The sequence below is a fragment of the Geobacter sp. FeAm09 genome (genome assembly GCF_008330225.1).
GTDB lineage: Bacteria > Desulfobacterota > Desulfuromonadia > Geobacterales > Pseudopelobacteraceae > Oryzomonas.
On record NZ_CP042466.1, the window covers coordinates 2,580,241 to 2,691,770 of the forward strand.

General features: G+C 60.8%; 113 protein-coding genes, 6 tRNA genes and 5 pseudogenes (2 of these 124 only partly in view). 68 read left to right on the forward strand and 56 right to left on the reverse strand.

Annotation, left to right across the window (positions count from 1 at the left end; all coding sequences use genetic code 11):
* Positions 1-1,013: the 3' end of an ABC transporter substrate-binding protein gene (locus FO488_RS11995; RefSeq protein WP_168206012.1), read on the forward strand. It extends 1,024 nt beyond the left edge of the window; the window shows 1,013 of its 2,037 coding nt (coding positions 1,025-2,037); its start codon lies off the left edge, out of view; the stop codon is at positions 1,011-1,013.
* 12 nt (positions 1,014-1,025) lie between these two features.
* On the opposite strand, the gene FO488_RS12000 is transcribed toward FO488_RS11995, so the two are convergent.
* The 3 genes and pseudogenes from FO488_RS12000 to rimI all read right to left on the reverse strand — a co-directional run bounded on the left by FO488_RS12000 (position 1,026) and on the right by rimI (position 3,417).
* A complete protein-coding gene (locus tag FO488_RS12000; RefSeq protein WP_149210777.1) occupies positions 1,026-1,940 on the reverse strand; it encodes a dihydroorotate dehydrogenase in 915 nt (304 codons plus the stop codon).
* A gap of 3 nt (positions 1,941-1,943) precedes the next feature.
* Positions 1,944-2,761 (reverse strand): annotated as a pseudogene (locus tag FO488_RS12005) (dihydroorotate dehydrogenase electron transfer subunit).
* A 194-nt stretch (positions 2,762-2,955) separates the two neighbouring features.
* Positions 2,956-3,417, reverse strand: coding sequence for a ribosomal protein S18-alanine N-acetyltransferase (gene rimI / locus FO488_RS12010; RefSeq protein WP_149210778.1), 462 nt, complete (start codon positions 3,415-3,417; stop codon positions 2,956-2,958).
* A gap of 223 nt (positions 3,418-3,640) precedes the next feature.
* Between rimI and FO488_RS12015 the strand changes: the two genes are divergently transcribed.
* Complete coding sequence (locus tag FO488_RS12015) at positions 3,641-4,003, forward strand: hypothetical protein (RefSeq protein WP_149210779.1); 363 nt, start codon at positions 3,641-3,643, stop codon at positions 4,001-4,003.
* A gap of 117 nt (positions 4,004-4,120) precedes the next feature.
* Positions 4,121-5,533, forward strand: a complete 1,413-nt coding sequence (gene merA, locus FO488_RS12020; protein ID WP_370514342.1) for a mercury(II) reductase — start codon at positions 4,121-4,123, stop codon at positions 5,531-5,533.
* Between the two features lie 140 nt (positions 5,534-5,673).
* Here merA and gabD read toward each other — a convergent pair whose 3' ends face one another.
* On the reverse strand, positions 5,674-7,128 hold the full coding sequence (gene gabD / locus FO488_RS12025) for an NADP-dependent succinate-semialdehyde dehydrogenase (protein ID WP_149210781.1): 1,455 nt from the start codon (positions 7,126-7,128) through the stop codon (positions 5,674-5,676).
* A gap of 270 nt (positions 7,129-7,398) precedes the next feature.
* Between gabD and FO488_RS12030 the strand changes: the two genes are divergently transcribed.
* The 11 genes and pseudogenes from FO488_RS12030 (at position 7,399) to FO488_RS12080 (ending at position 20,311) form a co-directional block, all read left to right on the forward strand.
* Positions 7,399-7,986: a TetR/AcrR family transcriptional regulator gene (locus FO488_RS12030; protein ID WP_149210782.1), complete on the forward strand. Its 588-nt coding sequence runs from the start codon at positions 7,399-7,401 to the stop codon at positions 7,984-7,986.
* 258 nt (positions 7,987-8,244) lie between these two features.
* A complete protein-coding gene (locus FO488_RS12035) occupies positions 8,245-8,829 on the forward strand; it encodes a flavin reductase family protein (protein WP_149210783.1) in 585 nt (194 codons plus the stop codon).
* Complete coding sequence (locus FO488_RS12040; protein ID WP_149210784.1) at positions 8,826-9,395, forward strand: flavodoxin family protein; 570 nt, start codon at positions 8,826-8,828, stop codon at positions 9,393-9,395. The genes FO488_RS12035 and FO488_RS12040 overlap by 4 nt, the downstream gene beginning before the upstream one ends.
* Positions 9,396-9,418: 23 nt before the next feature.
* The gene (locus tag FO488_RS12045) at positions 9,419-10,258 is read left to right on the forward strand and encodes an epoxyqueuosine reductase (RefSeq protein ID WP_149210785.1); all 840 of its coding nucleotides are present in this window, start codon (positions 9,419-9,421) and stop codon (positions 10,256-10,258) included.
* Between the two features lie 75 nt (positions 10,259-10,333).
* Positions 10,334-11,137, forward strand: coding sequence for a nitroreductase family protein (locus FO488_RS12050; protein ID WP_149210786.1), 804 nt, complete (start codon positions 10,334-10,336; stop codon positions 11,135-11,137).
* Between the two features lie 38 nt (positions 11,138-11,175).
* Positions 11,176-11,829 (forward strand): flavodoxin family protein, encoded by a 654-nt coding sequence (locus tag FO488_RS12055; protein ID WP_149210787.1) that lies wholly within the window; start codon positions 11,176-11,178, stop codon positions 11,827-11,829.
* 1 nt (position 11,830) lies between these two features.
* The gene (locus FO488_RS12060) at positions 11,831-12,256 is read left to right on the forward strand and encodes a cupin domain-containing protein (protein WP_149210788.1); all 426 of its coding nucleotides are present in this window, start codon (positions 11,831-11,833) and stop codon (positions 12,254-12,256) included.
* A gap of 259 nt (positions 12,257-12,515) precedes the next feature.
* Positions 12,516-13,094: a TetR/AcrR family transcriptional regulator gene (locus tag FO488_RS12065; RefSeq protein WP_149210789.1), complete on the forward strand. Its 579-nt coding sequence runs from the start codon at positions 12,516-12,518 to the stop codon at positions 13,092-13,094.
* 160 nt (positions 13,095-13,254) lie between these two features.
* Positions 13,255-15,894 carry an aminopeptidase N gene (gene pepN, locus FO488_RS12070; RefSeq protein WP_149210790.1) on the forward strand — a complete coding sequence of 880 codons (2,640 nt, stop codon included), beginning with the start codon at positions 13,255-13,257 and terminating at the stop codon, positions 15,892-15,894.
* 175 nt (positions 15,895-16,069) lie between these two features.
* Positions 16,070-17,199: pseudogene (locus tag FO488_RS12075) on the forward strand (efflux RND transporter periplasmic adaptor subunit).
* A 14-nt stretch (positions 17,200-17,213) separates the two neighbouring features.
* Positions 17,214-20,311, forward strand: a pseudogene (locus FO488_RS12080) (efflux RND transporter permease subunit).
* Between the two features lie 100 nt (positions 20,312-20,411).
* Here FO488_RS12080 and FO488_RS12085 read toward each other — a convergent pair.
* Together FO488_RS12085 and FO488_RS12090 are read right to left on the reverse strand one after the other, a co-directional pair.
* Positions 20,412-20,837, reverse strand: coding sequence for a pyridoxamine 5'-phosphate oxidase family protein (locus FO488_RS12085; protein WP_149210791.1), 426 nt, complete (start codon positions 20,835-20,837; stop codon positions 20,412-20,414).
* Positions 20,838-21,317: 480 nt separating this feature from the next.
* A complete protein-coding gene (locus FO488_RS12090) occupies positions 21,318-22,310 on the reverse strand; it encodes a metalloregulator ArsR/SmtB family transcription factor (RefSeq protein WP_149210792.1) in 993 nt (330 codons plus the stop codon).
* A 395-nt stretch (positions 22,311-22,705) separates the two neighbouring features.
* On the opposite strand from FO488_RS12090, the gene FO488_RS12095 reads away from it, so the two are divergent.
* The 14 genes from FO488_RS12095 to FO488_RS19470 all read left to right on the forward strand — a co-directional run bounded on the left by FO488_RS12095 (position 22,706) and on the right by FO488_RS19470 (position 34,535).
* Entirely contained in the window at positions 22,706-25,216 is a 2,511-nt protein-coding gene (locus FO488_RS12095) for an SPFH domain-containing protein (RefSeq protein WP_149212176.1), read from the forward strand.
* A 54-nt stretch (positions 25,217-25,270) separates the two neighbouring features.
* Positions 25,271-26,011, forward strand: coding sequence for a zinc ribbon domain-containing protein (locus FO488_RS12100; protein WP_149210793.1), 741 nt, complete (start codon positions 25,271-25,273; stop codon positions 26,009-26,011).
* Entirely contained in the window at positions 26,008-26,616 is a 609-nt protein-coding gene (locus FO488_RS12105) for a glycerol-3-phosphate acyltransferase (protein ID WP_149210794.1), read from the forward strand. Before FO488_RS12100 ends, FO488_RS12105 begins: the two co-directional genes overlap by 4 nt.
* A 181-nt stretch (positions 26,617-26,797) precedes the next feature.
* Positions 26,798-26,971, forward strand: a complete 174-nt coding sequence (locus FO488_RS19465; protein ID WP_168206013.1) for a hypothetical protein — start codon at positions 26,798-26,800, stop codon at positions 26,969-26,971.
* Positions 26,972-27,031: 60 nt separating this feature from the next.
* Positions 27,032-27,403, forward strand: coding sequence for a hypothetical protein (locus FO488_RS12110; protein ID WP_149210795.1), 372 nt, complete (start codon positions 27,032-27,034; stop codon positions 27,401-27,403).
* A gap of 17 nt (positions 27,404-27,420) precedes the next feature.
* Positions 27,421-28,386: a hypothetical protein gene (locus tag FO488_RS12115; protein WP_149210796.1), complete on the forward strand. Its 966-nt coding sequence runs from the start codon at positions 27,421-27,423 to the stop codon at positions 28,384-28,386.
* 95 nt (positions 28,387-28,481) lie between these two features.
* Complete coding sequence (locus FO488_RS12120) at positions 28,482-29,390, forward strand: alpha/beta hydrolase (protein ID WP_149210797.1); 909 nt, start codon at positions 28,482-28,484, stop codon at positions 29,388-29,390.
* A 22-nt stretch (positions 29,391-29,412) separates the two neighbouring features.
* Entirely contained in the window at positions 29,413-30,009 is a 597-nt protein-coding gene (locus FO488_RS12125) for a dual specificity protein phosphatase family protein (protein WP_149210798.1), read from the forward strand.
* Positions 30,010-30,042: 33 nt separating this feature from the next.
* On the forward strand, positions 30,043-31,596 hold the full coding sequence (locus tag FO488_RS12130; RefSeq protein WP_149210799.1) for a YiiX/YebB-like N1pC/P60 family cysteine hydrolase: 1,554 nt from the start codon (positions 30,043-30,045) through the stop codon (positions 31,594-31,596).
* A 23-nt stretch (positions 31,597-31,619) separates the two neighbouring features.
* The gene (locus FO488_RS12135) at positions 31,620-32,762 is read left to right on the forward strand and encodes a glycosyltransferase (RefSeq protein WP_149210800.1); all 1,143 of its coding nucleotides are present in this window, start codon (positions 31,620-31,622) and stop codon (positions 32,760-32,762) included.
* A gap of 44 nt (positions 32,763-32,806) precedes the next feature.
* Positions 32,807-33,313, forward strand: coding sequence for a hypothetical protein (locus FO488_RS12140; RefSeq protein WP_149210801.1), 507 nt, complete (start codon positions 32,807-32,809; stop codon positions 33,311-33,313).
* Between the two features lie 100 nt (positions 33,314-33,413).
* Positions 33,414-33,872, forward strand: coding sequence for an FxLYD domain-containing protein (locus FO488_RS12145; protein ID WP_240731892.1), 459 nt, complete (start codon positions 33,414-33,416; stop codon positions 33,870-33,872).
* A gap of 180 nt (positions 33,873-34,052) precedes the next feature.
* A complete protein-coding gene (locus FO488_RS12150; RefSeq protein ID WP_149210802.1) occupies positions 34,053-34,343 on the forward strand; it encodes a hypothetical protein in 291 nt (96 codons plus the stop codon).
* A 33-nt stretch (positions 34,344-34,376) separates the two neighbouring features.
* Positions 34,377-34,535, forward strand: coding sequence for a hypothetical protein (locus FO488_RS19470; RefSeq protein WP_168206014.1), 159 nt, complete (start codon positions 34,377-34,379; stop codon positions 34,533-34,535).
* Here FO488_RS19470 and FO488_RS12155 read toward each other — a convergent pair.
* Positions 34,532-35,098, reverse strand: coding sequence for an HPP family protein (locus tag FO488_RS12155; protein WP_149210803.1), 567 nt, complete (start codon positions 35,096-35,098; stop codon positions 34,532-34,534). The two genes, FO488_RS19470 and FO488_RS12155, sit on opposite strands and share 4 nt — an antisense overlap.
* A gap of 329 nt (positions 35,099-35,427) precedes the next feature.
* On the opposite strand from FO488_RS12155, the gene FO488_RS12160 reads away from it, so the two are divergent.
* Positions 35,428-35,503 (forward strand) — tRNA-Lys (locus tag FO488_RS12160).
* Positions 35,504-35,557: 54 nt separating this feature from the next.
* Here FO488_RS12160 and FO488_RS12165 read toward each other — a convergent pair.
* From FO488_RS12165 to shc, 8 genes and pseudogenes are all read right to left on the reverse strand, one after another.
* Positions 35,558-36,430, reverse strand: a complete 873-nt coding sequence (locus tag FO488_RS12165; protein ID WP_168206015.1) for a P-loop NTPase — start codon at positions 36,428-36,430, stop codon at positions 35,558-35,560.
* A 157-nt stretch (positions 36,431-36,587) separates the two neighbouring features.
* Entirely contained in the window at positions 36,588-36,767 is a 180-nt protein-coding gene (locus tag FO488_RS12170) for a YezD family protein (protein ID WP_149209970.1), read from the reverse strand.
* A complete protein-coding gene (cysK, locus tag FO488_RS12175; protein ID WP_149209971.1) occupies positions 36,767-37,720 on the reverse strand; it encodes a cysteine synthase A in 954 nt (317 codons plus the stop codon). Before cysK ends, FO488_RS12170 begins: the two co-directional genes overlap by 1 nt.
* A gap of 62 nt (positions 37,721-37,782) precedes the next feature.
* The gene (locus tag FO488_RS12180) at positions 37,783-38,244 is read right to left on the reverse strand and encodes an Rrf2 family transcriptional regulator (protein ID WP_149209972.1); all 462 of its coding nucleotides are present in this window, start codon (positions 38,242-38,244) and stop codon (positions 37,783-37,785) included.
* Between the two features lie 290 nt (positions 38,245-38,534).
* Positions 38,535-39,533: an adenosyl-hopene transferase HpnH gene (hpnH, locus tag FO488_RS12185; RefSeq protein ID WP_149210805.1), complete on the reverse strand. Its 999-nt coding sequence runs from the start codon at positions 39,531-39,533 to the stop codon at positions 38,535-38,537.
* A gap of 195 nt (positions 39,534-39,728) precedes the next feature.
* On the reverse strand, positions 39,729-41,603 hold the full coding sequence (gene dxs / locus FO488_RS12190; RefSeq protein ID WP_149210806.1) for a 1-deoxy-D-xylulose-5-phosphate synthase: 1,875 nt from the start codon (positions 41,601-41,603) through the stop codon (positions 39,729-39,731).
* 214 nt (positions 41,604-41,817) lie between these two features.
* A complete protein-coding gene (hpnA, locus tag FO488_RS12195) occupies positions 41,818-42,801 on the reverse strand; it encodes a hopanoid-associated sugar epimerase (RefSeq protein ID WP_149210807.1) in 984 nt (327 codons plus the stop codon).
* A gap of 144 nt (positions 42,802-42,945) precedes the next feature.
* A pseudogene (gene shc, locus FO488_RS12200) lies at positions 42,946-44,993 on the reverse strand (squalene--hopene cyclase).
* Positions 44,994-45,239: 246 nt separating this feature from the next.
* Here shc and yhbY point away from each other — a divergent pair.
* The 14 genes from yhbY to FO488_RS12270 all read left to right on the forward strand — a co-directional run bounded on the left by yhbY (position 45,240) and on the right by FO488_RS12270 (position 54,942).
* Positions 45,240-45,560: a ribosome assembly RNA-binding protein YhbY gene (gene yhbY / locus FO488_RS12205; protein ID WP_149210808.1), complete on the forward strand. Its 321-nt coding sequence runs from the start codon at positions 45,240-45,242 to the stop codon at positions 45,558-45,560.
* Positions 45,557-46,207, forward strand: a complete 651-nt coding sequence (locus FO488_RS12210) for an HAD family hydrolase (protein ID WP_149210809.1) — start codon at positions 45,557-45,559, stop codon at positions 46,205-46,207. Before yhbY ends, FO488_RS12210 begins: the two co-directional genes overlap by 4 nt.
* Before the next feature lie 152 nt (positions 46,208-46,359).
* Positions 46,360-48,099: an aldehyde ferredoxin oxidoreductase family protein gene (locus FO488_RS12215; protein WP_149210810.1), complete on the forward strand. Its 1,740-nt coding sequence runs from the start codon at positions 46,360-46,362 to the stop codon at positions 48,097-48,099.
* A 41-nt stretch (positions 48,100-48,140) separates the two neighbouring features.
* Positions 48,141-48,518, forward strand: coding sequence for a YraN family protein (locus tag FO488_RS12220; RefSeq protein ID WP_149212178.1), 378 nt, complete (start codon positions 48,141-48,143; stop codon positions 48,516-48,518).
* A gap of 158 nt (positions 48,519-48,676) precedes the next feature.
* On the forward strand, positions 48,677-49,525 hold the full coding sequence (locus FO488_RS12225) for a nitrilase-related carbon-nitrogen hydrolase (RefSeq protein WP_149210811.1): 849 nt from the start codon (positions 48,677-48,679) through the stop codon (positions 49,523-49,525).
* Complete coding sequence (locus FO488_RS12230; protein ID WP_149210812.1) at positions 49,525-50,346, forward strand: NAD+ synthase; 822 nt, start codon at positions 49,525-49,527, stop codon at positions 50,344-50,346. Before FO488_RS12225 ends, FO488_RS12230 begins: the two co-directional genes overlap by 1 nt.
* Positions 50,347-50,478: 132 nt before the next feature.
* Positions 50,479-50,835 (forward strand): translation initiation factor Sui1, encoded by a 357-nt coding sequence (locus tag FO488_RS12235; protein ID WP_149210813.1) that lies wholly within the window; start codon positions 50,479-50,481, stop codon positions 50,833-50,835.
* Between the two features lie 95 nt (positions 50,836-50,930).
* A tRNA-Leu gene (locus tag FO488_RS12240) sits at positions 50,931-51,015 on the forward strand.
* A gap of 64 nt (positions 51,016-51,079) precedes the next feature.
* Positions 51,080-52,396: a trigger factor gene (tig, locus tag FO488_RS12245; RefSeq protein ID WP_149210814.1), complete on the forward strand. Its 1,317-nt coding sequence runs from the start codon at positions 51,080-51,082 to the stop codon at positions 52,394-52,396.
* 9 nt (positions 52,397-52,405) lie between these two features.
* Complete coding sequence (gene clpP / locus FO488_RS12250) at positions 52,406-53,005, forward strand: ATP-dependent Clp endopeptidase proteolytic subunit ClpP (protein ID WP_149210815.1); 600 nt, start codon at positions 52,406-52,408, stop codon at positions 53,003-53,005.
* Positions 53,002-54,258: an ATP-dependent Clp protease ATP-binding subunit ClpX gene (gene clpX, locus FO488_RS12255; RefSeq protein ID WP_149210816.1), complete on the forward strand. Its 1,257-nt coding sequence runs from the start codon at positions 53,002-53,004 to the stop codon at positions 54,256-54,258. The genes clpP and clpX overlap by 4 nt, the downstream gene beginning before the upstream one ends.
* Before the next feature lie 211 nt (positions 54,259-54,469).
* Positions 54,470-54,751, forward strand: coding sequence for an HU family DNA-binding protein (locus FO488_RS12260; protein WP_149210817.1), 282 nt, complete (start codon positions 54,470-54,472; stop codon positions 54,749-54,751).
* Positions 54,752-54,781: 30 nt separating this feature from the next.
* Positions 54,782-54,858 (forward strand) — tRNA-Asp (locus tag FO488_RS12265).
* Between the two features lie 8 nt (positions 54,859-54,866).
* Positions 54,867-54,942: transfer RNA gene (locus FO488_RS12270), tRNA-Val, on the forward strand.
* A 341-nt stretch (positions 54,943-55,283) separates the two neighbouring features.
* Here FO488_RS12270 and FO488_RS12275 read toward each other — a convergent pair.
* From FO488_RS12275 to FO488_RS12320, 9 genes are all read right to left on the reverse strand, one after another.
* Positions 55,284-55,847, reverse strand: a complete 564-nt coding sequence (locus FO488_RS12275; protein ID WP_149210818.1) for a hypothetical protein — start codon at positions 55,845-55,847, stop codon at positions 55,284-55,286.
* A gap of 155 nt (positions 55,848-56,002) precedes the next feature.
* Entirely contained in the window at positions 56,003-56,305 is a 303-nt protein-coding gene (locus FO488_RS12280; RefSeq protein WP_149210819.1) for a hypothetical protein, read from the reverse strand.
* 643 nt (positions 56,306-56,948) lie between these two features.
* Positions 56,949-57,224 (reverse strand): hypothetical protein, encoded by a 276-nt coding sequence (locus FO488_RS12290; protein WP_149210821.1) that lies wholly within the window; start codon positions 57,222-57,224, stop codon positions 56,949-56,951.
* Complete coding sequence (locus FO488_RS12295; RefSeq protein WP_205743268.1) at positions 57,221-57,550, reverse strand: helix-turn-helix domain-containing protein; 330 nt, start codon at positions 57,548-57,550, stop codon at positions 57,221-57,223. Before FO488_RS12295 ends, FO488_RS12290 begins: the two co-directional genes overlap by 4 nt.
* 122 nt (positions 57,551-57,672) lie before the next feature.
* Positions 57,673-58,014: a P-II family nitrogen regulator gene (locus FO488_RS12300; protein WP_149210823.1), complete on the reverse strand. Its 342-nt coding sequence runs from the start codon at positions 58,012-58,014 to the stop codon at positions 57,673-57,675.
* Between the two features lie 29 nt (positions 58,015-58,043).
* Positions 58,044-61,148, reverse strand: a complete 3,105-nt coding sequence (locus FO488_RS12305) for an efflux RND transporter permease subunit (RefSeq protein ID WP_149210824.1) — start codon at positions 61,146-61,148, stop codon at positions 58,044-58,046.
* Between the two features lie 35 nt (positions 61,149-61,183).
* Positions 61,184-62,419, reverse strand: a complete 1,236-nt coding sequence (locus FO488_RS12310; RefSeq protein ID WP_149210825.1) for an efflux RND transporter periplasmic adaptor subunit — start codon at positions 62,417-62,419, stop codon at positions 61,184-61,186.
* Positions 62,416-63,714 (reverse strand): TolC family protein, encoded by a 1,299-nt coding sequence (locus FO488_RS12315; protein WP_149210826.1) that lies wholly within the window; start codon positions 63,712-63,714, stop codon positions 62,416-62,418. Before FO488_RS12315 ends, FO488_RS12310 begins: the two co-directional genes overlap by 4 nt.
* Before the next feature lie 119 nt (positions 63,715-63,833).
* Complete coding sequence (locus tag FO488_RS12320) at positions 63,834-64,202, reverse strand: hypothetical protein (RefSeq protein ID WP_149210827.1); 369 nt, start codon at positions 64,200-64,202, stop codon at positions 63,834-63,836.
* Positions 64,203-64,607: 405 nt separating this feature from the next.
* On the opposite strand from FO488_RS12320, the gene FO488_RS12325 reads away from it, so the two are divergent.
* The 4 genes from FO488_RS12325 to FO488_RS12340 are packed head-to-tail and all read left to right on the forward strand — an operon-like array spanning position 64,608 to position 67,466.
* Complete coding sequence (locus tag FO488_RS12325; protein ID WP_149210828.1) at positions 64,608-64,988, forward strand: NifB/NifX family molybdenum-iron cluster-binding protein; 381 nt, start codon at positions 64,608-64,610, stop codon at positions 64,986-64,988.
* Positions 64,989-64,990: 2 nt separating this feature from the next.
* Positions 64,991-65,329 carry a DUF134 domain-containing protein gene (locus FO488_RS12330; protein WP_149210829.1) on the forward strand — a complete coding sequence of 113 codons (339 nt, stop codon included), beginning with the start codon at positions 64,991-64,993 and terminating at the stop codon, positions 65,327-65,329.
* Positions 65,330-65,384: 55 nt separating this feature from the next.
* The gene (locus tag FO488_RS12335) at positions 65,385-66,317 is read left to right on the forward strand and encodes an Mrp/NBP35 family ATP-binding protein (RefSeq protein ID WP_149210830.1); all 933 of its coding nucleotides are present in this window, start codon (positions 65,385-65,387) and stop codon (positions 66,315-66,317) included.
* Between the two features lie 45 nt (positions 66,318-66,362).
* Positions 66,363-67,466 carry a (Fe-S)-binding protein gene (locus FO488_RS12340; protein ID WP_240731894.1) on the forward strand — a complete coding sequence of 368 codons (1,104 nt, stop codon included), beginning with the start codon at positions 66,363-66,365 and terminating at the stop codon, positions 67,464-67,466.
* Positions 67,467-67,492: 26 nt separating this feature from the next.
* Here the strand turns inward: FO488_RS12340 and FO488_RS12345 are convergent, their stop codons facing one another.
* From FO488_RS12345 to FO488_RS12440, 21 genes and pseudogenes are all read right to left on the reverse strand, one after another.
* A complete protein-coding gene (locus FO488_RS12345) occupies positions 67,493-67,945 on the reverse strand; it encodes a hypothetical protein (protein WP_149210832.1) in 453 nt (150 codons plus the stop codon).
* A gap of 119 nt (positions 67,946-68,064) precedes the next feature.
* Complete coding sequence (locus tag FO488_RS12350; protein ID WP_149210833.1) at positions 68,065-68,862, reverse strand: glycosyltransferase; 798 nt, start codon at positions 68,860-68,862, stop codon at positions 68,065-68,067.
* On the reverse strand, positions 68,835-69,188 hold the full coding sequence (locus FO488_RS20025) for a hypothetical protein (RefSeq protein ID WP_240731896.1): 354 nt from the start codon (positions 69,186-69,188) through the stop codon (positions 68,835-68,837). The genes FO488_RS12350 and FO488_RS20025 overlap by 28 nt, the downstream gene beginning before the upstream one ends.
* Complete coding sequence (locus FO488_RS20030; RefSeq protein ID WP_240731898.1) at positions 69,182-69,571, reverse strand: methyltransferase domain-containing protein; 390 nt, start codon at positions 69,569-69,571, stop codon at positions 69,182-69,184. The genes FO488_RS20025 and FO488_RS20030 overlap by 7 nt, the downstream gene beginning before the upstream one ends.
* Before the next feature lie 31 nt (positions 69,572-69,602).
* Positions 69,603-69,980 carry a PilZ domain-containing protein gene (locus FO488_RS12360; RefSeq protein ID WP_149210834.1) on the reverse strand — a complete coding sequence of 126 codons (378 nt, stop codon included), beginning with the start codon at positions 69,978-69,980 and terminating at the stop codon, positions 69,603-69,605.
* Positions 69,981-70,105: 125 nt separating this feature from the next.
* On the reverse strand, positions 70,106-71,521 hold the full coding sequence (locus FO488_RS12365) for a hypothetical protein (RefSeq protein ID WP_149210835.1): 1,416 nt from the start codon (positions 71,519-71,521) through the stop codon (positions 70,106-70,108).
* Positions 71,522-71,585: 64 nt separating this feature from the next.
* The gene (locus tag FO488_RS12370; protein WP_149210836.1) at positions 71,586-73,160 is read right to left on the reverse strand and encodes a hypothetical protein; all 1,575 of its coding nucleotides are present in this window, start codon (positions 73,158-73,160) and stop codon (positions 71,586-71,588) included.
* A complete protein-coding gene (locus FO488_RS12375; protein WP_149210837.1) occupies positions 73,157-74,701 on the reverse strand; it encodes a glycosyltransferase family 39 protein in 1,545 nt (514 codons plus the stop codon). Before FO488_RS12375 ends, FO488_RS12370 begins: the two co-directional genes overlap by 4 nt.
* A gap of 21 nt (positions 74,702-74,722) precedes the next feature.
* Complete coding sequence (locus tag FO488_RS12380; RefSeq protein WP_149210838.1) at positions 74,723-75,064, reverse strand: DUF192 domain-containing protein; 342 nt, start codon at positions 75,062-75,064, stop codon at positions 74,723-74,725.
* Positions 75,065-75,682, reverse strand: coding sequence for an outer membrane beta-barrel protein (locus tag FO488_RS12385; protein ID WP_149210839.1), 618 nt, complete (start codon positions 75,680-75,682; stop codon positions 75,065-75,067).
* 23 nt (positions 75,683-75,705) lie between these two features.
* Positions 75,706-76,590 (reverse strand): hypothetical protein, encoded by an 885-nt coding sequence (locus tag FO488_RS12390; protein WP_149210840.1) that lies wholly within the window; start codon positions 76,588-76,590, stop codon positions 75,706-75,708.
* A gap of 251 nt (positions 76,591-76,841) precedes the next feature.
* Positions 76,842-77,756, reverse strand: coding sequence for a type II secretion system F family protein (locus FO488_RS12395; protein ID WP_149210841.1), 915 nt, complete (start codon positions 77,754-77,756; stop codon positions 76,842-76,844).
* Positions 77,757-77,765: 9 nt separating this feature from the next.
* Positions 77,766-78,728, reverse strand: a complete 963-nt coding sequence (locus FO488_RS12400) for a type II secretion system F family protein (RefSeq protein WP_149210842.1) — start codon at positions 78,726-78,728, stop codon at positions 77,766-77,768.
* A gap of 12 nt (positions 78,729-78,740) precedes the next feature.
* A pseudogene (locus FO488_RS20665) lies at positions 78,741-80,053 on the reverse strand (CpaF family protein).
* A 19-nt stretch (positions 80,054-80,072) separates the two neighbouring features.
* Complete coding sequence (locus tag FO488_RS12410; RefSeq protein WP_149210843.1) at positions 80,073-81,203, reverse strand: CpaE family protein; 1,131 nt, start codon at positions 81,201-81,203, stop codon at positions 80,073-80,075.
* Positions 81,204-81,231: 28 nt separating this feature from the next.
* Positions 81,232-82,383: a pilus assembly protein TadG-related protein gene (locus FO488_RS12415; protein ID WP_149210844.1), complete on the reverse strand. Its 1,152-nt coding sequence runs from the start codon at positions 82,381-82,383 to the stop codon at positions 81,232-81,234.
* Positions 82,362-83,810, reverse strand: a complete 1,449-nt coding sequence (locus tag FO488_RS12420; RefSeq protein ID WP_149210845.1) for a type II and III secretion system protein family protein — start codon at positions 83,808-83,810, stop codon at positions 82,362-82,364. The genes FO488_RS12415 and FO488_RS12420 overlap by 22 nt, the downstream gene beginning before the upstream one ends.
* Before the next feature lie 37 nt (positions 83,811-83,847).
* Positions 83,848-84,768, reverse strand: coding sequence for a Flp pilus assembly protein CpaB (cpaB, locus tag FO488_RS12425; protein ID WP_149210846.1), 921 nt, complete (start codon positions 84,766-84,768; stop codon positions 83,848-83,850).
* A gap of 24 nt (positions 84,769-84,792) precedes the next feature.
* A complete protein-coding gene (locus FO488_RS12430; RefSeq protein ID WP_149210847.1) occupies positions 84,793-85,224 on the reverse strand; it encodes a TadE/TadG family type IV pilus assembly protein in 432 nt (143 codons plus the stop codon).
* An 89-nt stretch (positions 85,225-85,313) separates the two neighbouring features.
* On the reverse strand, positions 85,314-85,502 hold the full coding sequence (locus FO488_RS12435) for a Flp family type IVb pilin (protein ID WP_149210848.1): 189 nt from the start codon (positions 85,500-85,502) through the stop codon (positions 85,314-85,316).
* Positions 85,503-85,591: 89 nt separating this feature from the next.
* The gene (locus FO488_RS12440) at positions 85,592-85,780 is read right to left on the reverse strand and encodes a Flp family type IVb pilin (RefSeq protein WP_149210849.1); all 189 of its coding nucleotides are present in this window, start codon (positions 85,778-85,780) and stop codon (positions 85,592-85,594) included.
* Between the two features lie 425 nt (positions 85,781-86,205).
* On the opposite strand from FO488_RS12440, the gene FO488_RS12445 reads away from it, so the two are divergent.
* The 3 genes from FO488_RS12445 (at position 86,206) to FO488_RS12455 (ending at position 88,401) form a co-directional block, all read left to right on the forward strand.
* Positions 86,206-87,606 (forward strand): ATPase, encoded by a 1,401-nt coding sequence (locus FO488_RS12445; protein WP_149210850.1) that lies wholly within the window; start codon positions 86,206-86,208, stop codon positions 87,604-87,606.
* A gap of 165 nt (positions 87,607-87,771) precedes the next feature.
* Positions 87,772-87,848, forward strand: a tRNA-Asp gene (locus FO488_RS12450).
* 55 nt (positions 87,849-87,903) lie between these two features.
* Entirely contained in the window at positions 87,904-88,401 is a 498-nt protein-coding gene (locus FO488_RS12455) for a PaaI family thioesterase (protein WP_149210851.1), read from the forward strand.
* Between the two features lie 214 nt (positions 88,402-88,615).
* On the opposite strand, the gene FO488_RS12460 is transcribed toward FO488_RS12455, so the two are convergent.
* On the reverse strand, positions 88,616-89,575 hold the full coding sequence (locus tag FO488_RS12460; RefSeq protein WP_168206019.1) for an AMIN domain-containing protein: 960 nt from the start codon (positions 89,573-89,575) through the stop codon (positions 88,616-88,618).
* Between the two features lie 124 nt (positions 89,576-89,699).
* On the opposite strand from FO488_RS12460, the gene FO488_RS12465 reads away from it, so the two are divergent.
* Entirely contained in the window at positions 89,700-90,422 is a 723-nt protein-coding gene (locus FO488_RS12465) for a TonB C-terminal domain-containing protein (RefSeq protein WP_168206020.1), read from the forward strand.
* Between the two features lie 7 nt (positions 90,423-90,429).
* Here FO488_RS12465 and FO488_RS12470 read toward each other — a convergent pair whose 3' ends face one another.
* Positions 90,430-92,289, reverse strand: a complete 1,860-nt coding sequence (locus tag FO488_RS12470; RefSeq protein ID WP_149210854.1) for a lipopolysaccharide assembly protein LapB — start codon at positions 92,287-92,289, stop codon at positions 90,430-90,432.
* A gap of 269 nt (positions 92,290-92,558) precedes the next feature.
* Between FO488_RS12470 and FO488_RS12475 the strand changes: the two genes are divergently transcribed.
* From FO488_RS12475 to FO488_RS12500, 6 genes are all read left to right on the forward strand, one after another.
* Positions 92,559-93,518, forward strand: a complete 960-nt coding sequence (locus FO488_RS12475; RefSeq protein ID WP_149210855.1) for a GTPase-activating protein — start codon at positions 92,559-92,561, stop codon at positions 93,516-93,518.
* 28 nt (positions 93,519-93,546) lie between these two features.
* Positions 93,547-94,185, forward strand: coding sequence for a DedA family protein (locus FO488_RS12480; RefSeq protein WP_149210856.1), 639 nt, complete (start codon positions 93,547-93,549; stop codon positions 94,183-94,185).
* Positions 94,182-94,925: an RNA methyltransferase gene (locus FO488_RS12485; RefSeq protein ID WP_149210857.1), complete on the forward strand. Its 744-nt coding sequence runs from the start codon at positions 94,182-94,184 to the stop codon at positions 94,923-94,925. The genes FO488_RS12480 and FO488_RS12485 overlap by 4 nt, the downstream gene beginning before the upstream one ends.
* The gene (locus tag FO488_RS12490) at positions 94,922-95,191 is read left to right on the forward strand and encodes a SemiSWEET family sugar transporter (protein ID WP_370514278.1); all 270 of its coding nucleotides are present in this window, start codon (positions 94,922-94,924) and stop codon (positions 95,189-95,191) included. Before FO488_RS12485 ends, FO488_RS12490 begins: the two co-directional genes overlap by 4 nt.
* 225 nt (positions 95,192-95,416) lie before the next feature.
* Positions 95,417-96,001: a LemA family protein gene (locus FO488_RS12495; RefSeq protein ID WP_149210858.1), complete on the forward strand. Its 585-nt coding sequence runs from the start codon at positions 95,417-95,419 to the stop codon at positions 95,999-96,001.
* A gap of 67 nt (positions 96,002-96,068) precedes the next feature.
* Complete coding sequence (locus FO488_RS12500) at positions 96,069-96,956, forward strand: YgcG family protein (RefSeq protein ID WP_149210859.1); 888 nt, start codon at positions 96,069-96,071, stop codon at positions 96,954-96,956.
* Between the two features lie 125 nt (positions 96,957-97,081).
* Here the strand turns inward: FO488_RS12500 and ruvA are convergent, their stop codons facing one another.
* The 6 genes from ruvA to FO488_RS12530 all read right to left on the reverse strand — a co-directional run bounded on the left by ruvA (position 97,082) and on the right by FO488_RS12530 (position 101,658).
* Positions 97,082-97,681, reverse strand: a complete 600-nt coding sequence (ruvA, locus tag FO488_RS12505) for a Holliday junction branch migration protein RuvA (protein ID WP_149210860.1) — start codon at positions 97,679-97,681, stop codon at positions 97,082-97,084.
* A complete protein-coding gene (gene ruvC / locus FO488_RS12510; protein ID WP_149210861.1) occupies positions 97,678-98,214 on the reverse strand; it encodes a crossover junction endodeoxyribonuclease RuvC in 537 nt (178 codons plus the stop codon). Before ruvC ends, ruvA begins: the two co-directional genes overlap by 4 nt.
* Positions 98,215-98,226: 12 nt before the next feature.
* Positions 98,227-98,391 (reverse strand): hypothetical protein, encoded by a 165-nt coding sequence (locus FO488_RS12515; RefSeq protein WP_205743269.1) that lies wholly within the window; start codon positions 98,389-98,391, stop codon positions 98,227-98,229.
* Between the two features lie 25 nt (positions 98,392-98,416).
* On the reverse strand, positions 98,417-99,142 hold the full coding sequence (locus FO488_RS12520; protein WP_149210863.1) for a polyprenol monophosphomannose synthase: 726 nt from the start codon (positions 99,140-99,142) through the stop codon (positions 98,417-98,419).
* Positions 99,143-99,358: 216 nt separating this feature from the next.
* Positions 99,359-100,372: an AmmeMemoRadiSam system radical SAM enzyme gene (gene amrS, locus FO488_RS12525; protein WP_149210864.1), complete on the reverse strand. Its 1,014-nt coding sequence runs from the start codon at positions 100,370-100,372 to the stop codon at positions 99,359-99,361.
* A 38-nt stretch (positions 100,373-100,410) separates the two neighbouring features.
* Complete coding sequence (locus FO488_RS12530) at positions 100,411-101,658, reverse strand: NAD(P)/FAD-dependent oxidoreductase (RefSeq protein ID WP_149210865.1); 1,248 nt, start codon at positions 101,656-101,658, stop codon at positions 100,411-100,413.
* Between the two features lie 173 nt (positions 101,659-101,831).
* Between FO488_RS12530 and FO488_RS12535 the strand changes: the two genes are divergently transcribed.
* Together FO488_RS12535 and FO488_RS12540 are read left to right on the forward strand one after the other, a co-directional pair.
* Positions 101,832-102,152: an Hpt domain-containing protein gene (locus FO488_RS12535; protein ID WP_149210866.1), complete on the forward strand. Its 321-nt coding sequence runs from the start codon at positions 101,832-101,834 to the stop codon at positions 102,150-102,152.
* Between the two features lie 120 nt (positions 102,153-102,272).
* The gene (locus FO488_RS12540) at positions 102,273-102,764 is read left to right on the forward strand and encodes a DUF4118 domain-containing protein (protein WP_149210867.1); all 492 of its coding nucleotides are present in this window, start codon (positions 102,273-102,275) and stop codon (positions 102,762-102,764) included.
* 12 nt (positions 102,765-102,776) lie between these two features.
* Here FO488_RS12540 and FO488_RS12545 read toward each other — a convergent pair whose 3' ends face one another.
* A complete protein-coding gene (locus tag FO488_RS12545; protein WP_168206021.1) occupies positions 102,777-103,478 on the reverse strand; it encodes a GGDEF domain-containing protein in 702 nt (233 codons plus the stop codon).
* 300 nt (positions 103,479-103,778) lie between these two features.
* Between FO488_RS12545 and FO488_RS12550 the strand changes: the two genes are divergently transcribed.
* The 8 genes from FO488_RS12550 (at position 103,779) to FO488_RS12585 (ending at position 109,935) form a co-directional block, all read left to right on the forward strand.
* Entirely contained in the window at positions 103,779-104,714 is a 936-nt protein-coding gene (locus FO488_RS12550) for a CopD family protein (protein ID WP_149210869.1), read from the forward strand.
* A 7-nt stretch (positions 104,715-104,721) separates the two neighbouring features.
* Entirely contained in the window at positions 104,722-105,051 is a 330-nt protein-coding gene (locus FO488_RS12555) for a cupin domain-containing protein (protein ID WP_149210870.1), read from the forward strand.
* Positions 105,041-105,664 carry an HAD family hydrolase gene (locus FO488_RS12560; RefSeq protein ID WP_149210871.1) on the forward strand — a complete coding sequence of 208 codons (624 nt, stop codon included), beginning with the start codon at positions 105,041-105,043 and terminating at the stop codon, positions 105,662-105,664. The genes FO488_RS12555 and FO488_RS12560 overlap by 11 nt, the downstream gene beginning before the upstream one ends.
* A gap of 53 nt (positions 105,665-105,717) precedes the next feature.
* Positions 105,718-106,584, forward strand: coding sequence for a YitT family protein (locus FO488_RS12565; RefSeq protein WP_149210872.1), 867 nt, complete (start codon positions 105,718-105,720; stop codon positions 106,582-106,584).
* 14 nt (positions 106,585-106,598) lie between these two features.
* A complete protein-coding gene (locus FO488_RS12570; protein WP_149210873.1) occupies positions 106,599-107,036 on the forward strand; it encodes a (deoxy)nucleoside triphosphate pyrophosphohydrolase in 438 nt (145 codons plus the stop codon).
* The gene (locus FO488_RS12575; RefSeq protein WP_149210874.1) at positions 107,033-107,962 is read left to right on the forward strand and encodes a DMT family transporter; all 930 of its coding nucleotides are present in this window, start codon (positions 107,033-107,035) and stop codon (positions 107,960-107,962) included. The genes FO488_RS12570 and FO488_RS12575 overlap by 4 nt, the downstream gene beginning before the upstream one ends.
* A 31-nt stretch (positions 107,963-107,993) precedes the next feature.
* Positions 107,994-109,115: an MBL fold metallo-hydrolase gene (locus FO488_RS12580; RefSeq protein ID WP_149210875.1), complete on the forward strand. Its 1,122-nt coding sequence runs from the start codon at positions 107,994-107,996 to the stop codon at positions 109,113-109,115.
* 124 nt (positions 109,116-109,239) lie between these two features.
* Positions 109,240-109,935 carry a Bax inhibitor-1/YccA family protein gene (locus FO488_RS12585; RefSeq protein WP_149210876.1) on the forward strand — a complete coding sequence of 232 codons (696 nt, stop codon included), beginning with the start codon at positions 109,240-109,242 and terminating at the stop codon, positions 109,933-109,935.
* A gap of 193 nt (positions 109,936-110,128) precedes the next feature.
* Here FO488_RS12585 and FO488_RS12590 read toward each other — a convergent pair whose 3' ends face one another.
* Positions 110,129-110,383: a hypothetical protein gene (locus FO488_RS12590; RefSeq protein ID WP_149210877.1), complete on the reverse strand. Its 255-nt coding sequence runs from the start codon at positions 110,381-110,383 to the stop codon at positions 110,129-110,131.
* Between the two features lie 291 nt (positions 110,384-110,674).
* Here FO488_RS12590 and FO488_RS12595 point away from each other — a divergent pair.
* A tRNA-Ser gene (locus FO488_RS12595) sits at positions 110,675-110,763 on the forward strand.
* A 6-nt stretch (positions 110,764-110,769) separates the two neighbouring features.
* On the opposite strand, the gene FO488_RS12600 is transcribed toward FO488_RS12595, so the two are convergent.
* Positions 110,770-111,530, reverse strand: the 3' portion of a protein-coding gene (locus FO488_RS12600; protein ID WP_149210878.1) for a tyrosine-type recombinase/integrase. It continues 553 nt past the right edge of the window; only the last 761 of its 1,314 coding nucleotides appear in the window; its start codon lies off the right edge, out of view; its stop codon occupies positions 110,770-110,772.

Here is a 111,530-nt window from a genome sequence, read left to right on the forward strand (position 1 = left end):
CGCGGCTCCCGGACTGGCTCTACGGAATCCTGGCCGGGGCCATGGTCATCATCGTCGCCGTCTCTGCGGTCGCCGTCCGCTTCCACTATCTCAACGTGGCGCTCAACGATCAGATGCAGTTGCGCGACAAGGCCGAGGCAAAGCTGCGCAAACTTTCGGCAGCCATCATTCAAAGCCCGGTCTCGATCGTCATTACCGACACGACCGGTGCCATCGAATACGTAAATCCCAAATTCTGCGAGCTTACCGGGTACACGGCGGAGGAGGTCGCCGGCCAGAACCCCCGTATCCTGCGGGGCAGCATCCTGGCCCCGGAATTCTACGACGATCTCTGGCGGACGATTCACGCCGGAGGGCTCTGGCATGGGGAGTTTCTGAACAAGAAAAAGAATGAGGAACTGTTCTGGGAGCACGCCACCATCGCGCCCATCTGGAATGCCCAGGGCGAACTCAGCAACTTCATCGCCATCAAGGAGGATATAACCGAGCGCAAAACACTGCAGGAAAGGCTCGATCACATGGCCCATCACGACGAGTTGACCGGCCTGCCCAACCGGGCGCTCTTCTTTGACCGGATCGGGCAGGCCCTGGCCCACGCCAAAAGGAACCAGACGGGATTCGCCCTGCTGTTCGTGGATCTGGACGGCTTCAAGACGATTAACGACACCTACGGGCACGACAGCGGCGATGCGCTGTTGCGGGAGACGGCCCGGCGTCTGGCGGGATGCGTCAGGGATTCGGATACGGTGGCGCGCATGGGTGGAGACGAATTTGCGGTCATGCTGCTGGATATTGCCGAGCCCGGGCATATCACCCAGGTGGCGGACAAGATGCTGGCGCTGCTTGCGGCGCCATTCATGCTCAAGGGGGCCGAGTGCCATGTGGGGGCCAGCATCGGCATCGGCGTATTCCCCCAGGATGGCGATGCCGTGGACACCCTCATGAACATGGCCGACATGGCCATGTACCGCGTCAAGCAGGGCGCCAAGAACAACTACGCCTTTGCCTCGTGAGGCTACGTGGTATCAGGACTCCAAAGCCCCGATCAGACTCTTCACATCCCCCACGCCGTTTTCGACCAGCCAGTTTTCCATGTCTTCGGCAATCGCCTGTGCAGCCCCCGGATTGATGAAGCTGGCGGTTCCGACCTGCACCGCCGTCGCCCCGGCCAGGATGAACTCCAGGGCGTCGCGGGCGTTCATGATGCCGCCGATGCCGATGATCGGCAGGGAAACGGCCCGGGCCACCTGCCAGACCATGCGCAGCGCCACCGGCTTGACCGCCGGGCCCGAGAGGCCGCCGGTGATGTTGGCCAGCACCGGCCGGCGGCGTTCCAGGTCGATGGCCATGCCGGTCAGGGTGTTGATCAGCGACAGGGCGTCGGCCCCCGCATCGGCGCAGGCCCGGGCCATGGAGACGATATCCGTGACATTGGGCGAGAGCTTGACGATCAGCGGCTTGATGGTGGCCTCGCGGCAGGCGGTGACCACCTCGGAAGCGCAGCGGGGATCGGTGCCGAAGACGATGCCCCCCTGTTTGACGTTGGGGCAGGAGATATTCACCTCCAGACCGGCGATCTCCGGGATGGCGTCCAGGCGGCGGGCCAGCTCGGCGTACTCGTCGATGGTGTTGCCGAAGAAATTGGCAATGGCCGGGGTGGCGACCGAGCGGAGAAAGGGAACCTTTTTCTCGATAAAGGCGTCGATGCCCACGTTTTGAAGGCCGATGGCATTCAGCATGCCGCCCGGCGTCTCCACGATGCGCGGCGTGGGATTGCCGGCGCGCGGCCGCAAGGACAGCCCTTTGGTCACGAAGGCGCCGATGGTCTCCAGGTTCACGTACTCCGCGAATTCCTCGCCATAGCCGAAGGTGCCCGAGGCGGTCATCACCGGGTTGCGCAGTTCCAGTCCCGCAATGGAAACGGACAGGTCAGGTTTCATGGTTCAGGCCTCCCACTTCAGTTCGGTAGCGTCGAAGACCGGGCCATCAGCGCAGACGCAGCGATAATCGGGGGTTTCGTTGGAGTGATGGTGCCCGGGGGTGACGCACCCCAGGCAGGCGCCCATGCCGCAGGCCATATACCCCTCGAGGGAGACCTGGCAGGGGATGTTCCTTTGGGCGGCGATGCCGGCCACGGCGTTCAGCATGCCCTGGGGACCGCAGGCGAAGATGCGCGGCGTGCCGTTGCTGGCGGCCAGTCGCCTGACCAGGGCCTCGGTTACCAGGCCGCATTCCCCCAGCGACCCGTCCTCGGTCGCCACGTAGCACTCCACTCCCAGGCGCTCGAATTCGGTGATGCAGAGGACGTCGTCCCGCGTCCTCCCCCCGACGAAGAGCCGCACCGGCGACTGTTTCACCAACTCCTTGGCCAACAGGTAGAGCGGTGCCAGTCCGACCCCCCCGCCCACGATGATCTTTTCCTCCCCGGGAGCGCCGAGCTCGAAGCCCTTCCCCAGGGGGCCGAGGACATCCAGCAGGTCGGTCTCATGGAGCGCGGCAAGCATGCCGGTCCCCTTCCCCACCACCCGGTACAGCATCTCCAGGTAGGGCTGGGATGCGGCGCCGGTCTGGGCCGGAGTGTGGACCCCCACGTCGAAGATGCCGAACGGGCGCCGCAGGAGCGGATCGATGGCATCGTTCACCCGCACCATCACGAACTGCCCCGGCTGGGCTGCGGGGAACTCGGGGGGGCGGTCATGCGCATGCGCCAGTAGCCGGGCGAGACCTCCGCGTTGGCAATGATCATGGACTTGAACTGCATATAATAGTCTCCTTGGCAGGTTGTTGAAACACCCAGGTTGTTCAAAAATAGTCGGATCGTCGCACCCGCTCGACAAGCCCTGAGGAGGCCCTCACCCGGCCTTTGGCCACCCTCTCCCAAAGGGAGAAGGATAGGATGAGGGGCGCTCCGCCGCACAAAAGGGCTTTCGAGAATGGCGGCGAGACGACTGTCTTTCAACAATCGGTCGAGAGTAATTTTTCCATCAACAGCGCGTCCTCCACGCCTTCGTAGTACTTCGGCCGCATCCCGCTCCGGGAGAAGCCGAATCGCTCGTAGAGGGCGATGGCGGCCCGGTTGGAGACGCGGACTTCGAGCCGCATGATCCCGGCCAGCCTCCCCCGGGCCATGGCGACAGCATGTTCCAGCAGCGCCCGGGCGATGCCCCGCCCCCGCAGGTGCGGCGCCACGGCGATATCCAGGATTTCGGCCTCTTCAAAAAGCGACATCAGGCACACATAACCGCCCACCGAGCCTTCGACGACGGCGACGAACGGAAACGAATGGGACGACGCAAGTTCGTGCAGGAAATGTTCACGGCGCCAGGGGTGGGAAAAGGAGGCCTGCTCGATGGCCAGCACGCCCTCCAGATCGGCCTCGGTCATGGGGCGGATATCAACGGTTCCCGGTGCGGACATGGAAAAATATGATAGGCAAACAGCCGGGTAAAGTAAACGATTTTATACGGCCGGGGACGGCATGGGTGACGGAAGCGACCATGCAGGGCACGGTGTCGCGCACGGCGCACCTGCTTGGCAAAAAGCGCCACCGGAATTGCAAAACGGCGTATAATACTATCCAGAGAGAGCACAGGCCGGCCGGGGAGGTGCGTTGCCGATGGCCGGCAGGAGGAGGTGCGGGATGAAAGGGCGAGAGATACTGACAACCGTCAGGGAGCGGGCAACGGCGGATCATCGTTTCGTCAAGTGGTGGCGCAAGGAGGAGGATTTTCTCGATTACGACCTGCTTGACCGGTTTCTGGAGCATGCCGCGGCGGATGAGGAGATCGGCGGCCTGCAGCTGTTGACCATGAACGAGATGCGGGATGAGGTCAAACGGGTCGGCGGGACTCGGGTGAAATTCATCCATGAGGCGTCGGGGGACAAGATCGAATGGGTGCATCGGGCCAAGGAAGGGATGCGTACCCATGTGTGCGCCTATACGCCGGAGGCGTTGATGACGATCTTCGACGTGGAGACCCACGGCAACCCGGTTGATTCCTGAGAGGGACGCCGAGGCCCGGAGGCTGCCGGCACCTGCCCGGCAGCCGTTCTTTTACCCATGCCCGGTGCGGGGCATCGGATTCCATGCAGCAACCGCGGGGGGAAGCCCTTCATGACCATCGACACCACACCCGACCTGATCGTCCTCGGTTCCGGTTCCACCGCCTTTGCCGGGGCGCTGCGCGCCACCTCCCACGGTGCGCGGGTGCTCATGTTCGAAAAGAGCGTCCTGGGTGGCACGTGCATCAACTGGGGGTGCGTCCCCAGCAAGACTCTCATCCACGCGGCCCTGTTCAATCACGAGGCCCATCTGGGGATGAAGCTCGGGCTCGGGCTTGCGGATGGCGGGCAGGGCGTTGATTCGGAATCGCTCTTCGCCCACCGGGAGGAGGTCGTGCGCAAGCTCCGCCAGGAGCGCTACCTGGACGTGCTCCAGAACATGTCCGGGCTGGAACTCGTCAAGGGGACCGCGCGTTTTATCGACCAGCACACCATCGAGGTCAACGACAAGCGCTATCGCTCTCCCCGCTTCCTCGTCGCGGTGGGAGGCAAGCCGCGCATCCCCCCTATTCCGGGGATCGGGGGGTGCAACTACCTCACAAGCCGCAGCGCCCTGCTGATGAAGGAACTCCCCAAATCCCTGGTCATCGTGGGAGGCGGCGTCATTGCCGTCGAATTGGGGCAGATGTACCATCGCCTGGGCAGCCGCGTAACGATCCTCGAGCATGGACCGCGCCTTTTGCCGGCCATGGAGCGGGAAACGGCCGAAGCGCTCCGTGCCGTACTGGTTGGGGAAGGGATCAAGGTGGTGACGGATGTGACCATCTGCTCGGCCGACCGTGCGGGGGATGTGAATGTGCTCTCCGCCGACGTCTGCGGCAGGCGCCACGAATACACCGCCGAACGGTTGCTCCTGGCGGTGGGCACCGGCCCGGCCACGGAAGGGCTCGGCCTGGAACGGGCGGGCGTGGCGACGGACCCGAAGGGCTTCATTGTCACCGACGGGCGCCTGCGCACCTCGGCCGACGGCATCTGGGCGGCCGGGGACGTGACCGGCAGGATGCTGATCGCCACGGTGGGAGCCCGGCAGGCCATCGTGGCGATCGACGACATGTTCAACGAAGGGTGCGGCTGCACCATGGATTACCTGGCGGCCCCCATGGCGGTCTTCACGGACCCGGAGATCGGCATGGTCGGCCATACCGAGGAAAGCGCCCGGCAGGCCGGCTTCGATGTGGCGGTCAACGTCATGCCGGTCAGCGCCATCCCCAAGGCCCACGTCACCGGCCACACCGCCGGGGTGATCAAGATGATCGCCGACCGGCCGACCGGGCGGCTCCTGGGGGTGCATCTGGCCTGTCACCGGGGGGCGGACCTGATCAACGAGGCGGCCCTGGCCCTGCACCTGAAAGCCACCGTGGCGGACCTGGCCGCCACCATGCACGTCTATCCCTCCATCGGCGAGGGGTTGAAGCTCTGCGCCCAGGGGTTCGACCGGGACATCAGCAGGCTCTCCTGCTGCGCCGAGTAACAGGTTGTTGAAAAACAGCCATCTCGCCGCCGTCCTCGAATACCCTTTCGTGCGGCGTAGCGCTGCTATGCCTCCTCAGGGCCTTCTGCGGGTGCGACGATCTGACTATTTTTGAACAACCTGAGCTTCACAACAACCTGTTAGATGCCGCCCATGCAGAGGTACTTGATCTCCAGAAAATCATCAACACCGTAGCGGGACCCCTCCCGGCCCACCCCCGACTCCTTCACCCCGCCGAAGGGGGCGACCGCCGAGGAGATCAAGCCGGTATTGATGCCGACGATCCCATACTCCAGCGCTTCCGCGACCCGCCACACCCGGCCCATGTCCCGGCTGTAGAAGTAGGAGGCGAGCCCGAACTCGGTGTCGTTGGCCATGGCGACCGCCTCCTCGTCGGTGGTGAAGCGGAACAGGGGGGCCAGGGGACCGAAGGTCTCTTCCCGGGCCACCGCCATGGCGGGGGTGACATCGGTCAGGATGGTGGGCTGGAAGAAGCTGCCGCCCAGTTCGTGCCGCCCTCCGCCGGTGACGATGCGCGCCCCCTTGGCAAGGGCGTCGGCGATATGCTCCTCCACCTTCTCCACCGCCTTCATGTCGATCAGCGGCCCCTGCTGGGTATCGCCCTTGAGGCCGTCGCCAACCTTCAGCCTGCCCACGGCGGCGGACAATTTTTCGGCAAAGGCGTCGTAGATGCCGGCCTGCACCAGGAAACGGTTGGTGCAGACGCAGGTCTGGCCGGTGTTGCGGTACTTGGAGGCGATGGCCCCCTCCACCGCCGCATCCAGGTCGGCGTCGTCGAACACGATGAAAGGGGCGTTGCCCCCCAATTCCATGGCCACCTTCTTGACCGTCCCGGCACTCTGCCGCATGAGCAGCTTGCCCACCTCCGTGGAGCCGGTGAAGGTCAGCTTGCGGACGACGGGGTTGGCGGTCATCTCGCCGCCGATGGCGCCGGAGGCCCCGGTGACCACGTTGAACACCCCGGCCGGGATGCCGGCCCGTTCGGCCAGCACGGCCAGCGCCAGAGCCGAATAGGGGGTCTGGCTGGCCGGCTTGAGGACCATGGTGCAGCCCACGGCCAGGGCCGGCCCGGCCTTGCGGGTGATCATGGCGGCGGGGAAGTTCCAGGGGGTGATGGCGGCGCAGACGCCGATCGGCTCCTTGATGACGACGATCCGCTTGTCGTTCTGCACGGTGGGGATGGTATCGCCGTAGACCCGCTTTCCCTCCTCGGCAAACCATTCGATGAACGAGGCGGCATAGGCGATCTCCCCCCGGGATTCGGCCAACGGCTTGCCCTGTTCGGCGGTCATGAGGATCGCCAGGTCCTCCTGGTTCTCCAGCAGCAGCTCGTACCAGCGGCGCAGGAGCCGGGAGCGTTCCCCGGCGGTCCTGGCCCGCCAGGCGGGATAGGCCGCGTTGGCCGCATCGATGGCGGAGCGGGTTTCGCTTGCGCCCATTTTGGGAACCGTACCGATGACCTCGTCGGTGGCGGGGTTGTTGACCGGGATGGTGCCGCCGTCCGCGGCGTCGAGCCACTTCCCGTTGATATGGCATTGCTGGCGGAAAAGGGTCGGGTCTTTCAGTGTGAACATGGTGTCACTCCTCCGTTGGGGTAGTCCAAGGCACACCGGCATAGCCGGTGGCTGTTATTTTACTCCAAAGCCTTGTGAAGTAAAGTGTTGCGTATACCACCGGAAGAGAGTGCACGCTGGCGCATCATTCCTGAATTTGCGGTGCCTGAATGGCGAAACGGGCGACATGCCGGCGTCAAACGCCGCCGTAACGGCTTGTGTGAATTCAGGTATCTCTGATTTCGACAAACCCCCTTGACAAAATAGACCGACCGGTCTATTTTTACTTCCATGAAAAAGAAAGATACACAGGGCGAGATCATCCGTATCGGCACCGAGATGATCGCCCGCCAGGGTTTCAACGCCACCGGCATCGATGCCGTTTTGAAAGAGGCCGGCGTCCCCAAGGGGTCGTTCTACCACTACTTCAAGAGCAAGGAAGAGTTCGGCCTGGCGGTGATCGACAACTTTGCCGAACGCTTCGAACAACGCATGGAGATGTTCCTCGGCAACGAAGATAGCGCGCCCCTCGACCGCATCCGCGACTTCCTGGAGAGCGGCCTGACGCGCGTGGCCGAGAACCAGTGCACCAAAGGGTGCCTGATCGGCAACCTGGGGCAGGAACTGGCCGATCTGAACGAACGCTTCCGCGCCCGCCTGGACGAGATCTTCGGCATGTGGCGGGAACGCTTCGCCACCTGCCTGCGCGAGGCCCAAAGCCGGGGGGAGCTTTCCGGTGCGGTCGATCCGGCGGTAACGGCCGGTTTCATCCTTTCCGGCTGGGAAGGTGCGATCCTGCGGGCCAAGGTGATGAAATCGCCCCAGCCCATGCGGGATTTCGTCGATCTCCTGTTCAGCGCCATCCTGGGGCAGAAGTAAGCCCTTTCACGCATTCAAAGAATAGTTGACCGGTCTAATATTTAACAGGTTATCAACCTGAATCCGTGACGCCGGAGTGCCGCAGTATCCGGAAGAGCCGGAGCCTGCCCGCCGCCCGGCCGCGTCAAACAACTCACTCCGGCGCTCCTCCGTCGGCTTGGTGCGCATTTATTCAAGGGCAATGGCAGAGGCCTTTCGGACCAACGAAGGCCACGGAGGCGTCATGGATTCAGGTCAAAATCAACCTAGGAGGGACACATGAAGCAATCCGTGGGAGCAAAGACACTGGCCACCCCAACCCCGGTGTGGCTGGTTGGCACCTATGACGAGGCGGGTGTGGCAAACATCATGACCGCTGCCTGGGGCGGCATCTGCTGTTCCCAGCCACCCTGCGTGGCGGTATCGCTGCGCAAGGCGACCTACAGCCATGCCGCCATCGTGGCGCGCAAGGCGTTCACCGTCAGCATCCCGTCCCAGGCACAGGTGGCGCAGGCCGACTATGTGGGAACCGTGTCGGGACGCGACGGAGACAAGTTCGCCGCCTGCGGCTGGACGCCGGTGAAGAGCGACCTGGTGGACGCCCCCTACGTGGACGAGGTGCCGCTGGTGGTGGAATGCCGCCTGCTGCATATCCACGAACTCGGCCTGCACACCCAGTTCGTGGGGGAGATCGTGGACGTCAAGGCGGACGAGACGGTGATCGGGGCCAAAGGGTACCCGGACATCACCAGGGTCAGGCCCATGATCTGGGACACGGCCCACATGGGGTACTACGGCCTGGGAGAGTTCCTGGGCAAGGCATGGCAGGTCGGCACGACCGTCACACCGGAGGGAATGAAATGAAAATCGTCTGTCTGCTGGGAAGCCCCCGCACCACGGGGAGCAGTGCCACCATCGCCAACCATCTCCTGAAAACCGCCGGGGCTCTGGGGGCGGAAACGCGGTCCTTTGAATTGAACCGGCTTGCCTACCGCGGCTGCCAGGCGTGCTATGCCTGCAAGACAAAGCTCGACAGGTGCGCGCTCAAAGACGACCTGAGCGAGGTATTGGCCGCGGTGAGCGAGGCGGACGCGCTGGTGCTGGCCTCGCCGGTCTATTACGGCGACATCACCAGCCAGCTCAAGGGGTTCATCGACCGCAGCTACTCCTACCTGGTCCCCGATTATATCACCAACCCGCAGCCAAGCCGCCTGACGCCCAAAAAGCTGGTCTTCGTCCAGACCCAGGGGCAGCCGGAAGAGGCGGCATTTTCCGATATTTTCCCACGCTACGAGGGATTCCTGAAATGGATGGGGTTCGGCGAGGGCACCTTGATCCGCGCCTGCGGCATCGGCCCCGGCAGAACCGACGTCGTTCCGGGGCATATCCTGCAGCAGGCCGAGGAAGCGGCGCGCGCCTTGATGGCATAGCTCCGGCATGAAAGGAGACGGCGATGGAAGAGCGTATCCGCACCATGATCTGCCGCTTTGCGGGGGAAAGCCCGGCCGGGCGCTTCCCCGAGAGCGGTGAACCGTATTTCGATGAACCGCTGGTCGGCTATGCCGCTGCCGACGATCCCCTTTTCAATGACTACAAGGGGATCATCGGGGCGTTTCACCGTACGCCGCAGGAGGTGATGGAGCTCGGTTTCGGCACCGGCGTGCGGGCGGCCACGGTCATTTCCTGGATTCTGCCCATCACCCGGCCGACGCGGGAGAGCAACCGCCGGGAAGAGGTGTATCCCTCCTTCGCCTGGGCCCGCACCAGGAACTTCGGCGAACAACTCAACGCCACCCTGCGCCGCCACGTGACGGAGTGGCTGGCCGAACAGGGGCATCGGGCCGTGGCGCCCCAACTGGAGGCCACCTGGCGCGAATACCCCGACACCCCGGTCGGCAGGGCATCCACCTGGTCGGAGCGCCACGCCGCCTATGCCGCCGGTCTGGGCACCTTCAGCCTGAACGACGCCCTGATCACCCCCCGGGGCATCGCCCACCGCTGCGGCAGTGTGATTACCGACCTGCCGTTGACACCGACCCCGCGCCCCTACCCCGGCCCCTATCACAACTGTCTCCACTACCGGGAGAAAAGCTGCGGCGCCTGCATCGAACGCTGCCCGGCCGGGGCCATTTCCCTGCAGGGACACGACAAGGACGCCTGCAGCCGCTACGTGTACGGCACCGCTGTCGATGCGGTCGCAGAGAAGTTCGGCGTGACGCAGACCGGGTGCGGCCTCTGCCAGACCAGGGTTCCGTGCGAGGGACAAATCCCGGCCGGAACGGGTGGCGTTTGATGCCGCGGCAGACGAAAACGTGCCGGCAACATTGCGGAAGCACAGTTGAAACATTTTACTTTACCGGAGGAAAGAATGAGTTTGGTAACCATTGATCACAGCGCCTGCCGGCGTGACGGCATGTGCATCGAAGTATGCCCGCCGGCACTTTTCGAGGTGGATGGGGGGGGATTCCCCGTTTTCCGCGCCGGCGGAGAGCAGGACTGCATCGCCTGCGGTCACTGCGTCGCCGTCTGCCCCCACGGGGCGGTCCACCATGAAGCCCTGCCCATGGAGGGAGCGCAGCTCGTCGATCACACCCTGGCGGTTTCCATCCCGGCTCTGAACCAGCTGGTGAGGAACCGCCGCTCGGTCAGGGAATTCCGGGATGAACCGGTGCCCCAGGCCCTGGTGAGCGAGATCATCGATGTGGCCCGGTGGGCCCCGTCGGCCGTAAACCGCCAGCCGGTGAACTGGCTGGTGATCCAGACCCCGGCCGAGGTGAAGCGCCTGGCCGGACTGGTGATCGATTACCTGCGCCAGAGCAACAAACTGGAACCGCGCTACACCCGGTACATTGACCTGTGGGAACAGGGCAGGGACCCGATCCTGCGCAATGCGCCCCACCTGGCCGTTATCCACGCCCCGGACGAATGGCTCTGGAGTTCGGTGGACAGCACCATCGCCCTGACCCAGTTCGAGCTGGCGGCCGTCGCCCAGGGTGTCGGCACCTGCTGGGCAGGCTTCCTGATGCGGGCGGCGAACGGGCATCCGCCGCTCAAGGAAGCGCTCGGCATCCCCGCGGATCACAGCGTATTCGGGGCGCTGATGTACGGCTTCCCCCGCTATCGCTACCACCGCGTCCCGCCGCGCCAGGAGGCACGGATCCAGTGGAGATGACCCCGGAAACACCAACTATCGATAAGGAGCACATATCCATGAAGGTTATTGCCATAAACGGAAGTCCGAGAAAAAAATGGAATACGGCGGCCCTGCTGGGCAAGGCCCTGGAAGGCGCCGCCGCGCAGGGGGCCGAGACCGAGCTTGTCCACCTCTACGATCTTGACTACAAAGGGTGCGTGAGCTGCTTCGCCTGCAAGGTCCGGGAGGGCAAGAGCTATGGCACCTGCGGTTTCATCGACGGCTTGACGCCGGTCCTGAAAAGGATCATCGAGGCCGACGCCCTGATCATCGGGTCGCCGATCTACTTCGGCTCGGTGACCGGCGAGACCCGTTCCTTCCTCGAGCGGCTGCTGTTTCAGTACCTGACCTACACCGTGCCCTACGCATCCATCGCCCCCAAGAAGCTCGCCACCGGGTTCATCTACACGATGAACGTCACGGAGGAACAGAGCAAGGCGTATGGCTACGGGCCCCTCTTCGACTCCCACGCCCGCTACCTGCAGCTGATCTTCGGCCACCAGCCGGAATCGTTGTGCAGCTTCGATACCTGCCAGGTGGACGACTATTCCAAGGTGGTGATAGAGAGTTTCGATCCCGCTCACAAGGCACAGCGGCGCGCCGAGGCCTTTCCCCTGGATTGTCAGCGGGCATATGACTTGGGGGCCAGGCTTGCCGGAAAGGAGCCGTGACATGACGGAACGGAAAAACTTCGCGGCAGCTGACATCGGCCCCCTGGAAGGCCTCGTGAGCCATGAATTCCGCGGATTGAAGGGCAAGTGCTTCATGGGCAAGGAGTTGGGCCTCACCGGGTGCGAGGTTTCTCTCAACCGGCTCCCGGCCGGCACGGCCATGCCCTTTGTCCATGCCCACACAAAAAACGAAGAGCTCTACATCGTGCTGCGCGGCAACGGCACCTTCTTCGTGGACGGCACCGAGTTTCCGGTCCGGGAGGGCAGCCTGGTACGGGTTGCTCCCCAGGGCGAGCGGTCGTGGAAAGCCGGCGATGAAGATCTGTACTTCATCTGCATCCAGGCCGAGGAAAACAGTCTGAGCCAGGCCACCCTCGACGACGGCTTCCGCATCCCCACGACCAAGGCATCCTGGATGGCCGAATAGGTCCGGACCGGACAGGATTGCGATAACACTGCCAGGAAAGCCCCGCCTCCCATCAGGGAAGCGGGGCTTTTGCGCGCCGGCGCCCCCGGTCTTTCCGGCGCTTGCCCCGCCCGGTACGCTGGAAAAGCCATGCGGCACATCACGGCGTCTCCCCCGGGGCAGACCGCAAGAACCCCTTGACAAACCGGCTGAAACAATTATAAATTAGGCATATTGAATGACCATTCATTCAATTTCAATGAGATCGGGGCCGGGAAAAATGGCAAAGCTTGACAAACGCAGTGAAATAGTTCGGGCGGCAGTGCAGATCATTGCCGAGCAGGGGTTCCATGGTTCTCCCATGGCCATGATCGCCGAGCGGGCCGGGGTGGCGGCCGGGACGATCTACTGCTACTTCGAAAGCAAGGACATCCTCATCAGGGAGCTCTACCGGGAGATAGAGGGGAAAATGCTGGAGGCGCTCCGGGTCGGGTACCAGACGGAACGGCCCATCAGGGAACGTTTTCTGCACCTCGGCATCAACCTCCTCAAGTACTTCGTCGCCCACCCCATCGAATCCAAATACATGGAACAGTTTCACAACTCCCCCTACGGTGCGGACCTGCGCCGGGGCAGGTTTGCCAAGGAATGCCAGGACGACGACCTCCTGTACCTGGAGTTGTTCGAGCAGGGGGTAGCCCAGCAGGTCATGAAGGACCTGCCCCATATCGTACTCTTTGCCCTGGCCTTCGGCCCCATGATCACCCTGACCCGGGACCATATCCTCGGGTTCATCGTACTGGACGACGCCTTGATCGAGAAAACCATCGCAGCGTGTTGGGACGGCATCAAGCGTTAGAGGCCCGTGCGCTTCGCCGCGGGCAGCGATCCCGGGAGGCGCGCAACCTGCCTCGGGAAAACGCAGCGACGGCAGCCCCACAAGAACCGGAACGGCGACCTATGCGCCAACCGTGAAACCCGAAGCCGTCCCTGCACACACTATCGCATGAGGATCAGACATGACAGCACCTGCCCCTATCACCATCCACCGTCACAATTACCGCCCACCCGACTATACCGTTGAAAGCATCGACCTCCGCTTCGAACTTGGGGAGGAAACGACCGTCGTCCGCTCCCGCCTTGCCCTGCGGGCGGCGTACGACCGCTCCGGGGGAGAACGGCCGCTGGTCCTGGACGGCCACCGCTTCGAATTGCGCAGCCTGCACCTCGACGGGACGCCCCTTGCCCCGGGGGCCTTCCAGGTTACGGAAGAGACGCTCGTCGTGCCGTCGGTTCCCGCAGCCTTCACCCTGGAGGTGGAAACCGAACTGCGCCCCCAGGATAACACCTTCCTCGAAGGGCTCTACCGCTCCAACGGAATGTTCTGCACCCAGTGCGAGGCCCAGGGCTTCCGGGCCATCACCTATTACCCGGACCGCCCCGATGTGCTCTCCGTCTTCACCGTGACCATCATCGCCGATCGTGAGCGCTGCCCGGTGCTTCTGTCCAACGGCAACCCGGTGGACAGGGGGGAACTCCCGGATGGCCGCCACTTCGCCACCTGGCACGACCCCTTCAGGAAACCGAGCTACCTCTTCGCCCTGGTGGCCGGCAAGCTGGCCTGTCTCACGGATACCTTCACCACCTGCTCGGGCCGGGAGGTGAGCCTGCGGCTCTACCTCCAGGAGGCCAACCGGCACAAGGGGGAACACGCCCTCCGCTCCCTGAGGAAAGCCATGCGCTGGGACGAGGAGACCTTTGGCCGGGAATACGACCTGGACTGCTACATGGTCGTGGCGGTGGACGATTTCAACATGGGGGCCATGGAAAACAAAGGGCTCAACATCTTCAATTCACGCTACGTCCTGGCCACCCCCGAAACCGCCACCGACGAGGACTATCAGGCCATCGAGGAGGTCATCGGCCACGAGTATTTCCACAACTGGAGCGGCAACCGGGTTACCTGCCGCGACTGGTTCCAACTCTCCCTCAAGGAGGGGCTCACCATCTTCCGCGACCAGGAGTTTTCCGCCGATATGGAGTCGCGCGGCGTGAAACGCATCGCCGATGTCCGTGCCCTGCGCACCGCACAGTTCGCCGAGGACGGCGGTCCGCTGGCGCACCCGGTCCGGCCAGATTCCTATATGGAGATCAACAACTTCTATACCGCGACCGTCTACAACAAGGGGGGCGAGTTGATCCGCATGCTGCGCACCCTGCTGGGCGCCGGACGTTTCAGAGAGGGGATGGACCTCTACTTCGCGCGCCACGACGGGCAGGCGGTCACGATCGAGGATTTTGTCCGGGCCCTGGCCGATGCGGGTGAGCGGGACCTGGACCAGTTCCGCCTCTGGTACAGCCAGGCCGGAACGCCGCGTCTGGAGGCGTCGGGGGCATTCGAAGCCGCCGACGGTGTCTTCACCCTGACGGTGCGCCAGTCCTGCCCCCCTACCCCCGGGCAGGCGGACAAGCAGCCGTTCCACCTCCCGCTGGTCGTCGGCCTCCTGAACCGGGATGGCCGGGAACTTCCGGTCACCCTGTTCGGCGAAGCGGCCCCCGGCCCCACCACCAGAACCCTCGAGGTGTGCAAGGCCGAACAGACGTTCCACTTCTCCGGCCTGGACAGTGAACCGGTGCCGGCCCTGCTGCGCGGCTACTCCGCCCCGGTAAAGCTCGACTATCCCTACCGTCACGACGATCTCGTGCTCCTCATGGCCCACGAAACCGACCCCTTCTGCCGCTGGGAGGCGGGGCAGCAGTTGGCGGCGCAGGTTATCCTCGCCCTGGTGGCCGACCACCAGTCAGGACGGGAACTCAAGCCGGACCAGGCGTTCGTGGCGGCCTACCGGGCCACCTTGACCTGCGGGGAGCCGGATCGGGCCTTTCTGGCCGAGGCGCTCACGCTGCCGTCGGAAAAATACCTGGCCGAACTGATGCCGGTCATCGACCCGGAGGCCATTCACATCGCCCGCAAGTTCATGATCCGCACCCTGGCGGCGCAGTTGCGGAACGATTTCCTGGCGGTGCGCGAGACGTGCCGCAGCACACGGCCCTACGGGGTGGACGACGACCGCTCGGGAGAACGCCGCCTGGCCAACCTCTGCCTGGCCTACCTGATGACCCTGGAGGAACAGGCCATTACCGACCTCTGCATCCGGCAGTACCATGCATCGGACAACATGACCGACACCATGGGGGCGCTCGCGCCGCTCGCCTCGTGCGACTGCCCCGAGCGCAGCCGGGTGGTGGAGGATTTCTATAGCCGCTGGCAGGGAGACCGCCAGGTGGTGGACAAGTGGTTCTCCCTCAGGGCCCTGGCGGACCTCCCCGGCACCATCGACGACGTCCGGGCGCTCATCGACCATCCGGCCTTCGAGCTGGCCAATCCCAACCGCTTCCGCGCCCTGGTGGGCGCCTTCAGCCAGAACCAGCACCACTTCCACGCCCCCGATGGCGCAGGTTACCGTTTCCTGGCCGATCAACTGCTCCGCCTCATCCCGGTCAATCCCCAGGTCTCCGCCCGCCTCCTGGCGCCGCTGACCACGTGGCGGCGCTTCGAACCGGGGAGACAGGCGCTCATGCAGCAGGAATTGCGGCGAATCCAGGCGGTCCCCAACCTGCCCCGGGACGTCTACGAGGTTGTGGAAAAAAGCCTGTAATATAACTCCTTAGAATCACCCGCCTCCTTGCACATTCGTGCCACATTGTCCAAAATTGGATTGAAGGTTTCCCAAGCATACTATATACAAGGGCGTAACGTCATCGGCAGGTAGCGGGGTTCTCCCCGCTACCTGCCGCAACGGCATCCACGTACCCAATGGAGCCAGCCCTTCCATGAAAAAACGCATCGTTCTCGCCATCATCGGCCTGCTCATCGTCATCGCCGCCCTTGCTGCCGTCAAAACCCTGCAGATCGGTACGATGATCAAGCAGGGCAAGAGCTTCGTCCCCCCCCCGAAACGGTGACCAGCGCTACGGTCACATCCGACTCCTGGGAGGCCGCCTTGACTGCGGTCGGCACGGTCAACGCCGTCCAGGGGGTTACGGTGGCCGCGGAGTTGGCGGGCAAGGTGGCGAAGATCGCTTTTGAGGCCGGCTCCCCGGTCAAAAAGGGGGATCTGCTGCTGCGCCAGGATACCACCTCCGAAGAGGCCCAACTCCCCGGCGCGGTAGCCCAGGCCAATCTGGCCCGCGCCAACCAGAAACGGGCCGACAAGCTGTTTGCGGACGGGATCATCTCCCAGGCCGATCACGATACCGCGCTGTCCAACACCGCCCAGGCCCAGGCCCTGGTGGACAATATCCGGGCCACCATCGCCAAAAAGACCGTTCGCGCCCCTTTCAGCGGCCGCCTCGGCATCCGCCAGGCCAACCTCGGCCAGATGCTGAGCGAGGCTGCCCCCATCGTCACGCTCCAGTCCCTCGACCCGATCTACGTCGACTTCACCCTGCCCCAACAGCAGCTCGGCCAGGTACGCCCCGGCCAGACGGTACGGGTGACGGGCGACGCCCTGCCGGGAGAGGTCATTACGGGACGGGTCACGGCCATCAGCCCCCAGATCGATGCGGATACCCGCAACGTCAAGGTGGAGGCAACGGTCTCGAACCATGGGGAGAAGCTGCGCCCCGGCATGTTCGTCAACGTGGCGGTCGGCCTCCCCGTTCGCCGGAAGGTCCTGGCGATCCCGGCCACGGCGGTCCTCTACGCCCCCTACAGCGATTCGGTCTTCGTGATCGAGGACGCCAAGGAGAGCAAAAACGGCGTAAAGGGCAAGCAGCTACGCCAGCAGTTCGTCCGCCTGGGGGAGAAGCGGGGTGATTTCGTGGCCGTCGTCGGCGGGCTGAAGGAAGGCGCGGCCATCGTCAGCACCGGCGTCTTCAAGTTGCGCAACGGCCAGGCGGTGGTGGTCGATAACAAGCTGGCCCCTGCTTTCCAGCAGGCACCCACACCAGAGAACAACTGAGCGACGGGCCATCCATGAAAATCACCGACCTCTTCATCCGCCGCCCCGTGCTGGCCCTGGTGGTCAACCTGATCATCATTATCGCCGGCCTGCAGGCCATCCGCACCCTCAACGTGCGCCAGTACCCGCGCAGCGAAAACGCGGCGGTAACCGTCACCACCGTCTATACCGGGGCAAGCGCCAACCTGGTGCGCGGCTTCATCACCACGCCCCTGGAGCGCGCCATAGCGGCCGCCGACGGCATCGACTACATGGAATCCCAGAGCACCCTCGGCCTCTCCACCATCAAGGTGCGCCTCAAACTCAATTACGACGCCACCCGCGCCCTGGCGGAGATCAGCTCCAAGGTGGATCAGGTGCGCCGCGACCTCCCCCCGAGGCCGAGGTGCCGGTGATCAACATCGAATCGGCCGACAGCGAGTTCGCCTCGGCATACCTGAGCTTCACCTCCGACATGCTCAAGCAGAACGAGGTCACCGAATACCTGACGCGCGTTGTCCAGCCCCGCCTCACGGCCATCGAGGGGGTGCAGCGGGCGGACATCCTCGGCGGCCGCACGTTCGCCATGCGCATCTGGCTCAAACCGGAGCGGATGGGCGCCCTCAACGTTAGTCCGGCCCAGGTGAACCGGGCATTGGCAGCCAACAACGTGCTGGCGGCCCTTGGCCGGAGCAAGGGTTCCTTCATCCAGGTCAACCTGACCGCCAATACCAACCTCAACACGGTGGAGGAGTTCAAACGCCTGGCGGTGCGCGATCAGAACGGCGCCATCGTGCGCCTGGGCGATATCGCCGACGTGGTGCTGGGGGCCGAGGACTATGATTCCGAGGTCCACTTCTCGGGGCAGGCGGCGGTCTTCATGGGGATCTGGCCGTTGCCCAACGCCAATGCCCTGGACGTCATCAAACGGGTGCGCGCCGAGATGGCCGCCATCCAGCGCGACCTGCCCAGCGGCATGCAGTCCCGCATTGCCTATGACGGCACCAACTACATCAACAACGCCATCCACGAGGTGCTGAAAACCCTGGGTGATACCCTCTTGATCGTCGTTGTGGTCATCTTCCTCTTCCTGGGCTCCTTCCGCTCGGTATTCATCCCGGTGGTGGCCATACCGGTCTCGCTGATCGGGGCCATATTCCTCATGCAGGCCTTCGGCTTTACCGTAAACCTGCTGACCCTGCTGGCGGTGGTTCTGTCCGTCGGTCTGGTGGTGGACGACGCCATCGTGGTGGTGGAGAACGTGGAGCGGCACATGGGCGAGGGCAAGTCCCCCCTGGAGGCGGCCCTGCTCGGCGCCCGCGAACTGGTCGGGCCGATCATCGCCATGACCGTCACCCTGGCGGCGGTCTACCTCCCCATCGGTCTGCAGGGCGGGCTGACCGGCTCCCTGTTCCGGGAATTCGCCTTTACCCTGGCCGGCGCCGTAACCATCTCCGGCATCGTGGCTCTGACCCTGTCGCCGCTCATGTCCGCCACCCTGCTCAAGCCGGGCGGTGTGGAGCACGGGCTGGCCGGCCGCATCACCCGGGATTTCAAACGCCTGAGAAGTTTTTACGGCAGGCTGCTCGATGCCACCCTCAACGCCCGTCCGGCGGTCTACACGGTCTGGATCGTGATCACCCTGCTCACGGTGCCGCTGTTTACCATGTCCGCCAAGGAGTTGGCGCCGAGCGAAGACCAGGGGGTCGTTTTCGGCATCCTGGATGCCTCGGCCAACTCGACCCTCGACCAGAACAGCCGCTACGCCGCGGCGGTAAACCGGGCATTCATGAGCGTGCCGGAGACCGACTTCACCTTCCAGGTCACCCTCCCCACCTCCGGTTTCGGCGGACTGGTCGCCAAGCCGTGGAACGACCGCAAGCGCACCATCTTCCAGATCATGCCCGAGGTACAGAAAAAGCTCCAGGAGATCCCCGGCATTCAGGTCTTCCCGGTCCTGCCGCCGGCCCTGCCCGGCGGCGGCCAGTTCCCGGTGGAATTCCTCCTGACCTCCACGGCCGAGACCGAACAGATTTTGGATTTTGCCCGCCAGTTGCAGGCGAAGGCCATGAAGAGCGGCATGTTCGCCTTTCCGCCCCTGATCGATGTCAAGATCGACCAGCCCCAATCCGAGTTCATCATCGACCGCGACAAGGTCGCCGACCTGGGGCTCAACCTGGAGCAGGTCGGCACGGACCTGGGGAATATGGTGGGGGGCAACTACGTCAACCGTTTCGACATCGCCGGCCGCAGCTACAAGGTGATCCCCCAGGTCCAGCGGGTCGGCCGCCTCAACCCGGACCAGCTTCAGGACATCTACATCACCGGCCCCAACAACAAGCTGATCCCGCTCAGTACCGTCGCCACCATCAAGGAATCGGTCGTGCCTCGTTCGCTCAACCGCTTCCAGCAGTTGAACGCGGTGAAGATCAGCGGCGTGGCCATCCGGCCGCTGGAGGAGGCCCTGCGCTATCTGGAGGGCGAGGCCGGGAAAATCCTGCCCCAGGGATACAAACTGGACTACACGGGGGAATCACGCCAGTTGCGTACGGAGGGGAACCGGTTCCTGCCCGCCTTCGGCCTGGCCGTGGTCCTGATCTTCCTGGTGCTGGCGGCTCAATTCAACAGTTTTCGCGACCCCTTCGTCATCCTGGCCGGGTCGGTGCCCCTGGCCATGTTCGGCGCCCTGATCTTCACCTTCCTGAAGATGCCCGATCCCAACATCCCCTTCTGGACCAAGGGGTGGACCACCACCCTCAACATCTACTCCCAGGTCGGCCTGGTGACCCTGGTGGGCCTGGTGTCCAAGAACGGCATCCTGATCGTCGAGTTCGCCAACCAACTCCAGTTGCAGGGGCACCCCAAGCTGGAGGCCGTGCGCCAGGCAGCCATGACCCGCCTGCGTCCGGTCCTGATGACCAGCGCCGCCACCATCGCCGGGCATTTCCCCCTGACCCTGGTAACCGGCGCCGGCGCCGCCGCCCGTAACTCCATCGGCTTGGTGCTGGTGGGCGGCATGTTCATCGGCACCTTCTTCACCCTCTTTGTCATCCCCTCCATCTACATGCTCATCGCCCGCGACCACGGCAAGGACCGCGAGCGTGAAGCGACGGTGGCGGCGGCTGAGGTCTAACGGAAGAGCGCCTCCCGTTTTCGTACCTGGCGAAAACGGGAGGCGCTCCGTGTCAAACCACCATGAATTTTCAGGATGGCAGCGGCTGGCGGGTCGGTTCCTACCCGAGGCGTTCCGGCAATGGATAGCCGGGATTGATGGGGATATCGAAATGTATTCCCGTTGAAAACTCCATGATCTCCTCTACCCGAACCACGAACCTGGTCAGGGCGGGAGGCGCTTCCAGGGGCACGGGGCCTGCGTTTTCGCCCGGCAGGCGGGGGTCGTCGTGCGGCTTTACCACCCGGCCGATCAGTTGATAGCCATTCTTGGCCCCGGGTGCAGCCACAACAACCGCCACATGGGCATTGCGGGCAATGTTGTGCAGCGTTACCGGGCAGAACCAGTTTTCGAATACCAGGAGCGTCCCGTCGCTGACGGTCAGGTGCTTGCCGGCCGCCACATGGGGATGTCCCTTCGCATCCGCGGAAGCCACATAGACCAAGGGGGTGTTTTCAATGAACTGACGCATCGCTTCCGAAATCATGTCGCCTCCCCCCTCTTGCAGTCCCCACGCCAACGTCCCTACTCTCCCCAAATATTCGCAGGATGCGCGCCAACACACTCATAAAAAATAGCCCTTTAAAAACAACGTGTTACAACGCATAATTTTTCTCCGTAATCCGGCCGCTGCAATAAAAATTGCAGCGGTAACACGCTTGAGGTGGGGAGTAAATCCGCACGGGGCAATCTGCGGTCAGATACATCTTTGTTGCTCATGCAACAAAGATTGCTGGTTATGGGAGGTGAAAAGCGGCGCGAGACACATCGGGCAACGCCCTGCCCGGCCTGTGCAGTTGTCCTGTGGTAGGTATCCGGAGATAAAATGCCTGCCGATCCCGGGGAGCGGCAAGCTGGAGCTGAAGGGGACCGAGAGATGGCAAGTATTAGTGGAACCCCAACGTGCCCTCTCGACTCTTACCTCACAACTGCGTGGGGCATTTTGAAATAGAACCCACCGGGTGGCTCATTGATACCGGGCGCTTTCGCGCTCGAACTGGGCGCGGCTGTTGTAACCCTGTTCGCCGAAGGGTTGCAGTTGCTCCTGCCAGCGCAGCTTGGCGGCCAATAGCAGCCGTTCCGGCCGTTCTCCCGGCTGCGGCAGCGGCAGTTCTTCCAGCACGCTCACCTCGAAGGCAGCGGCGCCGTATTCGGCCAATTCCTTTTTCAGGCTCGGGCTGGAGGGGAAGGTGCCCATGCGCAGTTGAAACTCCCGGTTGGTCTTGGTGCCGCTCAGGTTGGCGCTGCCTTCGATGAACAGCTTGCCGTTGTTTTTGTTCCTGATCTGGTAGATCCCCATGGCCGGGCGGCTCTCCTTGTAGACCCGTTTCATCTCCGCCCGCCGCTGCCGCGTTGCGTCGCCCGCCTGCGGGGCATGGGGTAGCGACAGCGCCGTGGTCCCGGTGTCCTGCCCCTGCCTCCAGTAGCCCCCTTCGTCGCGCCGGATCAACCCCTCGTCCACCAGCAGACGGCGCACGGTGCAATAATCGTTGAACAACGGCTTGATCAACCCGGTCACCTCGCTTTCCGTATAGCGCCGCCCCGCCTTGAAGCGTAGCGCGAACTGTTCCAGCACGATCAGGCGTTTTTTGTGCTGGGCCGGTAGGCGCTCCAGTGTGCCGTGGGGGAAAAAGGTGGCAATCACCTTTATCCGGTGGGCGTCGAAGCGTTCGTCCTGCAACGCCTTGCCGGTGGCGCACGCCGCCACCAGTTCCTTCAGGGTGGTGCCCAATAGCGGCACGTTGGCCGTCACCACCACGTAATACTGCTCCTTGCGGCTGTCGATCAGCCCGGCCTGCTCCAGCTTTTTCAGGTGGAAAGACACCGTGGAGGGGGCTAGGGCATGGCGCTTGGCGATCTCCTCCGCGTACTGGGGCTGTTCCAGCAGCGAACTGACAATGGCCAGGCGAGATTCGTCGGCCAGGGCTTTCATGATGGCGAGGCTCTGTGTGACGTTCATGGGGGCCTTTCTATTTCGATAAATATAAAATTAAATATAGGAGTATGGACAGGGATTGTCAATCTGTTTTTATTGTTGTCGAATTGGACTTTGAGAAAGGGGGATGGTCAACTTTGAAAGCGAATGTAGCTACATAGCGCCAACCGTCTTCGGATATATGACGGGATTGTAGCTGAACCAGGCCGTATACCGTGTCAAAATTGCACAAACGCGGCTGAACGACGAGCTTCCACGCGCTGTTTTTCACGTAAAAACAGAAGGATAACGATCGCATACCTACGATGTTAATTTTTTTAACATTTTGAAATTACGTTGAATTTTACAGACGGGTCCTGTAGAAGAAAAAAGTATTCAATGATAGATCCGTTTCCATGAACATCACCGAGGAGGCCCCTATGTACGACGCCGTATCCCTCTTTTCCTGGCTTGCCCATCATTACTATTACCTTCTTGCCCTTGCCCTCCTGATCATCCTGCTCTGGAACTCCATCGTGGTGGTGGGGGGCAACGAGATCGCCCTCATCGAGCGTCGGTGGTTCGGCAGCAAGATGCCCCAAGGGCGGGTCGTGGCCCTGGGGAACGAGGTCGGCATCCAGGCGCGGACCCTGGGCCCCGGCCTGCACTTTTTGATCCCGTTCATCTACAAGGCGACCAAGAGCGTCTTCACCGAGATCATGGAGAACGAGATAGGCCTGATCGAATCGGTGGACGGTTCGGCCATCCCGTCCGGGCGAATCTTTGCCGCCGTGGCGACGGGCCACAACTCCTTTCAGGACGGCGAGGCCTTCATCAAGAACGGCGGCCAAAAAGGCCCCCAGATCGAGATACTTCCCCCGGGCAAGTACCGTATCAACCCCTACCTGTTCAAGCTGACCAAGGGGAGCGTCACCGAGATCAAGGACTTCGAGATCGGCATCGTGGAATCCGTGGACGGCGCTGCCATCCCGGAAGGGAAGATCTTTGCCCAGGCCGTGGACGGGCACTCGTCCTTCCAGAACGGCGAGGCGTTCATCGCCAACGGCGGCCAAAAAGGCCCCCAGATCGAGATCATCCCACCCGGCAGCTACCGCATCAACCCCTACCTGTTCAAGGTAACCAAAGGGGAAGCCACCAAGATCAGCGAAGGGGAGATCGGCTTGGTGGAATCCGCCGACGGCTTGGCCATCCCGGCCGGCCGCATCTTCGCCACTGTGGTGGCAGGCCACAACTCCTTCCAGTCCGGCCAGGACTTCATCAAAAGCGGCGGCCAGAAGGGACCCCAGACCGAAATTCTTCCCCCGGGCGTCTACCGTATCCATCCGAACCTGTTTAAGATCACCAAGGCCGCGGCCGTGGTCGTCGCCAAGGGTGAGGTGGGCATGGTCACGGCCCAGGACGGAGCCCCTATCCCCATGGGGCGGCTTTTGGCCCAGAGCGTGCCGGGGCACTCCAATTTCGAGAACGGCGAGACGTTCCTGAAGAACGGCGGCCAGAAGGGACCCCAGATCGACGTGCTGCTGCCGGGCACCTACCGCATCAACCTGAACCTGTTCCAGGTGCAGGTGGCCCCCGCCGTGGTGATCGAGGCCAACAAGGTCGGCTTGGTGACCGCCCTAGACGGCGTTCCCTTGCCGGAGCGGGAATACGTGGCCTCCCCCATCAGCGGCCACAACGATTACCAGGACGGTTCCGCCTTCCTGACCAAACAGGGACAGCGCGGCCCGCAGTTGGACGTGCTCCGGCCGGGCACCTATTACATCAACCCCTTCATGTTCAGCGTGGAGATCGACAACGTGGCCGTCATTGAGCGCGGCCAGGTGGGGGTGGTGGTGTCCAACGTGGGCGAGGACCCCACGGAGGAGATGAAGAAACGGCTCGGCGCCTCGCAGAACGACGCCACCGCGGAGGAGGGCAAGGAGAAATACGTCGTGCCCAAGGGCTTCCGGGGCATCCAGGAGGAGGTATCCGGACCGGGGCGCTACTACCTGAACCGCCGGGCCTTCATGGTATACGTGATCGACACCACCAACATTACCATCGACTGGGACGACCAGGAAGACACCCGCTTCGACCAGTTGACGGTCATCTCCAAGGACGGCTTCCCGATCCAGGTCTCGGTGAAGGTGGTCATCCGCGTACGTCCGGACCAAGCCCCCTATATGGTGGCCAAGGTCGGCTCCATCGACAATCTGATCCAACACGTGATCCACCCCATGATTGACTCGTCGTTCCGCAATCAGGCATCCACCGCCTCGGCTATGAATTTCCTCCAGAGCCGCTCGGAGGAGCAGGCCAAGGCGGAGATCCGCGCCCGGGCCGATCTGGAACGGTACCATGTGGAGTGTGTATCGGTGCTGATCTGCCAGATCCGCCTCCCCGAGGAGTTGATGCAAACCCAGACCAAGCGGATCATCGCCGAACAGCAGCAGGAGATGTACAAGATGGAACAGAAATCCCAGGCGGAGCGCACCGAGATGGAGAAGATGCGCGCCACCGCCGACCAGCAGCCGACCCTGGTGGCATCGGAGATTGCCGTGAAGGTGGCCACCCAGAAAAAGACCGAGATGATCACCCTGGCCGAAGGCACGGCAGAGGCCAAGGCCCTGGAGGGTGCCGGTGAGGGGAAACGGCTGAAGGCTATCGGCGATGGCGAGGCGTCCAAGATCGCAGCCATCGGTGAGGCCACGGCCCAGGCCTACAGCAAACAGCAAGAGGCTATCGGCGAAGAGGCCATCAAGCAGATCAGGATCGTGGAGCTGATCTCGGCCGCCATCGAAAACGGCAACATCAGAATCGTTCCGGATGTGCTGGTTACGGGAGGCAGCGCCGCGGACGGGCTGATGGGGATGCTGACGAAGCTGTTGCCGGGGGTGGATCTGCCGGCGCTGGTGAAGAAGAGCGCACCAACGGCGGCGGGCCGACCGTAACGGCCCGAAAGGCCGAACATTGCGAGGAACGGCTTCCTGCGGAGGCGAAGCGCCATGATCTGCCCCAAATGTACTCACGAACAGCCCGACGGCCAGGACCTGTGCGGCCGCTGCGGCGTGATCTTCGCCAAGGTCCGCCCGGCCCCGCAACGGCCGGAGGCCGAAAAAAACATATCGCCGAACGCCGCCGCTTCGGGGCTGGCCGCCCTGCTTTGGGAGTGCCTGTTTGCGGTCCCGGCCGAGGAAAATCGGCTGTTAGTGGCGGGGCGTTTCTGCCTCTGGCTGGTTCTTGCCGTCTGGGGCTTCCGCTTCATGACAACGCCGATAACGGGGGAGCATTTCAACCACTCGTTCATGCACTTGGTCAACCTCCCCTTCCATGAGGCGGGGCACCTCTTCTTCTCCCCCTTCGGCAGGTTCCTCCAGGTTCTGGGGGGCACCCTGGGGCAGTGGCTCATACCCCTGGTGGTGACGCTTGCCTTCCTTGTCAGGACGGACCGGTTTGCCGCCTCGGTCGGCCTCTGGTGGCTCGGCCAGAGTTTCATGGACATTGCGCCGTACATGGACGACGCCCGCGCCGGGCAGTTGATGCTCTTGGGCGGGGTCACCGGGAGCGAGGTGGCGGATTACCACGACTGGGAGATCATCCTGACCCGCCTGGGCTGGATGCAGTACGACCATCTCATCGCACGCATATCCTTCGGCTGCGGCCTGGTACTGATGCTTGCGGCGCTCCTGTGGGGCGGTTGGGTGCTGTACCGCCAGAAGGGGACGGGCATACCGGGGCGTTCATGACACAAACAGTTCTCGCCATAATCGTCGCTTACCTGCTGGGCTGCTTCACCACCGGCTACTACCTGGTACGGCTTTCGACCGGTCAGGACATCCGCGCCACGGCCAGCGGCAATCTGGGAAGCCGTAACGTGGGGCGCCTCTTGGGCACCAAGGGCTTTATCCTCACCTTTGTCGGGGATGCGGGCAAGGGAGTGCTGGCGGTCTGGCTGGCCCGCCACCTGAGCCCCGCACCATGGCTCCCCTGCGCCACCCTGCTGGCGGCGGTGGCCGGGCACATCTGGCCGCTGCAGCTCGGCCTGCGCGGCGGCAAGGGATTCGCCACCTTCGCCGGGGGAATGATCCTGCTCAAGCCGCTGGTGCTGCTTGCCGGCTTGGCCCTCTGTGGCGTGGCCTATCCGTTTCTGCGGGGCACCACCAAGACCGGCCTCGTGGCCCTGGCCTGTTCCCCTCTGTTTGTCGTAGCGGGACATCTGTACAGCGGCACCCCGCCCGTCTCGGTGGAAACGGCGCTCTACTGCCTGCTGGTGCTCGTGGTCCTCTACGCCCACCGTAACAACATCCGCAAGGAATTTTTCAACCGCGGCATACCCCGGGAGACATCGTAAGGCTACATGCCGACACTTTATGTACAAACAAAATACATATAATGAACATATCAGGCCAATGCATTACGGACCGCACCAAGTAAATACAATAATATCAGCATATTATCAACAGAACAGTATTGGCACACTCCCTGTAATACATTTGGTACGGCGCAAACAAAAACGCTACAGGGAGAACACCATGGAAACAGGTATCATCAAGCTGGCCTTCGCCACCATCCCTGCCGTTGCCTTGATCGGATCGGCCATATTCTTCAGCGCTCTCGCAAAACTTCCCACCCATCGCCACCTGTCATTCCACCGAATCCGCAGCTCGGCCCAGCGCGCCTTGGCCGCCGGTGCAATACTGCGCTGATTTCACGGTAAAAGACCTTTGAAAGGAGTTCCCATGTTTTGCTCACGAACACCATTTTTCATGGCAGCATTTCTCTTCTGCTCCGCTCTGGCCAGCGGCTGCGCAATCATGAACAAGGATAACCGTCTGGTGCTCAACTCCCTGGACGAGGCCATGCAGGGGAGCGCCATCATCGACAGCACGGCGGGCAAGATCGCCGCTGCGCCCGTTGCCTTGCCGGTCGGGATGGCTGCCGGCGTTATCGATATGGCGGTGGTGACGCCGGCCCGCGCCACGGTCCCGGCCGGTAAGGACACCGTGGAGTATCTCTGGGAAAATCCCCAGGGCTCTGATTTGCGGCAGGCGATGCTGTTCATCCCCAAGGTCGTGGCGACGCCGGTCCTCTTCATCAGCGACTGGGCTGTGAGATCGATCTTCACCACCAAATTCTGATGCGAAAGGAAGCAACCATGCGACGCACGCTTGTTGTCATAATGTTCCTGCATCTGCTCTGCGGCGGCGGTTGCGCGGTCTTTAACCGCGACAATACCCCGGCGCTCAACTTTGTCGAACAGCACTTGATCCCCAAGGAGAATCCCGGCCGCGCCCTCTCCTACCCGCTGGTCATCCCGGTCGGCCTGACGGCGGCGACCCTGGACATGTTCCTGTTTCACCCCCTGTCCGTGACGGCCGACGCCTGGCACGACACCAGCGACCTATTGTGGGACAATATGGACTGGGACCGTCACTATGTGACCACGTCAGCCTCGATCGTACCCCGCGTCGCTGCCGTACCCCTGGTCTTCACCGGCGATTTTCTGGCCCGAAGCAGTTTCGATATCTCCCACGGAAGGGGGGGCAGCAGTACGAGCAAGAGCAGTCCAGAACCTGAACGGGAAAGGAAACGGACCGAGGCGAAGAAGAACCTGGACATGGCACGGCAGGCCTTGGCACAACAGGATTTGGACACGGCCATTCGACTGGCCGACGAAGTGGTGGCAACGGGCCATTACCAATACGAAGCAGGCGTCATCAAGGACGTTGTGCTGCTGAAGCGCCACGCCCCTGACGCCCTTTTTGCCATGCCGTTCAACGGGCGGATGTTCGGCGATCCCCTCTTCGTGGAAACCTATGCAGACCTGTTGGCAAACGGCTCGCCGGCGGAACGGATGCAGCTTTTGGCGATATTCGACCGGTTTTATTTCGCTGTCGGCACGACTATCAGTATCCAGGGCAAAAACGGCACCCCCCTGTCTTTTCTGATGCCGGCGCTGGAAAAAAACCTGACCGACGAGGACCGGGCGATCCGCATGAAGACCATGCAGGCCCTGGGAAAATTCCAGCGGAGCGACAAAGGGGTGCGGGCGCTGCTGGAAGGCGTGGCCCGGGGAAGCGACCCGGTACTGGCGACAGCCGCCAAGTCGCTGTTGCGCTGAACAGACAGCTGAAGTCCCCGGACGCTACGGGGAGGGAGGAATATTTCGATGAAAATTGCCCACCACTGTGGTAATAAGGTGCAAAGGATTCCGGCATGAACACGGCTTACGGAAAAGCATCACTGTTCGTCTTCACCCTGGCGCTCGTCCTGTCGTGCCAGGGGTGCGTGGGGAGCCTGTTCTACCAGCCGGACCGCACCGTGTACGACACCCCTGACCGCCACGGCTTGGCGTACGAGCAGGTGACCTTCCAGAGCCGGGACGGCACCAGGCTGTCTGGCTGGTTTATCCCGGCCATGGGCACGCCCCGGGGAACCGTGATCCATTTCCATGGCAACGCCCAGAACATGACCGCCCATTTCGGCTTTGTCTCCTGGCTCCCGGCTCGGGGTTTCAACCTCTTCATCTTCGATTACCGGGGCTACGGCGCATCGGACGGGACCCCCGACCGGCGCGGCGTGTACGAAGATTCCCTGGTGGCCCTGGATTACCTCGCCACCCGGCCCGGCCTGGACCACAACCGGATTCTCGTCCTGGGGCAGAGCCTGGGGGGCGCCAACGCCATCGCGGCGGTGGCCAGCCGCCCCCATGGCAACATCCGCGCCGTGGCCGTCGACTCGGCCTTTGCCTCGTACCGGGGCATAGTCCGGGACAAGATAGCCGCCATACCGCTGTTGTCCCTCGTCCGTACGCCGCTTGCCCGCCTTCTCATCGGCGACGACGCAAGCCCCGATGGTGCGGTGGCCAATATCGCCCCGACGCCGCTCCTCATCATTCACGGCACCGGGGACCGGGTGGTCCCCTACTCCCACGGTCAGAGGCTCTTTGCAGTGGCCCGCGAGCCAAAGCAGTTCTGGAGCGTTGAGGGGGGTGAACACACCGACGCCTTCGCCGATCCGGGTTCCCCCTATCGCCAACGACTTGTGGCCTTTTTCAACGAGACACTGGACGGGCGCATCGTGGCCGGCAAGGCCAATGGCCGGGAAGCGCAAAGAGTACAATAGCACCTTACAAGGCAGGCGACAGATGATTTCCATGGCTTTCCGCTCCACCCTGGCACCTCTTGCCCTCGTTTACGTACTTGCAGGGACGGCGTTATCCGCCCCATCAGCGGACGACGCCAATCACACCACCCCGCCTCCCCTTCCCCTCTCCGCCCGTTTCTCGGAACGCATCTACAACCTACCCGGGCTCGCCAATGTGGGGCGGGTTGCGCCCGGGATCTTTCGCGGTGCCCAGCCGGCTCGGAATGGCTACGCCACCCTCAGGGCCATGGGGATCAAAACCGTCATCGACATGCGCACCGGCGAAAGCGAGCGGAAGTTTGTTGAGGGGGCCGGGATGCAGGCCATCGCCGTCCCCATCCAGATGACCCGCACGGGGCTGCAGGAAAAGGTGGATCGGGTGGTGGCCCTGATGACGGATCCGGCAAACCAGCCGGTCTACGTCCATTGCCGCCACGGCCAGGACCGCACCGGCATCGTGGTGGCCGCCTACCGCATGAAACAGCAGGGATGGTCCCTAACCGACGCGGAGACGGAGATGCAGGCCTTTGGCTTCAACGATATCTGGATCAATTTCAAGAAATTCATCCGCCAGTACGGGTCACAGATCGACAAGTAGTCATCTTCCCAAACAAGGGGCTTAGGAGGCAGCATGCAGGGCAGCATTATCAGGACCGTTCTCCTCGCCTTTCTTTTCTGCAACATCATCTCCCCGGCAGCGGCCGCCCCCCCCGACTCCGCTTTCCAGAAACGCATCGCCGGCGATACCCGCGCCCTGATCATCTTCCGCGACAACCTGCGGCGGGTAGCCGACTTTACCCGCTCCCGGCCGGATCTGTTCAGTCCGGACAAGGAACAGGGGAAGATGCTGCTGGCGCGCGAAGACAAACTGGCCATCTGGAATACCTGGAGCACGGTTCTGGACAGCCTGGCCGCCCTGGATGAAATCCGCCGCGAACAGGGCGCCTTCCACCTCTTTCAGGACAAGGAACGCCGCAATGCATCCTTCGCCCTCACCAACGCCGCTTTCCTGGCGGGCTACCGCTACGCCCTGGAATTGATCGCCCAGGCGGACAGGAATCCCGCCCTGGATACGGTCCTGAACGAAGCGGTGCCGGAACTGGGCATCCCGTCCGGCACCTTTGGCCGTTTCAAGTTCCGCTTCCTCAATGTGGCCGTTGCCACCGAATTCGCAGCCCTGCAGGTGATCGACACGAGCTACGCCAACGGCCCCAGGGAGTTGCGCGCCGCCATGGATGAGGACAGCAGGGCTATTTGGGAGATGGGCAAGGGCAAGGGGCATGCCCTGACGCTCAAAAACGCCTTGGCGGTGGTGCGCACTGCCGGTTTCACGGCATGGTTTCCCCTTCAGAAAGGGGTCTCGGAGTGGATGGGGGATACCAAGGTGTTGCGCAAGGGAAGCCACCTGATCTCGGCCAGGCAGATTGAGGCCGTGGGCAAGCGTCTTCAGCCAGGCGACATCATCTTCGAGCGCCACGAGTGGTTTCTTTCCAACCTGGGACTACCCGGCTTCTGGACCCACGTGGCACTGTACATCGGCACGCCGGAAGAGCGGCGGCGCCTGTTCAACGATGCCGGGGTCAAGGCATGGGTGACAACCCTGGGCATCGCCAACGGCGATTTCGAGACACTCCTGCGCCAGCGCTACCCCACCGCCTACGGCAAGAGCCTGATCCCCCGTGAAGACAGCCATCCGACCCGCATTCTGGAGGCGATCTCGGAGGGGGTATCCTTTACCTCGCTGGAGTATACCGGTTCGGCCGACTCCATCGGCGTGATCCGCCCCCGGCTCTCCAAACGGGACAAGGCCCAGGCCATCCTGCGGGCCTTCCATTACAGCGGACGCCCCTACGACTTCAACTTCGACTTCGAGACCGACGCCGCCCTGGTCTGTTCGGAATTGATCTTCAAGGCCTATGAGCCGGGAGGCGGCATGAAGGGGCTGCGCTTCCCGGTGACCGAGGTGGTGGGGCGCAAGGTCAGCACCCCCAACAACATGGTGCGCCAGTTCGACGAGCAACTGGGCACCGCTGGAGCCCAGGCCGATTTCGTGCTGTTCCTTGACGGTTTCGAGAAGGAAAAACGGGCGGTGGAGTCAACCGCCGAGCAGTTCCGCGCCAGTTGGCAGCGCCCCAACTGGCATATCCTGATCCAGGACACGCCGGTGGAAGCCGGGAAGAAATAGCACCTGTTCCGAAAGGACACCCTATGACAGGCGACACCGGAAAACGGCAAAAAATCGCCATCCTGAGCGTCTCGGCCGGCGCCGGCCACGTGCGGGCCGCCCAGGCGCTCCAGGCCGCGGCGGAGACGTGGTATCCCGGCCTGGAAACGGTCCACGTGGACCTGATGGCGCTGGTGCCCAAGCTGTTCAAGACCATCTACGCCGATACCTACCTCAAGGTGGTGGAACATCACCCGGCCTTTTGGGGCTATCTCTACGACAAGACCGACCGGGACAAGGTGGATTCGGCCTTAAGCCGCCTGAGGAGCGCCATCGAGCGGCTCAATACCCGGAAACTGAAACGGGTGCTGGCCGAGATCGCCCCGGACCATGTGGTCTGCACCCACTTCCTGCCGGCCCAACTGCTGGCGCGTCAGATCCGCAAGGGAGAATTCAAGCGGCCGACCTGGGTGCAAGTCACCGACTTCGACGTGCATGCCCTGTGGATTCACGAGGGGTTAAGCGGCTACTTCGCCGCCCACGACGAGGTGGCTTGGCGCATGGTCGAGCGGGGTATCCCGGCGGCCGGCGTGCGGGTGACCGGCATCCCGATCATGCCGGCCTTCGGTCAAAAGCTGGACCGCGCCGTCTGTGCCGCCGAGTTGGGACTCGATCCCGGCCGAAAAACGCTCCTGATGATGTCCGGCGGTGCCGGGGTGGGGAGCATCCAACTCCTGGCCGAGCGGCTGCTCAAGCTGGAGGGTGACTTCCAGATCGTGGCCCTGGCGGGCAGAAACGAACGGCTGCTGGCCGACCTCCGGGCAATGGCCCGGCACCATCCGGGGCGGCTCTTCCCCCTGGGGTTCACCGGGGTGATCGAGCGGGTCATGGCGGCCAGCGACCTGGCCATCACCAAGCCGGGCGGCCTGACCACCTCGGAATGCCTGGCCGTGGGGCTGCCCATGATCGTGGTGTCGCCGATCCCGGGCCAGGAGGAGCGCAATGCCGATTTCCTGCTGGAAAACGGCGCGGCCATGAAGGCGTGCGACGCCGGCGCCCTGGCCTGGCGGGTGAATACGCTGCTGCAGGAGCCGGAGCGCCTGGCGCGTATGGGTGAGAGGGCCCGGGGGCTGGGGCGGCCGGATGCGGCCCGGCAGGTACTGGAGATCGTGCAGGGAATCCGTTAGCCCCCCTGTAACGGGGCGATACCACACCGAAGGTGAAAGCGCATATGAAAAGAGGTTCGTGGGCCCGTTCCGGGCACCTGCTGTTTCTCCTCACCTGGGTAACGCTCCTGGGGCTGTTCTTCGCCATGACCGAGATCCAGATCGAGGGGGCCAACGGCTGGGCCGCCTCCCTGCCTACCTGGCGCGTCGAGAACCATTGGCTGCTGGACCTCTTCTGGGGCGGCCGGGCCATGACCGGCTACCACGCGTGGGTCTTTTCCTTCATGTGCCTGGCATTCCACCTTCCCCACGCCATCGTGGGCCGGATAACCTGGCGCCAGGAGGCCCGCTGCCTCGGCTCGCTGATGTTCTTCTGGATCATCGAGGACTTCCTCTGGTTCGTCATGAACCCGGCCTACGGCATCGCCCGCTTCAGTCCCCACTTCATTCCCTGGCACAAGCACTGGGCCGTGGGCATGCCCACGGATTACCTGCTCTTCACCGCGGTCGGGGTCCTGCTCCTCATGGTTTCCTTTTCAGACGGGCGTTCAGGCGAGCGGATACGACCGTAAGCCGTATCATAGCGCCCCACTCTCTCGCCCCTTTTCATCGCCTGCGTCTTGAAATTTTCTCCATAACTTGGGAAAATGAATCAGGAAGGAGGTACTCGGTATGATACGCAAGGCACTGCTGCTCATGGGAGCACTGCTCCTGCTGGGAGGGTTCACCTCGCTCCCGGACCGGCTTAAGGAGCAACTGAAAACGTCGCCGCAGCATTATGCCCAGTTCGATGTGAATATGGGCTGGGAGGTAAAGGTGGAGAATGGCACCACCACCATCAGCGGCGTTATCCAGAATATCCGTTACGCATCGATGGATGACGTCGAGATTTGGGTATCATCGGTTGACGCCACCGGCAAGGTCGTCAGCCGCGCGGTAGCTTACGTGATTCCAAGACGCCTGGAGAGGGACGACCTCAGCCCGTTCAGCGTCACCCTGCCGATTATGGCGGCGCCGGGCACCAAACTAATTTTCACTTACAAATACAATGGATTCGACGGCGGAGGCCCTGATGATGGAGGGGTCAACTGGATGCAATCGTTCGAGTCGCTCGTCTCTCCCCACGTCTGAAGGGGGAAACGGATATGCAGGGCGAGCCCACCCCGAAACGGTGGGCTTTTCCGTACCCGGTCGCGGTACGCGGGAGTGCCGGGTGAAAGCGGATAATTTGACCTGCGTCATGCACAAGGGGAATGTCTGACGGTATGCTGCCCCCGGATAACAAACCAAACGATTCGGGAGGAGCAGACCATGTGTGATTGCGGATCAACCGGGGCACCGGGAGCGGGGCCATTTGCCACCGGCAGGGAACTCGTGGAATTCGTGCTTGCCGCCCATGGCGGTGCCGTAGCGGCGTCGCCCGTGCCGAATGGCGGACTGGCGGCCACGTGCCAGGGGTGCGGCGCATCCTTCTTGCTGGCGACCTTTGTCCAGGCCTGTCCGGAGTGTGGCGGCGTGCATGCCGTCTCGCCACCCCGCGCCGCAGACCCGGCGGCTATCCAGTTTGCCGGGACGAACTTCGTCCTGCCGGCCGGGGCGTGACCTCTCGGCGGCCACGGGGAAAAGGAACACACCATGGTTACCACGAGTGAAATCGCCGTTACAGCAACCATCTGGGCACTGACCGCCGCCGGCGGCTTCTTCGGGATACGCGCCGCGCTGCGCAGGAGACGCGAGCAACGTTCCGGCATGGTTGCCGGCAAGACGATGCGCCAAAGGGCTTGCAAACGCTAGAGCCAATGCTTGGGGTAAGAGCGGTGATATACCACATTATTGGTTATGATCGCCGTTACCAGGAGTATGAGGGCCCCCGCCAGCACCGGCAGCAGGATGAAACTCGGACCGGCCGCTCCCTGTACGCCGATGAGGGCGGTGGCTCCGCCGGGAGGATGGGTGGTATGGGTCATGTTCATCGCGAAAATGGCCAGCCCTACCCCGATGGCCATGGTAACCGGCGAGGAGCCGAGGAGGGCCACCACGACCACCGCCACCGTGGCTGAGACGAGGTGCCCGCCGATCAGGTTGCGCGGCTGCGCCAGGGGCGACTCCGTGGCGCCGAACAAAAGAACCGCCGAAGCGCCGAACGAGCCGATCAACAAGGGGTGGCCGACCATGGCGGTTACCTCGCAAATGGCAAGGATACCCAAAGTGGCGCTGATAAAGCTCCAGACGGCGTAACGCAGCGACATGGGGGGACGCGGCCCCCGAACCGGGGCCTTGCAGTTGCGGGGCAGCCTGGCAAGCCTTTTGTGGATCGCAAGATGCCTGTGCACGAGGAGCGAAATACGTTTTTTCATTCGGACACCCCCAGTAATGGCCGCTATACGGCCCGCCCCCGCGATCGTGGTCTCCCGCGAGGGATGATACAGGATGCGGCGTTCAGGATAGCGACAATCACCAGCATGGCCTTGACCCAGATCAAAAGAGGCACAATGATTCGAAAACGACAGAGGGGCACGGCCTGACACTACTGCAGATACCGTTTTTTCCGCTTCCCCGTCGGGACGCCCTGGCGGGGCGGGGCAACGCCGGGCGCTTCCGGTGCGTTTTTTCCAATCGACACAACCTGTTTTATTAATAATACCAATTGGACAGCAACGGCGAATTACGCTAGGTTAGCAGCCATGGGCATATAGCTTAGCTGGTAGAGCAGCCGACTCTTAATCGGCAGGTCGTTGGTTCGATCCCAACTATGCCCACCATTTTCCTCCCCCCATTCCCTCCCGACGCAACAAAAGCGCCGCCAGCCGTCGTGGTCAAATTGCAGCCCCGTCAGTAACCAGACCGTTTTCCATGGCATAGATCCGGTCCCCCCATGTCCGCGCCCATGACCTCAACTCTTCGGGCTGCATTGGTACCGATTGCCCCCCATGGGACCTGGCCTCGTCAACAACCTGATTGGCCAGCCTGCGGTAAAAATAGGACTGGTTTGAGAGAGGCGAGGCTTCGATGACGGTCTTGCCGTACAGCTCGCACTGCCTGACCATGAGAGAACGGGGGATGCGCGCCATGGTGCGGGTGCGGGTCTGTACGGCGAAATCGGCGATAAAGGATTCCTCGAACGAACTGGTGACACTGTTGGGGATCAGCCCCCCCATCGGGACCGGCACATGCGATTCGCCGTAACGGTCCAGCACCCTCAAGATGGCGTTGGCTGCGTGCAACGACATGAAGTCGGCCGTCGTCACCACGAACACCCGTCCGATCCCGATCTGCTGGATCGGGGTGTAGAAGCTGGAACAGGCGCTGTCGCCGGAGATGTCATAGAGCACGAAGTCAGGCGCGATGGCACCAAACAGGTCGATCCTCTTCAACTCTTCAAGGGCGCGGGCTATTTCCGCCGACCCGCACCTGCCGGAGCCGAACGGATCTCCCAATTCGACGCAGGTAACCCCCTTGAACCCCTTGTGGGCAACGGCGTCAACGGAGATCTCGCCCCGCTTCCCCAGAAGGTCGAACACCGTGGGGATGGGATCGCCGTTGTTGAGGAGACTGCACGAGTCGCCTTTCGGATCACATCCCACCTGCAGGACGCTGAAACCGGCCTCTGCCAGGGCGGCGCTGAGGTTGGAGGCCAGGGTGGATTTGCCCACCCCTCCTTTGCCGTATAATGCGATGTGTTCTGTCATGGATTGCCTCCCGTTGCGGGGCTCAGAATGCCTGAAAAGTGAAAGGCCGGGGCCGCCCCGGGGAAGGGACATGAACCCCGGCCTCCGGTTTATCCGGTCGGCGCGGCAAAGGTGGTGCCGTCTTCAGCGGTAAGCAATCCCCGGTACGGATGCGGGCTCAGATCCCGCCGCCGTCCACGTAGCCCACCTTGTTGAGACGGATCTTCTCGCTCTTGTCCACCTGAATCACCCGGCCGTCCTGCACCACAAGCGTCACCGTACCGAAACGGATCGCAGACAGCGCCTCGCGCACCACCAGTTCCAGGTCACGGGTCCATGGCTCGGTCGGGGCGGCCATCAGATCCCCTCGAACAGCGGCGTGGACAGGTAGCGCTCCGCTGCGTCCGGCAGGATCGCCACGATGGTCTTGCCCGCAAATTCGTCCAGCTTGGCCAACCGGACCGCAGCAGCAGCGGCGGCGCCGCTGGAAATACCCACCAGGAGACCCTCTTCCCGGGAAAGGCGCTTGGCGAATTCGATGGCCTCGTTGCTCTCCACCGGTTCCACCCGATCGATCACGCTCAGGTCAAGGGTGTCGGGGATGAAACCGGCGCCGATCCCCTGGATCTTGTGGGGGGCCGGCTTCAATTCCTGGCCGGCCAGCTTCTGGGTGATCACCGGGCTCTCCTTGGGCTCCACCGCCACCGAGACGATCTTCTTGCCCCGGGTGTTCTTGATGTACCGGGAAATCCCGGTGATGGTGCCGCCGGTGCCCACGCCAGCCACCACCACGTCCACCGCCCCGTCCGTGTCGTTCCAGATCTCCGGCCCGGTGGTCTTCTCGTGGATCTCGGGGTTGGCCGGGTTCTTGAACTGCTGGGGGATGAAGTACTTCTTCGGGTCGGAGGCGGCGATCTCCTCGGCCTTGGCGATGGCTCCCTTCATCCCTTCGGCACCAGGGGTGAGGATCAGGTTGGCGCCCAGGGCGGCCAGCACCCGGCGCCGCTCGATGCTCATGGTCTCCGGCATGGTCAGGGTCAGCTTGTAGCCGCGGGCCGCAGCCACGTAGGCCAGGGCGATGCCGGTGTTGCCGCTGGTCGGCTCGATGATCTCCACGCCGGGCTTGAGCACCCCGCGCTTCTCCGCATCCCAGATCAGGTTGGCCCCGATGCGGCATTTGACCGAGTAGGCCGGGTTGCGACCCTCGACCTTCACCAGGACCGTGGCCTTGGCACCCTCTGTAACGTGGTTCAGTTTGATCAGCGGTGTGTTGCCGATGGATTGGGAGTTGTCTGCGTAGATGCTGCTCATGGGTAGTCTCCTTTCAGGTGTTTGCTGCCTATAGAAATACTAGATTAAAAGGGCAAAAAAATTCAGATGCTGAAGTCCAGCACGTTCGCCAGCTTGCTCCGCTCGGTTTCGCTCCGTTCAAGCATATCAGCCAGGGTCAGGCTGTCCAGCACCCGAATCAAAGCCTTGTTGACATCCACCATCACCAGCCGGATGCCGCAGGTCGCCTCGTCGTCGCATTCGTCGCACTTGGCGTAGTTGGTCTCGCTGAGGCACTGCACCGGCGCCAGGTCCCCCTCCAGGATCCGCACCACACTCCCCAGGGTGATCCTGGCGGGCGGGGAGGCCAGGTAGTAGCCGCCCCCCTTGCCGATCCGGCTCTGGAGGATGCCCCCTTTGCGCAGCGACAGGAGGATGAACTCCAGGAACTTCTTGGGGATGTTCCCCGCCTTGGCCAACTCGGAGATCAGCACCGGCTGCGAACTGGGCTGCCCGGCCAGGTGATAGAGCGCCTTGAGCGCGTATTTGGTCTTTTTCGATATCATGTCTAGTTGAACTATAGATAATATAAGTCTATTCTGACGTCAAGCATTATTTTACCTTTATACCCCATGGACGGGAAAAGTCACGCGAATCTCTGCTATCCCGAACGGCAATGCCCGGCACCGCCCGGCCTGCCGGGCAGGATAGCGGTGTATTTCCGTGAGCTATAGTCATAAATGCCAAACAGGCCCCTTTCCCGAAAAAACGGAAAAGGGGCCTGTGCGTGTCGGTCCAGCTCAAGGGGTGCGGCGTTGTGCCACAGCACCTGATTCCGCCGAGGCAGCCGGCAGTCTCAGGTGAAGTTCCAGATCATCATCTCAAGAATATCCTTGAAGCTCTTGCCGATCTCCCCGACGACCGTCGGTTCGAAACCGCAGTGCATCATGCACTGGGCGCAGCGGGGGTCTTTGCCCACGCCGTATTTGTTCCAATCGGTCTTTTCCATCATCTCCCTGAAGGTCGGATAATGGGCATCGGTAATCAGGTAGCAGGGGGCCTTCCAGCCGCGCGGGTTGCGGGTGGGGTTGCCCCAGGGGGTGCACTCCAGCTTCTTTTCACCCTTGAGGAAGCGCAGGTACATGGGGGTTGAGAAGAAGCGATGCTTCTTGCTCATCTCATAGACCTCGGCGAATTTCTTTTCGATCTCGCGCCGCTCCAGGAACAGCTTCTCCCCCACCGCCTCGTAGCCGAAACCGGGCGCCACCAGCAGACCGTCCACACCGATTTCCTCCAGGTGGGTGAAGAGCATCTCGATCTCCAGCAGGTTGGTTTCCTTGAAGATGGTCGTGTTGGTGCAGACCCGGAATCCCAGTTGCTTGGCCTTCTTGATCCCTTCCATGGCGATCTTGAAGGCACCCTTGCGCTCCAGGATGCGGTCGTGGGTCTCCTCCAGGCCATCCATGTGCACGTTGAGGGTAAAATTGGGATGGGGCTTCATGTTGTCCAGCGCCTTTTCCAACAGGATGCCGTTGGTGCAGAGGTAGATGTGCTTGCCCCGGTCGAGCACGCCGCGGATCAGGTCGTAGACATGGGGGTAGAGGAACGGCTCGCCGCCGGTAATGGTGACGACCGGCGCCGGGCATTCGTCCACCGACTTCAAACAGTCCTCCAGGCTCATCATCTCCTGGATGGTGTCGGCGTATTCCCGGATACGGCCGCAGCCGGAACAGGCCAGGTTGCAGAGATGGGTCGGCTCAAGCATGAGGACGAGGGGGTATTTTTCCACCTTGTTGAGCTTGTTGCTGACGATATACTTGGTCAGGTCGTAGTTGAGGCGCATCGGAAAACGCATTGGTAACATCCTTTCGATTGTGTTCGACTGCAATTTGCCACAGAGCCGCAGGGGCACAGAGGACAACCGGAGAAAATCGCCTGCAAGGGATTGTTCAAGTATATCAACATAAGAATCATGCAGATTTTTATGTTTCCCCCACTTTTTTGATGTTGAAGTTCTCCGTGTCTCTGTGGCTCCGCGGCAAGATATTTTTTAAGACTTCACAAAACCTTCCACGGCGGCGGCGATCCCTTCGGCGTCGATCCCCAGATCCTTGCGCAGTTGGGCCTGGCTGCCATGCTCGACGTAGCGATCCGGGATGCCGAGCCGCTTGATCTTCACATCGTGCCGGTTGTTGTCGAAGAGCAACTCCAGCACGGCGCTCCCGAAGCCGCCCTGCAGGGCGTTCTCCTCAACGGTGACGACGCGGCCGGTTTGCCCGGCCACGGACAGGATCAGATCCCCGTCCAGCGGTTTGACGAAGCGGGCGTTGATCACGCCGGCGGAGATGCCCCGCTCCTTCAGGGTTTCGGCGGCCTCCAGGGCCGGATAGACCGTGGAGCCGATGGCGACGATGCATACGTCGCTCCCCTCCACCAGCAGTTCCCCCTTGCCGATCTCCAGGCTTTTCAGCTCGCTCTCCATCGCCACGCCGTAACCTGCCCCGCGCGGATAGCGCAGGGCCATGGGGACGCCGGAGTAGACGGCGGTCTTGAGCATATGGCGCAACTCGTTCTCGTCCTTGGGGGCCATGAGCGTCATGCCGGGCAGATGGCGCAGATAGGAGAGGTCAAAGACGCCGTGGTGGGTCGGGCCGTCATCGCCCACCAAACCGGCGCGGTCCATGGCGATGGTCACCGGCAGGTTCTGCAGACAGATGTCGTGGAAAACCTGATCGTAGGCGCGTTGCACGAAGGTGGAATAGATGGCGGCCACCGGACGGAACCCGTCGGCGGCAAGACCGGCGGCAAAGGCCAAGCCGTGCTGTTCGGCAATCCCCACGTCGAAAAACCGCTGGGGAAACCGCTCGGCGAAACGGTTGAGACCGGTCCCGTCCGGCATGGCCGCGGTGATGGCCACGATCTTGGGGTCCTGTTCGGCCAACTGCACGATGGTCTCACCGAAGACGTCGGTGTACGACTTGCTGCCCGCCTTGGGGGCGCCTTTGCCGGTGGCCACGTCAAAAACGCCTACGCCGTGGTACTTGGAGGGCGTTTCCTCAGCCGGTTTGTACCCTTTCCCCTTGGTGGTCATGACGTGCACCAGCAGGGGGCCGTCCAGTTGATTGATATTATTGAAGACTTCGACCAGTTGCGGCAAGTCGTGACCGTCCAGGGGCCCCAGATAGTCGAATCCCAGGGCTTCGAACAGCGAGCCGGGGGTGAGGAAGCCCTTCAGGGAGTTCTCCGCCCGCCGGGCAAAGTGGAGGATATCCGTACCGATGGCCGGGATATTCCGCAGCAGCCCCTGCATCTCCTTCTTCAGGTCGCGGAAGTAGCGGCCGGTCATCTTGCGGGAGATGAACGACGAAAAGGCCCCCACGTTCTTGGAAATCGACATCTCGTTGTCGTTCAGAACCACTACGAGGTTCTTCTTGAGGTGCCCGGCCTGGTTGAGCGCCTCGAAAGCCATGCCGCCGGTCAGGGAGCCGTCCCCGATAACGGCGATGGCGTGATTCTTGGTCCCTTCCAGTTCACCGGCCACCGCCATGCCGAGGCCGGCGGAGATGGAGGTGGACGAGTGCCCCACGCCAAAGGCGTCATGTTCGGATTCGCACCGTTTGGGAAACCCGGACAGCCCCTTGTACTGGCGCTGGGTGGAGAAACGTTCCCGCCGGCCGGTGAGGATCTTGTGGGTATAGGCCTGGTGCCCCACGTCCCAGATGATCTTGTCCTGGGGGGAATCGAAACAGTAATGCAGGGCAATGGTCAACTCCACCGCCCCCAGATTCGAACCCAGGTGGCCACCGGTGGTGGAGACCGTTTCCAGGAGAAAACGGCGCACCTCTTCGGCCAGGGCCGGCAACTGTTCGGGCTTGAGTTTTTTCAGGTCAGCCGGAGAGTCTATCTTGTCGAGATATTGGTACATGATCGTTTCTCCATCGAAAAATCACTGTGCTTATCCAGTTTGTTGAAAACTCAGGTTGTTCAAAAATAGTCAGATCGCCGCCCCCGCAGAATACCCCGAGGAGGCGTAGCAGGCCTACTCCGCCGAAGCAGCTTTGGCTGCGAAGGCCGGGCGCTACGCCGCACGAAAGGGTATTCGAGGATGGCGGCGAGATGGCTGTTTTTGAACAACCTCTCTATGCGTACCCGTTGCCCCTGAACCACGCTACGGCACGTTGCAGCGCATCATTTACCGGGGTCTGGGGCAACCCCAGTTCCCGTACCGCCTTGGTCGAATCGAAAAACATGAACTTTGCCGCCATCCGCACCCCTGCCAGAGGTATCAGCGGCTCTCTGCCGGTAATGCGGGCAATGGCTTCGTTGACGCAGGCCGCCAGCAGGATCGGCGTGTAGGGGAGCCGCACCCGGGGCGCCGCCAGGCCGGTGATCTCCTCCAGCAGGCCAAAGATGTCGCGCAGGGTCAGGTTGGCATTGCCCAGGATGTATTTTTCTCCCACACGCCCTTTCTGTTCCGCCAGGATATGACCCCGGGCGCAATCCTCGACGGCGATGATGTTGAGCCCCGTATCCAGGTAGGCCGGCATCTTGCGGTTGAGAAAATCGACGATGATCTTGCCGGTGGGGGTCGGCTTGATATCCAGGGGTCCGACCGGTGTTGACGGATTGACGATCACCAGGTCAAGGCCGCGGCCGACGAACCGTTCCGCCTCCCGTTCCGCCAGGAATTTGCTCTTTTTGTAATGCCCCACCATGTCGGCCAGGGCCACCGGCGTATCCTCGGTGCCCGGCGTCCCGTCGCCGGGGTTGCCGAGGGTTCCCACGCTGCTGGTATAGACCACCCGGGCCAGGCCGTTTTCCAGGGCAGCCTCCAGGACGGCCTTCGTCCCTTCCACATTGACGCGGTACATCTGCTGCGGGTCGCGGGTCCAGAGACGGTAGTCGGCGGCGGCGTGGTAGAGCACGTCGCACCCCTTGAGCCCCTGCCGCAGGCTGTCCTGGTCCCGCAGGTCCCCCTGCCACAACTCTAGATCCAGTCCCGCCAGGTTGGAGGTATCCGACCCGGCCCTCACCAGGGCGCGCACCTCACGGCCGTCTTTCAGCAACTCCCTGGCAATGCTTGCCCCGATGAAACCGGTCGCGCCGGTGATAAATGTCTTCATAGCCGCTCATTATCCGCTGATGCCGTGTCAAAACAGCCGGTTACGGCAGGTCAGGGCCGTACCTTCATAAATGGGGAAAGCCCCGGAATATGGCAAACTCGGGGCTTCCCAGCGCAACGAAATGTAATTGCCGCCAGTACGGCGCTACTTTTTGTCTCCACCTTCCGCGATCAGGCGGCGGTACTTGCCCAGCGCCGTCAGCGGGAAACAATTGCGGTAGATATGGTACTTGATCATGAAAAACTTGGGAAAACCGGTGCCGGTGAAGGCATCCTCGTCCCAGGTTCCATCCTGTTTCTGGGTGTTCAGCAGGTAGTCGATGCCGCGGGCCACGGTCTTGGACTGCACCTCGCCGGCCGCCATGAGCGCCAGCAGCGCCCACCCCGTCTGGGACGGGGTACTCGGTCCGCTGCCCATCAGCGAGCGGTCGAAGTAGGATTCGCAGACCTCCCCCCAGCCACCATCCATGTTCTGCTTGGATTTGAACCAGTTGACCGCCTTTTTGACGTAGGGCAGGGACATATCCTCGCCGATGGCCTGCAATCCGCACAGCACCGACCAGGTGCCGTAGATGTAGTTGACCCCCCAGCGGCCCCACCACGGGCCCTCCGGTTCCTGCTCCTTCTGCAGGAATTCGAGGGCGTGCTCGGCCGCCGGATGGTTTTTGGAATAATTGAAGTTGCCCATCAGCTCCAGCATGCGTCCGGTCAGGTCGGCCGTCGGCGGATCGATCAGGGCCTCCAGGTCGGCAAAGGGCAGCTTGTTCAGCAGGTACTTGGTGTTGTCCTTGTCGAAGGCCCCCCAGCCGCCGTTCTGGCTCTGCATCCCCATGCACCAGGAGATGCCGCGTTTGATGGCCTGCTCCTTGTGTTTGCGATCCCGAACCTTGATGTCCTTGATGGCCAGCATGACGAAACCGGAGTCATCCACATCGGGGTACCAGTCGTTGAGGAACTCGAAAGCCCACCCGCCCGGCTCCAGTTCCGGGGCCTTGATCTGCCAGTCCCCCTTGCGCCGCACCTCCAGGTCCAAAAGCCATTGGGCCGCCTTGACCAGCGCGGGGTGATCGGCGGGGACCCCGGCCTCCTGCATGGCCACCAGTGCCAGGGCGGTGTCCCATACCGGCGATATGCACGATTGCAGCACCAGGCCGTCTTCATCCTCGATACAGAAATTTGCCAGGGCCTCCAGCCCCTTGACCACGGCGGGATGGTCGTTGGCATAGCCCAGGCAGTGCAGGGCCAGGATCGAGTTGAGCATGGCCGGCTGAATGCCGCCCCAGTCGCCGGTCGGCTCCTGGTGATCGAGAATCCACTGCTCGGCGACGGAGGTGGCCTTCTTCTTGAACGGACGGATGGGGCTCGACTCGTACACCTTGAGCAGATGGTCCACGCCGATGAAGAAGTTTTTCCAGGTAAGGATGCCGTCTTCCTTGCTGAAGGTATAGTCGGTCGGCCGCGGCGGACGGACGTAGAGCTCCTGCACCCGCGCCCAGGGGGGAAGCTTGCGCACCGGGCGCTCCGCCATCACCACCGAAAGCGGGATAATGGTCCCCCGGGCCCAACTGGAGAGCTCATAGACGTTGAAATAGGCCCAGTTGGGCAGAAGCATCAGCTCAATCGGCATGGACGGGACGCCGAGCCAGGAGAACTCGCCGAACAGGGCCAGGAATATCTTGGTAAAAACCCGCGACTTGATGATGCCGCCGTTGGCCAGGATAAATTCCCGCGCCTTGCGCATGGCCGGATGGTCCGCCGGGTACCCTGCCAGCTTGAGGGCGAAATACGCCTCGATGGTGGTGGAGAGGTCGCCGGGGCCGGTGTGCCAGATGGCCCAATACCCCCCTCGGTCTGCTTGCTGAGGATGTAGCGCGCCATCTTCCGCTCGCGCACCTTGTCCACCATCCCCAGGAAGTGGAACAGCATAACGTATTCCGACGTTATGGTGACGTTGGACTCCAGCTCCGCCCACCAGTAGCCGTCCGGCAACTGCTCACGGAAAAAGAAATCACGGGTCCGCTCGATGGCCTTTTCAAGGGGACTTTTTGCATCACCCACCATCTTCTTCCAGATGGAAGGGGGGAGGTGGTGTACCTTGGCAGCCGGTTTTTTGGGGGGATCGAGAGCTGGTGCAGCCGTTTCCGAATTGAATGAGGTCAGCGCCGTCGAAATCGGATATTTATTTGAATTCATTCACAAAGCTCCTGGTGATCGCAGTAGGGCAATGCCGAGGGCATTTGTCAGAGTTAAATTGTGCTTTAATATCACATAAACCGAAAGATGTATATTCTTTTTCATATTACCGATACACGGCTGTGACACCCGCACCGGCATCCCGGCGGGAATACCGGCCCCAGATTGAGGTTTGCCAGCATCGGGGTGGTTATGTTATACACGATACGTCAGCCATGAATTCGGCAAAAACGAAGGAGATTATGCATGTTGTCGGGAAAACAGAAACGTCACCTGCGCGCCCTCGGGCACAGCCTCAAACCGGTCATCCATATCGGCAAGAAAGAGATCGAAGACGCCTTGGTCGCGGAGGCCAACGCCGCTTTGGACGCCCATGAGCTGATCAAGGTCAAACTGCTGGAAAGTTGCCTTCTGGACAAGAACGAGGCCGCCGAGACCCTGGCCGGGTCATGCCATGCCGACATCGCCCAGGTATTGGGCAGGACGTTCCTGCTCTACCGCCCGGCGACGCCGCCGGTCATCGTCCTGCCGAGCGCGGAAAAACCTGCCAAGGCCAAAAAGGCATGAACGTGCGCGCCGCCTTTTTCGACCTGGACGGCACCCTGGTGGATTCCCTGGAGGACCTGACCGATGCCGTCAACCATATGCTGGCCGGTTTCGGGCGCCCTTCCCTGGCGGTTTCCTCCGTACGCCGCCTGGTGGGCAAAGGAGCCCGGAACTTGGTCCGGCGGGCGCTCGACACCGACTCCCCGGACGATATCACGCGGGCGCTCGAACTGTTCGTCGCCTACAACAAGGGCCATATCGCGGACAAAAGCGCCCTCTATCCCGGTGTTCGGGAGACGCTGCACCAACTGGCCGAAAGCGGCATCCGCATGGCGGTCATCTCCAACAAGAACGAGACCCTCTGCCGTCTGGTCATGGAGGCGCTCGGCATCGCCCGGCAGTTCGAGATCATCTGCGGCGGCGACACCTTTGCCGAGATGAAACCCTCCCCCCTCCCCCTGGTACGGGTGGCGGAACACCTCGGCATTGCCGCCCACGAAGCGGTCATGATCGGGGACAGCATCAACGACGTGCAGGCCGGCCGCCTGGCCGGCGTCGCCACCATCGGCTGCGCCTGGGGCTACGGCGGGCCGGAGGAACTGACGGAGGCCGACCACCGCGCCACGTCCTTCATGGATGTGGCAACCATCCTCTTGAACGGGACATGAGCGGGCTGTCGAAAAACTGAGGTTGTTCAAAAATAGTCAGATCGCCGCACCCGCAGAATGCCCTGAGGAGGCGTAGCAGCGCTACGCCGCACGAAAGGACATTCGAGGACGGCGGGGAGATGACTGTTTTTCAACAACCTACTTAGGAGACCATGAACGGCTGGACCGGAACCATACTCAGGGTTGACCTGAACGCCGGAACGGCGCAGCGCGAGACGCTCCCTACGCCGCTACTGGAGGAGTATCTCGGGGGCCGCGGACTGGGGATGCGCCTGATGCGCGACCACTTCCGGCTCGCCCCCCTCGACCCCGCCATGCCGCTGATCTTCGCCGTCGGGCCGCTGTGCGGCACCCCCGCCCCGACGGCGGCGCGGCTCTTGGTCGTCTCCCGCTCCCCCCTGACCGGCACCATCTGCGCTTGCTCCGCAGGCGGCAGATTCGCCCGGCGCCTGAAGGCGGCCGGACTGGATGCCCTCGTGATAACCGGCAGGAGTCAAAAACCGGCTGTTCTGGCAATCGGACCCGATGGGATTACGATCCTGCCGGCCGGCCCGTTATGGGGCAGGGATGTCCCCGCAACGGCGGCTGCCCTGAAAGGACGGGGCAGCGTGGCGGCCATCGGCCCGGCCGGTGAAAACGGCGTCCCCTTTGCCAGCATCGTGATGGACGAGGGGAGTTCGGCCGACCGGGGCGGCCTGGGGGCCGTGATGGGCGCCAAAAACCTCAAGGCGGTGGTCGTGGATGGCAACCGCGTGACGGCCATTGCCGATCCCGCCGCGTTGGACAAGGCCCGCCGCGATGTGCTGCGGCTCTTCAACGCCTCCCCGGTGATTTTCGGCCCCTTGGGAATCGCGGAGTTCGGCACGCCGGTGCTGGTGGACCTCATGGCCCAGCGCCGCATGACCCCCACCGGGAACTTCCGCGCCACCTTCTTCGAAGGCTCTGCCGCCTACTCGGGGCCAGCGATCAAAGAGGCCTTCACCCCCCGGAAGAATGGTTGCTGCGACTGTCCGATCCAATGCCGGAAAGCGACTGAGCAGGGCGTTCCCCTGCCGGAATACGAAACCGCGTCCCACTTCGGGGCGCTGAACGGGGTGAACGATCTGCAGGCCATCGTTGCGGCGAACCGGGTCTGCAACGACCTGGGGCTGGACGGGATTTCGGCGGCCGCCACCATTGCGGCCTGGAGCGAGATCAGGGGAGAGTTCCCCACGGCGGAGCAACTCCCCGGGCTGCTGGAGGACACGGCCCTGCGCCGCGGCGCGGGCGAGCTCCTGGCCCTCGGTTCGCGCCGCCTGGCGGAACGGCTGGGCCGGCCGGAGCTTTCCATGAGCGTCAAATCCCTGGAACTGCCGGCCTACGACCCACGCGGCGCCTACGGCATGGCGCTGGCATACTGCACCAGCAGCCGGGGGGGCTGCCACCTGCAGGCTTATCCCATCTCCCATGAGATCCTGCGTAAACCGGTGCCCACCGACCGCTTTACTTTTTCCGGCAAGGCCCGCATCATAACCATCGCCGAGGACACCAACGCCGCCATGGACTCCCTGGCGGCCTGCAAGTTTGCCCTCTTCGGCGCCAGCCTGGAGGAGTACGCGGAGCTGCTGACCGCCGCCACCGGCATCGGCTACTCCCCCCAGCGGCTGCGGGAGATCGGCCGCCGTATCTGCCTGACCGAACGTTTCTACAACTGCGCCAACGGTTTTTCCCGCAAGGACGACCGCCTGCCGGAACGTTTCTTCAGCGAGCCGGGGACGAGCGGCGACGGCATCCATATCCCCCCCATCGACCGGCGACGCTTCGAGGATGAACTGGACAAGTACTACCGCATCCGGGGACTGAATGCCGACGGCTGTTTCGATGACGCGGGCTTCCTGGAGAAACTGCCGTGAAGTGGTTCGGCAAAGCCCCCTCCCCTCCGCACGCCGGGCCGCTGCCCACGGACAACAAGGGCATCGGCGACCTGGGGGAGGATCTGGCCGCGGCATTCCTGGAAGCCAACAAGTACCGCATCCTGGAACGCAACTACCGTTGCCGGGGGGGCGAGGTGGACATCGTGGCCCGGGACCCGCGGGACAAAAGCCTGGTCTTCGTGGAGGTCAAGACCCGCCGCGACCTTTCCTACGGCGTCCCACAGCTGGCGGTGACCCCGTTCAAGCAGCGCCAGGTTTCCAAGGCCGCCCTGACGTGGCTGGCCAAAAACCGGCAGCAGGACGCCAATGCCCGCTTTGACGTGATCGCCATCCTCCTGACGGAGGGGGCTCCCCACAGAATCGAACATATCGAGAACGCCTTTGATCAGGCATACTGACCGGCGGTTGAAATCGCCGTGGGGATGCAGGCATCCAGGGCGCAAACGGGTGAGCAGACGTGACGCACCCGTCAGGACATTGAGCTTTTGAACGCGCGGCACCACCGCAGGCCAGCCCCGCAAGAGATTTTCAACAGCCTGCTAACGAGGAGATACCCATGGATTTCACCGTCGTATTGGCCCAGATAAAACCCAAGCTCGGCTGTGTCGCCGACAACCTTGCGCTCATCGAAGAGCGCATCGAGCAGGCCAAGGCGGCCAAGGCCGACCTGATACTTTTCCCCGAACTGGCCCTGACCGGCTACTTCCTGAAGGACCTGGTGCCCGAAGTGGCCCGGCGGCTGGATTCGCCCGAGATCGCGCGGCTGGTGGAGCTGTCCCGCGGCATCTCCATCGCCGTGGGCTTCGTGGAGGTGACCGACGACTACCGCTTCTTCAACTCCGCCCTGTACCTGGAGGACGGGGCGATCAAGCACCTCCACCGCAAGGTCTATCTCCCCACCTACGGCCTGTTCGACGAGCAGCGCTACCTGGCCCGGGGGGAACGTTTCCGGGCCTTCGACACCAGGTTCGGCCGCATGGGCCTGTTGATCTGCGAGGATATGTGGCATCTCTCGAGTTCCTACATCCTGGCCATGGACGGGGCAGCGACCCTGCTCTGCCTCTCCAGCAGCCCCGGGCGCGGCGTGGAGGGGGAGTCCCTCGCTTCGGCGGCGTCCTGGCAGAAACTGACCGCCACCACGGCGCTGTTCCTCAATTGCCGGGTACTGTACTGCAACCGGGTGGGGTATGAAGACGGCGTCAATTTCTGGGGCGGCTCGGAATATATCGCGCCATCGGGCGAATCGGCCGTACGGGCCAAACTGCTGGAAGAAGACAGCGTCAGCGCCCGGGTGGAGGAAGGCGCCCTGCGGCGGGAGCGGATCTTCTCCCCCATGCTGCGGGACGAGAACCTGTTCGTGACCCTGCAGGAACTCAGACGCATCGAACGGGAAAGGAGCCTGTGATGGCGGGTTTGTCAGCCAATACGGAACTGCTGCGCACCATGCTGGTGGGCTTCGTTCGGGACGAGGTGCACAAGGTCGGGGTGAAAAAGGCCGTGCTGGGATTGTCGGGGGGGATCGACTCGGCTCTGGTGGCATTCATCGCCGCCGAGGCCCTGGGGGCCGAAAACGTCCACGCCATCTGCATGCCCTACAAGACCAGCAACCCCGAGAGCGAGGCCCATGCCCGCCTGGTGGCCCAAGCATGCGGCGTGGAGTTCTCGCTGGTGCCGATCACCCCCATGGTGGATGCTTATTTCCAGATGTTCCCCGATGCCAACAACATGCGGCGCGGCAACAAGATGGCCCGCGAGCGCATGACCATCCTCTTCGACCATTCCGCCCACTACTCCGCCCTGGTGCTGGGCACCAGCAACAAAACCGAACTGCTGCTCGGCTACGGAACCCTCTACGGCGACATGGCCAGTGCCTTGAACCCCATCGGCGATCTGTACAAAACCCAGATCTGGCAGTTGTCCGAGGCCATGGGCGTACCGGGCGAGGTGATCGAGAAAAAACCCTCCGCCGACCTGTGGGCCGGACAGACCGACGAGGAGGAACTGGGTTTCTCCTACCGCCAGGTGGATGAGTTGCTCTACCGCATGGTGGACCTGCGCCTGTCCCGGGAGGAACTGATCGGCGCCGGCTTTGGCCCGGAGTTCATCGACACCATCTACAGGAAGGTTCAGAACTCCCACTTCAAGCGGCGCCTGCCGGTGATCGCCAAGGTGTCCAACCGTACCATCGACCGGGATTTCAGGTATTCCCGGGATTGGGGCAAATAAGGGCGTCAACGGAAAGCGGAGTTGACGACGTGCCGGCGTATTCTGGTACAATGGGGGTAACAGGACGGCAGGGCTTCAGGACCGGGGTGCGGCATGCTGGTGCTCGCACCCGGGAAGAATGAGGAAACACGCATGAAGCGACGTGATGAATCAACACTTGTCTACTCCAGCGAAACAGGCCGCGTGAACCTTGGCACCGCCAAGCCGCAGAGGACGCAGACGCCGAAGCAGGTGCCGGCGCCGCCGGCCGACGGGACGGTCCGCCTGCGCCGCGAGGTCAAGGGGCGCGGCGGGGGGACCGTTATTGTCATCACCGGCGTACCGCTCACGGGAGAGGCGTTGAAGGAATTGGCCGGGGCTTTGAAGAAACGCTGCGGCTGCGGAGGAACGGTCAAGGAAGGCGTCATCGAGATCCAAGGAGATCATCGCGACACCCTGCTCAGGGAACTGGAGTCCCGCGGATACCGGGTCAAACTGGCGGGAGGGTGAGGGTACAATTAATTCCTTGACCGTAATGATTTTTTCAAATATTTTTTTATATTCGATTTATTTTGCCAAGCTTGGATCGTAGGCGAGGCGCTCGTGCGAGAGTGGCGGAATTGGCAGACGCACCAGACTTAGGATCTGGCACCGAAAGGTATAGGAGTTCAAGTCTCCTCTCTCGCACCAATGTAACAACGCGCACCGCAGGGGCGGGCACGAAACAAATTTCAATCAGGAGAGGTTATCCGAAATGCAGGTTCACGTCGAAGAGATAAGCCCGGTCAAGAAGAGAGTCAATATCGAGGTCCCGGCTGAACAGGTCGATGCCGAGATCGAGAAGGTTTACGCGGGCATCCAGAAAAAGGCCAAACTCCAGGGGTTCCGTCCCGGCAAGGCCCCCATGCAGCTCATCAAGCGCACCTACAGCGATACCATGCGTGAAGAGGTCATGCGCAGCATCTACCAGCAGACCATCTTCAAGGCGCTGGGCGAGCACAAGATAGAGCCGGTGGACGCCCCGACCGTCGAAAGCGACATCCTCCAGCAGGGGGCGCCTTTCAAGTTCAGCGCCCTGGTGGAGGTCCTGCCGGAAATACTCCTTACCGGGTACACCGGGCTGGAGGTCAAAAAGGAGATCTACGTTCCCAACCCGGACAGCATCGAGGCCGAACTCAAGCGGATGCAGGAGAGCATGGCCCAGCTCGTGCCCATGAAAGACGATGCCGCCGTGGAGAATGGTAATATCGTCACCGTCGACTACACCTTTTCCGTGGAAGGGTATCCCAATGAAACCAGCACTGCCGAGGATGCCCAGATCGAGGTGGGTGCAAACCGGCTCCTTCCCGGCTTCGAGGAAGGGCTGATCGGCATGAAGTTCGGCGAGACGAAGGACATCCCCGTCACCCTGCCCGTCGGCTACCGCCTTGCCGAGGCGGTCGGCAAAGAGGGCGTCTTCCATGTCACCGTGAAGGAAGGCAAGTGCAAGGAGTTGCCCGAACTGGACGACGAATTTGCCCGGCAGTTCGGCGAGTACGAGTCCATGGAAGAGCTGCGGGCCAAAATGGTCGAATTCCGTGAAAAGCACGAGACCGACCGTATTCAGGGCGAGCTCAAGGAGCACATAGTTCAGGCCCTGATCGACAAGAACCCCCTCGAGGTTCCCGATGCCCTGGTCAAGCGCCAACTGGACGCCATGCTGGAAAACCTCAAGAACCGTCTGCAGAGCCAGCACATGTCCATCGAGATGATGGGCCTGGACGACAACGGTTTCCGTGAGCGTTTCCGTGACGCCGCAGCCGACAAGGTCCGGGGGGGAATGCTCCTCATGGCCCTGGTGACCAAGGAGAATATCACGGTTGCCGATGAGGACCTGGCGAAACGTTACGAACTGATCGCCGCCGGCAATCCGGACATGCTCGACCGCGTCAAGGAATATTACGAGACGAACCGTAATTTCAAGAGTTCGCTCATCGCCGAGATCAAGGAAGACAAGGCCATCGATTTTCTGCTGGGCAGTGCTGTAATCACTGAAGTTGACGCCTCCGAGTTGAAGCAGGCCGAGGCGTAAGGAGAAACAATGTATATCCCGATAGTGGTTGAACAAAGCGGCCGCGGCGAGCGTTCGTACGATATCTATTCACGCCTCCTCAAGGAGAGGATCATCTTCCTGGGCGGCAGCATCGACGACCACGTGGCCAACCTGGTAATCGCCCAGTTGCTTTTTCTTGAGGCCGAAGATCCGGACAAGGACATCCACCTCTATATCAACTCTCCCGGCGGCGTGGTAACGGCCGGCATGGCGATCTTCGACACCATGCGCTACATCAAGGCCCCGGTCTCCACCATCTGCGTCGGCCAGGCGGCATCCATGGGCGCCGTTCTCCTGGCAGCCGGGGAAAAAGGGAAGCGTTACAGCCTGGCCCATTCACGAATCATGATCCACCAGCCGCTGGGAGGATTCCAGGGACAGGCTACCGACATCAACATCCATGCCAAGGAAATCCTGCGCATGAAGGACGAACTGAATCACCTCCTCGCGGAGATGACCGGCCAGCCCTTCGAAAAAGTGGAAACGGATACGGAGCGTGACTTCTTCATGTCCGCCGACGAGGCCAGGGAGTACGGCCTGGTTGACTCGACGTTCATCAGGAAGCCCGATACGGGAGGTGCAGCATGAGCCGACGCGACACCAATCAGGAAAACCTGACCTGCTCTTTCTGCGGCAAAAGCCAGGAAGAGGTGAAAAAGCTGATCGCAGGGCCGGCGGTGTATATCTGCGACGAATGCATCGAACTCTGCAACGACATCATCGCCGAAGAGATGAAGATGGAAGAGACCTTGGGGCCGGACATGAAGAAGCTCCCCAAGCCTCGCGAAATCAAGGAGATTCTCGACGAGTACGTCATCGGCCAGGACAAGGCGAAGAAGGTGCTCTCGGTTGCGGTGTACAACCACTACAAACGCATCGAGTCGGGAAGCAAGCCGGGCGACGTGGAGATGCAGAAGAGCAACATACTCCTCCTGGGGCCCACCGGCTCGGGCAAAACGCTTCTGGCCCAAACCCTGGCCCGCATTCTGAAAGTGCCCTTCGCCATGGCCGATGCCACCAACCTGACCGAGGCAGGCTACGTGGGCGAGGACGTGGAGAACATCATCCTCAGCCTGCTCCAGGCGGCCGACTACGACGTGGAACGTGCCCAGAAGGGGATCGTCTACATCGATGAAATCGACAAGATCGCCCGCAAGACCGACTCCCCCTCCATCACCCGCGACGTATCGGGCGAAGGGGTCCAGCAGGCCCTGCTCAAGATCATCGAGGGCACGGTGGCCAGCATCCCCCCCAAAGGAGGCCGCAAGCACCCCCAGCAGGAATTCATGAAGGTGGATACCACCAATATCCTCTTCATCTGCGGCGGCGCCTTTGCCGGCCTGGAGAGCGTCATCCAGCAGCGCATCGGCATGAAGAGCCTCGGATTCGGCGCCGACGTCAAAAAGCGCGAGGAGAAGAAACTCGGGGAACTGCTCAACAACGTGACTCCCGAGGACCTGCTCAAATTCGGCTACATTCCCGAATTCATCGGCAGGCTCCCCGTCCTGGCCCCCCTCACCGAACTGGATGAGGACGCCATGGTACAGATCCTGAAAGAGCCCAAGAACGCCCTGGTTAAGCAGTATCAGAAGCTCTTCGACCTGGAGAACGTCCGCCTGCGTTTCACCGACGGCTCCCTGGTCGCCATCGCCAAGGAGGCGCTCAAGAGGAATACCGGCGCCCGGGGCCTGCGCTCCATTCTCGAAAACTCCATGCTGGAGATCATGTACGAGATCCCCTCGCAACAGAACGTCAAAGAGGTGGTTATCAGCGAGGATGTCATCTATCGCAAGGAAAAGCCGATCGTCGTTTATGAGCAGCAGGTGAATGATGCTGCCTGACCCTTCGGGACTTGAAAGTTTTACTGTAATTTCTGGATGTTACATATAGGCAAACGGACGAAAGCGTTATTTTATCGCGCTTTGCGGCATAAAAGATGCTCCAATAGCCCTTGAAATGGCGCTTTGCGCGAAAATTTCCTTGACAGTCTTCGCGGGAATCTGCTAAACACTGACTCGCTTTGTATTCCCATAACAAAACAGGAGGTGTAACGTGACAAAATCCGAACTGATTAGCGCAGTAGCAGAGAAGGCTGGGCTTAAAAAGGTTGAAGCTGAAAAAGCTGTTGCTGCTTTCATCACCACCGTAACCGGCGCCCTCAAAAAAGGCGACAAGCTGAGCTTGGTTGGTTTTGGCACCTTCTCCACCGCAAAACGGGCTGCCCGCAAGGGTCAGAATCCCCAGACCGGCAAGAAGATCAGCATTCCGGCCGCTGTCGTGCCCAAGTTCAAACCGGGTAAGACCCTCAAGGAAGCCGTCAACAGCAAGAAGTAATCCCGTACTGCAAAGTACGTCGAAGATTGAGGGGTTGTAGCTCAGTCGGTTAGAGTGCCAGCCTGTCACGCTGGAAGTCGCGGGTTCGAGCCCCGTCAACCCCGCCATAAAATTCGGGCGAATAGCTCAGCTGGGAGAGCGCCAGCCTTACAAGCTGGATGTCACAGGTTCGATCCCTGTTTCGCCCACCATTAAATTGTAAGTGGTTGATTTTGAAAGAGTTTTTTGACGCCACCAACAAGAATAGCCCATCAAGTCCACTTTTTGATACACCAGAAGGGGATGAGATGGGCTTATTTTTTAATGTTGGTTGCATATGCAAAAACACGTTGTGAGGCGATTTACCCCCAAGACTTCTTGTTCATTGAAACAGTAAACCCCGCCTGAAAAGACGGGGTTTACCAATGGCCGGGTTAGGCGTTTTACTTAACTCCTTTTATCTGGTTGGGACATAAAACCAGACTCGAATCCTTGCCGCCTACGACGCTTCAGAATGGGCAGCGCCCTGGCCAGTTCAACTTGCAGAAGGCATTTAATTAACAGCTATTTCCACCGTTTTTACTCCCGCAGAAAAATTTTCCCCTTTATAGGGGCGAAGCATCTTCCTTTTGTACACCGGCGTAACGGCAACCGTGTTAATGCCGGGGCGAATCTCGATTTCCCGCTCCACAATCACGTCATCTATCGGGAGTGCTATACTTAGCCTGTGTTTTCCGGGCGCAAGAGTCAACCGCTTGCTGAACTGATATTTCCAACCGGTGCCGCTCTCCGGCGCTTTCAATCCAACCGAGTTGTTGTCTTCCAGAATGGGGTCGGCTTCAAGTATTGTTGTCTGTCCATCAATATTGAGGTGCGCTCGGTATGGAGGGGCTGTATGCTTGCCGTACGTGCCCATGAGGTAATATAGATTGCTCTTGACCAAAAGTGTGAAATCGACGACCGCCCTTCCCGCTTGAGCGCCATTTCCTCCCTCGGTGAAAACATCATTCCTGGCTGGAATTACAGACTTGGCGATAAGATCGCGATTATTTGCACAACCACTTGCAGCTACACCGAGCAACAACAGCGCTCCGACCATACATATGTTCATTTTCATTGTTATCTACCACCCTTTCATTTTTCAAGATATGGGAAGGTCAACAACCCGGGCTCATTAATAATTAGCGTGGCCAATAGACCCATTGATTAATAGTTGCAGTTTGCGAGTTTGAGAGGGAGCCATATGTCTCCCTCTTATATGCTTACTGGTAGCTATAGAAAATTAATGACAGTAAGATTCATACCTGCTGCAACAGATCGAATCTTTGCTTTGATCCCCTTAATATCTTCTTCAAGTTCTACGACGCGCCTCGTGTCCAATCCATCATATGTATAGAGGGAGCGCAACGCCAAATCCTTGGCCTTCAGCTGCTCCCTCAAGTCCGTAGTGTGTTGCCTGAACTTGTTAAGCGTCTCAGTGGAAATAACATTTATCTGTCTGTCTTCAGCAGACACAAAATTATTCAAGGTCAAAACTGCCGCGACAAGAACCAATGCCATGGTTTTCATTTTCATTATTGTTCCTCCTTGATGGTTGCCCAATAAAAATTCCGTTTCGTTTTCACGAAGAGCCCGAAATCCATGTCATGCTCTCGGAGGATGAAAAATTTCGTTTATATGCGGGTCTGGAATGAGCCGAACAACATCGGCAAAGTTGCAGTCAATCACCCTGATATTGGCCCGTAGAACAAACGATGAGGCCGCATCCGCAATTACGCATACACATAAAGGGCAAATTGGTGTGGTGCCGGGAAGCGGGCAGCTTTGTGCACCATCGGGATTACAGTGATTTTGGTTGCCTGCCTCAATTGCCGCTGGAGACTCGGCTGATGCAATGAGAACGGCACCCGAGAACATTATCCCGAGGGAGAGCAACAGCAATGCACAGATCATTCGAAATATAAGAGTTCTCATTTACAAACTCGTTGAAAGATGGAAGAAACGTTCGTACTACCCAAAGACAACAGATTCAAATACACATAAATCAAAAGCGTTAAACTTTACGTTATTCAGCTTTTGTTACCTGCCAGCATAGCTCTCTGTTGGCAGACTTGGTCAAGAGCCAGATGCAGAGGTGTCATCACGTTGCCCTTTTCCTTCTCTGGCATTTTTTTAAAGAGCCTTTTAACGTCATGCTCAGGACTGATCCTTGCGTTTGCTATTTTCCCGGCTTGTGTAGAGATCTCATCGTTTGATTATCCTCTTTCAGCTTGCGTTCAAGCAGCTTCAACTCATCGGGAGAATAGACTTTATCTCCCTTGGCAATTTCAATTTTCAATTTTGCAATGCGTTCCGGCAGAGAATCGACTACCTTAGGACAATTTTTGCCATAAAGCGGGCCGATATTCTTCCTCTCTGCCGGGAGAGCGGCAAAAGCCTGAACTGCTCCGCAAAACACACTGACTGCACAAACCGTTACCATAAGCTTTTTCATGAATGAGCCTCCTTGAGGTGATGCCCCCATTGCTTGCGCATGGAGGGAATGTTAAGGTTGTATTTCTTGAGGATCTTGTAAACAGACTGCCGGCTTAGCGATACGTGTTGGTACTCGAGAGCGTTTCTGAGTCTCTGCGTTCCCCACTCCGGGTGCGTTTCAACCAAAGCCAGAATTTTTTCTTCCGTTCCCGGCGGAACAGGCTTGTGGACTCTTTGTACCTTCCCGTGCCCCGTCTTCCTGTTGTTTGCTTTCACTGCACCAGCTTTCCTGCTATTTCTTTTTGCAACAGCCACTTTGGTGAATATCCCGGCGAGATCGGCCATGGACAAACGCCGGCATTCCGTCTTTATGCCTTCACCAGATATGTTGTTCATCGGTCCTCCATAGTTGTCTCGTTATCGATGATCATCCGCAGTTTGTTCGCGGCCATTGTAAGCGGGCTCCATCATATGGCTGTGCTCCCCCTTTCGTTCGTCCTGATCTTGACCACATCGTCAACGGTGGAGACGAATATCTTCCCATCGCCCGAATTGCCGGTATGGGCATATTTCTGAACCGCGGTGACGACCGCCTCCGCCATATCGTCGTTCACCACCACTTCAAGTTGGATGCGCGGAACGAACTCCACCATCTCGTACACGACCTTGTCGATGGCGTTTTTTGCCCGGCCTTTGCCAAACCCCCTGATCTCCGAGATAGTAACCCCGGGGAGACCGGGAATGGAGTGGAGTTCCTCTGCCACATCCCGCAGTTTCGATGGCCGGATAATCGCTTTAATCTCTTTCATTGCCTGCTCCTTTCTTCAGAGAGTCGGGATTACATTTCCTCTTCGGCATGGCGTTTCTCGAACCAACCGTACACCGAAGGGATGATCAGCAACGTGAGCAGGGTCGAAGTCACCAGCCCCCCCACGACGACTGTTGCCAGTGGTTTCTGGATCTCCGAGCCGGTACCCCCGGCCAGCAGCATCGGAATCAGGCTGAAGATGGCAATCGAGGCGGTCATCAGTACCGGGCGCAAGCGGTCGGAAGCCCCTTTTCTGATGGCCTCGTCCAGTGACAGCCCATCGTCCCGCAGTTGCGCAATGCGCGATACCAGCACTAAGCCGTTCAGGACCGCCACGCCGAACAGCACGACAAAACCGACCGACGCGGGCACCGAAAGGTACTGGCCGGAGATGAAGAGTGCAAAGACGCCACCGATCAGGGCGAACGGCAGATTAGATATGACCAGCAGAGCCAGCCGGATCGAGCGGAAGGTGACGTACAGAAGCAGCAGGATCAAGCCGACGGCTACCGGACCGATGATCATCAACCGGTTCATGGCCCTTTGCTGGCTTTCAAACTGGCCGCCCCAGGTGAGGTAGTAGCCCGGCGGCAGTTTGACCTGTTCCCTGATCTTCTGTTTCGCCTCGGCTACAAAACTGCCGATGTCCCGGCCGGTGATGTTCATCTCGATGCCGATCCTCCGTACTCCGTCCTGTCGGCTGATCTGCACCGGCCCTTCAACCATCTTCACGTCGGCCAACTGCTCCAGCGGCACATTGACCCCAGCGGCTGTGGTTATCAGCAGGTTTTTGATCGCATCGAGGGAGTTGCGCTTCTCCTCCGGCAGCCGCACCGTAATGGGGAAGCTGCGGTTTTCCTCGTACAATTGAGATGCCACCTTGCCGGCAACAGCGATCTCGATCACCTTTTGCACGTCGCTGATATTGAGGCCGTAGCGCGCGATCCTCGATCGGTCGATATCGACGGTCAGATACGGTTGGCCGGAAACTTTCTCGGCATTCAGGTCTGTGCCCCCCTTGACGGTTGACAGCACCTTGGTGACCTCCTGGGATTTTTCGCTGAGCACTTTGATATCTTCACCGAACAGCTTGACGATCAGTTGCGCCCGGGTGCCGGCCACCAATTCGTCGATGCGGCACTGTATCGGCTGGCTGAATCCGACCGTGATGCCGGCAATAGCTTCGAGAGCCTGACGCATCTGGTTGGTTACCTCTTCCTTGGTGATATTGCGCGGCCATTCGCTTTTAGGTTTGAATATCCCCACGTAACCGGTTTTGTCCGAGCCTCGGGTATCAAGGGCTACTCCCGTCTGCCCGGTGCGCCCCACCACCGTATCCAACTCGGGGAACTCCTTCAGCTTTGCGGCGACGCGCTTGTTCACCTCCAGGGCCTTCTCCATGGAGACACCGGGAAGCATGGAGATGTCCATATCGAAAGCCCCTTCGTCCATGATTGGGATGAACTCTGTCCCCAGCCGGGTTGCCAAGAAGAGGGAAACGACCAGCAGTATGCCGGCAATTCCCAGCACCACACGCTTCTTGTTCATGGCGTAATTGAGCAGGGGCTGATAGAGCCGGTGAGCGCGCTTCATGATGAAGCTTTCCTTTTCCGGGTGAGGTTTCAGAAGGAGGATGCAGAGCACCGGGATGATGAAGATGGAAAGGAGCAGGGATACGAGGAGCGCGATAGCCACGGTGAGAGCCAGCGGGCCAAACATTTTCCCTTCGATTCCCTCGAGTGTCAGGATGGGAATGAAGGTGATGGCAATGATCAGCTCGCCAAAAATGCTCGGTTTTCGCACTTCCATTACCGCTTTCAGTACCGTCGTCAATTTTGGATGGCGTCCCCCCCCCTCGCTCAAATGCCGCTGAACGTTCTCCACCTGGATTATGGTGGTGTCGATAATCATGCCGATGGAGATGGCAAGGCCGCCGAGGGACATCAGATTGGCGGTGATGCCGGTCAGCTTCATGACGATGAAGGTGGCCAGCAGCGAGAGCGGCAGGGCAATGAGCACGACGATGCTACCGCGGATACTGTTCAAGAGCAGGTAGAGCACGATCAAGACCAGGATGGAGCCTTCGATCAGAGCCTTGTTGACCGTGCCAACGCTGGCCTTGACGATATCGCTCCGGTCGTAGTAGGGAACTATCTTGACCCCTTCCGGCAGGATGTTGTTTGCGTTTATCTCCCTGACCTTGGCGGCAACCCGCCGGACGACGTCACGGCTGTTTTCGCCCCGGAGCATCATGACGATACCGCCGACACACTCATCCTTGCCGTTTTTCATGGCGGCGCCCATGCGCACCGCCTCGCCGACCTTTACCTGGGCCACGTCACGGATATACGTGGGGGTGCCGCCAGCCGATTTCAGCACGATATTTCCGATATCTCCCACATCCCTGATCAGACCAACGCCTCGGACGATATACTGATCGGTGCCCCGTTCGAGCAGATTGCCGCCGACATTCTCATTGTTGCTGCCGATGGCGTTGTAGACGTCATCGATGTTAATGCCGTATTTCACCAATTTTTCCGGTGAAACCAGCACTTGGTACTGTTTGAAATATCCGCCGTAGGAGTTGACTTCGTTGACCCCTGCGACATTTTTCAATTGCGGCGTGACAACCCACTCCTGGATGGTGCGCAGATTGGTCAAGTAGGCGACCTTTTGCTGGGGATCGTCCGGCATTTTTCCTTCCAGGTTGTACTGGTAGATTTCCCCCATGGCCGTACCGATCGGCCCCATGGCCACCTCGACCCCTTTGGGCACCTTTTCCCGGGCTTCCGCCAAGCGCTCGAACACCAGCTGCCGGGCAAAGTAGATGTTCACATTGTCCTTGAAGACGATGGTGACGATGGACAAGCCGAACTTGGTGACGGAGCGCATCTGCTCGATCCCCGGCAGGCCGCGCATGGCCATCTCGATGGGATACGTGACGTTGCGCTCGATCTCGATGGCCGACAGGCCGTCGGCGTGACTGACGACCTCCACCTGGATGTTGGTTACATCGGGAAAGGCGTCGATGGGCAGTTTTACATAGGAATAAAGGCCGAAGGCGACGATCAGGAGCGCCAGGAGGATGACCATCCCCTTCTGCCGTAAGGTGTAGGCAATTAATTTTTCCAGCATCGGAACCTCGCTTCCGTTCGTAGAATTAGTTGTGGTCAGTGACCATGGTCATCCTTCATTTCACCCTTCTTCACTTCCGACTTGAGAATGAAGGACCCCTTGACGGCCAATTGTTCCCCCTCTTTCAAACCGGACACGATTTCGACCATGCCGCCCGTTGCCCGGCCGGCCTGAATCGTGCGGGCAACGAATTCGTCCTTGCCCTCTGCGACGAAGACCACCTTCCTGCCATCCAGGTCCTGGATGGCATCCTCGGGCACCGCCAGAACCGGTGCCGCATCGGCGGCAAGCGCCAGTTCTATCGTGGCAAACATCTCCGGTTTCAGCTTCCGGCCGGTATTGGGTACTTCAATGCGGGCTTTGACCGTGCGGGTGTTCGGATCTACCAAATCGGCGATGTAGGTAATGCGTCCCTTCAGCTTGAGGTCGGGAAATGCACCGACGGAGACTGAGGCTGTTTGGCCGCGGTGAATCTTGGCCAGATCCTTTTCATTGATGTCCACCACAACCCAGATAAAGGAAAGGTCGGCGATGGTGTAAAGACTTTGGGAGGGATCCGCCAGTTCACCTACAATTGCGTGCTTTTCAGTAATGACTCCAGCGATGGGCGCGCGGACCGGCAAGAGCGGCTTCTTATGAGAGTCGCTTCTGACATCGGAAAGATTCACTCCGAAAAGCGATAGCCGCTCTTCGTCCGTGCGCAGTTCGGTCTGGGCCATCTTGAAGTCGGTCTCGGCCTGGAGGATGTCCTTGCGGGCCGCAATCTTTTTCTCGACCAGGGCCTTTATCCGTTCCATGTTGGCCTGGGCCAGGGCGAGCTTCGTCTTTGACTGGCGATAGCGGCTCAGCGCCTCGCCAAGTTCCACACTGTCCAGAGTGACCAGCACTTGACCAGCGGCAATTCCGTCTCCCAAGGAAGACTTCACACTCACGATCTTGCCGGAGATCCGTGGGGAAACGTGAGCGGTCTTGTCGGCATTGGCCTCCACTTTGCCCGTAGCACTGATGACACCGGCAAGCCGTTGTTTTGCCACCGTTTCGACCACTACTCCGTTTTGCTTTTGCTGTTCGGCAGCCATTTTGATTGAGCCTTTTTCATCGTGTCCTGCGTGGCCGCCTTGTTCGTTTCCCTGTCCTTTGTCGTCGGCCTTTTCATCCGTATGGCCGGCGGCCCTTCCCGCATCATCTTTGGTGGAAACGGTGCGGTAGTAAAGGCCGCCGCCCACGGCTACGGCCAGGATCAGTCCAATAAGTAGTGCCCTCTTCTTCACTTATCACCTCCGGTAAATTCTGATGCGGTAACCGATTCGAGCTTCACCAGGGCTGCCTGCCGGTCATGGAGCGCGTTCAGGTAGCCGTCGTTGACCTCGAAGAATTTTTTCTGTTCTTGAATGACCGAAAGAATACTCACTTCGCCAAGGCGATAGGCTTCCCGGGTCAGTTGCAGGTTCTCCTCAAGCTGGGGGATGATGTCGGCCCTGTAGAGGGCAAGCACCGACATGGCGTTCTGGTAGGATGCGTAGGCTGTTTCGGCCTCCCGTTCCACCGTTCCGGCAGCAGCGGCCAAACGCGTCTCACTGCTGTTCTTCTTGGCCCTGGCCTCCTGGACGCCTGCCTGGTTCCGGTCGAAAACGGGGATGGGGATCGAGAACCTGACACCAATGGTATAAGCGGTGTCTTTTCTTTCCGCGTCGCCAATCTCCATTGAGGTCGTATCGCGTTTGAACACGAGAGCTGTCGTGAGGTTGGGGACACTTTCCGCCTGGGCAAGTTGAATCTCCGCGTCTCCCCATCCTTTCTCCGCTTCCAGGACCTTAAGATCCGGGCGGTTGGCGTGTGCCAGTTGTCTCAGATCGGCAAGCGACTTTGTCACAGGGACGCCAGGCTCCAGTTGTCCTTCGATCGCCGGCTGACTGCCAGGCAGAAGCCCCATCAGCGTCCCGAGCCTGGCCCGGCTTTGCAGCATGGCTTTTGCCACCTCGATTCTGTTTCCTTCGCTCCGCGCCAGTTCGACTTTGACCAGGTTCATCTCCAGTTCCGGGATGTCCCCGGCTGTCAGGCGTTCTTTGGTTACTTCGAGAAGCTGCCGATTGAGGGCTATGGAACGGTCTATGAGAGCCAGCCGCTCTCTGGCCAGTACCGCTTCGTAGAATGCCGTCTTTACCTCGTCGCGGAGCAGCCGTTCCTGGTTCGCCAGTTGCCAGCGATAGATATTCAGCTCCCGCTCGGCGATGGCCAGTCGCTTGTCGCGCTTGCCGGCGAGGAGAAACTCCTGCGACAGCCCTATGGCCAGGCTGTTTTCGCTTTTGCTTCCGGTCAGGGCTCCGGTACCGGCTTCAAGGTCGAGCGTTGGGTTCGGCAGGAGACCAGCCCTGATTCGGGCGGCATCACGGATATCTTTCTCTATGCGCAGCGCTTTGAGCTCGCCGTTGTTCCGCAGCGAATACTCGATGGCCTGCGGCAATGACATGGCCGGCTCGTCTGCCCGAGCCGTGGTAACCGTCAGTACGCAGACGATTATCGGCACCAGGGGCAGAACTCCCCGTGCAAATACAGTCGTTCCCAATGGAACCTCCTTATTTTGTTGTGTGGAAAGGGATATGGGGTGATTACGGACGCACTACGGCCTGAAGAGAAGATACAGTTATCCCTGAGTCAGGGATGGACTCCACCCGTCGTAGTGTTTTAGGCCAGGTTTTGCGGGGGAATAAACTTGGAAAGAAATACTTCCGGAAGATACTGGTATGGGCCGGAGAAACGCAAACTTGAAATCATGGGGCTATAGTGTGGTGCCAATTGTGATGCCGTCAAGGGCGCGTGGCATTCGCAGTTAATGCAGGCATCACAGGCATCATAGTCCTGATGTTCTGACGACTGGCCACAAGGGTTTTGATCGGATGAAGCTAAATCCGCTTGGTTCATGACTGAGCCGTTCAATGACGTGATGGAACCTTGCATGGCGTGAGCGCTTTCATGCACACCCTGTACGGTTACGATCATCATGACCAGAAGCAGCAGTCCTGACACAAATTTTAGAGGGATGAGTTTGCGCATAACTTGTCTTTACCATAAACAATAATTGTGGAGCATGTCAAGTATCAAGATATGTGTACAAAAGATGGTAATCACCTGACAGTTTTTCCCTTGAACGGGGTCGAAATTTGCGCTGCCAGCTTCAAGCCTTCAGCATCAGAAGGCCCGAGCAGAATATTATTTTTATCTTTTATTTAAAATAGTTACCAACAAAGAACAGTCATTAAAAATCACCCCTGTTTCGCCTGCAACAGGAAACGGCCACCCGCATTGATGCGCAGGTGGCCGTTTCCGTTCTACCCCAAGGGCCTGGAATGCGGCCTGTCGCCATTTCATAATTATGTGCTTATGCACAAAAAACTTGACACCTGCTTTTGGGATACCTAATATGTGCATAGACACATAATGATGCCAAGGGGGTCCACAATGAAAGTCTGTTTTCCCGTCCAGGAGAATCAGGGCCTGGAGAGTCAGGTGTATGGCCACTTTGGGTCTGCACCGGGCTTTGTCGTCGTGGATATCGCCACCGGCGAGGTGGCGGCGCTCGATAACGGCGACCAGATCCACGAACATGGCGCCTGTAACCCGGTAGCAGGATTGGGTGGTCATCAGGTGGAGGCAATCGTGGTTGGCGGCATTGGCGGCGGGGCGCTGCATAAGCTCAATCGTGCCGGTATGCGCGTGTTCCAGGCGCAGGCGGGGAATATCGGCAGGAATCTCGAACTGCTGCGCAACAATGCTCTGCCGGAGTTCATGCCGGGTCACACCTGCGGCGGACATGGGCACAGCCAAGGGTGCTCGCACTAAGTATGGCGCGGCCACGCAAGCCGAGGATCTGCACCTGCCCGCACCGTGCGGGGTATTCCGCCGTGTTCAAGCCGGCGGGAACACCACTGAAAGACATGGAAATCATCAAGCTCGACCATGACGAACTGGAAGTGCTTCATCTGTGCGACGGAGAGGGAAAAAACCAGATGGAGGCGGGAGCCTGCATGGGGGTGTCGCGCGGCACGGTTCAGCGGCTTCTGGCCAATGCGCGCTTCAAAGTGGCCCAAGCCTTGGCAGGGCACAAGGCGCTGGCGATCTCCGGCGGCACGCAGGAACATGGGGAGGCCGGCATCCCCGGTGAAAATGAGGAAGTGGAATGACCCGATTGTTTCGCACAGCAGTTCGCGATGAATTACCGTACCCACTGGAGGCAGTATGACGGAACAGGCAGCAACGTGTCAGCAATCGTCTTGTCAGAGTAATAATGCCGCGTTAAACGCAAAAATCGGCAGCATCAAGCATACCTTCATCGTCATGTCGGGCAAGGGCGGGGTCGGGAAAAGCACCGTTTCGGTCAATCTCGCCCTGAGCCTTTCCATGCAGGGCTTGAAAACCGGAATCCTGGATGTGGACATCCACGGTCCGAGTGTCCCGAAGATGCTGGGGCTTGCCAACGAAAAGATCAAATTCGTGGATGATCAGATCGTCCCACAGGAAGTCTACGATGGCTTGAAGGTCATCTCCATGGGGTTTCTGCTCAACAGCAGCGAAGATGCCGTAATCCTGAGGGGACCGGCCAAGGCAGGCATCATTCGCCAGTTTTTCGAAAATGTTGCCTGGGGCGATCTGGATTGCCTGGTCGTCGATTGCCCCCCCGGCACCGGCGACGAACCGCTTTCCGTCGTCCAGCTTCTGGATACCGCAAAAAGCAGCGCCGTCATCGTCACCACGCCGCAGCAGCTGGCAACGATCGATGTGGAAAAATCCATCGACTTTTGCCGGCAGCTCAAGCTGCCCATCAACGGGATCGTGGAGAACATGAGCGGTTTCATCTGTCCGCACTGCCACGCGGAGGCGAACATTTTCTCCGCGGGAGGCGGGTATAAACTGGCCCAGAAGTTCGTCGTCCCGTTCCTCGGCACGATTCCGATCGACCCGGATATCGCCCGAAGCGGAGATGAAGAGCGCCCCTACCTGAGCGCATATCCCACAACCGAAACCGCCGCCAGATTCGGCGAAATCGTCGAGCGGCTGAGATCGGTTTACCTGGAATTGCGGAATAAGCCGGAAGCAGACTCATGTTGCGGCGGCAGCAAAGCGCAGCAATGTTCCGAGCCCGGGGAATGTTGCTCGGGCCAGGAGCGGTAACAGACCGAAGGCATGGCACGTGTACCTGCATTCACGGGACGTACTATGGATGACGCCAGATTGGCCGACATACGGAACAATTGCACAGAATGCGGCTTGTGCGCAGATAGCTGCCACATTCTGACCGAGTCGGGGGAATCCCCTGCGGCAATGGCCGCGCGCGGGGCAACGCTGCACGAGGCCCTGAGCTGCTCGTTCTGCGGTGCCTGCGAAGCGGTCTGCCCGCAGGGGGTGGCTCCTCTGGAGCTGTTTGCCGCCAAACGGCGGGAAGCGGTCGAAAACGGCGAATTTGCCGTGGAGGAATTCCGCTACCTCTACCCGGACCGGGAACGCAACCTCATGAGCATGTACCGCGCACAGTGCGGCATCGACTACCAAGACCTGGAGGCGAGCGGTGAGGCGACGTCATGTTTTTTCCCGGGATGCAGCCTGATGACCTACTCTCCCGGGCTCACGCGGGAGGTGTTCGGGCGCCTGAAAGAGAGCGGCGTTTGCCAGGCTATCTGGACGGCCTGCTGCGGCAAGGTTCTGGACCAGCTGGGATTGCGGCAACGGCTGCAAAACATGCAGGAACATCTGAGGAGCTTTGTCCGGGAGCACGGGATAAAACGGCTGGTCGTGGCCTGTCCGGGATGTTACCACGACTTGGGGGAAATACTCCGGGGAAGCGGCGTGGCCATCCAGACCGTCTACGAGGTCTTGGATTTTGGCCCTGGAGAGCGTGCAGGCGGCAGACGCTGCACGGTCCATGACGCATGCCCGGACCGCACTGCCGGGCTGTTCGGCGGCCAGGTACGCACGCTGCTGGAACAGTCCGGCTTTGCCATCACGGAAATGTCACACACACGGGCAAACACCATCTGCTGCGGCAGCGGTGGCCAGTTGTCCCATTTCCGCCCCGACCTGGTGGATGAGTTGGTGGAACGGCGGCGGGACGAATTTCAGCAAACGGGCGCCGACGTCCTGGTGGGGTACTGCCTGAGCTGCGTTCTGAAATACGACAGCATGCTCCCCGGCGTCCCGGTTACCCATGCCTTGAACCTGCTCCTTGAACGGGAGCCCGATTACAGGGGGGTCAAGGAACGGGCGCGCCGGATGTTCGAAGGGCCTGATGGCGAAAAGCTGTGGGAGGAGGTCATGGCCGACTGAAGCCGGCCTGCCTCACGGCCAAACCGTTACTTGTTGTGTCCCTTCCCGTGCCCTTTCCCTTTGCCCCTCCCCTGCCCTTCGTCGTCGCCGGCCGGGCGGCCGCTGAAGGTCAGGTCACCGCGCTTGAGGGCGTGGAACTCCGCAGAGCCTGGCTTGATCCCCATACTCTTGGCGATGACGCCCCACCCCTTGCCCTGGTTGGCTTTGTAGACCCTGACAACCTGCTCGGGCGGTTTTTGCGTCCATTGGCCGAGTTGGAGACACATGAACGCGTCGGCCGGTTCCCTTACCGTGTCCATGATGGTGCGGACCTGCACCAGCGGGACGCCGAACTGGGCGCTTACCTTGGCGGAAAAGCCGTTCATGTCGGCCCGCGCCTGGATATTGAGGCTGTTGAGAAAGCCGTCAAGGCCTCCTCCGGCGACCGCAACGCCGCCACAGAACATAAGCGCCAGTACGGCAAGAAATGCTCTCTTCATCTCGTTGTCCCTCCTGTGGATAGTTGTCGTAATCCGCTGCCATTCTGCGGTTCAGTCACTCGCTCACCCTGCGCAGGCCGTAAATGGCCACCTCGGCGCTTCGCCCCGTAACCTTGAACTCAGCCTCTTTCTGGGATGCCGAGGTACCTTTCGTAAGCCCGGTGGGCAGGGGTGCGCAGGTAATAGAAAAGGGTACAGAACTCAAGCCCCCCCCTGAGATAGTCCCTCCATGTGAGCTTGGACCCCTTGACATCCATCCACTGCACCAGCGGAAACTCGACCCACCGGGAACTTGCCTCCGCAGGGGAAACCCCCATAACGATGGGGAACCGGGCGAACATTTCAACGTCGAAGGTCCAGGCCACCTTGAAGGGCGTGCCGAATACGCGCCGCACGGCCGCACTGCTCCTGAACATCTTGGCGCCGCACTGGGTGTCGTAAACGCCGATGTCGAGCAAGAGCGATGCGCATGTGGCAAAGAGCCTGCCGCAGTAATGCCGCCAGGCGTTACGTTCAATCCTCCGGCCGAGCAGGCGCACCCGTGAGCCGATGGCGATCTCCGCACCCGTGGAATCGAGCAGCCGGCAAAAATCCCCGATGACGTCGAGGGGGGTCGCCAGATCGGCATCCCAGTACCCGACATAATCGAAAGCGCCACGAAGCGACGCGAGCATGCCCTGGCGTACCGCCTCGGCCTTGCCCGAGTTTTTTTCCAGGCTCACGACCTCCACCCGGGCCGGATTCCGTTCCTTCAGAGAGGTGAGGAGCGGCAGCGTGCCATCCGTGCTCCCATCGTCCACAAAGAGAAACGACAGGTCGCCGTTGTCATCCAGCGCCTCTTGAAAAGCCTTCGGGGCCAGCCGTGCTGCTTCATTATAGCACGGTACGATTATCCTCGTTTTTCGCATAAGGCCCATCCCGTAAGCCCGGGGATCTTTATGCCCAAACGGCTGGCTGCGATCAAAAGACTGTTGTCCCAGGCAAACACCTTGCCGAGTACCGCGGTGACGGCCTCGCCCCGGTCCCACTTCCCGACGCCATCCGATTCCTTGCCGATATGCAGGAGTTTATACAGAACAAGTTTGGGCAGCAGGAGGCTGGAAAAAAGGTAGCCGGAGGAGACGACTTCCAGCCCGCACGCCGTTGCCAGGGCAACGAGTTCCTTCAGGCTGTAGCGCCGGTAATGCCCGAGAAAGGCATCGTGCCGACCGTATATGCACTGGAAGGCGGGGACGGTTAGCATAACCTTGCCCCCCGGGGGGCATGCCGGCCAACCATATCCGTCAGGAATTCCCGGTCGGCCGCCACATGCTCCAGCACGTCCAGGAGGAGCAGGAGATCGTACACCCCCTTTTCGGGCATTTCCCGGCAATAGCTCATCCCCCCGGCAGGGTCGGCAAGAGCGGCGATCAGTTCATCGGTGAGATTTATATCGACCGCCGTCACCTCTTTGCTCGCAAGACGGTTGAAGATATTCCCGGAGATGAAACCGTCGCCGCACCCCACATCGAGAACGGAAATTCCCTCGAACATGACAGGGTCCAGGATCTTCTGCAAGGCCTTGAGCCGTGCGACCTCCCAGGGATGCCTTTTCCCATGGTGTATGGTGAATTCCCGTAGATCCATTCACTCCTGCCAAACCGGGCGGCGCCGGGGTTCAGACATTCACGATCTTGACACAACTGGCGACCTTATACGTCTCGTGCATTATCGAGCCGGGGGCGGCGCTTTTCAAGGAAATGGCGTCAACCAGCCTGACAAAGGAGTCCGCATCGAGTTCGTCGATCTTCATGCCTACGCCCGTTTCTTCGCAATGAACCGTGCTTGCCCGCACGTTGATGGACGAATGGGGAGGATGATAGATGGTAACGTCCAACGGCAGATTCAATGGCATGTCCGGCTTCATACTGCGGGACGTTCTGATATAGAACCCCTGGAGACTCAGATTCTCTACGGTGCCCCACACCAGGTGGTTGTTATAGGAGATTGACGCGCCATCAGAGAAATCGACCCTGGTAAAATTTCTGTTTTCCATGTTGCATTCCTCCGCGGATTACTCGCACATAGAGATCACCCGGCAGACCGTTTTGAGACGTGCAGGCACCAAACTAAAAGATCCTTCATAAATAGTAAGCGCATAATGCCTTCTTGTCAAAAGTGCTATTCAGAGTATTCCTTCCAGACCAGGCCGGATGTCGATTCAAATTTTGTTATGCTGTCGGTATCCTCGATGCTGCCGGTAAATGCGGCATCGTCATCCCAGAGGACCCCTTCCGGCATGAGTATTCGGGCCACGATCTCCTTTCCGCCGACCGTACGCGGATGCACGGCCTTTTTAACCCGCTTTGCCGTTGCTTCATAAAGGATCAGAGCAAAGGAGGCGTCGCAATTGCCGCAATGCTCTTGCGAAAATGTATAGACCCCTTCCCTGGCCTTCTCGACGACCGCTTCCCGGATGTCGGCGCGGGTTGCCACCATGACCGGAAAGACCGGCGTACCGCTGCGGGCCTCGGTACGGGTGAACGGCCTGTCCCGCCGCGCCTTTTTGAACTCCTTGAAGGTGACGGTCAACGGTGGATGCTTTTTGCCGGAGATGACCAGTTTAAGGTCACCCGTAACAATGGGGACCGGAATGCCTTTCACCGCTTGAGTGTTCTGCATCCTGGCCAGTTGATCCAACCAGCTCTTCTCTGCCGCCAATCGGTTGCTCTCCTGAAGCAGCCGGTCCCTTTTCTGCTGATCTGCCTTGCGGAGCGCCTCTTCACGGCTCCTGCGGTCACGCTCCGCCTGTTCGCGGGCTAGCTGTTCCTGCCGGGCCTTGTCACGGACAAGCCGCTCCTGCTCCACCCTGCGGAGTTCTGCCTCGCGGGCGGTGCGCTCCTGGTCCGCCGTCAGGCGGGCGGCCTGTTCCCAGGCAACTCTCTCCCGCTCCCGGCGTTCCTGCTCTTGGCGCTCCAATGCCAGACGGGCCGACTCCGCCTGCCGAGCGGCTTCTTCCTCTGCCCTGCGCTTCTCCTCTTCATGCATGGCAGCACGGCGGTCCTTTTCCTGCCCGGCGGCGGGGGTGCCGCCATCGGCCGCCGCCGGTCCCTGCTGCTGTGGGGCGTTGCCGGTGGCCGCCGTGTCTGTCGCGGGCCGAGGCCGCCGTTGCGCAACGATCTGCCCGAGAGAACGTGGCATGACCATCTCCGGGACGCCCCCCTCGTCGACGGGTGGTGCGGGCGTTTCGTCGTTCTCTTCAGCAGCCGCCTGCTCCAATGGGGGGACCGCCTCTTCAGGAGCACCCGGGGCTGCCGCCAGGGCGCCATGGTCAGGAGGGGTATTCGAGGCGTCCTGGTGCCACGGCGGTGCGTCCGAAGGCGTCTCCCCGCCGCCAGGGAAGAAAATCGAGGAGAGCCGGAAGAATTCGTTTTTTTCCGCGGTTGCGGCTACCGGCAGTTGCATCACCGGCGCGATCATGGCGGCGAACATCAGGCTGTGTACGAACAGGGAGCCGACAACCGAGCAGAACAGGAGGCGGCTGCATGCCTTTCTGCGAGCGAGCAGTATGGCCCTGTTTGCGTATGGCGCGGGCAACGGCATCACCCCTTCTCGTCGATGATGGAGCGCGTACTCCGGGACGCCCTCCACCGGGAGGGAATCATTTCTTCACCTCGTCGCTTGCCGCAAGCTGCCGGTTCGGATACTTTTCTATCAGGTAGCCATATTCGGGGCTATTCCTCACAAAGACGCTGGCAACCTTGTCGGAATAGACCAGCCGCCACCCGGGCATTGCCTGCAGGAAACGGGCGAGAACGGAATTGGTATCGAAAAAGACCCACCCGACGGCATATTTGTCGAGCACCTTCTCCCACCCGGCTTGTAACGTCGTGACCTTGAAGTAGTCCTTCAAAATGCCGGCGGAGTGGTACATGTCGAGCCGTCCGTCGATGAAAACCTGATATTGGCCGGGAAGCGCGTAGATCATCACATCGCCGAACTCGTCGTTGTTGAAGACATTGCCGGGAATCCGCTCCCGCTGCAAAAATTCCAGGGCGGCCACCGGTTTGATCTTTGGGTCGAAACCGTAGGATACCCTGCCGGAGACGATGGCGACCGTTATCGCCAGGGTCATCAGGACCGGCCACAGCCGCCCCCGCGCCAGCGCCTCGACCGAGGCGACAGTGGCTTCGCGTCCGCGGAAAAAACGGGCGATCCGGGGAAAATGCTCCTCCATGCCGATATCCAGATGACAGGTGACGATCGGCAGAAGGATCAGGGCAAAAAGCGGGGTGTAGCGCACGGAATAAAGAGCCATATTCAGAAAAAACAAGATCAGGAAGAGATGTACCGGCGACATTTTGCGCCGGCTGACAACGGGAACGGCCACCAGGATAAAGAGGAGGTATTTGAGCATCTGCGATTCGTGAAAGTTCGGCGACAGAAACTCCTGGACGCTGTCCATGAGCGTCTTGTCCAGGGCCAATTGAAAGGGAAACAGGAAGATTTTGTAGCCGAGGGGGTTGAGCAGCGCCGCGGCCAGCGCCAGGCCAAGAATCTTCAACAACAGGGCGACCCGCTGCCTGGCCACGGCAACCCATTGCGTACGGTCGACGAAATAGAGGGACAGATTGCCGGCAAGATAGAGGAAAACGAGAAATATGCCGACGACATACCCGCCATGCAGGTTGACCCAGAGGACCATGCTCGCAGGGAGCAGCCATGCCCGTATCGCCCCTCCGTCCTGCAGTTTTTCCAGGGCGATATACCAGGAAAGCATGAACAGCAGGGAAAATATGTGCGGCCGGGCGAGCCAGTGCATCTTGGCCGATGCGATGAACAGGAGCAGGATGGCCGACGACAGGAGCATGCCCGCCCCCCGGCCACGGAGCATCCGGAACAGGAGAATGTTGGTGACGGCAATCACCAGGGAAAAGAGCAGCACGACCCCCGGCAAGCCGGCAACGCGATGGCAGAGGGCCATGATGATCTCGGCAAGCCACTCGTGGGCGGTCCACGGGAGCTGCGGCCGGATATGCGCGAACGGATCGAAGTGCAGGATGGTGCCGCTCTTCAGCATCAGTTCGCCCGCCCTGATGTGGTAGCCGGTATCCCCGTCGCCCAGCATCCGCATGCCGGCGAAGACAGTGGTGTACAGCAGCACGGCGCCAAACAGGACGTCGGATACGCGGGGGATCAGGTAGTGGCGCACCATGCGGGCCGTTTTCGTTGTCATGGCATGCTCCCCCCAACGGTCAAGGGAAGTTTCGGGTACAGGCGGTTCACCAGGAGAATGGGGCCGGAAGCCACATAGCTCTCCGGAAGCAGGACATCCACCCGGATGCCGTCCGGGTGGAACTTGTGCTCCCGGTAGTCCGTATTGACCAGGGAAGCGAAGCGGCTGATTCCCCGGGGCAGTTCGATAGTTTTCATGCGGAAAGTCCGGCGGTTCTTGCCCCCGAGGAACTCGCGGACCTGTCCGTCCGGAGCCACGGTGTATTCGGCCTGGTAGGCGGTATATTCCGGGAGGTAGTACATCACGTGCCTGAATCCGTAAAAGATGTACGGCCCGATGAACAGCGCCGTGACAGCAGGATCGAACGTTTTGAGATGCTCGAGCATGCGGGCCAGGTCCCGGTCGTGCTTGCGGATGATGGAGGCGGAAATGGGATAGGCCGAAAAGAGAAACAGGGCGAGGTTGACGCCGACGAGGACCGCGGCAATGATGAGGTTCCAGTTCCACGCCAGCAAGGTTGACAGCTCCCGATGGAGATACTCCACCGCCCGGGCCAGCAGGATATACAGGGGGGGCGTGAAGATCAGGGCATAGCCGGGGTTTGCGGGGTGTATGAAGATCAGCAGGTAGAAGAGAACGGCCGGCGCGATCCAGATGGCGAAAAAAAGCCGTTTCTCCTTGTCCATCTGTCCGCATATCCCCCGGCGTAGCGCGATATACCCGCAAAAGAGGAGAACCACGACCCCGGCGCCGATACCGCAGGTGGTAAAATTGAGCAGGGTGTAGGCATACACCAGGAGCATCCCCGGCCCCTGTTCGAAGACGTTGTTGTGCCCCGTATTGAAATGCCAGAGTTCGCGGAATGCGGAACTGTATGCCTCCCAACCTCCGGTGGCGGCAATCATCGGCACGAACCAGGCCAGGGTGACACAAGTGAACGCAACAGCGCCGAACAAAAGCAGACGCAACGGCAATCTCCGGCAGGCATACATCACCAGCGGGAGGAGAAAAATCGGGGTATTCTGTCTAATGCCGCCTGAGAGCGCCAGAATGATGGCAAGCGGCAGCCAGACTGCATGCTTCTTCCCGGCAACAATTTTCCAGCAGAGGTAGGCGATTGCCGCGCTGAAAAAGCTCTCCAGGCCGTAGTTCAGGGCGACCGCGCCGTGGAACCAGAGGTTGGGGCTGGTGATGGCCAGGATTGCCGCAAGAAGCGCGCAGCGCCCGCCGAACATGTCCCGCGCCAGAAGATAGACCACGACCACACACCCGGAGGTAAACAGGACACTGAGGGTTATGAACACCAGGTTCGGATCATCGACGGCCAGGCGGACCAGGCGCCCCAGCAGGACGTAGAGGAAATAGCCCGGCGGATGGGGCTGGTGGAGGCGGATGTCATAGTGATCGAGCGCCAGGGCGTACTGCACCGAATCGATGTGATACAGCAGACGGCCGGCAAAGGGGATGCGGGTCAGAATCGTCATGAAGAACAACAGCAAGGGGACCATCGGTCCCGGCGTAGTGGTACTGGGCAGCTTCATGCAGGCTCCGCAGACAGGGGTTCACAGGATTTCAATCGTCTCACCGATGGCAAGGGTGGTGCTGGCCAGGGTCCCGGCCGGCAGTTCGATGACCGATGCCGCGCAGGGATAGACCGGGGATATCCGGTTGGGCGGCAGGTCGGGGATCAGGGCCATCACCCGGTTGGCCCCGTCCAGGAAAACAGCGTCGATGGCGAACTTCATGCCGATGGTATGGATGCCCTTGCACGGCTTGATCCAGAGCGCCTCCCCGGGGTCGAGCGATTTTCGTCCCAAAAGCCCCTTCATGCGCGCCAAAAGCGAATGGGCCGCATGGACGTTTCCGGCCAGCTCCCGAACCGGTCCCGCGACGACCGCACGCATCTAGCGCCAGAAGGTTTCGGACAGGAACAGGCGGATGCCGAAGGTCCCCTGGACCCAGTAGGGATCGTATTCCCCCACCTTGGTCGATCCGCTCAGGATGTCGCCGGAGATCGTCCGCACCGCTCGGGCTTCGGCGGTCAGGGCGACCCCCTTGGTCAGGAACCAGTCAACCCCGGCACTGACGTGCCCCCCATACGTCCAGTCCAGGTCATAATCGTTGCCGCCCACATGCTTCAGGCTCCCCTTGATGAAATCGGCCCCGAGGCCGATGTAGGGCACCACCGGGCTCGTGGGGATAATCCGGCATTGCAGGCCAAGGCCGATGTCGGTGAGCGTCGCTTCATACGCCTTGATCCCGCCGTTTTTCACATCCAGCTTGGGCAAGTGGATAACGTCCACCTCGGCCGCCACATAGTCGCCGAAACCGTAGAGCAGTCCGCCGCCGCCGGCAAACCCGGTCTTTGTCCCGGAGGTGCCGTTGATGAAATCGTCCTTCACGGGAGTGGCGAACCCGAGCTTGCCGGTGAACCCCAGCCGATTGCCGATGGTGCCGGCCATGGCGGTGGAGGCGAAAAGTACCAGTATGGAAACGACGATTGCCTTGAAAGCCTTATGCATGGTGACCCTCCGGGAGTGTGGTATTACTGCCGTAAAATCGTTGCCGACGCCGTTTGCCCCGCGCTATCCAGCACGGAAACCGTCACCGTTTCAGGCCAAAGAGATGCGTCAGCAAGTGTTGTCGTTAGGGTTGTGCCGGAAAGGCTCACCGTAACGCGTGCCGTATTGCTGGAATTGACGGTGTACGGACCAGCGCCACCGGATATGGTAAGCGTTCTCGTTGCATTCACACCATCGCCGGCGGCAAAGGTAAGGTTTGAAGGAGCCAGTGCCAGAGCGGAGGCTTTGGAATCCAGGTGGTAAAGTTGGCCCACATAAGCCGTCACCGGCACCGTGTCATTTGTCACGGCTTTATATACGACCGTAACCGTAGTGAAGGCGTCAACCGGGGGAGAGGTGATGTCAACGACAACATTGAATATGCCCATGCCGGCCGAGTCGGTTGTGATAGTCTGCCGATTCGTCTCCGGATTCGGCGCGGTAACCGTTCCACCGACAGTTGTCGGCACCAAAAAGCCAACCGTCACATCATTGGGGTTAAGGGTTGTGATGCTGTAAACGTACATGGTAACCGGCACCCCCACCCGTGGGGTGCCATTGGAATCCGTCAGCTTGAACGGAATCGGTTGGTAGACACCCACGACCGGGGTAACCGCGGGGTTCACGGTTTTTGTAAATTCACTGAGCATATTCGTTTGCGATCCGGGCTGTGAACTTGCCGTATCGGTAAACATGATGACGCCTGCGGCGCTGGTTCCCGTCCCGCCTCCCGAACCCGACCCGTTCGTGCCCGTCGAAAACGGATCGCTTACCGAGCCGTTCGTACCCGCATTCGAGCCGCCGCAGCCCGTCAATGCCAGTGAAGACAACAGCAGAATGCATGGGAATAGCCGTTTCAGGTATCTCATATGAAAGCCCCTCCTGAGGTTCGAGTATCGATCCAAAAAACGCTCTATGCACAGCGCAACGGACAACGGTCCGGTAATGATTCAGAGCCCCCCGGGCGGCGTGCCGGATACCGGCAGCGACGGACCGCCCGGGGGGGGTGCAGAGCTATTTCTTGCCCATCCTTACGTACAGCAGCGCCAGTTCCACAGCAATGACCAACAGTAGAATGCTATTGACATCCGGTTTCATGTACGCGCCCCCTTTCTGTGGATTATTTGAAGATCTGGCCGATCTTGATGATCGCCGGCCCCAACATCACAATGAGCAGTGCCGGAAAAATGAAAAACACGAGCGGGAAGAGCATCTTGACGGCGGTTTTTGCCGCCGCTTCCTCCGCGATCTGACGCCGCCTCACCCGGAGTGAGTCGGAATGGACCCGCAACGCCTGGCTGAGACTGGTGCCGAAGCGCTCCGTCTGGATCAGCATGGTCACGAATGCCCTCAGATCATCCTCGTCCGTCCGTTCGGCCATGTCGCGCAGGGATTCCGGCCGCGACTTCCCGGCCCTGGTCTCCATGGCGGAGATCTTCATTTCCTCGGCCAGCGGGTTGCCCTTGAACTGCGGGTTCTCGCAGGCCCGCAGCATTGCGGCGTCAATGCTCATGCCCGCTTCCACACAGATGGTCAAAAGATCGAGGATATCCGGCAGCGTCTGGAAGATGAGCAGCTTGCGCATCCTGGACCTTCTCTGCACATAGACGCTGGGCAGGAGAAAGCCGATTATGGCCAGGGCCACCGTGACCAGCAGCATCTCCTGGTTGGCGATCTTGCCGGTCGGTGCCGTCACGAACATCATGAAGAGGGTGGGGAAAAGCAGGGTAAGGAGAACCTTGCAGCCAAAAAAGACGACCAGGCTCGATTTGCGGTACCCCGCCGAGACGAGCAGCTTCTCGTATTTGGAACGGTCCTTCCCTTCTTGGGGGAGGACCGCTCCGAGGCGGGAGAGAAACCGGCTCAAGGGCGTCGGCTTGGCAATGAGCGTCGGCGCTTCGAACGCCAGGGGCGTGACGACCAGCTTCGAGAGCCGTTCCTTGACGACCATGCGCCGGGAGATGTACCAGTACAGGGCAGTACCGGTAATCAGGGCGATGGACACGAAAACTGATCCGACGATCAACTTTATCATGGCGCCACCCTAGACCTTGATCGAGATGATTTTCTTGATCCACAGAAACCCGGAAAGCTGGGCGCAGATGGCGCCGATCAGCAGCTTGCTGCCGAGCTTCTCCTTGAACAGCACATCCTCGTAACCGGGCATCATGACGTTGAACATGAAAAAGGTGACGATGGGGAGAGCGGCCAGGATGTATCCCGACAACCGCCCCTGGGCGGTGATGACCTGCACCTGCCGCTTGATCTTCAGGCGTTCCCGGATCGTCCCGGCCAGTTTGTCGAGAATCTCCGACAGGTTCCCGCCGATATCGTTGTTGAGCTCAATGGAGGCCACGAAGAATCGCAAGTCGATACTCTCCATGCGGTCGGTCATGCCTGCCAGGGAGTCGGTAATCCTGAGGCCGAGCTTTTGCTGCTCGTAGGCGGTCTTGAAGAGATCGCGCAACGGTTCGTCCGACTCCTGGGCCACCAGTTCGATGGCGCTGGTCAGGGAGTGGCCGGCCCGCAGGGAGCGGGAGATCATGCTCAGGGCATCGGGCAGTTGTTCGGTAAACTTGTCCTGCCGCCGCATCTTCTTGACATAGAGGAACAAAAACGGGACCGCGGCAGCCACGGCGGCCGCACATACGGCGAAGATCAGCCGGTGGGTAAACAGAAACACCCCGAAGAAAGAGGCCGCCGGGAGAAGGATCACCAGCAGTATGAACGTCGTCAGATCGATGGAGACCCCGGCGTGATCCAGGAGCCGCTCGATGGCGCGGCCCCAGCGAAGCATGGTTATCAACCGCTCGAATTGCGGCGTTTCCTTGATGATCTCCGAACGCAGGTCCTCGGACATGGCGTCGTCCGACCCTGCCTTGGCCATCCTGCGGAGCCGCCGTTTCAGGACCGCTTTCGGGGATTCCTGGGCTCTCATGTAGGCGAGCACAAGTGCCGATGCCAGCAGGAAGACGGCTACGAATGTGAAAAAAACGGCTAAGAACATGGCTGCCCCGCCTTATTCGAATATTTCATTCGGAAGACTTATTCCCGAAATCCTGAACCGCTGCATGAAATGAGGCCGGATCCCCGTCGCCTTGAAGGTGCCGACAATTTTGCCGTTGGCATCCACCCCCTGCTGGTCGAAGACGAAGATATCCTGCATGACGACGGTGTTGCCTTCCATACCCGTAATCTCGGCGATCTTGATGATCTTGCGCGACCCGTCCGGGAAGCGCACCAATTGGATGAGGAGATTGATGGCCGACGATATCTGCTCGCGAATCGCCCTGTCGGGGAGGTCCATCCCGGCCATCATGACCATGGTCCCCAGCCGGGATAGGGCGTCCCGGGGCGAGTTGGCGTGTATGGTGGAGATGGAGCCGTCATGGCCGGTATTCATGGCCTGCAGCATATCCAGGGCCTCGCTGCTGCGCACCTCGCCCAGGATAATCCGGTCCGGCCGCATCCGCAGGGCGTTTCGCACCAGGTCGCGCTGCGTGACCTCGCCCTTTCCCTCGATGTTGGGTGGGCGGGTTTCCAGCCGAACCACGTGATCCTGCTTCATCTGCAATTCCGCGGAATCTTCGATGGTAACGATGCGCTCGGCTTCCGGGACGTACTCCGACAGCACGTTCAGCATCGTGGTCTTGCCGGTGCCGGTCCCCCGGAAATGAGGATGTTCAGGCGGATCTTGACGCAGTCCTGCAGAATGAGGGCCATCCGCTCATCCACCGTGCCAAGGGCTATGAGATCGCTCATCTTCAGGGGATCGACCCCGAAGCGCCGAATGGAAAGAACCGGCCCGTCGAGGGCCAGAGGTGGGATAATGGCGTTGACCCGGGAGCCGTCGGAGAGCCGGGCGTCCACATAGGGTGAGGATTCGTCGATGCGCCTGCCGACCCGGGAGACGATGCGCTCGATTATCTGCATCAAATGATTGTTGTCCCGGAAGATGATATCGGTTTTCTGCAACTTTCCCTTGCGCTCGATGTACACATTGCTGCAGTTGTTGACCAGGATATCGGAGATGGAGGGGTCGGAGAGCAGCGGTTCCAGGGGGCCGAGCCCGAAGGTCTCGTGCTGGATATCGACGAGCAGCTTCTCCTTTTCCGTCTGGTTGAGCGGCACCCCTTCGTTGGCGATCAGCCCCTCGATAATCGACCCGATCTCCCGCGTCAGGTCGCCGCTTCCCAGGTAATCGAGCTTGCTGATGTCGATGCGCTCGATGAGGCGGTGGTGGATCCGCTGCTTCAGTTCCTGAAAAAAGACCAGATTCTTTTCCACAGGAAGTTTCTGTTGTTTGGGCCCGAAATGGTCGTTGAAAATCATGGGCAGGTCTCCTGCAGCATCAAGCGTTCAGTTGGCTGACAAGTTTGGCGATAGCCGCGGTAACCGGCGAACGGGGGTAAAGATTCACCACCGGCACCCCCTTGTTGATCGAATCGATGACCGCCCCGTACTCGTTGGGAACGGTTGCGAACACCTTGGTCCCGAGAACGTTTTCAGCGTCGCCGATCTTGATGTCGGCCTTGGGCAGATAGCGGTTCACCACGATCTTGACCGAACTCCGGGCGATGCCCTTGTTCTCCAGCGCCGCCAGATACCGGCGGACGTTCTTGAGCGCCGGCAGGGTCAGGACCGTGTTGAAGAGCAGGTGGTCGGAAGCCCGGAACGTAATGAGGTTCGCTCCGAAAAGAGGCCCCCCGGTATCGATGACCACGTAGGAAAAGGCGCTTTTGAGAAAGGTGAGCACCTGGGTGATCTGCTCGGCGGTGATGCTCAGGGTTTCCTCCACGTCGAGCGGTTCGCTCAGCAGATAGATCCCGGACCCGTGCCGCGTCATGCTGGCCCGCAGAAACTCCGCGTCAAGGCGGTTCACGTTGTTGGTAACGCTGCTCAGGGTGTACTTGGGATCGATGTCCAGAAAGGACGCCACATCGCCGCAGAAGAGGTTGAAATCCACCAGGGCCACATTATCGTTGGCGGCGGCAAGAGTGGCGGCAAGGTTCACGGCAATGGTGGTCGTACCCACCCCACCCACCGGGTTGTATACCGACACGATCTTCCCCTGCCGTTGCGTAACCGGGCCGTTCGCCAACGGCGCCAGGTTTTTCGCCACCTTCCGGAACGCTTCGAACAGCTCGGTCTTGACGACCGGCTTGAGGAAATATTCGCAGGCGCCGGACCGCATGAGGCGCAGTATCCAGTCCGGATTCTTTTCGGTGGTGGCGACAAAGACAGAGGTGGCGGGGAAGTGTGCGGCAATGTGCTGGACCTGGTCTACGCCCACATCCAGGTGCGTCACCCCCAGGATGACGACCGACGGATTGTTGGCCTGGATCAGCCGGTACCCTTCGCTGAAATCCCCGGCCGCCCCCACGAGCCTGACCTTGTCGCCATAGGGCAGGATCAGGCTTTCAATGGCTTCCCGTGTCTCGCGGTCCGAATCGATTATGGCAATAGAGAGGTTTTGGGGCATGGATGACTTTCCGTTATGCGATAGTTTGTTATTGTGCCAGCACCGGCAAGGCTCCGAGCATGTTGCTGTTGGCGCAATCGGTGCACGTGATGGAACTTATGATTATCTCATCCCCGCTGCAAGTGCCGGTTGGCGCAGTGATTTTCCCTCGTGACGGACAAACGTTACCACCGCCCGAACCGCATGCCTTGGTTATTACAATTTCCGCATAACCATAGACATCTTGCCGCCCGGGCTGTTTTGTCGGATCAACAAGCTCTGAAATGGGGACAATGACGTCCCAGCTTGTCACAATTTTATTGCCGTTTTTATCCAATACAAAATTGCCACCAGCATCGACTTTAAATGTTTTTTTGCCGGCATCGTAATTTGGGTCATAGAAGTCTAATTCAACGCTTTTAAAAATATTTGTAACTCCTCCGGTGGTATAAACACCTTGTCCTTTCGGAAGATTACACACCTCGATAAAAGGTAATTTCTCGGCAGGGCAGAAAAAGTTCAGCATGTCATTGGTATTGGACGATGATTCCAGCAGACTCGTCCATGCCATGTTGCTGTCTGATTTGTCATTTATTGTCAAAGTTATCGGCACAGGACTTTTTGCGGGATCACAGGTATCTTTGCCGACCAGGAAGAATGTCCGCGCCCGCGGAGGCCGCCAGGCCACGGCGGCGGCCACGGCACCCATGGTGTCGATGCCGGCTATTTTGCCGAGAAAGAGATTGAACTTGGAATTGGCGCCGATGCCGGTACCGGTATCGCCGGTCCTTCTAGCCACCACTTTCACGGCGTTAACCGGAGCCACAGATGGGGTGAAATGGGGTGTGGCCGCCGGGTTCCAGTTCCCAAGGACGATATCGCCAGCCGGGTCGTTGCCGTCGTTGGTGCTCAGGTTCGGGGTGAAGTTCGTGTCCTTAAAGTTGGGGTCCGTAAAACGTTTTGCGCCGTTACGGGCCCCGGTCTGATTGCTGTAGGCCACGAGGCCGGTGCCGTTCAACCGCCCTGCCCCGGCAAGCGCACCGGCATCGGCCGCTTTCTGCAGTTGCGCCTTGTTCGCATACATATACGCCAGGTCTATGGCGAGTCCAGCCATGGCGATGAACACCACGAGGGATACGGTGACCAGAATCAGCGCCGACCCGACATTATTCAATCCGTTCACTCTCCGAGCGGCATCCATTTGAGCTCCCTTTCCTGCTCAGGGGTCAGCTTCCGGTCCGTGGGGAGTTCCTGCCGTACCCCCGGAGCCAGGGGTTTGACGATCTTCGGCGTGATGAAGAACACCAACTCTTTTTCCGTGGTGCTGTCCTGGGTGGAGCGGAAGAGCGCCCCCAGGATCGGGATGTCCCCCAGAAGCGGGATCTTGGACATGGTCTTGATCGCTTCTTCCTGAAGCAGGCCGGCCAGAACCAGGCTTTCACCGTCCTTCAGTTCCACGCTGGTCTGGAGGGTTCTGATGTCGATGATGGGGTAGCCGTTCACCGCCAGGGTACCGGAGATGCTGCTCACCTCCGCCGGGTCCAGCTTCAGGTTGATCAGACCGTTTTCCAGCACCTCCGGCTTGAACTTCAACTTGACCCCCACATCCTGAAAGACGATGGTAGTGGTTGTCGTCCCCCCGGAAGAGAGGAGGACGCTGTAGGGGATCTTGCTCCCCGCCAGGAAGTTACCTTCCTGGCCGCTTTTGACCAGCATGTTGGGCTCTGCCAGGATCTTGGCGTACCCTTTGGTCGATAGCGCCTGCAGCACCGCGCCGACACCACCGGGGAAGTAGGCCGCGCCGATCTGGTAGGCGTCGAGGGGGGTGTAGCTCCCCAGGCTGGACGCGATTCCCGAAATACCGCCGGAGCTGGAAGAGGATGAGCTCGACGAAGAGCTGCCGGAGGGGGCGCCGACCATATTGCTGAATCCCTCGCCTTTACTCCCCTTGATCAAGAAACTGATCCCCAGATTTTTCAGAGCGGTTTTGTCCATCTGGGCGACCTTCACCTGGAGCAGCACCTGCTGGGGGTTGTCGATGGCGATATGATTGAGTACCTTGGGGGCGAATGCCCGGGCGGTATTTTCGGCCTTGAGGCGGGTCTGCTCGTTGGCCACGCTGCCGGTCAGGATGGCGGTATCGTTGGCGAACTGGACGCTGATGGCGTCGTTGGGCGCAATTTCTTTCAATTGCGCTTCGATGGCCGAACGGTCGCCCGTGACCTTCACGTCGTAGAAGGTGGATACGGGCCGTTCGTCCTTGTCGTCCTTTGTCCAGACGATCATGCTGGTGGTGCCGATCATGATGCCGTCCAGCTTCAGGTCATAGGGAGAAAGGACGTCCAGGGTGACGAACTTGTTGGTGTTGGATGGCCCCGCATCCTGGGAGCGGCGGCGTTCCAGGTCGATCTTGTCCGACTTGGCGACGATGTCGGCATCCTTCTCCTGGTCGGATTTCCTCGTGTTGGCCAGGGTGACCAGCACCATTTTCTTGTTCAGCTTCAGCAACGTGCTTTTGAAGAGCCCGACCTCCAGGGGGATGCCGGCCATGGCGGGGGAAACCAGCGCCACCACCAGAAGAAGGCTCAAAACGGGCAAGAGACAGCTATGTGTGCGGAGTTTGATCATCGAAGCACCTCGTCCAGGAGTTGTCCACCATGGCGGATTATTGCAGCACGAATTCCTTGGTCGTACGGGCCCCGCCGTCGATCACCGTCACCTTGTGGCCGTGGGGTGCAACGGGAGCCGGGCGAATTGCGGCGCTGGTTCCTTCCGGCGCGGCGCGCCGCACCGGGCGGCGAGCCTGAACAGGCCTGGCCTGGACTGGTTTGGCCTGGGCGACCGTGACCACGGGCCGTTCAACTCCACCGAGCACCGTATTAATGGTCGCCCCACCCTTTACATCCACCTGGGCCGTATCGATGATGTTTCTGAGGAGTAGCTGGAGCGACCCCTTGCGGGAGGCATGCACCAGTTTTTCCGAATCCTCGGGGGTCAGGTCCATGGTCACGGTGGGCACGAGCACCGGCTTGCCGTCCTTTTGGTCGGTGATCTGGCCGGTTGCCAGAACCGGAACATTCTGCAGAATAATCTTCGTAACCATCTCGTTGGGATTGTTGGGGATTTGGGTGGTCAACACCACATCGACCCGGTTGTTGGGGGCAATGAAGCCCGCAACGCCGGCCACTTCGTTCACGCCGACCGTAACGGCGCGATGCCCCTGGGGGATGATGTACGTCATGACGCCGGTGGCGGCCGCACTCCCCTCCTTGGGCATCAGCTTCTGTTCGGTAATGGCGTCGCCGGCGCTCAGATTGCGGATCACGACCCTGTTGACGAGGGACTTGGCGTCGGTAAAGCTCCCGGCCGGGACACTGTCCTTCGGCCAGCCTGCCGGCTTGAGGTGGGTCTCGTTCAGCTTCGTGCCGATCGGCAGATCACCCGCCGCGACCATGATGACAAAGCTGGCGGCCTGTTTGCTCTTCAGGCTCTCCTGCTTCAGGTAGGCGTAAACGCCCCAGGAAGCCACCCCTGCAAACACCAGGGCAATGAGCGTTACCATGGTTACTGCCTGTGATCTGTTCATGGTTCCTCCGGGGAGTGCGGGAATTTATTGCTCATAACGCATCGTCGCCCGAGCCGCGATGGTCGTGTAATTTTTAAAGGGAAAATAGAAATGGGGAACAATGGTAGTGAATTTCAGCTTTGCCGTAACGGTGACATCGGCGCCGCTGCCACTGGCGGGCGGCGAAGCCGGGCTCGATTGGGCCAGGGTAATCACGGAAGCGCTTCTCCAACTTCCGGGGACGGCGCTGTACGTCCAGAAACGTATTGAGGTCTGATTCCAACTGGTGTTGACGGCGGCTTTCCGCGCAGCGTGACGCACCGCATTGGTCAGCGTGTTCTTCATGTAGAAGGCTCTGCCGAATTCGATGACCCCAAAGATCAGCAGCAACAGAATAGGGAGGAGCAGGGCGAGTTCGACGAGCGCCTGTCCCCTGGAACTGCGTAGTCGATGCAGGCACGACGGTGGATACGTCATTGCGGCACTCTCGGTAGTGTGGATTACCGGGGGGGCAAGGCCCCCCTCCATTGGAAAAGCTTACATATGAATGCAACCAATCTCCAGAACTACGGGTTTGCCAGCGTACTGGCGGCGTTGCTGTAGGCATTGCTTGCGGCGGTGCCCAGGTATTTCATGGCAACGATTGCCGCTAGGGCGATCAGTACGATGATCAGCGCGTACTCCACCAAGGTCTGGCCCTTTTCACTCTTGGCGCGGCACAGCAGGTTGATGACGAACAATTTGATCGTGTCCATAGAAGCTCCCTCCCTTTCTTGGTTGATGTTGCAACTCTTTGCCGGTAATCAATGATGGTCCCGACGCATCGGCGACGCCGTGCAGCCTATTATGGATTTGCCAAGGCGCTGGTGGCGTTACTGTAGGTATTGCTTACGGCGGTACCCAGGTATCTCATGGCAACAATTGCCGCCAGGGCGATCAGCACAATGATCAACGCGTACTCCACCAAGGTCTGGCCCCTTTCACTCTTGACGCGGCACAGCAGGTTGATGAAGAGCAGTTTGATAGCGTCCATAACGGCACCCCCGTTTTGTTTACAAATCAACACCAATTAGTTTCCGTTTACCATCGTTTTGCAGCATGTCAACCACATGCGAATAATTTTATAAAAATATTGAAATGAAAATTTAATTACTTATAATTGTATTCAACAAATTCAACTGTTTTTTTATTGCAACACTCGAATCGTCGTTTTTGCAAAACAGGTGCCACCTTACAACTCGCTAATTTTATTGATTCTGAATTAAATTGTTTTATTTATTGTCTGCAAATCTGTAAGCATTTTCGACAAAATGTCGGAAGTGTATACATTCCTGGAGCGACCGCCAAAAGGGCGGAAAGCTGGACAGGATTGGATCGTGCTGCGTGCCAGCACAGCAACAAGGTTTTGTGGCGGTGGTAAAGGGGATTTTGCCAGTACGCGGGGAAAGGAGCACCGGCATGCCGGAACGGGACATGAAGCGATGGATCGAATCTTTGGGGATTTCCGCCGGCGAGATGGAAAAGGCTCGCGTGCGCCAGCTCCTGCATGGCGGCAAGCTGACGGAAAGCCTGCTGACGCTGGGGCTCGTTTCCCGGAAGCAGTTGCTCGAATTCGAGCTGCAGACGCCCAAAGCACCGGCGACTGTCGAGAGGACCGGCTTACAGCTCACTTTTATTACCGACTTGGCAACGAAGCACATCCTGTTCATGGGCGAATTCGACCAGCAGGACCTGGCGGAGCGGATCTGCCTGCCGGTCAACCTTGTGGACAAGGTGATGGAGCAGTTGCGCCGGGCAAAGCTTGTGGAGGTTCTTGGCGCCGGTGGGTACTCTTCGGGGACCTACAGATACCTGATCACCGATGCGGGTAAAAATCGCGCCCAGGAGTTGCTGGAGGTCTGCCGCTATGTCGGTCCGGCACCGGTATCCCTCGAGGACTACGTCAGGATGGTGGATGGCCAGACCATACGCCTGGCGGCGATAGACCAGAAGCAGATCAACGAGGCCTTCGCCCACCTGGTCGTCAACCCGAACCTGCTCAAAACAATCGGGCCGGCAATCGGTTCCGGCAGGTCGATCTTTCTCTATGGCCCCTCGGGAAACGGCAAGACGGCCATTGCCGAAGCGATCGGCATGGTCTTTCAGGACCCCATTTTTGTCCCGTATGCGATCTATGTGGCCGGGCAGGTAATTACGGTCTACGATCCGGTCACCCATTTCCCGGTCGCCGATGAAGAGCAGGATTCGCGCGCCGACCGCCGCTGGATACGGGTAAAACGCCCCGTTGTCATGGCAGGGGGCGAGCTGACTTTGAAAATGCTCGACCTCAACTTCAACCAGGTGACCAAGTATTATGAAGCACCTCTACAGATGAAAGCCAATAACGGGATCTTCCTCATCGATGACTTCGGCAGGCAGCAGATCGAGCCCAAAATCCTCCTCAATCGCTGGATCGTACCGCTTGAAAGGAGGGTTGACTTCATGGGCCTGCACACAGGCATGAAATTCACCATCCCCTTCGATCTGCTGGTCCTGTTTGCGACCAATATCGAGCCCGGCGAGTTGGTCGATGAGGCATTTTTACGGCGCATCCGTTACAAGGTGCGCATCGATCACCCGACCATCGCCGAATATGAGGATATTTTCAGGAGGGTCTGCGAGGTCAATGGGGTTGAATTCCAGCAATCCGTCTTCGCCTATCTCACCAACGAGCTGTACGGCAAATCGCCGATCCCGATGGCGGCCTGCCATCCGCGCGACATCATCGATCACCTCGTCGATCAGGCCCGATTCCACAAAACCAAGGCATCCCTGACGAAGGAGGCCATTACCCAGGCATGGAAAACCTATTTTGTCTGACGCTCACGGTCCCATGTCGCGAAATATCCCGTTCCTTCCCCTCCGATGGATCTTCCGCGACAAACTTAACGAGCGTCCGCTATTTTCATTGACAACCAAAACACCATTTGCTATACAGAGTGTTCTTGATCTTGACCATCTGCACCAAGAGATTGTTACCCATTGGGGGTTGTAGCTCAGTCGGTTAGAGTGCCAGCCTGTCACGCTGGAAGTCGCGGGTTCGAGCCCCGTCAACCCCGCCATTCATAAAAGAGTATCCGCTTCGGGTACTCTTTTCTTTTACAAGAGTTCCTTCCCATGCACGAAGAAGCCCCCCGCTATTCGCAGCCCATTGCCAAAGACGCTCCCCTCCCCGTTCACCTGCCGGACTGGATAGCCTTGGCCCCATTCGAAACATACCTGGGAATGAGCATCGACGAAGCCGGCGACGGCAGAGCGGTTCTTTCCATGCCGTTTCGCGTGGCCCATTGCCAGGGCGCGGGGCTCATGCACGGCGGGGCCATAACCTCGCTGGCCGATACGGCCCTCGCCATTGCCATCAAGACCCTCCTGCCCGAGGGGACCCACTTTGCAACCATTGAAATGTCCATGACCTTCAAGCACCCGGTCCGTTGGGGGACAATACGGGGGATTGCCGAGGTGACCGGCAGGAACGAGCGGGATATTACCGGCGCGGTGGCCATCGTGGACGAAACGGGGGTTACGGCCGCCACCTGCACGGCCCATTTCCGCGTCAAGCGGCAGCACAGTGCGCCCCCCACCAAAGGTTCGCACGACACCCCACCCCATCACTAAGCTTCTTTGAGTTCCGCACACAAACAGCACCCCGGCTCCCGCACTCGCGGACGGGTGGGGACGCCACCAGTGCGTGGCCGAACGGCAGCCCGGATGGGGCAGGCGGCCCCTGGCGGAAATTTCCTGATTGAAAAAGCGGGAAGAGGTGCAGGAAGGATACGGGGTCACACAACCAGTGGCGGATCAATTCCCCTGTGCGGTGCGTTTCGTGCGGCTAGTTGAAGCTGACCCTGAGCCCCCTCTCCGTAGGCTTGATCTCGTATTTGGGGAAAGACGAACCGCCCGCGTCGAGGACAATGCGCACATGGTCGGGATACCGCCCGACCCTGATCTGCTCGAGGCCGAAACGGCGGACCGGAATGCCCTTCGCGCCCAGTGAGGTGGTCGCCCCGGGCACATCGATAGCCAGGCGATTCGGCTGGACCAGCTTTATCTGTTCAAAAGACTCCAGACTGCCGGTGGCCTCAACGTCCACATACGTTGTGCCCACCTTTATCGCCGTAATCACCACCCGTTGGCGCGGCGGCACACCAACCGGCACCACCGGTTCGAGTTTCACGGAGGCATTCGGGAGGGGAGCGGGCGTCGCAGCGCTGGGGGCAGGCGTTTCCGGCACGCCGGCGGGCTTGTCCTTCACGGGGGCGGCAGGAGGATCGTCGAGCCCGAGCGGGTCCGCTTCCTGCTGCGGGGCCGGCGGCGCTGCCGCGGCCGGAGGCACTGATGATGCCGGAACGGGTTTGGCGGCGGGGGTGGCCGGGTTTGCCGCGCCGCCGTCAGCCGGCTTGCCGCCGCTGAAAACCACGTTCAATTTCCTGCGATCCGCCGAAGCCGTGACGGAGATATCGGCCTCGGCAACCAGATTGAAGATCACCCGGCTGACCACCATCCCGGCGATCTGCGCCTTATCGACGCTGATGCTGGAGACGGCACCCTTGTTGACGACGATCAGCGGTTCGACCTTTTCCGGGTCGGCATCGGCGATATCCACAACCGCCCGTGCCTGTCCCGGTATTTTGTAATAGGTGTAGGTCAGGGGGATGTCGGCCAGGATCTCCACGCTCAGGCCGCTTCCCGCGACCACCGGCTTGACGTCCAGAAGTTCCGCCGCCAGGACGGGAACCGCGGACAGGACCATGGCCATCATGGACAGGACGACGACAACCCGATATTTCATGCTGCCCCACCTCCAAAAGTTGGTAGTAACACCTTCCCACTGCTTCGCAGATATGATATTGTGATTATATATCATACTTTTTCGGAACTTTCCCATACCTTATCGACCTATGACGCATTTGCCCATGTCCGACAGCCAAACGCTGGAAACAGCTTTCGACCCCCGCAAGCGCTGGATGGGTTACGCACTGGCAACTTCGCTCATGTTGCACCTGCTGGCGGTTGTCTTCATGTTTGCAGCCGGGGGCGCAGTCCGAAGCATGCCGGCCGTAAGCGGCATACTGGTCGAAAACGTCACCTTCGCCCCGGCAATCGGCCCCGCCAAACCGGCAGAGCCTCTGCCTGCCCCGGCGCCACCCGAGGCAGCCCCGCCGCCCGAGGTTTCACCGGACGCAAAGCCCGACCAAACCGCCCCTGCTGCACCGGCAGCGGCCACGGAAAAGGTTTCGGAGGGGATGAAGGAGTTGATGGCCACCCCTCTCGGGCTTGGCATGACTCATGGGTATATCAGCAGTTTGGCGGAAGGCCGCTCACTTCGGGAGGATATTCGCGGATATTATTTCGAATTGGTGGAGAAGATCAATCGGGAGTGGTGGAAACGGGCCGAGGGCCTGAAGGAGCCGATCCGCCGGGATGGCATCATCGAATTGTACCTGCGCCCCGACGGCTCCGTCATCACGCTGAGGATCTATCAGGGAACCGGATCACGGGAAGCCGACCAGGTGCTCCTGGATGTCATCAAGTCCGTATCCCCCCTGCCCCCCCTGCCTGCCGGCTTTGATCAGAAGATGTTCCTGGCGCCTCTCAAGATAAAGGCACCCTCCTCCCTTTTCCGCATTACGGGGTAATGCGGGGTCACCTCAGCTCGAAGTCCTGCAGATCCTCGTCGGAGAAGTCAAGGGAGCCGCCGGCATTCTTGAGACGCGCATGGACGTCCCGAAAGTCGGCATTCACCGCGTCAATCTCTTCCATCAGCCCGGCAGCCCCCTCGGTGTCCCCCTGCGCCTCCAGAACCAATGCCAGCTCGTATTTCACGGCGCAAACGTCTTCAAGACTCAGTTCCGGCGTGGGCAGGGCGTTCAGGATCTCCCGGGCCGCCCCCAGCTCTCCCCGTTCCCGCAGGCAGACTGCTTGCAGCAGGTTGCACGCGACCTTGCGGCCAGGGTCGCCGGCAGCCTGGCGAAACTCGTTGATAGCCTCGTCATACAATCCCATTTCCTTGAAGGCGACCCCCAAATCATAATGGGACTGGGCATCGGAACCGTCCAGACTGCTGCCGAACTTGACGCTGCGCGGAGCCGGAGCGGCCAGGTTCGCCACATCGCCGAACGGCTCGGCCCACCCGTCAGGGCCGCCGGCCTCCCCGCCTTCGGCTGTGGCATCCTCAAACGGGAAGTCATCGATATCCACTTCGATTTCGATCTCGCCGTCATCGGGCAGCGCTTCAGCGCCGCAGGCAGCACCCGAACCACCGAAGGCAATCTCGGCAGCCGGCTCGCCCCCATCGGGCATGCAGACCCCGGCATCCATCCCCTCAACGTCGTTTTCCAAATCCGCCGCGGCGAAAGCCTGCTCGTCCCCGGCGAAAAAGTCATCGGCCTCTGCCGCCGGTTCATCAGCCGGCGTTGGGGCGGCATCGGCTTTTGACGAGAGCTTTTGCAACGTCTCGATCTTGGACGCGAGCTGGGCCGCCTCGTCGTGCATGCCGACCGCCTCGCAGGCCCTCTGGAGCCCTTCGAGGATACGTGGATTTATAGGGTCGAGTTCGGCAAGGTTCCGATAGATCGCCACCAGTTCGTCACATGCGCCGGACGAGGCGACCTCCCGTTCATACCGGTCAAGCAGGCTTAAAGCCCCCTTGACGTCTTTCTGCCCGGCATGACAGGCGATCATACCGGTTTTGGCCGAAACCTCGTCGGGAAAATAGCGCAGAAAGTGCTGATACACCACCATGAGCCGTTGGGGCTGTTCAAGGCGGCGGTACGCCCGGACAACCAGTTCCCATATCTTTTTATCATGGGGATCGTTTTTCAGCAGCGTCTGCAGCCCGCTCAGGGCTTTGGCGGCATCACCCTCGTCCAGTTGTTTGGCCAGCACCTCGACGATGAACTCCGTCTTCCCGGGGAAAAGCTGCTGAATACGGGCATTCAGGCTCGCCAGAGGCCCGCTGTCGCCCCGTTCGTGCAGGAGCTGGGCAAGCTGCCTGAACAAGGCGTAGGATTCCTCCCTTTTGTCGGCCCGGAGATATGCCTCCGCCAGCTTGAGCTTGATGGCCACATTCTGCTGGTCAACATTCTGCATCTTCTCAAGAACCTTGAGCGATTCCCCCGCGTTGGCTTCCCGCTCGTAATAATCGTACGCCAGCTTGTATTCGGCCAGGGCATTGCCGGCCAAGCCGTGCTTTTCGTTCAGCCCGGCCAGGGTCAGAGTCGTGGCGATGTCGCCGGGGAAAAGCTTCTGCACCTGCTTGTACACGGCGATCGCCTTCAGGTAGAAACCATTCGACGCGTAATACTTGCCGATGGTCTCGTATTCGGTACGCGCGCCGTCGGGCTGGCCAGCCTTGACCAGGAGTTCGGCCAGCTTCTGGCGCAGGTTGATGGCGGACGGATCAAGAGACAACACCTGTGCATAGGCCTTGACGGCCTTGTCCAACTGGCCGCGCTGGATGTACTTCTGAGCATCCTCTATCAGTTTGTCCTTTGGGGAACCCACCGTTTGAACGTCCTTTCGCTTTCAGCCCACCCGTCCCGAATGAGGCGGGGATTGTTCGTAAACATACGCAAATAGTTAATCAAACGCCAACGACATGTCAAGCATATTAAAGCCATGATACCCGGCACTTTGCCGCGCCGGCGCGCTCAATTACATTTTGACATGCCTGGGGAAATACAGTAGGCTGAAATACTTTGAACGAGTGGGCCCCAGGGGCGGTCGGCCGTCGTATTCATCTGCTCATTCGAGAATATTCCGGAGACGAATCAATGCGTTTATTACCGAAGGCAAACCCACTGTACGAGAAGATACCCGCCCTCAAGGTAGTGCTTCCCGAGGTGCTGAACAAGCTGGCCAAGGGCGGTTTTTCCGGTTATCTCAGGCATACCGATACAGATTTCGAGGCGGATTGTATCTTTGTCAAGGGGGTGCTGATCTGCGCCAGCGCCTGTGAGGGGGAGAAGGAACGAACCGGCTTCGAGGCGCTCGCCCTGATATTTGACAAGATCCTCACTTCCGGCGGCGAGATCGACATCTATCGCATGACCGCCGACCTGGCCGTATGCGCCCACGCGCTGCTCCTGGGCGGCAAACTGCTGAACGGCAGCGAAGTCCGCCAGATCGACATCAAAGAGACGTTGACCCAGCTCAGGAATCAGGGGCTGAACGGCGTGGTCCGGTTTTACACGGCACAACGCTCCGCCATGATCTTCTACAAGGATGGTCAGCCGATCGGTTATTATCACGACGAGGCCAAAGCCGTCGAGGCATCTCCCGAAGAGTCGCGCAAGGTTGCAGCGCTTCCGGGGGCGCTGGTGGATATCTGCTCCACCAAGCCGATGGAGGAACTGACGCGGTACGACCTCCTGAAGATGGTCAATCTGGACAAGCTCTGGGAGGCCGCCCAGGCCCGCCAGACGGCCCCGGCTTCCGAAGATGCCCCGCTTGAACGGAAAGGGGCGAAGGCCGGGCTGGATGAGGAGAGGCTCCAGGCGCTGGTGGAGGATCTCAAGGAGATCGCCGCGGCATACCTTTCAAAAGAGGGGCGCATGGCCGTCGAAAAGGGGCTGCAACAGGCCGGCGGCAGCCGGGTTCTCTTCGAAGACGAAAAGAGCGGGATCTTCATCGACCTGCTCGAAAGCGAGGCCAGACGTATCGATGGCAACGCCCGCATCGACGAAATGATCGACCTGATGAAATCGGAAATAGCAGGGCGCCTGGCAGTATAACCGGTGGACCGCATGCTGACGGGAGCGGATGGTGCACTTCCAGCAACTACTCAAAGAGTATCTCCAGGTCCACGGTTATTGGGTCCTGTTCGTCGGCACCTTTCTCGAAGGGGAGGCGATCCTGATCATGGCGGGATTCCTGGCGTTCCAGGGGTATCTGAATGTGGCCGGCGTCATACTCACCTCGTGGGCCGGCTCCTTCCTCGGCGATCAGTGTTACTTCTACCTTGGCCGTTTCAAAGGCAAGAGCCTGTTGCGACGGTTTCACTCCATTGCCCGCAAATTCCGCGAAGCGCTCCGCCTGATCGAGAAGTACGGATCGTTCGTGGCCTTCATTTCACGCTACACTTACGGTTTTCGCATCGTGCTTCCCATCATCCTCGGCATCACGAGCCTGGCGCCCCGGACCTTTTTCTGGATCAACCTGCTGAGCGCCCTCTCCTGGGCGGTGGCATTCTCCCTGGCCGGCTACCTGTTCGGCAAAAGCGCTGCGCTGGTGCTGGACGATGTGGGTAAATACGAGCAGTACCTGGTGCTGGTGCTGGTGGGGTTCATCATGATCACCTGGTGTTTCCACGCCTACCACGCCTTCAAACTGAAAGGGCCGGCCAGGCACCGACTTGCCAGGATGCGCGCCCTGCAGAAAACAAGGAAAACGACCCCATGAAATCCATTCTGGACACTATCTCCATCGTATTGGTGGAACCGCAGTCTCCCGGCAACATCGGCATGGCCTGCCGCGCCATGAAAAACATGGGGCTCTCCCGGCTTCGGCTGGTCAAAGGGTGTGACCGGTTCCATCCCGAATCCCTCAAATTTGCCGTAGCGGCCAAAAACCTGCTGGAAGAGGCGGTGGTCTTCCCCGATCTCGCCTCCGCCCTGGCCGACTGCACCCTGACCGTCGGCACCACCCGCCGGCACGGCAAATATCGCCAGGAGATACTCTCGCCGACGGAGGTGGCCGCCAGCCTCAGGGAACAGGCCGGCCCGGAGTGCCCGGCGGCAATCGTCTTCGGCCGCGAGGACAGCGGGCTGACCACCGAAGAGCTGTCGCTGTGCCGCTGGCATGCCACCATCCCCTCGGCCGATGACTACGGTTCCCTCAACCTGGCCCAGGCGGTCCTGGTGTTCTGCTACGAACTGGGCAAGGCCGGCTCGCCTCCCGGCGGGGGCCGCACCACGCCACTGGCGACATCGGAGGAGATGGAGCCGTTTTTCAACCAACTCGGCTCCTGCCTGCTGAAGATCGGCTTTCTCAACGAGCAGAACCCGGAGCACATCATGCGCTCCATGCGGCGGATATTTTTCCGGGCCGAACTGGACGGCCGCGAGGTTGCCATCCTGCGGGGCGCACTCTCCCAGATCGACTGGGCCTGCAGCGATTTCGACGGAAGGAAGCGGCCGTGAACCTGGACCCCACGTTCCTGGGACTCGTCGCCGGCACCCTGACCAGTATAGCGGCCGTCCCCCAAGTGATAAAAACCCTGCGCACCCGCCATGCCCGGGACATCTCCGTCTGGCAACCGGTGCTGCTCTCCATCGGCGTTGCTCTCTGGATCGTTTACGGTATGCTTATTCATAACCTGCCGTTGATCGTGGCCAATATCGTGCCCTTGGCATGCAACGCCCTGCTCACCGGCCTGAAGCTCCGCTATCGCAACGACACCGTCTGACCCGTGCCGACATTTCAGCCTGCAAAACGGCAATGAGGCCACAGGGCCACGAAGGCACAGAAGAAAACCGTGGAGTTTTTCCACCCGAAACCATCCGCCGAAACGGTGCATCACCAGTGAAATCATCAACGATGCAATCTTTCGGTTTTGTCGTCTCGACGGCTCTGCGACCCTGTGGCGCCAGTTTTTCAGGTTCACCACCAAGCACAAACGGAGGAACTACCAATGAAGAGAATCGTCGCAAAACTGCCCATCCTGCTGTTGCTGGCCCTCCTGTCCGGCTGCGGCTACAACACCATGCAGGCCAACGAGGAGGCGGTCGTCGCCGCCTGGGGGAACGTGGAATCATCCTATCAGCGCCGGGCCGACCTGATCCCCAACCTGGTGGAAGTGGTCAAGGGATACGCCAAGCATGAAGCCGATACCCTCAAGGCGGTCACCGAGGCCCGCGCCAAGGTCGGTTCCATGCAGGTCAGCAAGGATGTCCTCAACAATCCCGAGAGCCTGGACAAGTTTCAAAAGGCCCAGGGGGAACTCTCCGGCGCCCTCTCCCGCCTGATGGTGGTGGTGGAGAAGTACCCGGACCTGAAGGCCAACCAGAATTTCATGGACCTGCAGAAACAGCTCGAAGGGACCGAGAACCGCATAAACGTGGCCCGTGAGCGCTACAACAAAAGCGTGCAGGTATTCAACACCAGTATCCGCACCTTTCCCAATTCCCTCACCAACTCGCTGCTGCTGCACCTGAACCGCAAAGAGGCGTTCAAGGCGGAAGAGGGGGCAAAAACGGCGCCCAAGATCAAGTTCTAGCTAAAACCGTGTCCCGTGCGGCCGCTTCTCCACCGCACGGGGCACGCACGGTGACGGGGGCATTACCATGAGGTTACGCAACATATTCATACTGGCGCTTCTGGTGCTCCTGCCTCTCCCGTTGCCGGCCCTCGATGTACCGCAGCTCAACGGCAGGGTCAACGATTATGCCCGGCTGCTGTCGCCCGAAACCGCGCAGCGGCTGGAGCAGAAACTGGCCGCTTTCGAACGCGGTTCTTCCACCCAGATAGCCGTGCTGACCGTCCCCACCCTCCAGGGGGACGATATCGACCAATTCTCCATCCGCGTGGCCGAACAGTGGAAGCTCGGGCAGAAGGGGAGGGACAACGGCGTGCTGCTGATCCTGGCCCAGGCCGAGCGCAGGGTGCGCATCGAGGTCGGCATGGGACTCCAGGGGGTGCTGCCGGACATAACCGCCAGCCATATCATCCGTGACGTCATGCGTCCCCATCTCAAATCCGGCAACTTCGACCAGGGCATCACCGCCGGCATCGACGCCATCATCGCCGCGACCGCGGGTGAATTCAAGGCCACTCCCCAGGATGCGGGCAAACGGGCTCATAAAAAAAGCTCGTCCTCGCTCCCGGTGCTCCTCCTGCTGATCGCTGTCGTGGCCGTCCTGCTCGGCGCCTTTTCCCGCTACCTGAGCGGCCTGGCCGGGGCGATCGGTCTGCCGCTGGCCGCATTCCTGGCCTTTCCCGGCCTGGGCCTGGTGATGTTGTTGATCCTGGCCGGCGTCGGCCTCGTGGTGGGATTCCTGCTCAGTCTCTTGTTCTCCGGCATGTTCGGCGGGGGGGGCGGAGGCGGTTTCTACGGCGGAGGATGGGGAGGCGGCGGTTTTTACGGCGGCGGGGGTGGTTCATCCGGTGGCGATGGCGGTTTTTCCGGCGGGGGCGGCGACTTCGACGGCGGCGGGTCGTCGGACGATTATTGATGCCGGTTTCGGGTCAAGAAAGCAATCAGGGCGGCGGGGGCGTACCGGCAGCAGGTTGAGGAACCGGAGACGAACCACTCCGGAGAGCCCCCTCATGTGGGGCATGGCCCGCTGGGTATCCCCGCCTACTTCATCAGGATCTTCAGGGCCTGCTTGAGCAACTCCTCCACCGTGGCGCCCCCTGCGGCGTCAAGTCCCCCCAGGGCCTTGCGCACCTGCGGCTCCTTGTACCCCAGGTTGAGCAGCGCCGAGACGACGTCATCCACGACACCCTCCGCCGGCACCTCCCGCGCCTCCAGGACCGGGGCGGAGGCGAGATCGAGCTTGCCGGCCTTGTCCTTCAACTCCAGGGCCAGGCGCTCGGCGGTCTTCTTGCCGATGCCCGGAATGGCGGAGAGCTTGAGGACATCCCCCTGAACAAGGGCCTGGGCAAGCGGGCCGGGCTGAATATTGGAGAGGATGTCGCGGGCCATCTTGGGGCCGATGCCCGAAACCGAGATCAGCAGTTGGAAAAAGGATTTTTCCAGACGGGTGCGGAAACCGTACAGGTGGATAGCGTCCTCACGCACGCTGGTATGGATGTGGAGCGAGGCGGTCCCCCCCTCCTCGGGCAGTTCGTAGTAGGTGGAAAAGGGGATCAACACCCGGTAGCCGACACCATGTACGTCGAGGATGATGTGGTCGGGCGATTTATGGGCAATAACCCCGGTCAGCAGTGCGATCATAGCTTCATGTCCCTCCAGGAGCGAGGTTTCCGCGACGCCGGTTTAGCGCTCCCGGTCATCTGTTTCAGGGCGGCGGAGTTGATGTGGCAGACCGCCACCGCCAAGGCGTCGGAGGCGTCGGCCTGGGCGATCTCGGGCAACCCTAAAAGCGCCTTGAGCATCTTCTGCACCTGGCTTTTTTCGGCCCTCCCCTGCCCCACCACCGCCTGCTTGACCTGGAGCGCCGTATATTCGGCCACCGGCAGGCCGGCATGCACCGCCGCCACGATGGCCGCCCCCCGCGCCTGGCCCAACTTGAGGGCGCTCTGCGCATTGGTCGAGAAGAAGACGTTTTCCACCGCCACCTCCTCGGGCCGGTACTGGGCGATGACGGAGCAAAGGCCGTCGAAGATCCGTTTCAGGCGGCCGGGAAAATCAGCGGCGCTGTCGGTGAAGATAGCGCCGTTGTCAACGTGAACGAGACGGTTTCCCTGCTGTTCCACGATACCGTAACCGGTGATGCGCGAACCGGGATCGATGCCCAATACCCTCATGGCTGCACCGGTTCATGCATTGAGCAGCCCGGCGACCCACACGGCATAGCAGACGGCCAGCACGCCCCCCCACACCATGGCGGGCCGTTTTTCGAAGCGCCCCCGCTCGGGGAACGCGGCAAAAAGAAAGATCAGAGCCGCCGCCAGCCATCCGGCAAATCCGACGATGGTAACCATACCCCACGCCTCGTTCATTATCGCATTATCCTTTCCCGACCAGACGCCTGAAAAACGTCCCCAAACGGAGCTTCCACACCATGGTGACCGCCTCCCGGACGATCTTGCCGGACATCTTCGAGGTGCCCGCATGCCGGTCGATGAAGATGATCGGCACCTCGACGATCCTGAACCCCTTTTCCATGCAGCGGTAGTTCATCTCTATCTGAAACGAGTAGCCGTCCGACTTGACGCTGTCCAGATCGAAGGCCTCGATCACGGAACGGCGGAAACATTTGAACCCGCTCGTACAGTCCTTGACCCGAAGGCCGGTCACAAAGCGGGTGTAGACACTGGCGAAGAAGCTGAGCATCAGGCGGCGGATGGGCCAGTTGACGACGCTGACGCCGTTGAGGTAGCGCGACCCCACGACCAGGTCCGCGTTCTGGATGGCCTCGAGAAAGACCGGGAGCACCGTCGGGGAATGGGAGAAATCGGCGTCCATCTCGATCAGGTAGTCGGCCCCTTTGGCCAGGGCCTCCTTGAAGCCCGCCCGATAGGCAGACCCGAGGCCGAGTTTGCCGGAGCGGTGGATCACACTGATTCGCCCGTTCCCGGCGGCCAGTTCGTCGGCCAGTTTTCCGGTGCCGTCGGGCGAATTGTCATCCACGAATAATATGTGCAGATCGGGATGCTGGGCGAGTATCTCTCCGGAAAGGCGGATGATGTTGTCCCGCTCGTTGTAGGTGGGAATGACGACGATGGCTTTCAAGTTCCGAATTCTCCAGGGCGCGTGGAATGGTCGCCAGCATGTTCCGCAACTGACGAATGTACGGCATGACCTGCGTAAAAGTCAAGGCGGATAACCCCGGCCCTCCGCCGCACAACCCCGGGCATGGGGAGGCCCCGGAAGTGGGGCCGCCAGGCGGGGATACGAACGTGCCCCCCCGGGCGCGGCCTTTTCCCGGAGTTTTACGGCAAAAACAGGTCAAACGAATATTCCAGCAAGTTCCATACCGCACTGGGGGCACGCGTTGCCGGCAAGCCTGTTATCGAGTACTTGGAACCCTCCGCGCCTGACGACCGTGGCCTTGCATGCCGGGCAGTCCGTGTTTTCGCGGCCTCCTGCCAGATTTCCCACGTAGAGGTAACGCAGGCCGGCCCGACGGCCGGCCTCGATCGCCCGCTCCAGGCTCGCCGGCGGCGTGGGCTCCCGATCCGTCATCCGGTACTGGGGGAAGAACCGGGAAATATGCCACGGCACGTCCGGCCCCAGCTCCTCGGCAATGAAGCGCGCGATTCCGTCCAGTTGTTCATCGGAATCGTTTTCCCCGGGGATCACGAGGGTCGTGATTTCAAGCCAGATCCCGCGGCGCCGGTAGTCGCGGATGCATTCCAGCACCTCCGCCAGGCGCGCCCCTGCCACGCGCCGGTAAAAATCGTCGGTGAAGCCTTTCAGGTCGATATTCGCCGCGTCCAGAACCGGGGCAACCGCGTCCAGCGCCCGGGGGGTGATATAGCCGTTGGTGACGAAGATGTTCTTCAGGCCGGCAGCGGAAGCCAGGCGGGCGCAATCGAGGGCGTACTCGCAGAAAACGGTCGGCTCGGTGTAGGTGTAGGAGATGGAACGGCAGCCGTTCCGCAGGGCCCGCTCGACGACCTGTTCGGGCGTTGTGGTCTGGCCGGGGACTTCCGCGGCGGGACCCGGCTCGTACTGGGCGATGGTGTAGTTCTGGCAGTGGCGGCAGCGGAAATTGCACCCCACCGTGGCGATGGAATAGCTCGTGGTGCCGGGCAAGACATGGAAGAGCGGTTTCTTTTCCACCGGGTCCACATGTTCGGCCACCACCCGGCCATACACCAGGGACATGAGCCGGCCGGCCCGGTTTTCCCGGACACGGCAGATACCGCGTTTTCCGGGGGCAATCCGGCAGTGGTGACGGCACAGGAAGCATTCGACGACATCGTTGGGCAGCTTTTCGTAGAAAAGAGCTTCGCGCATGACATACCTCCCTTGCTGCGTCCGGGGTGTTCGGCCGGTCAGGGGGAACGGCGGGGGGAAGCGGTTATCAGCCGCACCTGACGCTCATGGAACCAATAGTAGTAGGCCCAGTTCATCAGCACCAGCAAACGATTGCGGAATCCGATCAGGTAGTAGAGATGCAGCAGCAGCCAGACCAGCCAGGCCGGATAGCCCGAAAAACTCACGCCGTGGGTGGTGGCCACCGCGGCGTTTCTGCCGATGGTGGCCATGGTCCCCTTGTCCAGGTACCGGAAGGGAGGCAAGGACGCCCCCTCCTCCCGGGCAAGGATGGCGCGGGCAACGTACTGCCCCTGCTGGCTGGCCACCGGCGCCAGCATGGGCAGGGGGACGCCGTCCTGCTCCCGGCAGGCCATGTCGCCGATGGCAAAGACCTCCGGGTGGCCTGCAATGCTCAGGTCGGGGGCCACGATGATCCGGCCCGCCCCTCCCTGGGCAAGCCCGAGTTTTCCCGCCAGTTCGACGGCCGCCACGCCTGCCGACCAGAACAGGGTATGGGTCGGGATGACCTCGCCACCGTTGATATGGACATGCTCCCCGTCCGCACCGCTCACCCGGGTCTGGAGCATGACCTCGACCCCCATGGAGCGCAACCGCTCCAGCGCGTACCCCTGCAATCGCTGCGGCATGACAGCCAAAAGGGACGAGGCGGCTTCCATGAGGATGATGCGGGTTTCCTCCGGCCGCACTTCGGGATAGTCGCGGGAGAGCACGTGGGCGACCAGTTCGCGCAGGGCGCCGGCGAATTCGACCCCGGTCGGGCCGCCCCCGACGACGACAAAGGTCAAAAGCGCCCGCCGCCGCTCCGGGTCGGGCTCGCGGGAGGCCTGTTCAAAGGCCAGCAGCACATGGTTGCGCAACTCCTCGGCCTGGTCCAGGCGTTTGAGATCGAAAGCGTGCCGCTCGATAGCCTCCTGGCCGAAAAAATTGGTACGGCTGCCGGCCGCCAGGATCAGGTAGTCGTAAGGTATCTCCCCGTCTTCGAGCATGAGCCGTTTGCCGGTGAAATCGACACCCGTGACTTCCCCGAGCCGGAAACGCGCCCCCTTCCAGCGCCGGGCCAGGGCACGGATCGGATAGGCGATCGACTCCTGTTCCAGCCCGGCCGTGGCCACCTGGTACAATAGCGGCTGGAAAAGATGGTAGTTGTGGCGGTCCACCATCACGATCTCCAGGCCGCTGCCCGCGAGGCCTTTGGCCGCGCGCAAGCCGCCGAACCCCATTCCGGCTATCACAACCCGTTTCATAGTGATCCCGCCCCCCGCTTCGTGGAATGCGCCCGGGACGCTTGCCAGAGAACAGCCATAGTTTTGTTGCGGACATGCTCAAAATTTGTCATCATACTCCCTGCTCTCGTAACCCTTGAACGATGTAAGGTAAAGAATCCGGGTGACGGTTCGGTGCCGGCGGAGGCCCCTTCATGACGGTTGACAAACTCGCGGTGCTCGAACGGATAGACAACGACCAGGAACTGTTTGTCGAAATCTGCGCCATCTTCAAGCATGATGGGCCTGAACTCGCGCGCAAGTTGCGGGATGCGGTCGATGCCGGCCAGCTTGTGGTGGCGATCCGCCATGCCCACTCCCTCAAGTCCTCGGCGGCCAATATCGGGGCTTATGAGCTCAGCGAACTTGCCCGCCAGGCGGAGTTGGCCGGAAACCAGGGCGACGCCAGCATTATCAGCGCCCTGCTCCCCGTGATCGACGCCAAGCTGCACGAGGTGATCGCCGAGCTGTCCTAGCCCGCAGTCGGGTACCTCTCCCCGACGCTCCGTCACCTTACTGTTTTGTAACACGTGCTGTTCTTTTTGCAAAGAGTTGGTATGCTGTGCCTCATCCCCCTTTGATCATGGAGCGCCTCCATGGGCCGTACCCCTCTCATCACGCCAGTCTTGACACCGTCGCCCGCCAGGGATGGGGCGGTTTACGCCGCAAGCTTTACCATACTGCTGTGCATCGGCTGGCTCGATTATAGTACCGGCTACGAGTTCGGATTTTTCATCTTCTACTTCATCCCGGTTTCCGTTTCGGCCTGGTTCGGCGGCAAACGCCCCGGGCTCTTCATGGCCGGCGCCTCGGCCGTATGCTGGTACCTGTCGGACAAGTACACCAACCATCCGTACTCCCGCGCCTACTTCATCTACTGGGAGATGTTCATGCGCCTGATCTCGTTCCTTACCACGGCGCTCACCATCGCCCGGATCAGACAAATGCTGATCAACGAAATACAGCTCAACCACCGGCTGGAAGAAGCGCTCCACGAGCTGGGCAAACTGAAAGAAGCCGTTCAAGGGAAAGAGCCGTCTCCCTGCACGGGGCAGGGGGAAAAGCCCGAGGGTCTCAACGGGGGGTGAAGCGAAGACAGGCTACGGCTCGGCGATATAACGATTTTTCCCGCTTTTCTTGGCCTGCTGCAGGGCGTGGTCGGCCCGGTTGACGCACTCGAACAGCGCCTGGCCGGGGGTGTACTCGCTGAGCCCGATGCTGATGGTGGTCCGGATGCCCGGCTTGCTGGCTTTGAACTCCGTCATGGCAACCGACTCGTGGATTTTCTGGGCCACCGCCAAGGCGCCCTCAATCGAGGTTTCAGGCAGGAGGATGAGAAACTCCTCGCCTCCCCAACGGGCACACACATCCTCCTGGCGCACGCACCCCATGAACACGCGCGAGATTTCCACCAGAACGTCGTCCCCGGCATTGTAGCCGTAGCTGTCGTTGATCCTCGTGAAGTTGTCGATGTCGGCCAGGATGATGGAAAAAGTGCGGTTGTGCCGCTGGGCGCGACTGTACTCCTGTTCGACCTTTTCCTTGATGTGGCGGCGGTTCGCCAGGCCGGTCATGGGGTCTACCCTGGTCGCCAGCTCAAGGGAGCGGTTGAGTTCCACGAGCTGGATACCGAGCAGTCCGTTCTCGTGGACCAGGCCTTCCGCGTGGCGGGCGAGCTTCTTATAGCTCTCCAGCAGCAGCTTGAACTTGGGGTACAGGGGATTGCCGTCGGCGATGATATTCTCGAACCGGCTGATGTCGTCGGGCAATGTCGATCCGGGTGTTTTTCCGTCCAAGGCCATGGTCCGCCCTCCACATTGGCAGGTGCCGAGAAGATTACCGCCGGAAATTCCCGGCATGTGGCTGTATAGTATGGCACTTTATCCGATTATATCCCTTTTGTCACGTTCCATCGCAGACAGGCGGGGCGGCACCAGGCCACCCGGGCGGCATGCCGGAAGCCTTGCGTCGGGCGACGAAATATCGTAAAAGTTAAGACTCCCCGGAAACAGGTGATGAGCGGCGAGGCGGGCCGGACCTCCCGACGGCATGCCTGCCGGCCTGCGCACGGGCATCCGGTGGTGGAGGGACGCATGAGAACCATGCCATTTATATTAACCATCGCTTTTATCGTATTTTCAAATATCCCAGCCAACGCCCTGGAAGAGTATGCGCAGCAGACCGGCAAGGAATGCGGCTTTTGCCATCTGAGCCGAGCCGGCGGCGGTGAACTGACCGCGGCAGGCAAGCGGTTCGAGCTGCACCACTCCCTGGCGGACGTCACCCCCAAAACCGCCGAAGCGGCCCCCGAGCGCACCTCCAGCGGCGCCCTCTCCCGCGTCCTGCGGTTGGTGAGCGGCTACATCCATCTGGTGGTGGCCATATTCTGGTTCGGTACGATCCTCTACGTGCACCTGGTGCTCAAACCGGCCTACGCCTCGCAGGGGCTGCCCCGGGGCGAAGTGCGGGTCGGGCTGGCCTCCATGGCTGCCATGGCCCTGACCGGCGGCATCCTGACCCACTACCGGATCACCTCCAGCGAGCTGCTCCTGCACACCCGGTTCGGCATCCTGTTGCTGATCAAGATCAGCCTGTTCGCCATTATGGTCGTCTCCGCCCTGGTGGCGGTATTCGTGATCGGCCCCCGCCTGCGGGCACGGCGGGAAGAAGCGGCCAGCCCGGCTCCAGCGGGCACATCCTTCACGCCGGAGGAGTTGGCCTTCTTCGACGGCACCCAGGGGCGACCGGCCTACTTCGCCCATAACGGCACGGTGTACGACGCCAGCGCCAGCGCGCTCTGGAAAGGTGGCACCCATGCCGGGCGCCACCCGGCCGGCCAGGACCTGACCCCGTTTCTCGGCCAAGCCCCCCACGGCGAGGACCGGCTGCTGACCCTGCCCCGCGTCGGGAGCATCGCCCAAACTCCGGCCGCTCCGGCGCGGCCGTTCCATGTGCGGGCATTCTTCTTCATGGCATACATGAATCTGGCCATGGTGTTTTCGATCACCCTGATCGTCGCCCTCTGGCGGTGGTGGTGAGTGCCCCATGACGGCATCAGGAAACATGTTCAGCCATGTGCCCCACGACCTGCCTGCGGAACTGTTCGAGACCCTGGCGAACAAGGGGGCCGTGCGCATCGAGCGCATCCTCTCCCGCGGCCATGCCACACCGGACGGGGAGTGGTACGATCAGGACCGGGACGAATGGGTGCTGCTGCTGGCGGGGAGCGCCGGACTGTTTTTCGATGGCGAACCCGAACCGCGGCGCCTGGCGGCGGGCGATTACCTCATGATTCCGGCCCGGCGGCGCCACCGGGTAGCCTGGACCTCCCCCGACGAAACCACGATCTGGCTGGCGGTGCACATTGGCGGGTAACGGCACCGGGTACGCCCATGCCATTGCGGGCCGTTCCCACTGGGTTTTCGACCTGGACGGCACCCTGACCGTGGCTGTGCACGATTTCGCCGCCATCCGGCAGGAGTTGTCCATCCCCGAAGGGTGCGACATCCTCGGCCACCTGGCCTCCCTGCCGGAACACCGGGCCCGGCCGTTGCACGTCCGCTTGCAGGAGATCGAGCTGGAGCTGGCCCACCTCACGGAGGCCGCCCCGGGGGCGCCGGAACTGCTGGACCGCCTCTACGGCGCCGGCGCTTCCCTGGGGGTGCTGACCCGCAATACCCGCGACAATGCCCTGCGCACCCTGGAGATGATCGGCCTGGGCGGTTATTTTGCGGCAGCCGAGGTGCTGGGGCGGGACGAGGCCCTGCCCAAACCGGACCCGGACGGCATCCACCGCCTCATGGCGCTCTGGGGCGCGGAGGCGGCGGCAACCGTCATGGTGGGGGACTATCTCTACGACCTTGAGGCCGGGCGCCTGGCCGGGGCCCTGACCGTGCACGTGGACATAACGCGCCGTTTCCGCTGGCCGGAACTGGCCGACATCTGCGTCGGAACCCTGGAAGAACTGGTTGTGCAACTCGGCCGGTAAGGCCCGCTGGCCCTACTTCATTTCATTTTTGCATCAGGAGGATTTTTTCGACCATGGTCTGGACCCTATCCAAGAAAACACTGCAGCGGGAATCCCTGAATACCGTCCTGATCGTGTTGGGCGTCTTTTCGGCCGCCATGGGGCTGAAGGGCTTTCTGCTCTCCAGCCATTTCATCGACGGCGGCGTGACCGGCGTATCCATGCTGCTCTCCCATGTGCTGGGCATCCCCCTGGCCGTCCTGATCCTGGTCATCAACCTCCCCTTTATCGCCCTCGCCTACCGGCAGATAGGCATCATGTTCGCCATAAAGAGCACCCTGACCATCGCCGGCCTCTCCCTCTGCCTGGCCTTCGTCCAGTTCCCGGACATCACGCCGGACAAACTCCTCACGGCGGTCTTCGGCGGTTTCTTCATCGGCGCCGGCATCGGCCTCGCCATCCGGGGCGGGGCGGTGCTGGACGGCACGGAGATCGCGGCGCTCCTCATCAGCAAGAACAGCCATCTGCTGAAGGTCGGCGACGTCATCCTGCTCCTGAACCTCCTGATCTTCGCCGCCGCCGCCTTCTACCTCGGCATCGAATCGGCCCTCTATTCGGTCCTCACCTACCTGTCGGCGTCGAAAACCGTCGATTTCCTCATCCACGGCATCGAGGAATACACGGCGGTGGTCATCGTTTCGGAGAAGAGCGACGAGATCCGCGAAGCGATCGTACGGGTCCTGAACCGGGGGGTAACGGTGTATAAGGGGCGGGGGGGCAAAACCGGCAAGGAGATGCACATCCTCAACTGCGTCGTCACCCGCCTGGAGATCGGCAGCGTCAAGAATGTGGCCACGGAGATCGACGAATCGGCGTTCATCCTGGTCCACCCGCTGTCGGATGTCGTGGGCGGCATCATCAAAAAGCCGGCATTGCATTAAGCACCGTTTCCTGAATGAAAGCGAATCCCGTGAAACCCCATATCCACGTAGCCTGCGCCATTATCGAACATGACGGCAGGACCCTGGCCGCCCAGCGGAGCGAAACCATGAACATGCCCCTCAAATGGGAATTCCCCGGCGGGAAGCTGGAGGCGGGCGAGACGCCCGAGGCATGCCTTGTCCGGGAGGTGCGGGAGGAGTTGGCCATCGGCATCAACGTCGGCCGGGCGCTCCCGGTCGCGACCCATGCCTACGAGACCTTCACGGTCACCCTCTATCCCTTTGTCTGTACCCCCGGAGACGGCACCATGACCCTGCATGAGCACCGGGCCGTGGCCTGGCTGGAACCGGAGCAGATGCTCGCCCTGGACTGGGCCGAGGCCGACCGGCCGATCATCGCCGGCTATCTGGCGACCAGGGGCCTCGGGGCCGGAGAGGGTATGCATCCATGACCTCCCGTCCACAGCCCGCCATGGGGTGGGTCTATTTCATACTGATCCTGACCACCTTCTTCTGGGGGGGCAGCTTCCTCTTCACCAAGATCGGCCTGCGCGAGATCCCGCCCCAGCTCTTCGTCCTGATGCGCTTCGGCCTGGCGACCCTGATCATGCTGTTCGTCTCCGGCCGGCGGCTCGCAAACCTCAACCGGCAGATCCTGTGGCGCGGCGCCGTGGTCGGCACCACCCTGGGGCTGACCAATATCAGCTTTGTCTTCGGCGTCCAGGGGACCAGCATCTCCCGGGCCGGCATCCTCAACAACCTGTTTGTCCTATTCATTCCCTTCATCGTCAAGATCGTCTGGGGCGAGAGGATCGGCCGGATCAACCTGGCCGGCACCATCCTGGCCTCGGCCGGGATCTGGCTTTTGGCTACCGGCGGCAGCGCGGGGTTCAACCGGGGCGACCTGATCTCCACCTTCTGCGCCCTCATGATCGCCTGCCAGGTCGTCACCGTCTCCAAGCTGCTGAGGGACGACGACGTCTACCTGGTCTCGCTGGTGCAGTTCGCCACTGCGGCGCTGATGGCCGGATGCGTCACCCTGCTGCTCCCGCTGCCCCCCGTGACGCTGCACCGCTCCGCCCTCCTGTCGGTGGCCTATTGTGCCGTTTTTCCCACCGTGTTCTGCTTCACCCTCCAGAACGCCTACCAGCGTTACGTCACCGCCACCCGGGCCGGGCTCATCTACACCCTCGACCCGGTCTGGAGCCTGGTCGCCGGCTTCTTTGTCCTGGGCGAGCGCCTTTCCGCCCGGGAATGGCTCGGCTGCGGGATCATCTTCGTCGCGGTCGTCATCCCCCTGGGCGTCCGCTACCTGATGGAGCGGCGGTTGGTGAAACGGTATGTGGCAACAGGGAATGGGGTTTCCGGGCTGACGTGATAGAATAGGGCTGAGGAGGTGGTGAACAGCCATGGCCAGCGGCAACCATCTGCCATTTCGCTACTGTGAACCGGCCTGCTTCGGCGGCCTGCTGGACGACCCGCTCATCTTCCTGCGCATCCGTCCCCTGGGCAGGGCTCTGCTCTTCGACTGCGGCCAGGTCGCCCACCTGGCCAAACGGGTCGTCAAGCCCATCGCGGCGGTCTTCATCAGCCACGCCCACATGGATCACATCATGGGGCTCCCCACCCTGGTGCGCCACCACCACGCCTCCCCCCGTCCCCTGGACGTCTTCGGCCCCCCCGGCATGGCCGAACGGGTCCAGCATCTCCTGGGGGGGTACGACTGGAACCTGGCCGAGCCCACCTGGTTCACCCTGCGGTGCCACGAGGTCCACGCCGACCGCGTCCTCCACTACCGTTTTCCCGGCCCCGACCGGTTCATGGGCGTCTATGACGGCGCGGAGCCCCGTACCGGCCCGGAGATTTGGTCGTGCCGCTACGTATCTGTCGAGGCCGAGCTGCTGGATCACAAACTGCCGGTGCTGGCTTTCCGGGCCAACGAGCGCCCGCATTTTTCCGTCGATCCCGCCAGGCTGGAGGCTCAGGGGCTGGTAGCCGGGGAGTGGCTGCGGGACTTGAAGACCAGGGTGTGGAAGGGGGAGAGCCGGCACCCGGTTCTGGTCATCCGGCGGGACGAAAAAGGGTGCCGGGAGGAACCGGCCGACGACCCGGCGGCGCTGTACGAAGCCATCCGCGCCCGGGAAAGGACCGCCTCCCTGGGGTACGTCACCGATGTGGGCTGGACCGGGGAAAACGTGGCCGCCATGGAGCGCTTCCTGGGAGGCCTGACCCTGCTCTGCGCCGAATGCACCTTCCTGGAGGCGGATGTGCACAAGGCCCGGGCCTCCTACCACCTCACCACCGGCGACCTGAACCGCCTGACCGGCCGCCTGGCGCCACGCTACCTCCTCCCCCTGCACCTCTCCAAGAGCTACCTGCGCCGCACCGTGGACCTGTACCACGAACTGCAACCGCCCCGAGGCACCGAGATCCTGCGGCTCCCGAGGCACATCGTCCCCGCGCCGGTGGGGGTTGCCGACGTGGCCGGCTGGCTGCGGCCGCCAGGGGGAAGAGACGACGGCACGACGTGACGGCAGGGCCGCAACAAGGCCTGGACAATACACTGAAAACAAGCCATGATGGAACCGTCTGGAAATCGTGCCAGCCCATGGGCACGCCAACCCGTTCGACAGGAAAGACGAAAGGATCATCGACATGAATCAGTTCGACACAAATTACCCCCAGGCCCGGGAAAGGGCCATAACCGCCCAGAACAGCCTGGTCCGCCAGGTCTACGCCTGGATGGGCGCCGGCCTTTTGCTCACCGCCCTGCTGGCCCTTGTGACCGTTTCCTCCCCGGCACTGCTCAAGGCCATCGTCGGCAACCGCTTTGTCTTCTACGGCCTGATGCTGGGGGAACTCGGCCTGGTGTTCGTCCTCTCCGGCGCCATCGAACGGCTGAGCGCCACAACGGCGACGCTGTTGTTCCTCGGCTATTCGGCACTCAACGGCGTCACCCTCTCGGTCATCTTCCTGGTCTACACCGCCGACTCCATCGCCTCGACCTTCGTGGTCTCCGCCGGGATGTTCGGCGCCATGAGCGCCTACGGCTACCTGACCAGGCGCGACCTGACCTCCTGGGGCAGCTTCCTGTTCATGGGGTTGATCGGCGTAGTGATCGCCTCCCTGGTCAATATCTTCATGCGCAGCGATGCGGTCTCCTGGGTCGTCTCCGCAATCGGGGTGCTCGTCTTCACCGGCCTCACCGCCTACGACACCTGGAAGATCAAAGCGTTGGCGGCAAGCGGCATGGAGGGGCGGAAACCGGCCATCATGGGCGCCCTGACCCTGTACCTGGACTTCATCAACCTCTTCCTGATGCTGCTCAGATTCGTCGGGCGGCGGCGCTGACCCGACGGCCGTGCCTGGCCTGACTCCCGTCGGCATGGCGTACTTCCCGGGACACGCCCCCTGTCCTCCGCAAAAAAAAACGATGCCGAGAACAGACCTGTTCTTGGCATCGTCATATTTTACCGGGAAACTGCGGCCGCTCAGGGGCAGCAGAGCATCTTCCGCTGTTTTCGCAGGTTACGGCGAGGAGGGGTTAGCGGGGCTTTGCCTGGGGCGCGGCGTCCTTGGTCTGGGCATCCTTGCCGCCGCCGTTCTGGGCTCCGGCCTCGGCAGCCTTGGCCATGGCTTCCCGGGAAATGGTCACGGAATCGCTCTTCGCCTTCTGCGTGCTCCTCTGGGCGACGGTTCCGACGACCGCCGCCGTGGCGGTGTTGTTCGCCTGGGCCAGCGGATTAAGGTTGGCCGGGGTACCCACGACGACGGCGGGTGAGAGTTGAGCCAGTGGCATTGGTGCCTCCATTTGATCGATATAGTAGTATCATCGGCAATGCAGGTTATAATTCAAGGGCCACCTTCCGGCGGGGTGACCCGAAACCGGCCGTCCCGCGCTCTGCCGTTATTTCAGCAGGATAAGATACCGGAACGGGTATCGGAATCGATTCAGATTGATCTTGATACCCATTTTGCGATCTGTCAATTTTTAAATATGACAAACAACGTGCACGGCACATATGGACGCCAGCCACCATCTAGGGCTTGAGTTTTGGATAAAATTGGGATAAGGTACGCACTCATTTTTGGAGAAGTGGCCGAGTGGTCGAAGGCGCTTGACTCGAAATCAAGTGTACCCTCCGGGTACCTAGGGTTCGAATCCCTACTTCTCCGCCAGTAATTTCAGGCGGTTACGCCTAACAAACCCCTTTCTTTCACCAGACTTTCACCAAGAAGGTTTTGGTAGAAAGAAAGGGGTTTTCTCTTGGCCTCGATGTAGTCTTTCCCGAAGTAATTCACGATTTCCCAGTAGTCACCCTCCAGACCGTCCAGATAGTTTCCGTAGACCTCATAAACCATCTGTTTGCTGCCGTGCCCCATCAGCTTTACCAATCGCAGCGGCTCAATCCCCACCAGCAGGCTCCAGGCGGCAAAGCTGTGCCGGATGCTGTATGGCGGACGGTACGGGATTCCGCACTTTACGACCGTCTTTCTCCAGCAACGCTCGACAAAAGGCTCTCTCCGGTAGGGGGTGCCATTGGGTTGTGCGAACACATAGGGGCTGTTGGTGCGGACCAGCACTTCATCAAGGATGCCCCTGATGCGTTGCGTAATCGGCAGTTTGCGGATCCGGTAGCGAGTCTTGAGTGTCGGGCTCTCGATATCGCGAACAATGGATTGCTGCACCATAATGTGATCGGCTCGGATGTGACTGCGCAGCAACCCCGAAATCTCCGAATGGATCATGCCGGTCAGCATCATAAATTCGATCATAGGCCGGTGCCATTCGGGCAGGGCCGCCACTATATGCAGCCATTCATCGAAAAGGAAGATGTCCCGGACCTGCGGCGGGGTCTTGGGCATGTGCCGGTTGATGTTGCGGAAGGGATCGGGAATGTCCCAATGGTATTCGTCAGTGGCATCGTTGAAGAGTGCCCTGACCA

What these genes read in the sequence shown, in the direction of transcription:
- FO488_RS12000 (WP_149210777.1), bottom strand. Translation starts at nt 1,940, where the DNA reads ATGAAACCTGACCTGTCCGTTTCCATTGCGGGACTGGAACTGCGCAAC.
- rimI (WP_149210778.1), bottom strand. Translation starts at nt 3,417, where the DNA reads ATGTCCGCACCGGGAACCGTTGATATCCGCCCCATGACCGAGGCCGAT.
- FO488_RS12015 (WP_149210779.1), top strand. Translation starts at nt 3,641, where the DNA reads ATGAAAGGGCGAGAGATACTGACAACCGTCAGGGAGCGGGCAACGGCG.
- gabD (WP_149210781.1), bottom strand. Translation starts at nt 7,128, where the DNA reads ATGTTCACACTGAAAGACCCGACCCTTTTCCGCCAGCAATGCCATATC.
- FO488_RS12030 (WP_149210782.1), top strand. Translation starts at nt 7,399, where the DNA reads ATGAAAAAGAAAGATACACAGGGCGAGATCATCCGTATCGGCACCGAG.
- FO488_RS12035 (WP_149210783.1), top strand. Translation starts at nt 8,245, where the DNA reads ATGAAGCAATCCGTGGGAGCAAAGACACTGGCCACCCCAACCCCGGTG.
- FO488_RS12040 (WP_149210784.1), top strand. Translation starts at nt 8,826, where the DNA reads ATGAAAATCGTCTGTCTGCTGGGAAGCCCCCGCACCACGGGGAGCAGT.
- FO488_RS12045 (WP_149210785.1), top strand. Translation starts at nt 9,419, where the DNA reads ATGGAAGAGCGTATCCGCACCATGATCTGCCGCTTTGCGGGGGAAAGC.
- FO488_RS12050 (WP_149210786.1), top strand. Translation starts at nt 10,334, where the DNA reads ATGAGTTTGGTAACCATTGATCACAGCGCCTGCCGGCGTGACGGCATG.
- FO488_RS12055 (WP_149210787.1), top strand. Translation starts at nt 11,176, where the DNA reads ATGAAGGTTATTGCCATAAACGGAAGTCCGAGAAAAAAATGGAATACG.
- FO488_RS12060 (WP_149210788.1), top strand. Translation starts at nt 11,831, where the DNA reads ATGACGGAACGGAAAAACTTCGCGGCAGCTGACATCGGCCCCCTGGAA.
- FO488_RS12065 (WP_149210789.1), top strand. Translation starts at nt 12,516, where the DNA reads ATGGCAAAGCTTGACAAACGCAGTGAAATAGTTCGGGCGGCAGTGCAG.
- pepN (WP_149210790.1), top strand. Translation starts at nt 13,255, where the DNA reads ATGACAGCACCTGCCCCTATCACCATCCACCGTCACAATTACCGCCCA.
- FO488_RS12085 (WP_149210791.1), bottom strand. Translation starts at nt 20,837, where the DNA reads ATGATTTCGGAAGCGATGCGTCAGTTCATTGAAAACACCCCCTTGGTC.
- FO488_RS12090 (WP_149210792.1), bottom strand. Translation starts at nt 22,310, where the DNA reads ATGAACGTCACACAGAGCCTCGCCATCATGAAAGCCCTGGCCGACGAA.
- FO488_RS12095 (WP_149212176.1), top strand. Translation starts at nt 22,706, where the DNA reads ATGTACGACGCCGTATCCCTCTTTTCCTGGCTTGCCCATCATTACTAT.
- FO488_RS12100 (WP_149210793.1), top strand. Translation starts at nt 25,271, where the DNA reads ATGATCTGCCCCAAATGTACTCACGAACAGCCCGACGGCCAGGACCTG.
- FO488_RS12105 (WP_149210794.1), top strand. Translation starts at nt 26,008, where the DNA reads ATGACACAAACAGTTCTCGCCATAATCGTCGCTTACCTGCTGGGCTGC.
- FO488_RS19465 (WP_168206013.1), top strand. Translation starts at nt 26,798, where the DNA reads ATGGAAACAGGTATCATCAAGCTGGCCTTCGCCACCATCCCTGCCGTT.
- FO488_RS12110 (WP_149210795.1), top strand. Translation starts at nt 27,032, where the DNA reads ATGGCAGCATTTCTCTTCTGCTCCGCTCTGGCCAGCGGCTGCGCAATC.
- FO488_RS12115 (WP_149210796.1), top strand. Translation starts at nt 27,421, where the DNA reads ATGCGACGCACGCTTGTTGTCATAATGTTCCTGCATCTGCTCTGCGGC.
- FO488_RS12120 (WP_149210797.1), top strand. Translation starts at nt 28,482, where the DNA reads ATGAACACGGCTTACGGAAAAGCATCACTGTTCGTCTTCACCCTGGCG.
- FO488_RS12125 (WP_149210798.1), top strand. Translation starts at nt 29,413, where the DNA reads ATGATTTCCATGGCTTTCCGCTCCACCCTGGCACCTCTTGCCCTCGTT.
- FO488_RS12130 (WP_149210799.1), top strand. Translation starts at nt 30,043, where the DNA reads ATGCAGGGCAGCATTATCAGGACCGTTCTCCTCGCCTTTCTTTTCTGC.
- FO488_RS12135 (WP_149210800.1), top strand. Translation starts at nt 31,620, where the DNA reads ATGACAGGCGACACCGGAAAACGGCAAAAAATCGCCATCCTGAGCGTC.
- FO488_RS12140 (WP_149210801.1), top strand. Translation starts at nt 32,807, where the DNA reads ATGAAAAGAGGTTCGTGGGCCCGTTCCGGGCACCTGCTGTTTCTCCTC.
- FO488_RS12145 (WP_240731892.1), top strand. Translation starts at nt 33,414, where the DNA reads ATGATACGCAAGGCACTGCTGCTCATGGGAGCACTGCTCCTGCTGGGA.
- FO488_RS12150 (WP_149210802.1), top strand. Translation starts at nt 34,053, where the DNA reads ATGTGTGATTGCGGATCAACCGGGGCACCGGGAGCGGGGCCATTTGCC.
- FO488_RS19470 (WP_168206014.1), top strand. Translation starts at nt 34,377, where the DNA reads ATGGTTACCACGAGTGAAATCGCCGTTACAGCAACCATCTGGGCACTG.
- FO488_RS12155 (WP_149210803.1), bottom strand. Translation starts at nt 35,098, where the DNA reads ATGAAAAAACGTATTTCGCTCCTCGTGCACAGGCATCTTGCGATCCAC.
- FO488_RS12165 (WP_168206015.1), bottom strand. Translation starts at nt 36,430, where the DNA reads ATGACAGAACACATCGCATTATACGGCAAAGGAGGGGTGGGCAAATCC.
- FO488_RS12170 (WP_149209970.1), bottom strand. Translation starts at nt 36,767, where the DNA reads ATGGCCGCCCCGACCGAGCCATGGACCCGTGACCTGGAACTGGTGGTG.
- cysK (WP_149209971.1), bottom strand. Translation starts at nt 37,720, where the DNA reads ATGAGCAGCATCTACGCAGACAACTCCCAATCCATCGGCAACACACCG.
- FO488_RS12180 (WP_149209972.1), bottom strand. Translation starts at nt 38,244, where the DNA reads ATGATATCGAAAAAGACCAAATACGCGCTCAAGGCGCTCTATCACCTG.
- hpnH (WP_149210805.1), bottom strand. Translation starts at nt 39,533, where the DNA reads ATGCGTTTTCCGATGCGCCTCAACTACGACCTGACCAAGTATATCGTC.
- dxs (WP_149210806.1), bottom strand. Translation starts at nt 41,603, where the DNA reads ATGTACCAATATCTCGACAAGATAGACTCTCCGGCTGACCTGAAAAAA.
- hpnA (WP_149210807.1), bottom strand. Translation starts at nt 42,801, where the DNA reads ATGAAGACATTTATCACCGGCGCGACCGGTTTCATCGGGGCAAGCATT.
- yhbY (WP_149210808.1), top strand. Translation starts at nt 45,240, where the DNA reads ATGTTGTCGGGAAAACAGAAACGTCACCTGCGCGCCCTCGGGCACAGC.
- FO488_RS12210 (WP_149210809.1), top strand. Translation starts at nt 45,557, where the DNA reads ATGAACGTGCGCGCCGCCTTTTTCGACCTGGACGGCACCCTGGTGGAT.
- FO488_RS12215 (WP_149210810.1), top strand. Translation starts at nt 46,360, where the DNA reads ATGAACGGCTGGACCGGAACCATACTCAGGGTTGACCTGAACGCCGGA.
- FO488_RS12225 (WP_149210811.1), top strand. Translation starts at nt 48,677, where the DNA reads ATGGATTTCACCGTCGTATTGGCCCAGATAAAACCCAAGCTCGGCTGT.
- FO488_RS12230 (WP_149210812.1), top strand. Translation starts at nt 49,525, where the DNA reads ATGGCGGGTTTGTCAGCCAATACGGAACTGCTGCGCACCATGCTGGTG.
- FO488_RS12235 (WP_149210813.1), top strand. Translation starts at nt 50,479, where the DNA reads ATGAAGCGACGTGATGAATCAACACTTGTCTACTCCAGCGAAACAGGC.
- tig (WP_149210814.1), top strand. Translation starts at nt 51,080, where the DNA reads ATGCAGGTTCACGTCGAAGAGATAAGCCCGGTCAAGAAGAGAGTCAAT.
- clpP (WP_149210815.1), top strand. Translation starts at nt 52,406, where the DNA reads ATGTATATCCCGATAGTGGTTGAACAAAGCGGCCGCGGCGAGCGTTCG.
- clpX (WP_149210816.1), top strand. Translation starts at nt 53,002, where the DNA reads ATGAGCCGACGCGACACCAATCAGGAAAACCTGACCTGCTCTTTCTGC.
- FO488_RS12275 (WP_149210818.1), bottom strand. Translation starts at nt 55,847, where the DNA reads ATGAAAATGAACATATGTATGGTCGGAGCGCTGTTGTTGCTCGGTGTA.
- FO488_RS12280 (WP_149210819.1), bottom strand. Translation starts at nt 56,305, where the DNA reads ATGAAAATGAAAACCATGGCATTGGTTCTTGTCGCGGCAGTTTTGACC.
- FO488_RS12290 (WP_149210821.1), bottom strand. Translation starts at nt 57,224, where the DNA reads ATGAAAAAGCTTATGGTAACGGTTTGTGCAGTCAGTGTGTTTTGCGGA.
- FO488_RS12295 (WP_205743268.1), bottom strand. Translation starts at nt 57,550, where the DNA reads ATGGCCGATCTCGCCGGGATATTCACCAAAGTGGCTGTTGCAAAAAGA.
- FO488_RS12300 (WP_149210823.1), bottom strand. Translation starts at nt 58,014, where the DNA reads ATGAAAGAGATTAAAGCGATTATCCGGCCATCGAAACTGCGGGATGTG.
- FO488_RS12305 (WP_149210824.1), bottom strand. Translation starts at nt 61,148, where the DNA reads ATGCTGGAAAAATTAATTGCCTACACCTTACGGCAGAAGGGGATGGTC.
- FO488_RS12320 (WP_149210827.1), bottom strand. Translation starts at nt 64,202, where the DNA reads ATGCGCAAACTCATCCCTCTAAAATTTGTGTCAGGACTGCTGCTTCTG.
- FO488_RS12325 (WP_149210828.1), top strand. Translation starts at nt 64,608, where the DNA reads ATGAAAGTCTGTTTTCCCGTCCAGGAGAATCAGGGCCTGGAGAGTCAG.
- FO488_RS12330 (WP_149210829.1), top strand. Translation starts at nt 64,991, where the DNA reads ATGGCGCGGCCACGCAAGCCGAGGATCTGCACCTGCCCGCACCGTGCG.
- FO488_RS12335 (WP_149210830.1), top strand. Translation starts at nt 65,385, where the DNA reads ATGACGGAACAGGCAGCAACGTGTCAGCAATCGTCTTGTCAGAGTAAT.
- FO488_RS12340 (WP_240731894.1), top strand. Translation starts at nt 66,363, where the DNA reads ATGGATGACGCCAGATTGGCCGACATACGGAACAATTGCACAGAATGC.
- FO488_RS12345 (WP_149210832.1), bottom strand. Translation starts at nt 67,945, where the DNA reads ATGAAGAGAGCATTTCTTGCCGTACTGGCGCTTATGTTCTGTGGCGGC.
- FO488_RS12350 (WP_149210833.1), bottom strand. Translation starts at nt 68,862, where the DNA reads ATGGGCCTTATGCGAAAAACGAGGATAATCGTACCGTGCTATAATGAA.
- FO488_RS20025 (WP_240731896.1), bottom strand. Translation starts at nt 69,188, where the DNA reads ATGCTAACCGTCCCCGCCTTCCAGTGCATATACGGTCGGCACGATGCC.
- FO488_RS20030 (WP_240731898.1), bottom strand. Translation starts at nt 69,571, where the DNA reads ATGGATCTACGGGAATTCACCATACACCATGGGAAAAGGCATCCCTGG.
- FO488_RS12360 (WP_149210834.1), bottom strand. Translation starts at nt 69,980, where the DNA reads ATGGAAAACAGAAATTTTACCAGGGTCGATTTCTCTGATGGCGCGTCA.
- FO488_RS12370 (WP_149210836.1), bottom strand. Translation starts at nt 73,160, where the DNA reads ATGACAACGAAAACGGCCCGCATGGTGCGCCACTACCTGATCCCCCGC.
- FO488_RS12375 (WP_149210837.1), bottom strand. Translation starts at nt 74,701, where the DNA reads ATGAAGCTGCCCAGTACCACTACGCCGGGACCGATGGTCCCCTTGCTG.
- FO488_RS12380 (WP_149210838.1), bottom strand. Translation starts at nt 75,064, where the DNA reads ATGCGTGCGGTCGTCGCGGGACCGGTTCGGGAGCTGGCCGGAAACGTC.
- FO488_RS12385 (WP_149210839.1), bottom strand. Translation starts at nt 75,682, where the DNA reads ATGCATAAGGCTTTCAAGGCAATCGTCGTTTCCATACTGGTACTTTTC.
- FO488_RS12390 (WP_149210840.1), bottom strand. Translation starts at nt 76,590, where the DNA reads ATGAGATACCTGAAACGGCTATTCCCATGCATTCTGCTGTTGTCTTCA.
- FO488_RS12395 (WP_149210841.1), bottom strand. Translation starts at nt 77,756, where the DNA reads ATGATAAAGTTGATCGTCGGATCAGTTTTCGTGTCCATCGCCCTGATT.
- FO488_RS12400 (WP_149210842.1), bottom strand. Translation starts at nt 78,728, where the DNA reads ATGTTCTTAGCCGTTTTTTTCACATTCGTAGCCGTCTTCCTGCTGGCA.
- FO488_RS12410 (WP_149210843.1), bottom strand. Translation starts at nt 81,203, where the DNA reads ATGCCCCAAAACCTCTCTATTGCCATAATCGATTCGGACCGCGAGACA.
- FO488_RS12415 (WP_149210844.1), bottom strand. Translation starts at nt 82,383, where the DNA reads ATGGATGCCGCTCGGAGAGTGAACGGATTGAATAATGTCGGGTCGGCG.
- FO488_RS12420 (WP_149210845.1), bottom strand. Translation starts at nt 83,810, where the DNA reads ATGATCAAACTCCGCACACATAGCTGTCTCTTGCCCGTTTTGAGCCTT.
- cpaB (WP_149210846.1), bottom strand. Translation starts at nt 84,768, where the DNA reads ATGAACAGATCACAGGCAGTAACCATGGTAACGCTCATTGCCCTGGTG.
- FO488_RS12430 (WP_149210847.1), bottom strand. Translation starts at nt 85,224, where the DNA reads ATGACGTATCCACCGTCGTGCCTGCATCGACTACGCAGTTCCAGGGGA.
- FO488_RS12435 (WP_149210848.1), bottom strand. Translation starts at nt 85,502, where the DNA reads ATGGACACGATCAAATTGTTCGTCATCAACCTGCTGTGCCGCGCCAAG.
- FO488_RS12440 (WP_149210849.1), bottom strand. Translation starts at nt 85,780, where the DNA reads ATGGACGCTATCAAACTGCTCTTCATCAACCTGCTGTGCCGCGTCAAG.
- FO488_RS12445 (WP_149210850.1), top strand. Translation starts at nt 86,206, where the DNA reads ATGCCGGAACGGGACATGAAGCGATGGATCGAATCTTTGGGGATTTCC.
- FO488_RS12455 (WP_149210851.1), top strand. Translation starts at nt 87,904, where the DNA reads ATGCACGAAGAAGCCCCCCGCTATTCGCAGCCCATTGCCAAAGACGCT.
- FO488_RS12460 (WP_168206019.1), bottom strand. Translation starts at nt 89,575, where the DNA reads ATGAAATATCGGGTTGTCGTCGTCCTGTCCATGATGGCCATGGTCCTG.
- FO488_RS12465 (WP_168206020.1), top strand. Translation starts at nt 89,700, where the DNA reads ATGTCCGACAGCCAAACGCTGGAAACAGCTTTCGACCCCCGCAAGCGC.
- FO488_RS12475 (WP_149210855.1), top strand. Translation starts at nt 92,559, where the DNA reads ATGCGTTTATTACCGAAGGCAAACCCACTGTACGAGAAGATACCCGCC.
- FO488_RS12480 (WP_149210856.1), top strand. Translation starts at nt 93,547, where the DNA reads ATGGTGCACTTCCAGCAACTACTCAAAGAGTATCTCCAGGTCCACGGT.
- FO488_RS12485 (WP_149210857.1), top strand. Translation starts at nt 94,182, where the DNA reads ATGAAATCCATTCTGGACACTATCTCCATCGTATTGGTGGAACCGCAG.
- FO488_RS12495 (WP_149210858.1), top strand. Translation starts at nt 95,417, where the DNA reads ATGAAGAGAATCGTCGCAAAACTGCCCATCCTGCTGTTGCTGGCCCTC.
- FO488_RS12500 (WP_149210859.1), top strand. Translation starts at nt 96,069, where the DNA reads ATGAGGTTACGCAACATATTCATACTGGCGCTTCTGGTGCTCCTGCCT.
- ruvA (WP_149210860.1), bottom strand. Translation starts at nt 97,681, where the DNA reads ATGATCGCACTGCTGACCGGGGTTATTGCCCATAAATCGCCCGACCAC.
- ruvC (WP_149210861.1), bottom strand. Translation starts at nt 98,214, where the DNA reads ATGAGGGTATTGGGCATCGATCCCGGTTCGCGCATCACCGGTTACGGT.
- FO488_RS12515 (WP_205743269.1), bottom strand. Translation starts at nt 98,391, where the DNA reads ATGGTTACCATCGTCGGATTTGCCGGATGGCTGGCGGCGGCTCTGATC.
- amrS (WP_149210864.1), bottom strand. Translation starts at nt 100,372, where the DNA reads ATGCGCGAAGCTCTTTTCTACGAAAAGCTGCCCAACGATGTCGTCGAA.
- FO488_RS12530 (WP_149210865.1), bottom strand. Translation starts at nt 101,658, where the DNA reads ATGAAACGGGTTGTGATAGCCGGAATGGGGTTCGGCGGCTTGCGCGCG.
- FO488_RS12535 (WP_149210866.1), top strand. Translation starts at nt 101,832, where the DNA reads ATGACGGTTGACAAACTCGCGGTGCTCGAACGGATAGACAACGACCAG.
- FO488_RS12540 (WP_149210867.1), top strand. Translation starts at nt 102,273, where the DNA reads ATGGGCCGTACCCCTCTCATCACGCCAGTCTTGACACCGTCGCCCGCC.
- FO488_RS12545 (WP_168206021.1), bottom strand. Translation starts at nt 103,478, where the DNA reads ATGGCCTTGGACGGAAAAACACCCGGATCGACATTGCCCGACGACATC.
- FO488_RS12550 (WP_149210869.1), top strand. Translation starts at nt 103,779, where the DNA reads ATGCCATTTATATTAACCATCGCTTTTATCGTATTTTCAAATATCCCA.
- FO488_RS12555 (WP_149210870.1), top strand. Translation starts at nt 104,722, where the DNA reads ATGACGGCATCAGGAAACATGTTCAGCCATGTGCCCCACGACCTGCCT.
- FO488_RS12565 (WP_149210872.1), top strand. Translation starts at nt 105,718, where the DNA reads ATGGTCTGGACCCTATCCAAGAAAACACTGCAGCGGGAATCCCTGAAT.
- FO488_RS12570 (WP_149210873.1), top strand. Translation starts at nt 106,599, where the DNA reads ATGAAAGCGAATCCCGTGAAACCCCATATCCACGTAGCCTGCGCCATT.
- FO488_RS12575 (WP_149210874.1), top strand. Translation starts at nt 107,033, where the DNA reads ATGACCTCCCGTCCACAGCCCGCCATGGGGTGGGTCTATTTCATACTG.
- FO488_RS12580 (WP_149210875.1), top strand. Translation starts at nt 107,994, where the DNA reads ATGGCCAGCGGCAACCATCTGCCATTTCGCTACTGTGAACCGGCCTGC.
- FO488_RS12585 (WP_149210876.1), top strand. Translation starts at nt 109,240, where the DNA reads ATGAATCAGTTCGACACAAATTACCCCCAGGCCCGGGAAAGGGCCATA.
- FO488_RS12590 (WP_149210877.1), bottom strand. Translation starts at nt 110,383, where the DNA reads ATGCCACTGGCTCAACTCTCACCCGCCGTCGTCGTGGGTACCCCGGCC.